Genomic DNA, 115,343 nt, shown 5'->3' with positions numbered 1-115,343 from the left:
CCGCACCACCTGCTGCAAACAGGTTGAACAGATTTGACCCCAAGACATTTCCCAACACGACATCAGTGTGCTTACGCATCGCAGCAGCGACACTTGCACCAATTTCAGGAAGGGATGTTCCTACAGCCAGCAAAGTTAGACCAATCAAGGCTTCAGATACATTCAACTCACGCGCAATGAATACACCTGAATTGATAGTCAAGCGCGCACCTAGAGCTAGCCCGAGCAATCCGATAAGCAGAAAAGTACAAACTTTCCAGACAGGCATGTCTTTATCTGCTTCATCAACCTCTTCAGGAATCTCATCATGATGAACACCTGATATACCAACTTGCTTGCGACTGGATTGGATTAAAAAGACGATATACACCATCAATAAAGTTAGGAAGATCGCCCCCCATATCGGACTGAGTCCAAAATAGTATGTGACGAAAATCCAGAGAAACGTTGCAGCCAGCGTCATAGCAGCAGAACGCCCCGTCCCAAGAGCATTTGTCGCAACAGGTGCAAAAATAGCCGTAAAACCCAACACCAGCATTATATTTGCTATGTTAGAACCTACGATATTCCCATGAGCGAGATCCTCAGCACCGCTAATCGCTGCATCAACAGATACAAGAACTTCAGGTAAAGAGGTTCCAAATCCGATCACCACAATACCAGCAACAAGTGGAGACAGCCCCACTTTCAATGCCGCTGCAACAGCGCCACGCACAAGTGCATCACCGGCGAACAAAAGTAAGCCTAAGCCGCATAACAGCCAGACGATTTGCATAATCATGTCAGTAGACAACGGTATTTCCTAACAGAAGGAGGAAGAGACTAGTCGAGCCGCTTGTATTCTAGGATGTTGAGAATAGCGAATACTAGGAAAGTACCGACGAGTGCGTAAACAGCTGTCATAAGAGTTTCTCCGAAGAAAACCAAAACATAAAAGCGCTGAGGCCAAAAGCGCAAAAATAAGCCTGTCTGTCCTCAGACATAGTGTGTTCCAAGCAATTGAGCAATCACCTCACACTAGTCTGATAGGATGTTTCAACACATACCGTACTGAAACACCCTATATGGATCAATATTGTGTCAGCTAAGACATTATGAAAGTGTCAATTGGCCGCGTACCAAAGCGTCATAATCAGAAACCAAGGCTTCTGTGATGGTACCCGGCTTGTACATATGACCCGCAAGCTCCGATACCGGCGTCACTTCAGCAGCTGTCCCAGTGATGAAACATTCAGAAAAATCAGATAATTCTTCTGGCTTGATATGACGCTCAACAAGCTCAAACCCACGCGCTTTAGCAAGATCAATTACTGTGCGGCGTGTAATCCCGTCAAGGAAGCAATCTGCAATGGGTGTATGGATAACATTGTCTTTGATCAGAAAAATGTTTGCACCGGTTAATTCAGACACATATCCGCGATAATCAAGCATCAAAGCATCGGCATAGCCTTCTTGCTCTGCTGCATGTTTTGACATTGTACAAATCATGTAAAGGCCAGCTGCTTTCGCAGCTGATGGAATTGTTTCAGGTGAAGGGCGTTTCCATTTTGACATAGTCACACGGATCCCCTTCATCTTATCAGCAAAATAATTGCCCCATTCCCACATAGCGATTGCAAGATGGATTGTATTTTGCTGCGCAGACACACCCATCATTTCAGAACCGCGCCATGCAAAAGCACGGATGTAACAGTCGGTGAAACCCATTTTTGCCATTAGGTCTTTTTTGGCAGAATTGATTTCGTCTTCAGAGTACGGGATTTTATAATCCAGCAACTCAGCAGATTTGTGGAGGCGTTTTGTGTGCTCTTCTGATTTGAAAATCTGACCTTCATATGCACGCTCTCCTTCAAATACTGTGGAGCCGTAATGCAAGGAGTGTGTTAGAACATGGACCTTCGCCTCACGCCACGGCACATAGACACCGTCCTGCCAGATCCAGCCATCGCGATCATCATAGGGCAGAATAGACATGAGAAATTCCTCGAAAAAATTGAAAAACTAACACCCAACGACTTGAGTTCCTTTGGATGTCAATCCATTCTCTTAGAGTGATTAGACCTGTCAATCAATCCATGAGTCGCCCAGTTTCTCGAGGCGCTAGCAATTCGGCTGAAGAGTCGCGTCTGTATTTGCGCGAGTCCGATCTGGATCAAGGTGCTTCATTGATCCGTCAATCAGCTCGAAAAATCCGGCACATGGTCGGAAGTGTCGCGCAAGAAGCGGGGCTATTAGAGGCTGAACTGGATACATTGATTGAATTGGTTGAAATGGAAGGCTGTGACATTTCCGAACTGCGGGCCCATTTATTTGCCCCAAAGCAATCGCTTGCCCGCAATCTAAATGCGTTGGAGAAATCTGGCTATATAGAACGCGTCCCTTGCCCCAAAGATGGTAGACGGCGCTTATTAAACCTGACAGAATCAGGAAAGGAAGTTATTTCCAAGGCTGCCAATGGTTGGCGAGATGTGCTACTTGAAGCCTATCGCGCTTCAGGACCGGAAGTCGTCGCAAATGCCAAAAAACTGCTTCAACACGTCGCGAAATCTTCGCCAGAGAAAGATGAAGACTCATGACCGAAACTGCTCACATCTTAGCCATTGATGATGATGATCGCATTCGCGATTTGCTAAAGCGCTTTCTTGTGTCTGAAGGGTATGGCGTCACTACAGCATCAGATGCAATTAATGCACGTAAAATTATGAAATCCATGGCATTTGATCTCATAATTCTAGACGTTATGATGCCCGGTGAAGATGGATTTAGTCTGTTAAGCTCAATTCGAGAAACAATTGACACGCCCGTCATATTGCTCACAGCAAAAGATGTTGCCATTGACCGTATAGAAGGCCTTCGCCGCGGTGCTGATGATTACGTCACCAAACCTTTTGAACCTGAAGAATTGCTTTTGCGCGTAGCGGCCATTTTGCGCCGCTCTGCTCCACCCGAACCAGTTGAAGAGGTCAATCTTTCCGGTCAAATTTTTCATGTAACAAAAGGTGAGTTACGCCGTGACGGACGTATTATGCGCCTGACAGAAAATGAAGTTCAACTTCTTCGAATCCTTGCTCAGCGTTACGGCGAACCAGTATCACGTCAAGAATTGGCAAACCTGACCTCAGCCGGTGTTGAACGCTCTGTCGATGTGCAGGTAACGAGATTACGCCGAAAAATAGAACAAGACCCTCGCGAACCCATTCATCTTCAAACAGTTCGTGGCATTGGCTATCGCCTGATTGGCGATTAGTATTTGCATTAGACGTCCGCAGAAATAATAAAATATGAGACTGTCCCGCTTTTTCCCTCGTGGCTATCTGGTTCGCTCCTACCTGATCGTAATTTTACCCATCGGTCTTTTAATAGCTGCAATGACGACCATGTTCTTTGCTTCGCACGTCAAAGAAGTTAACCGGCGTCTAGCACTCTCAATTAGTTCAGAAATCGACGTCCTCATTTCCGCTGCAAATTCTGACAGAGACTTATTCCAAAAAATAAGCACACAGTTTGACATTGCCGACCTCATGCAGACACGGATCACCTCAACTCCGCCGATTATGTCAGTAGATTCATCCTGCTGCGGCGTCCTTAAAGATACACTGGAAGACACACTCCCCAATAGATTCAATATCGAACGCCTTCCAGACAATGGTTTAATCCGCATTCAATACGCTCTCGATACGCCTGAAGATAATATTGGCGAAGTATTGGTCATCGAGTTCCCGCGTAAACGTGCTGTTATGATTACAGCGCATATTTTTATTTTCTGGACCTTTATTCTCTCTGGCGTTTTGCTGCTTATCGCACACGGATTTTTGAGAAACCATGTGCGATCTATCTTAAACCTTGCCGATGCCGCCGACGCCTTTGGTCGCGGAGAAGATGCGCCCCATTTCAAGCCATCTGGCGCAAGAGAAGTACGCAAAGCGGCTCGTTCGGTCATACGAATGCGCAACCGTATTCACAGATATGTTGATCAACGTACGCAAATGCTGGCCGCTGTATCACACGATATTCGTACACCGCTGACTCGCTTAAAGTTAGAACTCGCTTTGCTCAAAAACATTAAAGGCGTCGATCTAACTGCCGCAAAAGCAGACATTTTGGAAATGGAACAAATGCTGGATGGATATCTCGCATTTGCGCGCGGCGAAGCTGACGAACCCACGATAGAATTTGACGCTGTTGAATTGGTCAACCAAGCGTTTCATGCGGCCTCAAATCGCGCAAGAATTACTTTAAATGCTCCCGAACATTTGCTCATGCGCGGGCGCCCCCTAGCTCTAAAACGAGCTATTGCCAATCTCGCCAATAATGCCGCTGACCACGCAGATACGGTGTATATCCATATCACTCAGGCACCCGGCCTTGTGAAAATATGCGTAGAAGACAATGGTCCTGGCATAGATTCCGACAATTACAATGAAGCACTAAAACCATTTGGTCGGTTAGATGCGGCCCGTAACCAAAACAAATCCGGTGTCGGTTTAGGTCTCAGTATTGCCAATGATGTCGCACAAGCGCATGGCGGCTTTCTAAAACTAGAACGATCAGAGCTAGGTGGATTAAGCGCCGCGATGAATATGCCAACATCATCTCGCAGATTATAATGAATTACACATGCAGAACAAAACTGAACTAATCAGTTTGCAAGAGCGATCTTAAACTTCTTCATCCTTAGAATGACGCCCGCGTTTCCAAGCATTCTTCGTGAAGCTTGAAAAGCGATCGTGAAAGTTCTCGGAGAAACTAACAATATCCTGTTTCCAGCCCCGCACTTTGCTTAAGTCTTTTTCTATCGCTTCCGCTGTTTTATCGTGAGCATCTTCATCTGCTAACCAAACGCGCATGCCGCGTAGTAAAATAGCCGTTAGCCCCAATGCTTTGGTTCCAATTGCTTTCTCATCTACACCCGCCACAAACAAAGCCCATTTAGCTGTCTTCGTGCGCCGCATTCCCGCTTTTGCCAATTCGGTTGGTGTTTTGGCGTAAAAATCTTGAATATTTTCAATGGCAGATCTGTGATTTTCCATAGCATCGAAACGCTGCATAATCACATGCAATAAACGTTCTCGCCGATCATCCTCTGATGCGTCCGGCAGCAAGGGCGATAAACCCTCCCCCATGACACGATCGAACATGCTGTCTATTTCAGCCAGTAATACGGGTTTTCCACCCAAATCATATATATCAGCGAGCTTCAGGTCCGCCGTATTGGCGATATCCTGCACATTGATTTTTTCCCATGCAGTAGACCCAGCTAACAGCAATGCTGCTTTTGCAGCTGCTTGCAATGGTGGATTATCGGCTCGATTTTGATTAAAAAACATAAATCCCTTCCAATCTCCCACTATGTCCAGTCTAGCGCAAAAGCGATAACTGGAATAGGGTAGATATAGGGACTATGTTCCCTTAGACAAGGCGATGGAACGGTCTCTAGCGATTCTTAATGCCTCTTTCGTGACATCAGGAATGCCACCCTCAGCCATCATCACTTCAACTGCTGCTTGGGTTACACCATTGGGAGACATCACAGCCTTACGTAAATCTTCCGCCGAAGTTGGATCATTTTCCATGAGGACACTTGCACCAATAACCGTCTGACGGGCCAGACGCTGTGCCATCCCCTCTTCAAGTCCAAGCGCAACACCGCCTGCAGCCATAGCTTCGACCAACAAAAATGCGTAAGCAGGACCACATCCAGACACCACGGTCACGGCATCCATCAAGCTTTCTTCAAGCGGACCTTCAACAGTTCCCAATGATGCCAACAAAGCATTTACCTTAGAGCTATCAGCGTCATCACACGCATCAGAGACACAAAAAGCTGTCACACCAGCACCAACAGCACCGGGTGTGTTAGGCATAGCACGCACAACTTTGCGTGCGCCTGTTTCTTCTGCCAATCGCTCAATCGTGATGCCCGCCATGACGGAAATGACCAATGTATTTGACCCAACCCATTTGGCTGCATCGGCTGTCACTTTAGAAAACACCTGCGGTTTAATAGCAAGAATAAGCACATCAACCGGCCCAGGAGCTTCAGGATTTAATACAGCGCCAGTTTTACCGCTCAACTCACGCAACGCATCAGAAGGTGTCGGGTCCACAATGTTGACGCTTTGCAATCCAGCCGCATCCAAATTGTTCAACCAACCTTTCGCCATAGCGATACCCATCCGCCCCCCACCAATGAGTGTTGCAACAGATTTAGATTGTAATGCGGTAGACATAAAATTCACCCGATAAATTATAGTGGCAGGATAAAGCTAGAGTTTCTAAGCCTCACCCAAAGTGTCAAACAAGGCTGCCTCTAAAGCCTGTTTGGGGGATTTTCCAGCCCATATAACAAAGTTAAAGGCTGGCAGAAAACGCTCAATCGCTTCAGCAGATGCATGCATAACAGCTTCCACTTCGCCTTTTTCCGGCGCTTCACGGTATAATAAAGGCAAAGTGTGACGATACATGATAATGCCTTCGTCACTCCAATATTCAAAATGGCCTATCCACAAGCGTTCATTCACCATGGATAGCAATTCAAGAACAGCAAACCGGCGCGTATTTGGAGCACGCATATCTACTGACAAAGAAAAATGCACAGCACGTGGCTCATCTCTAAGAACAAACAATCCACCGCACTCGCCCCAGCGCGTCGGAGCGGCACAATTCACGCTCTTTTCATCAGAACGTTCGGCACCCCACTCGGCAGACGTCAAGCATTGTTCAATGATCTCCATTGTATCATCATTTGCTTCATGTTGGTGAGACGAAAGAGCCGTCATATAGGCACCCTTTTAAAAATAAGCGGACAAAACAGCAGATCGCTTTAAACGGCGTTAGCGCCATACACAACAGCGGTAAAGTTAACCTCTGTAAATATTTTTGGCTTCTAGCCTTCAATCTCAGTATTAAGGCGATTCTCTAATGTTTGAAGGCGCTCTTCCAATGTTTCGACTCGCTTCTGAGAAGCCAGAAACATCTCTTTCAAAACATCATATTCTTCACGACTAACTAAATCCATTTCCGAGATCACGCGGTCTGTCTGAGCACGCAACAATCCCTTAGCTTCATCGCCTGCTGCTTGTGCAGCGCCCATTGCACCTGTGACAAATTTCGCTGCTTCGTCAAAAATTGGGTTTTTTGTTTGCATTTCTTAATGTCTCGCCTCTGGACCCGGCGACCTCGCCGTGGCACTGCATGCACTACACATAGTGGACTATGAGCGCGCTTGCAAAGGCGTTTCTCAAAAGAGCTTGGTTTAAAAGGACGTGACAGCATGTTTGTGGCAATACCTTTTCCGGAAATAGATCCGGCAGTATTCACAATACCCGCATTATCGCTTGGTGATTTTACACTCGGTCCATTCCCATTGCGTTGGTACGCCCTATCCTACATTGTTGGATTGCTGCTCGCATGGAAATATGCAGGCTACCTCATATCCAAGAATAAACTCTGGTCAGCCGCCAATGGCAAAAGCCCGCTTTCCAAAGATGACCTAGATGATTTTGTGTTCTGGGCCATGATGGGTGTGCTTATTGGTGGTCGCCTTGGTTATATTCTATTCTATCAGCTTCCCTTTGAACCAGACCGCATATTCAACGATCCGCTCATGATCTTCAAAATGTGGGAAGGCGGCATGTCATTCCACGGCGGCTTAATTGGTGTTGCTTTTGCGATGGCCTACACGGCCCAACAACGCAGCCTTTCATTGCTAAACCTATCCGATATCGGTGCAGCGACAGCCCCTATCGCACTATTCCTTGGGCGCATTGCAAACTTCATCAATGGTGAATTGTATGGCCGCCCGACAGATGTTCCGTGGGCTATCCGTTTCCCAGCCTATGATTTTGGATCTCATCAATGGTATTATAATTCCCTTGGTGCACCAGTAGGATCAAAAGTGCCTGTTCACCCCAGCCAGATATATGAAGCTGCTTTGGAAGGACTTTTGCTCTTCTCAATCGTGTCTTTTGCTATCTGGAAATTCAAAATCTATCGCAAACCAGGCATGGCAACCGGTATTTTCCTCATTGGATATGCATCTGCACGAACAATCGTAGAGAATTTCAGAGAGCCTGATTCACATATCGGCTTCTTGCCGGGCGGCGTCACCATGGGCATGCTGCTGTCAGCACCAATGATAATTGGTGGTCTCTATCTTATCAATCGGGCTAATAAACCCAATGGCGGCAAGAAGAAGCCAAACAGAGACCCAGCCTCTCAATCGTGAATGCCGTGTCTAAGCAGCCAACATTAGAGGAACGCCTAAAGTCTCTCATTAAGACTGATGGACCGATCTCACTGTCAGTTTTCATGCAGCTTGCTTTGTTTGATAGAAAACAAGGCTATTACGCCACGCGTCCAGGCCTTGGAAAAGATTTCACGACAGCACCTGAAATCAGCCAGATATTTGGTGAAATGCTTGGTGTTTGGGCTGCTCATGAATGGCAACAAATGGGCTGCCCATCCCCCTTCTATCTTATCGAGATGGGCCCGGGACGCGGTATCATGATGAAAGACATCTGGCGTGCCACCGCAAAAATTGCAGGCTTCCACGACGCTGCCCACCCTTATCTTATAGAACCTTCGCCATCTCTACGAAAAATACAGGCAAAACGATTATCAGCTCTAAAAAACCCCCAATGGGTGAATGAGCTAACGGATATTCCAAATGGCCCATCCATCATCCTCGCCAATGAAGTGCTCGATTGCTTGCCCATTCGGCAATTTATTCGCCAAGACGGCGCATGGTGTGAACGTAAAATCGGCTTGGATAAAAACGGAAACTTTATGCTCGGCATATCTAGTCCGATAAGTACTGAGACCGAAAACACACCCGATAATCTGTCAGACATGGTGCAAGATGTCGTTGAGATATCTTCGGCTTTGGATGCATTTATTGAATTAATTTCAGACCGCCTCAAACATGACAATTCGCGTGCCCTTTTCATAGATTATGGACCAGCCAATTCAACACCCGGAGATACATTGCGCGCCTATTCAGATGGCAAACAAGTTGATCCCCTTTCCAATGTTGGAAATGTCGATTTAACAGCAGATGTTGATTTTGCTAAAGTCGTACAATCAGCAAAAACACACGGCTTAGAAATTGCTGGCCCAAGCCCTCAAGGATGGTTTTTAAATGCACTGGGCGGCGTCGAGCGCGTTAACGCACTCATCAACCAAAACCCTGATAAAATTGACGAAATTTCTGAAGGAGCCATGCGCATCATGGCACCGGATCAAATGGGAGAGCGCTTTCAAGCGCTATGTTTATCTACGAAAGACTTGCCGTCGCCAGCAGGATTTTAGAACACAAAAAAAACCGCCCTCTTCAGAGCGGTTTTCATTAAAATATCGATGAATAAAGCCGATTAGCGGCGCTTCATAACCATTTCAAAAATATCATCCATGGCGCTGCCATCTTTGTCGGCATCAAGTAGGTTGCCAATCATGCCCATTGCACCACTATTTGCAGAGGCTTGTTGTTGCTTACCGCCGCCCATTAGACCGCCAAGTAATCCACCAAGAAGGCCACCGCCAGATTGGCTTGATCCGCCACTCATAGCTGCCGCACCAAGTGCTGCTGACGCAATGCTACCAAAATTACCCATTAGGTTTACCGGTACATCTGGATCCTTTGATTGCTTCGCAAGTGAACCCATAGCCATCGTCGCAACCATTGGCAGCAATTGTTTCATAAGATCAGTTGATACACCTGCACGCTCACTGGCTTTAGCGGCGACTTCACGGCTCACTTCTTTTGAACCAAGGAGATGACCCAGAATAGCATTTCCATCATTGACGGATTCAGCTGTATTTAATGTTTCAGGCTGCTCAAGATATTTCGCGTGATCACCATTTTGCAGAGCACCCATAAGCGCTTCTAGGCCGCCAGGTTGAGCGACATTGCGCTTCAATCCACCGGAAATCGCTGGCAATAGCGCTTTTACCGCTGATTGTGTTGCGCTTTCATCTAGCCCAAATTGCTTGCCTAATTGATTAAGAGCACCTTGGCCTGCACCAGATGCAAGCATGTCCATTAAATTCAAACCAGCCATAACAGCCCCCTTGATAATTGAAATCGTTAGCCGATTATTAACACAGCTAACCTGAGTACACTATGAACAGATTAGAACGCAAAGAAAAACGAGCAAGACTTATCATCCTGCTCGTTTCTTATTTTTGAATTTGAACTGCAAGATAACAGCCAAATAATAATTTAAACGCGACGCTCGACCATCATTGTTTTGATGCTTGCGATTGCTTCGGCTGGGTTTAAGCCTTTCGGGCAAACCTGCGCACAATTCATAATCGTGTGACAACGGTAAAGCTTGAACGGGTCCTCAAGATCATCAAGACGTGAACCTGTTTCTTCATCACGGCTATCAATCAACCAACGGTAAGCTTGAAGCAAAGCCGCAGGCCCAAGATATTTGTCACCATTCCACCAATATGACGGACAAGACGTCGAACAGGATGCACACATGATACATTCATATAGACCATCAAGCTTTTCGCGCTCTTGTGGTGTTTGTTTCCACTCACGCTGAGGCTCTGGTGTTGTTGTTTGCAAATATGGCGCAACATATGCGTGCTGTGCGTAAAACTGAGAAAGATCTGGCACAAGGTCTTTAATAACTGGCTGGTGAGGCAAAGGCGAAATTGTGATTTTGCCTTTAAATTCATCATGGCCTTTCGTACAGGCAATCGTGTTGCGACCACCAATATTCATGGCACATGATCCACATACACCCTCACGACATGAGCGACGGAATGCCAAAGTCGGGTCAACTTCATTCTTGATATAGATCAATGCATCAAGAACCATTGGTCCAAATAATTTGGTGTCTACTTCATAAGTATCCCAACGCGGGTTCTCACCAGTGTCTGGATCGAAACGGTAAATCCGAAAGGTCTTAAGTGAGGAAGCACCTTCACTTTTAGGGCCAGACCAAGTCTTACCATTTTTAACTTTAGAGTTCTGCGGAAGCGTTAGCTGAACCATGATGTCCACAACCTTTTTTATTTATTTATCGGCAATCTAACGAGCTAATCGTAAATGCCTAGTGTGCTTCAGTCTTTGGTAGCGCTAAAAACAAGAAAAATTTTCGCACCTGAAAATCATTCTCAATATATTTCGGGTTTTTCAGGATATTTCTATGTTTAGAATAGTTTATTGGCTAATCTATACCAATCCAAGACAACATTTTATCCCATATCGTTTTCTTGGTTTCTCTCTTATTTGGGGTCAGAGAGACAGCGCTTGCAGGCGCAATATTTGTACGTTTTAAATCGATCATTTCAGTAATACCGGCTTGAACCAATTTTGCGCAAAGTACATCCGGCCCTTGCTCAGAAGAAATCTCCATTTCCTCTTTATACAAAGGGATAGGCGCAACAAAATGCACATAGCTGTTTTCATCGCCCTCTTCGGAATGCATGCATTCAAACCCCACGCCGGGTAAAAGCGGTTTAGCAAAACCAAAGCCACAAAAATCTGCACCCTCAAAAACAGGCTGCGGTTTTTCAGAAAACATGACTGTTTCCCCTTCCTCCACAGCAACCCCGTTTATATGCACGAGTTTCGCAAATTGGCGCACAGTGTTCGCAGCAAGATTTAAGGCCTTTAAGTCATCTTCGTCATTGCCATTTTGCTGGGCAGCCAACACGAATTCGACACGCTTCACAATTTTTTGTTCGCTATATTGTTTGGATGGAAGCGGCGCGAAAGAACACCCAAAACTCGTCACATAAGCAAATTTACGTTCACCGTCGGGCGGCACAACCAAAACATCAATAGGTGGTCCGTCCTCGGACGAATTTCCTGACCATCCATCTTCATCAGTAAAAACTGTCTGAAACTCACCAATATTACGCGCCAGATGGAGGTCCAGCGCGTCACGCATGTCTTCGCTCGACATGCCAAAATCAGTTTCCGGTCCCCATATATTCATCTCTCAGTTTTAACGCCCCAGACAGGATTGGGTCAATCAATACTCAGAAACTTACTGTATTTTTATTCAACTTGTTTTTTAGATTTTTGCCCAAAATCAACGCACACGCTAGTTTTGGAGCGCAAATAAAAAAGCCCACACCAAGCATTAAACTTGACGCGGGCTTTCTTTTTTATACTCAGAAAACGCTAGTAAACGCGCGCTTTTGGCACAATATATTCAATGTCATCAGACATTGTATATTCGTGCACCGGACGGTAATCGATTTTGACATTACCTTTGTCATCACACCAAGCCAATGTGTGCTTCATCCACTCTGGATCATTCCGGTCTGAGAAGTCCTCACGTGCGTGCGCACCACGACTTTCTTTACGGTTAGCAGCACCATTCACTGTCACAGCAGCCTGAGCGATCAGATTGTCCATCTCAAGTGTTTCCACAAGGTCTGTATTCCAGATCAAGCTTGTGTCAGTCACGGCTAGATCAGGCATGCTTTCATAACATTCAGCAATTTTCGTCACACCCTCTTCCAGTGTTTCACCCGTACGGTAAACCGCACAATTAGACTGCATGACTTTTTGCATTTGCAAGCGCAATTTAGCAGTTGGTGTACCGCCTTTAGCATTACGGTATTTATCCAAACGCTCAATTGCGTTGTTACCAGCATTCTTTGGAAGCTCTGGCTGACGGCCATTCACTTCAAGCTTCTCGCCACAGCGTAAACCAGCCGCACGGCCAAACACGACAAGATCGATCAATGAGTTAGACCCAAGACGGTTTGCACCATGAACAGACACACATGCCGCTTCACCCACAGCCATCAAACCAGGCACAACCGCATCAGGATCATCACCCTTCTTGGTCAGAACTTCACCGTGATAGTTTGTTGGAATTCCACCCATATTATAGTGAACTGTTGGGATCACTGGGATTGGCTCTTTGGTTACATCCACACCGGCAAACACGCGCGCGCTCTCAGAAATACCCGGCAAACGTGCTGCCAAAATATCTGGGTCGAGGTGATCAAGGTGCAAGAAGATGTGATCCTTCTCAGGACCAACACCGCGACCTTCACGAATTTCCATTGTCATTGAACGAGACACAACATCACGCGATGCAAGGTCTTTTGCAGATGGCGCATAACGCTCCATAAAGCGCTCACCTTGAGAGTTTGTGAGGTATCCACCTTCACCGCGTGCACCTTCAGTAATCAGACAACCTGATCCATAGATACCTGTTGGGTGGAATTGAACAAACTCCATGTCTTGCAGAGGGAGGCCAGCACGCAATACCATTGCGTTCCCATCACCCGTACATGTGTGCGCTGATGTACATGAGAAGAATGAACGCCCATATCCACCTGTCGCCAAAATCACGCGTTGCGCGCGGAAACGGTGCATTGTGCCGTCATCTAGCTGCCATGTTGTTACACCACGACAAGCACCCTCATCATCCATGATAAGGTCCATACCAAAGTGTTCGATGAAGAATTCAACATCATACTTTAGAGACTGACCATAAAGTGTGTGAAGCATGGCGTGGCCGGTACGGTCAGCCGCCGCACACGTACGTTGCGCAGGCCCATTCCCGTATTCACGCGTCATTCCACCAAAAGCACGTTGGTAGATTTCACCCTTATCAGTCCGAGAGAAAGGCATTCCCCAATGCTCAAGTTCATACACAGCATCTGGTGCGTGGCGTACAAGATATTCAATTGAATCTTGGTCACCCAGCCAGTCAGACCCTTTTACAGTGTCATACATGTGCCAGCGCCAGTCATCGCCGCCTTCCATGTTACCCAGAGAAGCAGCAATACCACCCTGAGCCGCAACTGTGTGAGAACGTGTTGGGAACACTTTAGAAATACACGCTGTTTTCAATCCAGCTTGAGCAGCACCAAGGGCAGCTCGCAAACCAGAACCACCAGCACCAACAACCACAACGTCAAATGTGTGATCTACCCATTCATATTCGCTCATTTCGTCTTGCCTTTCATGCGCCCGCGCCAAATATTATGGGGGCGATCAAAAATTATGCTACTGCAACTTTAAATACGGAGAACACAGTCGCAGCGATCAACGCGAAGCTGAGAAATGTGTTTAGCATCAACAAAACGATGCGGGGCATGTGACCTGAGATATAATCCTCAATCACAACCTGCAATCCAAGACGCATGTGATAAATTGTGCCGCAAACGGCTAGAAGCACCAAAATGGCATTCAACGGCTGAGAAAGCCAAGCTTCCGCGTTCGCAAAACGCTCGAGTGTATTATCACCGCGCGTTGCGCCCAAAAGAGAAATCAGGAACCAAGGTACTAAGAATACGAGAGCGACGGCTGAAACGCGTTGCCCAATAAAGTGACCTGCACCATCACGTGCAGACCCAAGACCGCGAACTTTACCAAGTGGTGTGCGCATAGAGTTAGACATAATAAAGCGCTCCCTTAAATCGCTATGCCGGGCACAAGCCCCGCAAAGATCCAGACAGCGACCGCGCCGAGTAGACCAAAAGCTATTGTGAAATATGACCAGAAGTTAGCTACGGCAGGTGTAAAACCTTTACCTGCATCCCAAAACAAGAAACGAATGCCTTGCCCTAGGTGGTACATGACTGAAACAGTAAAACCAAACAAGATGATCTTGCCGAAGATAGATGTGAAGAACACATCAAAGCATTTAAAAACATCGCTGCCCGATGCTATTGCGAACAACCAACCGACGATTAACACAACACCGATTGCATTTCCAACGCCAGTAATACGTTGTAGAATCGACGTTAACATTGTCGGGTGGAATTTCCAGACTTGAAGATGCGGCGACAATGGACGCTTGTCTGCCTCGACCTGATTGGCCATGAATGCCCCTTTTCCGCGTAAGAATTTGCGAATGCTGTTTCATCATTTTTGTCTACTGTAATTAGACGCTCTTAAAGAGGTGTCAACGTGTTCCAAAGTCACAGAACCAAATAGTCTTCACTATATTTCATGTTATAGCGCTAACATTTCTCTACTTGCGGATCATTCTTAAAAACTCCATCTTTTCAAAGGCTAGCCGCGCCCTTATCTACGAAATCTCTGATCGTAAATTATTATCTTGGGAATCGTCATGAAAATCGCAATTATTGAAACTGGACTACCTCCTGAAGATATTCGTGCGGATTTCATTTCCTATCCTGAAATGTTCAAACAGCTTATTGGTTTAGCTACTCAAGACGTAGAATTTGAAACATTCAGCTTTTGTCACCATGAATTTATGCCAAACGATATTCCAGACATAAAAGCATATAATGGCTTCCTGATTACAGGTTCTCCTGCTGGCGTATACGAAGACTGGCCTTGGATGCAGCCTCTATTCACATTCATTCAGGAAGCGGCAAAAGCAAACAAACCTCTTATTGGGGTCTGTTTTGGGCATCAGGCCATCGCGCAAGCACTTGGCGGAGAGGTTATCAAATCTCCCAAAGGCTGGGGAATTGGCCGCCACCACTATAATTTTGTACATAAGCCAGAATGGATGAATACGGATGCGGAAGGTTTTAGTTTATCTGTCAGCCATCAAGATCAAGTTGTCGCGCTTCCCGCAAACGCCCAGCTCATCGCTTTATCTGATTTTTGTGAATTAGCGGCCGTTTACTATCCAGATGCTCCCGCCCTCACATTTCAAGGTCATCCAGAATTTAGTGATGAGTATGCTGCCGCACTCTACAATATTCGGCGCGGAACTAAATTTGATTCAGATATGGTAGATGAAGCCCTCATCTCCCTGAAGGACACAAAAGAAGACAATGCGAATGTTGCGCAATGGATGTGGGCATTTTTACAAGCAAAAGCAAACTGAAAATCTTCAGCCGACTAAGTCTTATTCCAACTCAGTTAAATACGGGATATAAACTGCTCTACTTGCGAGGATAATTTGTGCAAGCCTTGCAACTCATCCTCCAGCTTGTCTCTGTTTAAATAGAGAAGCGTCGACACAAAACACAATCCAAAGACGACAAAGATAGTTTTAGACATGCTCCGCTTTTGTGCACCGAAACGCCCATAATCTTTTGGATTTGATTGGCTATAACCAGACGCATAAAATTGTCGATCGTGAAAATTCATTACCACACCCCCAGATTGCAACATAACAATCTGAAAAGCAGCAATTACCGTGCCACCTTCGCAATATTGAAGCGGCATTCATCGAATGTATAGAAAACCAGCACCGAGCTAACAAAAGATCTGCATTCAAGACACAAAAGAATGGCACCAGCTCGACACTAACTCGACAGCTTGATCACACGACATCAACACAGATTTGAGAATTTCGCTTGGTACCTCTGGCCCGAGTCGAACGGGCACTTCCGAAGAAACTGGATTTTGAATCCAGCGCGTCTACCAATTCCGCCACAGAGGCAACCTAAGCGAGGCGGGAAAATGGCAGAGACATGCTCAAAGGTCAAACTATTTTATAGACTTTTTTTTATTTATGCTTAGGGGTCATATTTTAACAGGTAATAAGACCTTTAACTTTCTCTTGTCACAATGATGTTTTAGTCCTGTCGACAAGGGGATTCTCGCAGTGAATCCTAACTTCCAGTATGAGTATCAGGCGATGACTAATTTAGCTTCAGACACGACATCAAATACCACAACTGAAGACACTCTTCACAAACCTAGTCTTATTGAAGCGATCGAAAAACTAGCCGAAGAAGCGCCCCAAGAAGGGATCTCCCTCAAAGAACTCACCCATGCTTTAGGTGATCAAGCATTTGGCGCGGCGCTTTTCATTCTGGCTCTACCTTGTTGTATTCCTTTTCTTTATGGTGTCCCTCAAATTGTATCATTGCCGATGGCAGCCATTGCTGCGCAAATGGTTATGGGACGCAAACAACCTTGGCTTCCTTCAAAATTTGCAGAACGCAAAATTTCAAAAGAAGGCTTAGAAAAAACAGCCAAAGGCGGACGCAAATATTTTGGTTGGGTTGAAAAACTCTCCCGCCCGCGCCTAACTTTCCTAACTAGCTCCAAACTCGAACGCGTTATTGGCCTTGTTTTGATGGTATTTTGTCTCTCTATCCTTACACCTTTACCAAGCACAAACACAGTTCCGGGTTTTGCTGTTGCGATGGTTTCTTTTGGTATGCTAGAGCGAGATGGCCTATTAACGACAGGCGGTCTGATTTTAGGTTCAGCCTGGATTGCCATATTACTGACTGTCGGAACCGCCGGAATTAAGCTCTTACTAGGTTTAGGCGGCTAAGCTTTTGCGATATTCATCACGTTAAATCACAATGCCAACATAATGCATTGCGTTGTTTGGCATTTGCAATAAAAACTATCTCATGATGAATTCTATTCTCTCACAGCGCACATGGATTTATGTATCCCTTTTGGCCAGCATATTCATGTTGGCTAGCGCTCATGTCTTTGAAACTTTTGGCAAAATGTATCCTTGTGATTTGTGCCTCAAGCAAAGAGAACCATACTGGGTTGCGATTTTTATTGCCTTATCTGGTATCATCCTCTCCCGCGCTAAACCCAGCTGGCCAATGTTTAAAACAACATGCATATTGCTTGGTTTCACCTTCCTTTATGGAACTGGTTACGCGCTCTATCATTCCGGGGTTGAATGGGGCATTTTCCATGCAGGATGCCAGAGCGTGGATTTTGATCCATCACAATCATTAGCGCTTGATAGCCCTATGGTTGTTGGCAAATGCGACGAGCCACCCCTTGTTATTATGGGCGTCACTATGGCCAATATGAATGCAATCGGATCAATGCTATTAATGCTCACCTCTTTTGTTTGCGCCTTTCGTAAGCAAAAAAATTGATCTAGCTTTCATATGCTAACGCAACACCACCAGCTGGGAGTGAACACAATGCCTCGCAATAGACCTCTTCCCAAACGCACAGAAGAAATGGTGCGTGTTGACCATGCTGGTGAATATGCCGCCGTCGCTATTTATCAGGGCCAACGTGCTGTTTTTGAAAAGCTTCACGGTAAATCCCGTATCGTTGAACAACTCACCGAGATGGAAGCTGAAGAACAACACCACCTCGCAGCCTTTGATGATCTCATCCAAACCAAAGGCGTGCGCCCAACAGCGATGACGCCCATCTGGGGCGTTGCAGCATACGGGCTAGGCGTTGCAACCGCATTGCTCGGTGAAAAGGCCGCTCACGCCTGCACTGAAGCGGTCGAAACAGTCATCGAAAAGCATTATGATGATCAGGTCAAAGAATTAGAGGCTGAAGGAGAAACAGAGCTTTCTCCCATGTTTGCACAATTTCGAGATGAAGAAGCCGCCCATAAAGACTTGGCCGTTGAAGAAGGTGCCCACGAAGCTCCAGCCTACCCACTTCTCTCAGCCTTCATAAAAGCAGGTTGCCGCGCAGCGATCAAAATCTCCGAAAAGGTTTAACCCCTCAACAAGGATTTTCGTGGGGTTTTGAAACCTTTTAAACGACACTGCTGATCAGCAATGCCGCCCCATATATACCTAATCCGAACACAAAATGAGAAGTAACACTTTTTACTCTCACAAAAAGTGGATTTGGTGTTTTGCTGCCTGCTATTCCCATTCCAAAACAAGGCTGCATCACGAAAAATGGGACAGTAACTGTCGCCACGCCTACGATAATTCCGGGCATCGCTCTTGGGGTATCTATCCACGCTTCTCCCCATATAAGCACAACAATTGCAGCATATATAATCCCGATCACATAATGCGCCGTCCAGCCGATTACGGCTTCTCCTGATATTTTAGGACTATTGCCAATACTTTGATGCATAAATTTTCCGCTCGGCATACGCGCCAACCAGCGTCCCACCAATGCAAAATCCAACCCTCTGATATTAAATGCGCACCTTAAAAAAAACGTCCACAAATCCATAATAGCAGTCGCACCAATACCTATGAAAATGACGCACCCCATCAACTTTATAAATAAAGAAAAAATCTCAAAACTATCCAACACCCTCAATCTCCTAACTTTAATAATAACCATTTATTTCAATAGGTTATAGCAAATTTAGCGCCCAAGAAAATTGTCTTTATTTTCTCAAACTCATTGCGTAGGATGCACTCTACAAACTCAACCACACTTGAGGTCAAATGATTTAGGAGCTGTAAATGTTAGATACTTCAAAAGTAGCAAAATTATCAGGCTTGCCGGCCTCAACGCTGCGCTATTATGAAGAAAAAGGCCTTATCCAATCCGTTGGCCGCAAAGGCATTACGCGTCTGTTTGAACCCAATATTATTGAGCAATTGGAATTTATCGCACTGGCCAGAATCGCAAGATTTTCCCTTGAAGATATTGCCGCTATGTTTTCAAAAAATGGATCTTACCAGATCGACCGCTCATTATTGAAAGAAAAGGCCCAAACACTAACTGATGAAATCAAACGAATGACAGCTGTCCGCGATAGCTTGATCCATGTCTCAGAATGCCAAGCACCAAGCCACATTGAATGCCCTAAATTCCAAAAGCTCCTGCGCCTCGCAGGCAAAGCACAGTCCAAAGCCAAACAAAAAGGCAAAACAAAGCCATAGCTTTATCCACCCTTATTGAACAAAAACTGAGCTTACCATCATACAAAAAGAGCCTCATTTCACAAAGGAAACGAAGCTCAGCTTTTTACTTGTTCATTGGCCATATTATTGGGGTCATTTTGAAGCTCAATATCCCAATAAAGGTAATCCAACCAAGTTGAATGCAGATGGTTTGGCGGGAATTTCCGGCCCATTTGCTGAAGATGATATGTATCTGGGCAAGACGGCGGAGGACTGATAACCATGCCCGCTTCAGAAGGCATACGCCCGCCTTTTCGTAGATTGCAAGGACTGCACGCCGTTGCAATATTTTCCCAAGTTGTCCGCCCACCTTTATGGCGAGGAATAACATGATCAAATGTCAAATCATCTGGTGAACCGCAATAAACACACTTAAACCCATCCCGCAGGAACAAATTAAATCGTGTGAATGCCGGTGATCTGTCTTGTTTCACAAAATCACGAAGTGCAATCACTGAAGGCAACCGCATTTCAAAAGAGGGTGAATGTACGACGAAATCATATTCGGCCACAACATCCACCTTTTCCAGAAACACAGCTTTCACTGCTTCCTGCCAAGGCCAAAGCGATAAGGGAAAATAAGATAACGGCCTAAAATCAGCATTCAAGACCAGCGCAGGTGACGACGCAATTTGTTTAGTTAGAAACTCAGCCACGACGATCCTCCTTTACTAGAGGCCGCTTCGCCGCGTTTGCGGCTAGCAGCCGAAAACCATGCAGAAAACAGATAATTGCTCTCTGTCTCCTTAGATGTAAACGATTCTTCACGACACTCTGGTGACAATCAAGAGAAAATATTAATTTTTATAAGAATAACCCAAATATGCGGACTTCATTAGGCGGCATAAAATCACTTCGCAAAAATATTAACTACCACTCATTACTTGAGTCTATAAATCTTATACATTGCTGAAAAGCGAAATACATGAATTAGCTCTCAACAGTCTTTTCCATTTTTCGTGTTTGAAAATAATACCCTATGCAACTCACAAACAATAAAACTGGCGCAGTTGCGCAATCACTTAAAATTCAAGACAATGTCAGAGGCCCGCTCGTCCTTATATTGGCCGCCATGTGTATTGGTCTTGCTCCTATCGGGCTACGTTTTTCCCAAATGGAGCCAAGCGTTACAGGCATGTGGCGCTTCACATTTGCGCTACCAATATTATTTGCTTTTGGAATCATATTCAAACAAACCATAGGCCGCCCTTCTCCTGCAATCATTGCATCAGGTGCTTTTTTTGGATTGGATATCTGCCTTTGGCATACAGCCCTCACACACACATCTGTGGCAAATGCGACATTTTTCGTCAATTTAGGTTCGGTAGGGGTTGGTCTACTTGCGTGGGTCTTTTTACAGCAAAAGCCGAGTAAAATATGGCCAATAGCCGCCATTTTGGCCTTATCGGGCGCTGCTGCAATGGCAATAGGTGCGCCTACAGATCAACAAAGTGGCCTACTTGGTGATGGGCTTGCATTATTGGCGTCATTCTGTGTTGCCGGATATCTATTATGTGCCACGATTGCCCGTAATAAAGCCTCAGGCTTCCAGGCTGCATTCTGGCTAACCGCAAGCGCAATCCCCGTGACATTTATTTTTGCACTCTTTACAGGAGAGCAATTAATTCCATCAGATATCAGCTATTTTGGCGCTCCACTATTTCTCGCCGTTATGGCACAATGCATAGGACAAGGGCTACTCATCTACGGCGTAGGCCTTACCAAGCCAGCCATAAGCGGCGTTATTTTGCTTATTCAGCCCGTTGTCGCTGGTGTCTTAGCTTGGCCTTTATTTGATGAAGCTTTAGCACCCATTCAAATTGCTGGTGCTGGAATAATCTTATGCGGCGTCTGGCTAGCAGGCCGCAGCCGCTAGCCAAACACAATTATGCTAAGTGGGCTTTTTCAACCAACTCCACAATATCTCCCATTAGGTCTGTTATCTGAAAATCTTTCGGTGTGTAGACACGCTTAATGCCCATTTGTTTAAGCGCTAAAGCATCTTCATTTGGGATAATACCGCCCACAACCAATGGGATATTCTCTAACCCGCGTTCACGCATCAAGCGCGCTGTTTCTCGGGCGAGATCCAGATGAGAACCTGATAGAATAGACAGACCCACAACATGCGCATCATTATCTATGGCCTGCTGCACGATTTCTTCCGGTGTGAAACGAATGCCTTCATAAATCACTTTCATCCCGCATGCGCGCCCACGCGTCGCTATCTGTTCAGCACCATTTGAATGCCCATCAAGGCCCGGTTTACCCAATACATATGTCAATGTGCGACCAAGAAGATCAGACACGCGTTCCACATTAGCTTTTACCGCCTCAATATCTTCATCACCTTCAGTCGAAATGACAATCGAAACGCCTGTTGGTCCGCGATATTCCCCAAATACACCCCGTAGAGTTTCTCCCCACTCACCAATTGTAACGCCCGCTTTGACTGCTTCAATAGTGGACGGCATAAGGTTTCGTCCTTCAGAAGCCGCCGCGCGCAAATGCTCTACAGCCCTCTCACACTCAGCAGTATCGCGATCTTTGCGCCACTGCTTTAAACGTTCAATCTGGGCGTATTCTTCGGCTGGGTCGACTGTCATTATCGCATCATCACCTGTCGCCAACGGGCTAGGTTCAGTTGATGTAAATGCATTCACACCGATGACTTTCTGATCCCCGCCTTCAATTCCCATAACGCGATTTTTCTGAGACGCAACAAGCTCACCCTTCATAAACTCAACCGCATTGACCGCCCCGCCCATCGCATCAATCTCAGCAAGTTGTTTGCGAGCACCGCCTTTAAGTTCATCAGTTTTGCCTTCAACAACATGGGAGCCATCAAAGAGATCTTCATATTCTAAAAGGTCTGTTTCAAACGCCATTATCTGCTGCATACGCAATGACCATTGCTGATCCCAAGGTCTAGGCAAGCCCAGTGCTTCATTCCAAGCTGGTAATTGCAAAGCACGGCACCGCGCACGTTTTGAAAGCGTCACAGCCATCGCTTCTAACAAAATACGATAAACATTATTTTCAGGCTGCTGCTCAGTTAAACCCAACGAATTAACCTGCACCCCATAACGAAAACGCAGCGCTTTTTCAGATTTGACACCATAGCGTTCTCTGCCAATCTCTTCCCATAAATCAACAAACGCCCGCATTTTACAAAGCTCAGTCACAAAGCGCACACCCGCATTCACAAAGAAGGATATCCGAGAGAAGACAGTTTCAAAATCTTCATCAGGCACCTGACCGCCAGCTTTGACTGCATCAAGCACAGCACAAGCAGTCGCCAAGGCATAAGCAAGCTCTTGCTGAGGCGTCGCACCTGCTTCTTGTAAATGGTAAGAACACACATTCAGCGGGTTCCACTTGGGTGTTTCTGTATAACACCAAGACACCATGTCAGAAATCAAACGCATGGAAGGCTCTGGCGGGAAGACATAAGTGCCGCGTGAAAGATATTCTTTGATAATATCGTTTTGCGTTGTCCCCATCAGAACGGAGCGATCAGCCCCCTGCTCATCAGCAAGCGCAACGTAAAGCGCCAACATGTAACTTGCCGGCGCATTAATCGTCATGGAGGTATTCATCTGAGCAACAGAAATACCATCAAACAATGTTCGCATATCACCAAGATGACCGACCGGAACACCAACTTTACCGACTTCGCCTTTCGCCAGAATATGATCAGAATCATAAGCAGTCTGAGTTGGTAGATCAAAAGCAATAGAAAGACCTGTCTGGCCCTTTTCTAAATTGCTGCGATATAAAGCATTCGACTTAGCTGCCGTTGAGTGTCCCGAATAAGTGCGGAAGATCCACGGTCTATCTGCGGCATGTTGATAGGTTTTATTACCCATTCTCATTTCCTCCATGTTGCATTGCAGCATGACAGAATTTATAAAAACAACAAGCCCTTATGCCTAAAAGTAGAGACATGCATTTTTAGCGGGTATATATGCACAATTATTCACTTTCGCATATCTTACGCTTATGGTATGATTGCGCTATCATCTCGGATGCAAATTGAGCATCCGTCACAAAAATGAGAAGAGAAAAGTATGCCAATTTCAGAAATCATTGGTCTAATCGCCGCCAGCTTAACAACAGGGTCCTTCCTACCGCAAGCCATATTGGCGCTAAAGACAAGAAACACTGACGGTATTTCATTAGCGATGTATGCTCTGTTTACTCTTGGTGTCGCTCTATGGTTTGTTTATGGCCTAATGGTGATAAGCTTACCAGTGATCATTGCAAACCTGATTACATTCCTTCTGGCCGCAAGCATTCTCACCATGAAAGTTTTGAACACTAAATCAGGCAAAAAGAATGAAAGTCATACAATTGATTTTGACGTTCAATCTGTCCTTCCCTCGGCGCATTAAAAGCACATAAAACCAACAGCCAAACATCATTTTATTAGGATGTTTGGCACAGAAACTGACTATTTAATGCGCTCTACATCGATATTGAAATTGTCTTGGATGCGCATAGAATAATTTCCCAAACGTTTTTTCGTCACCACGGCCTCAGCACCTTCATATTTTTTTGCACTGATCCGTCGGCTGGTCGCTTTCGTCTGAAGCCATACTTGTCCATTGTCCAACGTGACAATAACACGATCACGCGTTGTTTCTTTGATTTTTGAAATCTTGGAACCAAGCTGTTTCAACTCGTCTGGCACAACCACAGCAGGCCGATTTGAAACAACAGTTTCTTCTACCTCTTTAGGCGGTTCGACATCTTTTAAAGTTTGACCAAATGCTGCTTCTGCCGCAGCTTTCTGTTGTTCTTCTCTTCGAATTTTAGCTTCAGCGATTTCCTCAAGTGACATTGCAGCTTCAGGAAAAGCACTGGCCAAAGCCGGCAACGCCGCATCCAGACAACTTAGGCGCTCCACACCACTCTGCAATGCCTGACATGCCAAAACATCTTGAATTACAATATCTTTTTTAGGATTCACTTGCGCATTTGCTACACCCAGTGAGGTAGCTATCGCCATAATGCAACAAATCGAATTCGATTTTTTTATATCCAATTTCATACGCAAGTTTCCTTATATTCAGTGTTGAAACCAACGGGCAATTGTCAGCCAACACCCCCTTTTACACGATAAGATTATTTTATGCACGTCGCTCATTTTGCTGCATCACAACAATCACCCTTGATATTTTTGCTGCATCGCAATATAGTGTTGGAAACGAGGAAACAAATTCGGCTCTGACCGCATAAAAACAAACAAAATCAGTGCGGCCAAATCTTAGGACACAATTTCATGCTAGATACACCAAAGAAAGATCTGTACGATTTAGGTGAGCTTCCGCCGCCTTATCATGTGCCAAAACAAATGCACGCTTGGGCAATCCGTCGCGAACGACACGGCCGCCCTAACCAATCCATGCAGCTGGAAGTCGTTGATACACCAGAATTGGGTGAACATGATGTCCTCGTTTATGTTATGGCGGCAGGTGTAAATTATAATGGTGTTTGGGCAGGCCTTGGTGAACCTATCTCCCCTTTTGATGTACACAATCAAGACTACCACATTGCCGGTTCTGATGCTTCAGGCATCGTTTGGGCTGTTGGTAAAAGCGTAAAACGCTGGAAGCCCGGCGATGAAGTTGTCATCCACTGTAATCAGGATGATGGCGATGATGAAGAATGCAATGGCGGCGACCCAATGTACTCCGATTCCCAACGTATCTGGGGATATGAAACACCAGATGGCTCGTTTGCACAGTTTTGCCGCGTACAAGACAGACAACTAATGAAGCGCCCAACCCATCTTTCTTGGGAAGAGGCCGCCTGTTATACGCTTACCTTAGCAACAGCTTACCGCATGCTATTTGGACATGCACCACATGAAATCAAACCAGGCCAACACGTACTTGTATGGGGAGCTTCAGGTGGTCTTGGGTCATTTGCTGTTCAGCTTGCTACAATTGCTGGAGCCAAAGCAATCGGTGTTGTTTCATCAGAAGATAAGAAACAATTCGTGCTCGATCAGGGGGCTGTGGCCGTTCTCAACCGCAAAGACTTTAATTGTTGGGGCCAATTGCCAACAGTGAACGGTCCTGAATTTGGGGATTATATGAAGGAATGCCGCAAATTCGGCAAAGCCATTCGTGAAATCACAGGCGGCAAAGACCTAGACATGGTGTTTGAACACCCAGGCGAATCAACAATGCCGGTTTCAGTTTTCCTTGTAAAACGCGGCGGCATGGTTGTCATATGTGCAGGAACAACAGGCTTTAACCTAACAATGGATGCTCGCTTCCTGTGGATGCGCCAAAAACGCGTTCAGGGTTCTCACTTCGCCAATCTAAAACAGGCAGCCGCAGCAAACGAACTTGTGTGTCAGGAACGCATTGACCCATGTATGTCAGAAGTCTTCCCTTGGGCAGAAATTCCAGCAGCACATGAAAAAATGCTCGATAACAAACACCTTCCAGGAAATATGGCTGTTCTGGTGAACGCACCCAAAGCTGGCATGAAAACCCTAGAAGGCATGAAATAACTTAAGAAACGACTTGCTCGCGCTTTTAGCCATTGTGCATCTTGCCTTGATGAATACAAAAGCGCATGGAAGACTACGCACACCCAAACTTACCCATTAGCGTAGTTTAAAGAGCGCGAGCATGCCAGCAGACACAACAGATATTTCATCCACACCTTCGCCTGCCAAAAAGAAAGTTGGTATTACCGAAGAGGGCTGGCTGACCGATTGTTGGTATTTTGCCGCCACATCCAAAGAACTACTCGCAGGAAAGCACATAAACCGTGAAATTCTCGGCCAACCCGTCCTGCTAGGGCGATCTGGCGATGGCAGGGCATTTGCACTGCGAGATATCTGCCCACACCGTCTTGTGCCACTGTCTTCCGGCAAACAGATAGATACTGACGGATCGGCTACAATCGAATGCCCCTATCATGGTTGGCGATTTGGCACATCTGACGGCGAATGCAAGCATATGCCATCTCTTACGCCAGATGACACCATGGAGCCGACAAGGGTCAAAGTGCGCAAATATCCGCTGCATGAAGCCAATGGCGTTGTGTATATCTATGTGTCGCATAATCCGCGTTTTGATGGCGAACCTGTTATTGCTCCACCCGAATTTGGCAAACTTCCATATGCGCCCAGTTTCATAATTGAAGAGGACTTTAACGCACATATGGATGACGCCGTCGTTGGATTGATGGACCCAGCACACGTGCCGTTTGTGCATAATCAATGGTGGTGGCGTCCGCCGTCTTCCGGTTTCAAAATCAAACAAAAGCCCTTTGAACCCCGCACACGTGGCTGGGCCATTGCACGCCACAAACCATCAGGCAACTCCAAACTATACTCCATGGTTTTTGGTAACGAAGTAACAACAGAAATCGTTTTTCAATTGCCGGGCATGCGTTGGGAAGTTGTTGAAAATGAAACAGCCCGTTTTTTCACACTTACCTGCCTAACGCCGCAACAGGAAAAGCTAACCAAAGTGACGCAAATCACATGGATAGAAAATGCACCTTTGTTGAAATTAGCCTCACCAATTGTGAAACGCATGGGTCGCACTTTCTTGCTGCAAGATAAGGAAATGGTGAATCTTCAAAACAGAGGCATGAAATATCAAAAAGCCATGCTGTGGATTGACGACATAGACATTCAGGCCAAATGGTATCAACAGCTTAAACGCGAATGGGCCACTGCACGCACAGAAAGCCGTGAGTTCAGCAACCCTATCGAACCAAAAACCCTAAGCTGGCGCAGCTAAACCAAAGCCGCGGGCCAGCTATTTATTTAAAATATCAATTTCCGAAACTTTATTTCAATAACTCGGCCCAACGGGTCGAGAATATCAGGTTGATAGCTGATAGGTACACTTCCATCAGCACTTGTGACATTACGCTTTTCATTGAAAATGTTATCAACGCTCAATGAAATACTCGTCGCACTCAGCAATGGATATTTCGCAATCAACTTAGGTTTATTGTCAAAATCATAGCGTATCCGCGCATCTATTGTCAGTAATGGATCAAAATCTAGCGTCCCTAACTGACTTCCATTTACCTGCGTGCCACTTTCCCAATTCATGCGCGTATTCAAACCAATTGCACCTTTGGAATACCCGCCTCGCGCTGAAAATGTGTGCTCGGATGTACCACCAGCAGAACTAATCGTATCTCCATTTAACAAGTCTAGTTTTGTGCCACCTTCAGAGATTAACAGCGTGTCCTCTAAGGCAAGATCATAAGATGCTGAGAAATAAATACGTCCTTGACCGCGTCCTCCTGGGCCGGGGCCACGACCTCCACCAGGAGGGCCGCCTCGTCCTGCCCCACCGCGCGCCGAAGCAGCCTGTTTAGGAGGAGCCGCACCCGCGTCTGGACTACCCTCCTCTGGCGGCCCCTCGCTTGGTGGTGCCTCATCTTTACTGCGGCGCTTACTCATTACCGCACGTAATTTCTGGCGCTCTTCAGTTGATAATTCAGGACGCTCATTTGCCTTTAATGATTTGGACCAATTTAAACTAAGGCTCAGCTTCTTCTCAATTTTTTCGGCAAAATTCAAAGCACGTGTATCGATAGATACAAGCTGCCCATCATCATCGCGCACGACACGGTCAGCATATGCCTCCTCGATAATGGGGGTTAAATCAGGAAACGAAGAGATAACATTCTCAATACGCTCATCGGTATAAGTCGCGACAATGTTCACGCGCCGCTCAGAAAATGGCTCCCATGACGCATTCAAACGTAGAAGCTGGCTTTCTTCATTTTGCAAATCAGCATTTCCACCAGTTATTTTCTCTACATTTTCAATAGTCTGCCCGGTTGAGAAATCAAATACACGCGAATTGGGTGTCACCTGATAGGCAGCTCCCAATTGTGAAACAGTCGGTGCATTCTCTGAATATGTCGACGAAGCCATAAGCTGCAACTGGCTCAAGGGTTGCCATGTCAGCCCATAACCATACGACAGCAATTCACCGGCATCAGAGACGTCACTCAATTGACCATTAAAGTTTGTTGAAATGGCTCCCAAAACAAACTCTTCAGTTAGAACCGGCACATCGAGACTAATCTGAGCATTTAAATTGTCTCTCGATAATTCCGTTTGCTCCTCTTCCCCACCAGACATGGATGAACTTGAAAGCTCAGTTTTGCTATACCCACTTTGGATCGTCGTGCCGACAAATCCTGCTGGCAATGAAAACAAATTGCGGAAATATACAGCGTCAACCGACAAGCCATCCGTCGTCGTCTGGGATGTAGAATCATCTTCTGGAGAAGTGGCTATTCCTGTGACCCGATCTACATTTTCATAGGAATACGCGCCATTCACCGTCCAGTTTCCGGTATCAAGCATTTTGTTCAGAACGAAGCTGGCCTCACCAGTTAAAGTGTCTTGTTCCCGAACATTTAGATTACCGTCATTATCCGCACCCAACACACTATTGGCATTTTCATTCACAATAGAGCCAAGATATGTTGCGCTTATTTCACCGGGAAGCATGTGTGAGAAGCTGCCAACCAGATCAAGCGTATCTTGTTCTGGTTCCAATGTACGCATTGTTCCATCTTCACCATCAGCATATACAATATCGCGATCACTTTCAAAAAGTGCATCCTGAGTATTGTATTCAAAATCAGTATTCCATCGCCGGTTTTCACCTGAAAGCTGAAGATTATTTAGCTCAATTTCTGTTATAAACTGCCCACCATCAGAGGGAGCTTCAACACCTGCTTCTGCTGTTAAAGAATGAAAATTTTCTTTTAAAATGAAATTGATAACTTTTTTATCTGGACGAAACCCATAGCGAAGAGCAGCATCTTCTGAAAGAACTTCAACGCGCTCCAAAGCTTCAGGCGGATATTTACGGATCTCTCTAAATCCTGAAATACGTTTGCCGTTCAGCAACATTTCTGGGCGCCCGCTGCCTCCACCTGTCACTGTCGAGATTTCAGTAAGAAGGTCCTCTAAACTAGTTACCCCATACGCACTGATATCCGAAGAATCCAAAGTGAGTTCAGGTTTGATAATACCCAATTCAGGATTTAATATTCTTGAGCTTTCAATTACAATCGTATCTAAATTTAATTCATCCTGCGCCGCTGCTATGCCAGTCAAACCAACTGAACCAGCACACAAACTCACAACAACAAGTGATTTCTTCATAAACGCAATTCTCTACATCAAACGGACTAAACAAACGGGCTTTAAAACTTAAACGTCTGTATTAGCCTGCATCCGTCGCTCAATGTAAAAAATAGTCATGTGAAATTTGTGTCTAACTCATTTTTTTCAGGCTTTTAAATCCAAAAACAGCAATTAATAATTCCTAAGTTTCAGAAACGTTATCTGCAGGCGCATCAACAATGCCAGCAGCCATTAATTGTGCCGGTAATTTACCAGTCAACCAACTAAAAAACATCTTGTAATCCCCCATCAAGGACCATACCGGATATGTAAATGTCGCTGGCCTGTTTTTCTCGACTTTAAAATGAGCAAACCAAGCAAAGCCATATCCGGCTAGCGGGGCTGCAATCAACCAAAAGGGATTTATAAAAATTGCCGCTATTACAGCAAGGATAGAGAAAAACGTACCGACATAATGCAGTTTACGGCAATCAGGATCTGAATGCTCAGTGAGGTAATATGGATAGAAGTCTGCAAAGCTAGAAATACGCACATCTGGTTTTGGCATATCAAACCCTCCCTTATTTTTTCATTCTAACCTGTCTCAATTACATAGGATGTCAACTTTGGGATAATCTGGAAGCTCCAACCACCGACCGTATACAAGGATGATGGAGCAAAAAATCCGTTATTCATCACAATTTTACCAGTTGGTTCTCGAACTTTCCGCGCTCACCACGACAGTAAATTTCCAGCATAAATAAATTACCCACCAGATGAGAATGAGAATGCTTTACAAGTTCAGTGAGCACGTGTACGAACTCCTCAAAATTAAGAATGCTTATCATTGTCAAGGTTACATTATGCTCAAATACGGACTTTTAATCACTTCAGCACTTGTCGCTATCAGCCCAGTGTGTGCGCAAACGACAAAAGCAGATGAAACGTCTGTGCAAGAAACAGTTGTTGTTACCGGTACGCCTTCAATTTTTGGTGCGACTAAATCTGAAATACCCCTTCTAGAAACACCTCGCTCACTATCCATTATTACGGCAGAGGAATTTCTTGATCGCGGTGCTTTGTCTTTAAGCAATACGCTAAACTACACAGCCGGTGTGACTGGGAATGCATTTGGATATGCAACACGCGGCGATTTTACCAGTATTCGCGGCCTCGACGCACCAGAATACCAAGACAACCTTCAAGTTCTATTTGGTAACTATAACAATGCACGCGCAGACATATACACATTAGATCAGGTCGAAGTTCTTAAAGGACCAGCATCTGTTCTTTATGGTCAAGCGGCTCCCGGTGGTATTGTGAGTACTATATCTAAGGTTGCCGGTGCCGATAAACTCGGTAAAGAGGTCGTGCTGACTGCTGGAACAGATAATCGTCTACAAGCATCAACTGATCTTGGCTTCGATCTATCTGGTGATGGCAAATGGACTGCGCGCTTTGTAGGTCTTGTGCGTGATAGCGAAACACCAATTGATTTTGTCGAAGATAATGCAATCGTGCTCGCGCCATCTCTAACTTACACAAATGATAAAACCACGCTTACGGCACTGATCAACTACACTGACCGTGAAAGTGATACATCTTCACAATTCCTACCTTTGGCCGCGACAGCGTGCGGAAGTAGTGACGTGACAATTTCACTGGCGGATGTGTGTGCGGGATCAACGGGCCAGGAGGTTGACCCATCTGTGTATGTAGGCGACCCCAACTTCAACAAATACAACACTGAAGCGACAACGATTAGTCTAATCGGAACACACCAGATCAACGATATTTTCACGTTTGAAGGCACAGCGCGCTACCGTGACAATGAAGCAGATTATGATCAAACTTGGATTTCTTTCCTAGGTGCCGGCACGCCAAGGGTTTCCCCTGATGGAGTTGCATTCGGACGCACTTGGTCAAGTTCTGACGCTGGTTCAACACAATATGCGTTCGACGCGCGTTTGCGGGCTAAATTCCGAACCGGTGCAATTGCGCACGAAATTCTTACAGGTGTGAACTATCAAGATGTTGAATCATTCAACAACTCAGCCTCTTTCTACGCTCGTCCAACAACATTCAACATATTTGATCCAGTATATGATGGTTCTGAAGTACCAACAATGGCCGAGTTTAATGCCGCAAGAACGCTGGCAGAAGATGCAACAAAGGCAACAGATGTTTATCTGACAGACTATATGTCTGTTGGTAATCTTATTGTGAATGCTGGTGTGCGTTTCTCCGCAGTTGAATCCAATGACGCAGCGAGCACCCAAGATGACAATGAAACACCGCTTACATTAGGTGCACTATACAAAACGAACATTGGGCTAAACCCATATATTAGTTATGCAGAATCATTTCGTGCGACAATCGGAACTGATATCGTAACAGGTACATCCTTGAAGCCAAGAAAAGGAAAGCAATCTGAAATTGGTTTAAAATACCAACCAATTGGCAGCGCAAGCTATGTGACAATTGCTTATTTTGATCTTGAAGAAGACAATTTGGTGGAGTACGTCGCGGGTGGTCGCACACAACCAGGACTAAGCATTGAAACAACAGGTTTCGAATTAGAAGCCCTGCTAAAAGTGAATGCATTCGCTTTCGACTTAGATCTACAAAAACTTGATTCGGAAAATGTGGATGCAAATGGCGTCGGCACAACACGTCCAAGTTTGCCGGACACAACTGGATCAATCTGGGCAAGTTGGGAACCTGAAGATGGTGCCCTTGAAGGGCTCCGCATTGGTTTAGGTGCGCGATATGCTAACGAAAATGAAAGCAATGGAATTGCTTATCCAGCGTCTGCTGGATTTGCGCCAACACCAATTCGCGTCGAAACCGATGGATATACAGTGTTTGATGCCCTTATCGGGTATGAATACAATGATCTGGACTTTACCCTCAATGTTCGTAACCTGACAGACGAAGAGTATTATGCAACATGTCTGGCGCGTGGTGATTGCTTCGTCGGTGAAACTCGTTCTGTTGTGGCAAGTGTAAAAAAACGGTTCTAATTTATGATCCAAGGTTTGGCATTGAGCGGATTTGCGCTCATTTCTCTGGCCTGCGGCATTTTCATGCTGCAGGCCGCTTGGCGTTCAAAAGAAAGCCGAGCAAAAGAAATTCTCGTCGGATGGGGGCTTGTTTTAGCAGGACTTGTCTTCTTTTCATTTAAGAATGGACCAGAAAAAGGCATAGCGCTGGGCTTGGTCGGAATGGCGATATTCGCGCTAGCTTTCTTAGCGTGGCAATACATTCAGGCAACACCCAAAGCAGCCAAAAGTACATCTGAGCGAATAGCCGAAGTAGATAGGGTCAATTGGACAGTCATTTTGCGACGCTCGCTTGTGTTTGTGATGATCGCATTTGTGGCAGGTCTTGCAGCATTGTCTTTATCAACTGGCATATTTTCATTGTTGAATTCTGTTGGTGCAGAGCACACTACCAACCTCGTAACGGTAATGATTTTATTCCCCCTGCTATGGGCTGGATTGGCCGTTATTATTGGTGCGGACAAGCTGTTATGGCGGAAGAGTCTGATCACATTGGGAACAGGTCTAATCCCCTTGGCATATATGATGGTGGGAATGTAATTCATGTCTAAAAGTATTTGGCCCAAGGCTTCCAGTGGACGCGTCGCAAGTTCATTGCAAGCCCATATGGTACTCGCATTGGCCGCAGGTGGATTAATTTACATCCTTGCAATAACAGGCACCCTTTCAGTTCTAAACCGCGAGTTTCAGCGCTGGGAGCAACCTTCTGCGCCAGAAATGACACAAATCTCACCAGAAGCAGCAGCAAAAGCTGCAAAAGCAGTTTTCGAAAGTGAGACTCCTTCCACAACGCATCTTTATATCAATTTCCCGCGACCAGATTTACCTCGCACTGTGATCTCCACTGATACACAAGCTTTTTTTGCGACAGAAACTGGAGAAGTTGGCGAAGCTGAAAATTTCCCGTGGACGCAATTTTTACTGGACCTGCACTATTATCTACACTTGCCACATATCTTGGGGCTAACAGTTGTTGGTGCGCTCGGAGCAATCCTTTTAGGTCTGTCTTTATCTGGTTTCTTGGCGCATCCGCGTATATTTCGTGATGCATTTACTTTCAGGCGCGGTGAAAGCCGAATAGCAAAAGCAGATCTACACAATCGCTTAAGCGTATGGACAGCACCATTCCATATTTCCAACGCTTTAACAGGGGCAATATTGGGCTTGGCAAGCGTGCTTGCTTTTGCAATTGCTGCAGTCGACTTTGAAGGCGATACTACAAAAGTATTCTCACCTATTTTTGGCGAAGAAGCGCCCATGGATGAAACATCCAGCAATATTAGCGATATCGCTAAGCCTATCGCTTATGTGCAAGAAAATTATCCAGACTTAACGCCAACTTACTATATCCATCATGATCCCGGCACAGCCGGACAGCATATCTCTGTGATTGGCTGGCATTCAAATCGTCTGATTTTCGGAGAATATTACAATTTCAATTCCAACGGCGAATTTGAAGGCGTAACCGGCATGTCCAATGGAACACTTGGTCAGCAAATAGCAGGCTCCATTTACAATGTACACTTCGGCAATTGGGGCGGTACATGGGTCAAGATTGCATATGTTATATTTGGGGCAGCGCTTAGCATTATCACGGCGACAGGCTTGAGGATTTATTTCGCTCGTCGACGCGACCAAGGCCGCCCAGCACCTATATTAGAAAGTATGTGGTCTGGCTTGGTTTGGGGGACACCATCAATCCTAGCCGTGTGTTTAGTGTTTAGCCTGGCACTTGGTTGGGAAGGTTCATCTTTGGTTTCAACATTCTGGCTTGGACTTTGCGCAATTATATCTGTAGCAGGCTTTCGTCCATCTATTGATTGGTCTCGCTTATTGCAAATGAGCCTTACATTCTCATTGGTTTTAATCGTGGTTATTCATGCACTGACCAATAGTGCGCATATAATGAGTGCTGCATCATGGCCAATTTCAGGTGCAATAATTGCAATTGCAATTCTGGTCGGGTTAAAAAGTTTTTCCAAACCTAAACATTCCGTACCTGTTTAGATTTTTAAGGGGACATCGGCCTAATTATTTGGCCATTGTCCCCTTTTGCAAATTTTGCGTTTCTTGCTCAACAATACCAAGAAGTTGACGCAAAGCATTTATAAATCAAACGGTTATTAAATTTATCAGCAGAAGGAAAGATCCGCACATATATACAGCGCTTGCGTCTTTCGACCTTCATCTGATACCAACAATGACTTGGCCCTGTAGCTCAGCTGTATAGAGCAGCCGCCTCCTAAGCGGCAGGTCGCAGGTTAGAGTCCTGCCAGGGTCGCCATTTTGAACAATTAGGGTATGAGACGCCCCTAACCACGCCTCGTTTCTAATTTGACCATAGAAAAAAGATTATCAGACGGTCCCGCAGCACTTTTTACTGAATGCGTATCTGCAAAATCAAGATTGTGCTCAAACGGAACTTCACGGCTAGGTTTGTGCAACAAGAACCCCTGAATTGCATCACAACCTTCTTCTTGCAGTATTCTCAACTGGTTCTCAGTCTCCACACCTTCAGCAAGAACCGGAATGGACAAGTTTCTGCCAAGTGCCAGCACTGACCGAAGAAATGCTTTAGCAACACTACTTGTTTCAATTTCATCCATGAAAAAACGGTCTAATTTAATCTTATCAAATGGGAATGAACGCAAAACTTCCAAGGAGGAATAACCCGTTCCAAAATCATCAAGTGCTACATTAACACCTAACGCTTTGATCTGACGCAGAACATGAACCGACCGCTCACGATCTTCAAAAATGGCCGTTTCGGTCAGTTCAATCTCTAGTCTATTTGCAGACAGACCCGTGTCTAAAAGTATCTCATGGATACGTTTTGGCAAATTCGGCTGCATTAATTGCATTGGCGATAGATTAACTGCGACTTTATATGGCTTTTCCCAGAGAGCAGCTTCTTTACATGCTTGCTTCAAAACCCAATCACCCAATTGAATAATTAACCCATTCTCTTCTGCAATAGGAATAAAAAGAGCTGGCGATATTGGCCCTTTTTCTGGGTGGGTCCACCGCAATAAAGCTTCAAAGCCTTTCAATTCGCCCGTTTGGACATTTGCCTGCATTTGGTAATATAGCTGCAATTCATTTTTCAAAATTGCCTGTCTAAGGTTTCTTACCATTTCGCGGTGATGACGAACCACGTCATCCATGTTGGCGTCATAATAACAAATAGAGTCAGATGCGTTAGACTTCGCACGACGCAGCGCTAATTCAGCATTGCTTGTCAATTCGTCGGCGTAATGTCCATCTGTTGGGCAACAGGCTATGCCTATAGCAAGATCCAATTCAATGGACTCTTCTTCCACTTCAATAGGGATTTCTATTGAATCCTCTACTTTTTGAACGAAAGCTTCCAGTTCATTTGCACTGTTATACACTTTAACCGCAGCAAACTCATCTTTACCTAAACGCGCTATATACTCTCCAGAACTCAATGTCTCTGACATCCTGTCAGCAAACGTTTTGAGCACAACATCTCCAACCGAATAACCCAAAGTGTCATTGACCACTTTAAATCCATTGATGTCGATATATAAAACCGCAAAATTTGATAGCGGATTTGTTTCAAATCCAGCCAGCGTGTTTTCTATGTGCTCACGAAAACTTCTGCGGTTAGGTAGACCTGTTAATGCATCTGTAGCCACCAAACGTTCAATTTCTTGGCTATTTGCTTCACGTGTGCTGCTATCAATAACAAAACTCACCAACCCAGTTACTAGGACAAGGAATCCGCCCGCCGCTGTGGCCATCGCCATACCGTAAAACGCATCCGTCGACATAGGCATGTCACTCAGGTTAAATGGAATGATGTTGATGGCAGTCATAGCAGTGAAATGCAGACCAACAACAGCAACTGTAAAAGCCCCTATCGAGATAAGTCGCTTGCTCATGAATTTATATTTGGGGAAATGACCAAAAGTGGCTGTACAAAATACCACAGGGATAATTATCGATGCGATCACATAAGTCGTATTCCATTCTACGACACCATCAACGCGATATGCCGCCATTCCAAGATAGTGAATACTAGAAACGACCAGTCCAATTGCTCCACCTATGACAATAGAAACATTCTGCTTTCTCATTTTCGTCGCTAAATATATCAGCGGGCTCATCAATGTCATAGGAATAAGCAGCGAAACCATTGTCAGTATAACGTCGAATCTTACTGGTATCTCGGCCTGGTATGCCAACATTGAGATAAAATGCGTACTCCAAATAGAAGCACCAGTCGCTATTGAGGTCAGAATACTCCACGCTATGCGCGCGTGCGCAACAGAAGCACAGCTTCTTCTGAACAAATTAACAACGGTAATAGCGCCGACCACACACATAATTGCAGCCATTAAAACCAGACGCAAATCATGCTCAAAAATAATACAAGAAACAACACTTATCATGTGAACAACGAAGCCTGAAAATAAAATTACTTTACTTCCCGTAATACATTAATATTAAAGCCTCATTTAATAACGTATTGAATTTAATGGGTTTCGTTAAGGATTGTATACCATTTTGCTTATATTTGGCAGGAATCAGAGCCTACATTGACTACCTAAAAATCCTCACCTCAAAAAATAAATTATCTGATCTAGACTGTTATTGACCCAATATCTGATCACACACCCAAGCAGTGCGGCACCCACTTTGAGCTAATGACGGATGCGTAGCTTGGCCCTTCATGTGTAAAACCATCTGCTCTACATAGTGTTTCTGAATGTGATCGGGATGAGGAATATCATATGTTTTGACGCCTTCACGCGTGACGATCCGTACAGGTTTATCTTCAAAAACAGACACGCAAATCTTTCCGTCAACACAAATGATTTCGATATCATCATCTTGCTCAAACCCAGCAAAATTCCAGTACCCACTGCCTGTTACTCCACTTTCGTGGATCCAGCTCGCTGCCACTGAATCTGTAATCGTGCTATTTAACTGCTGACTGGCTATGACACCGCTGGCGATGTTAATTTTCCCAAGATAATGATCGAGCAAATCTAAGCCATGACACGCCAAATCATCAAACAAGCCACCTGGAGCTTGGCTTGGTTCAATTCTCCACCCCGCATCCAGCCCAAACCCTTCAGGCCGCGTTAGTGACCAGTGAACATGGCGAACTTCACCCAATTCTTGGCGCTCTAAAAGCTCTTTTACCAGATCAAATCGAGGCAAAGTTCGGCGATAATACGCCACGAATAAAGGTTGATTTACAGCTTCAAACGCTTTTGCCATTTCTAAGGATTGAGAATAATTTAAAGCCAACGGCTTTTCTACAGAACACGGCTTGCCACTTTCCGCAATTTTCATCGCAAGTTCAAAGTGCGTTGCAGGTGGAGTCGCAATGTATACCGCATCAATGTCTGGAGAATTTATCAATTCTTCAGCTGAGTTGAACACAGTTTCAATGCCGTGTCGCTTGGCATAATCTTCAGCCCGAGACAATGTGCGCGACGTCACCCCGTGGATAACAGATTCATTCTCTATACGATAAGCAGGACCACTTTTCTTTTCGGTAACATCCCCGCACCCAATCATACCCCATCTGATCATCTTCCAGTCCTCCATCTATGCTTATGGATGGAACTAGCTGATGACACCGCTAGACACAATGACGAATACCCACTTAGTTTGAAGCTTGGAACTTACACTTCCCGAAATTTTCTGAAGAATAATCGTCACGCACATAACATTGCAGGCCTGTACGCATTCTCTCAACATGAGCATCTACACGCTTCAAGATTGTCGGCCCTGTTTCTCCAAGCAACCAGCCAAGAGGCAAACGCACACCTACATCTTCAACATCAGCTGCGAATTGTAAAGGCGAGCGCACCCATAGCAAACGCGGCGTGTTTGTTTGCTCGTCAATATCAATCCAGTTTTCAAATTCAACGTCTTCATCATAAATAAGTTTTTCGCCATATTCAGCTTCTGTCACGTCCAAACCAACATCTGCCAGCCAACCATTTAAATATCGACACCCCATTGGTGCCGTGACGCGCCCTGCACCGCTTTCACATAAACGTTGAATAGGTACGTCTCCATGCACGCCGCGTGCAGCCAAGAAAGCTTCAGCGGGTGTTGCAACTTCATAGAATGGACTTAGACGTGTATCTCGAGCCTTACCTGCATGACCTCTGTGTACAACATGCAAGACGATAACCGGGCGCGAACAATTACGAAACGCACTGACACCGCCATTTCGAGCAGCCTGTACGTCACTTTGACATTGCGCTTGATCTTGCTCTCTCAATAGCTTCAAAGCAGCCTGAGAAGATGCAGCACCCGAATTGTCAAAATATCCCCCATCAACATAAAGTCCAATTCCAGCCTCTTTAGGATTGTCTGCGCTGCCTTGCTCCGCCCTGTCCCCACAGGCATCTAGCTCCAAACGACCGGGCGGGCTGACCAATGGAAAACGCGCTGAGAGGTGCGCTGCACTTGCCAAAGAAAGGCTTTCACCGCCGCACATTTTTTCAAGCAAATTCGTCATACCATAGATAGTTTCACTGGCTGCCGCTTCACCCTCAAGAGCTTTTAATTTGAGCGACACGTTAGAAACAACAGCAGGACGACCTGACTTTGCATCGAATGTATTGAGAAACACAATCGGCCCAGCTTCAGCAACATTGGCTTGTTGATTAGCTGCTTCAACAACATTTAAAAACGGTGCCGCAAACCAGTCTCCATCATATCCTGGAGCGAGTGCTTTTTGTGTTTTTTCGTGGCTGCGCCGATCTCCCATCATTCTATAAGTCGATATAAATGCATCCTCAAACAATTTTGCGCGGTCAGCTATTCCGCAATCAAACACGACACAGATAATTGAAATATCTTGCGGTAAATCTCTAAAGACAAGTCCCGCCAATGCTGGAGAGAAAAAGTCTGCTTGTAAAAACTCGGAGAGATTACGAGCTGTCATATTCTCACTTGCTTTAAATTCTCCCTGTCGTTTAGAAAATTCAAAACCACATCGCTTATCTAACCATTCGTCTTGTGAAATGAATTCAGAATTTCTGGCCATTCCATCTGCACGAGCTGCAAGATAACTACCAACACCGACAGCTCCGCCTGACACACCAGACATCGAAAATACATTGTCGTATAATTCACCGCCCAGTGTTTCATCCAAACAGGATAAAAGACTTGCTGTATGTAATGCCGCGCGTATTCCGCCCCCTTCAGCTAAAACAACAATAGCGGGTGCATCACTTGGTCGACTTTCTCGCCACAACCTTACAGCATCTGCCATGCTTGGCAGGTCAGCATGCGTTGGAAATTGCATGTCGACTTTGCTCGCCAACAAAGCTTCAGGCTCTGTCACAGCTACGTTATGAAATTTCACTGGCCCAAGAACGGGTCCCAAGCCCATCAAAAACACCACAGCAACAATCGTTGGAAACCCATGATAGTGAGATGCCAATATGGCGAGAAAAGTGAAAATGCCCGCGAGTAGACCAACGCTTGCTAAAAGCGTAAACACTGGCCCAAACATTGATGCCATCGTGCCGGGAATAATTAGAAAAAGTGCTGCCATTCCCAAAGACACCAGCAGCAGCACCGCCATCACCCAATTATGCCACCGCCGAAAGACAATGAATTGATGGAAATTCGCATAATGTCGACGCACGCTCACACGATGCACAAATTTGATCACACAAACCGCAGACCCTAGAGAAAGTGCTGTTAATATTGTACCCGTTCGTGCTGCCTGACGTCCCGCTGCTTCTTCAATCATGCCACCAGATTGTATGATGGCAATGATCAACCAAACTATTGGGGCCAATACATAATTCCACAACAGCATGATCAAAAATAGAGATAACAAAACTGGGAAAAGATTGAGAGCAAACCTCTCAATAGGTCTGGAAAAATTTATAATTCGATGACGAAAAAAATACCCAAACCCATCATATGTCGCTGAAATCACAATCGCAATTACGAGCGTGACAAGCGCCATATCCAAGTATTTTCCAGCAATGAGGAATCCATCAAACGGCATGCTATACATAATTGACGGATCACGACCTGCGACATCAACAAGCGTATTCACATAGAAAATAAAGAAAACAAAAGGCGTAAGTAACGCGACAATAAAAGCTATAATAAACCGAAGCTTAAGCAGAGGGTTAGCGCGCGTCGAAAAAGGGTAATCACGCGTGATCGCTCTTAAACACACTTCATGCAGCGATATGGCAAACCAAGTAAGGGCCAAAGCTGTAGCCATAGGCCGTAAAAAAGAAATTTGCCCAGAATAGGTCATAGCAAACTTCGCCGCTTCACGTCCTTGGTCGGTGCCAAATGCGATAGCACACACAAAAAGGTTGGCGACAAAAAGCGGCCAGATCGGTCGAATAATATTCCAGACTGTTAGCCAACGGCTCCAATATGTAGAACGCTCTTGATCAAACCCCAAATCTCGTGATGCTTTTAGCTTTGCACGTAATTTCAATGCCAGCCTACGCCTTTGGCGCACATCGACCGACGAAATTTGGTCGGTCTTCCCGGAACTTAATGTCTTTTCAAACTCAACGGCCATCAAATACCACCCGAAGAGTAATCATCCGCTTCATGTGTGTGAGTATCGACACCGGAAACCGCGACATTGTTTAATTGTGGTATCCTTTTCAGCGCCTTTTTGATCAAACGCCGATCTTCAACTGAGTATGCCAGCAGTACAAAGCGATCGATAAGGCAATCAGGGTTTGAGTCAAAAAACTGCACAGCATGCAATAATAATGAATACACATTTTTTTGCGCGACTTCTGGATTAGACCCCACACCGAGAAGAGGTGTAATAACACTAGCAAGACGGTTGTGACCCCGTCCCATCCAACTCAGATTATAGTCTTGTATTTTATAAAGCGCTTGCGTCAGGCACACACCAACATCATTAACTGGAACATAGCCACACCCGGGGTCATCTCCATTGACCTTAACTGCCGCCACGTGAACAACCTTTTTGACGAAATGCTCACTGCGCAATTGCCCCTTGCATGATGTCATCAAGGCAGCACCGGGTGGCACATCCTCACCTGTCATCGCCTCGGCGAGTTTACGTCGAATATAATCATCAGACCGCTTGCCGCCATGAGACCATTGTGAAGACATATGACGGATCGTACCTGATATTGATGTATCAAAAACACGCGCCATTTCCATATGGGTGTTTTCTGGATTGATCCACACATCGATATTCTTGACGAGTCTTAAATCTCCGACTGCCACGTTAAACCTTGGTGGACGAACATCAGGCCGGTTATGCAATGGCTTATAGCTAATTTCTTCATATACAGGCTCTTTCCCTGCACTATTGGGAGAGCCTCGCAGGTCAGTGCGCAATGCACTCAAACTAGCATAGACATCGCTGACATATTTTCGGCTAGGATTACCTTCAACTGCGGCCAAAACCTCTGCATACAAAATAGCCTGAGCATTCACGCGCCCATGGTCTGATCCTGCATTTATCACCATAGATCCGATATTAAAGGGATAGTCTACCGACTTCTCATCAAGTGTAACAGCAATGGCTGGGTTTGGTGTCAGTGACTGACGAATAGAAAAAGCTGATACAACTTTAGCATCCAAAACGCCTTCCAATGTGCTCACATCAGCAATGACAATATCAGCAAGGTGCAACATACGGTAAATCGCTTCATGCTCTACCAATTCATCTTCAAGAAGATCATTGAGAAGAACAACTTCCACATGTCTTTGGGTGCGCTCTTCAACACGCAGGATCGCTGGCCCAACGGTATCAACGAGAAATTCGTCAAAGCGCGCGCGACCTTCTGGTGAAAAAGGAGCAATCAGAACAACATCGATATTATCGGTATCAAGGTTCAACAACCCAGATTTCGCCTGCTTGTCGTCGGCCATGCGTCCCACCAGCCTTACTAGTTTACACGATACTGAGTACCATATTAACCATCAAAGCGTGTCACACAAGAATTTAAATTGCTTGCAATCAGGTGAAACACCGGCGCACTCAAATTATTCTGCCGCAAACGCCTCATTTTTGGAGTGTTTTTGGCGATAGCGACCATATGCACGCCGTGAATAAAGCACTAGCAATCCTGCTAGACCTGCCCCTAACGAACTCGCTATAAAATCAAACAACGACGCTTGGCGCCCTACTCCGCTGGCATGCTGTGCAAATTCCATCCCGGCAGCCAAAGCAATCAAACTCATGCATATAAAGCCAAGATACCGCCGTGGTAAAACAATGCCTGCAGGCAGCGCCATTATCGCAAATGCAACAAAATGAAGGAATTTATCTTGATATGGTATTTCAAATGGCATGAATGCCGAACTTGGATCACCGGGAGATAGCATCCCCCATGTAAAAAATGCCACAAGGCCACCGAAAACTGTTCCGGCGGCAAATAAGATGAACTGAGGAAGTGTGCGTGAAGAAATCATGCCATCTTATGCCACACCAAATTTGATTATTTTGTGAAGATCACTGTGAAAAATAAAACCAATTAAGCTTTAAGAACACATTTTTGCCAGCATAAGCAGACATACGCATATATCTCACCTGAATCAGCAAAATCAGGTGCTACTAAGATGGTTCAACGCCGTCAAAACGGGAGGCCGCTAATGGTTGACACAATACGAACAGCAATGATTGCCCTCAGCATCTCCGCGATGTTGACTGGCTCGACAATAGCGCAAAACGTTACGTCCGTTCCAACAGAAACTGATTCCGACATACCTGAATCTTGCATTCTGGCATTTGATGAACCACTAAAATGGGTAGATTGTGCTTCCGAAGCAAATCCCGGCAGCGAAGCTTCAATGCTTGCCTATTCCAATCTAGGTGGACAAGCATATTTCAACGAAGATTATCAGTCCGCCGCACGTTTCTTTGATCTAAGTACGCCTGCCGATGGCGGCAAAGAACAGCTTGACGCTTATGCCCATGCCCTGCGTGCCAGCACTTATTGGCGAACGGGACAAGATTCCAAAGCGCGCAATCATGCTGAATTTGCTTATTATTGGATAAAGTCTGGAATTTTAGGTAGCGCAAGCCAGATCAAACTGGATGACGAATTGCTGGAACCTGTGCTGGAAATTCTGGTCCCCGTCACGTCACACCTAAACACACCAAACGCCAATGAGATACTAAAAAAATATCAGTCCTTACCTATTAGTTCCCTGATGGATGCAGCGCGTCGCGCAGGCGTTTTATCTAATATCGAAGAATTTGACGCTGCTTTGATATATTCTGCCAAAGTGGTGACCGGACAACCAGACAACCCGCTATTTCTCAGCAGCCATTGCCTTTTGCTGACCCGCATGGGGCTTGCTGATAAAGGTTTGCCATTTTGCGATGCCGCCTTGGAAATAGAACCTAAAAATCCAAACACGCATTTCAACAAAGCAATAGCGTTTGCGACACTTGGAAAATGTGACGAAGCATGGGATGCACAAACCAAAGCGCAGAACCTTGCACCACGCCACCCATTATACGACAATATTTTGGAATGCGACCCAGCGCCAAACGAATAATATGATCTAGGATTCAATGTCAGTATTTAGAGTCATAGGGATTGCCGCAGCCGCCCTGTCGGGTGGGGCAGCCCTAGCGCGCAACCAGCTAGATAAGACCATCGAGAAAAAAATCGATGCCAAGATTGAAGAAGCACAACAAATTGCCCTCGGGGATTTGGAAGCGCAGATCAAAACAATTGTCGGCGAGCAATTATTAGGTTTTGTTCAAAACCTAGCTTTTAAAGCCTGTTTTATTGCCATTCTTGTCGCCCTGTATTTTTTAGGAATTTTCGACCGTACCGCACTAGGCTATGTCATCACTGCCGCGCTTGGTTTATTTCTAATCCGAGATATTTGGGCCCTTTATCCCACTGCTGCACAATTATGGAATTTAAGCCGCCGCCATAAATGGAATTTATTTCAAGCTTTACGCGAAATGGTCGCCGCTAATGTATTCGACCAAGCCTATGAACAAGTAATGGATCAAACCAAAGACGCAAAAGTAAAATATTGGATTGCACTTTCACGCTATTCCCAAGAAGACATTTCACAACACATTGCCGATGCCATATCTAAAATAGCAGCAACGGCCAGCGTTCCAATTGTACGCACGCATGCTGGCCTCGCATTGGGAAAAGCTGCAACGATGCTTGCAGTTTATTCACTCACGCTAACATGGGTCATCATATATCTATAAAACTATTGAGCAGCCCGCTGCATTTCATCATCCCAATGCTTTCGGCATAGTGAAACATAATGAGATTTCTCAATATCAACTTGCTCACCACTATGAAACACCCCGCCCTCTGCATTTTTGCGAACAACCATGGTCGCCTTTGAACCGCAAAAACAAATCGTTCTAATTTCTCTTAAGTGATCTGCAATAGCGAGGAGCTGTGCGGCACCTTCAAACAGCTCACCCTTAAAATCTGTCCTTAACCCATAACACATCACTGGAATATTCAATCGATCTGCAATTCGCGCCAATTGCCAAACCTGCGCAGATGTTAAAAACTGCACTTCATCGACAAACACACAATCGAGTTTTCCTTTTGCATGCTCGATTTTCGTTATCTCAAAAACATCCGAGTCCGCCTCAATAAGTGTGGCATCAGCACTTAGCCCAAGTCGGGATGAAATAGCGCTATCGCCAGCATAAAGCGAAGAAGTAAGAAGCAATGTCCGCATTCCGCGTTCGACATAATTGTGGGATGCTTGCAAAAGCAAGGTGGATTTTCCCGCATTCATTGCGGCGTAGTGAAAATAGAGTTTAGACATTATTTTTTCGCGTAATTTCAGAATCAAACAAGCTTAACCACCTTATGGATTTGATGCTATTGCAATCTTTATTGTCTAACCCTCAAACACGACGTAAGCTTTCTTCTAAGGCTCAAAAAAAGTCCTAAATGCATGATGGTGAGGGGAATTAGCATGACTAAAATCTCATTGGACCTAGACCGCCTCCTAAAAGAAGACAAAATCTCGCAACAAGAGGCAGACCATCTTTTGTCTCTTAGTGATGGCAAGAAAAGAGCTGGCCTTTTTGCCAATTTGTTCATGATTTTAGGCGCGATTGCCGTCTCAACAGGCGTTTTAGCCCTGCAACCCTCCGCTATTGTTGGACTCATACTCGCAACAGCCTCATTAGGGCTGGGCTATTATCTATTCCAGATTAAATCTGAAGAATGGCGCATATTATCCCACGGCCTTATCGTCATTGGCTGTCTAGGTTTAGCGGGGTGGACGGCATGGCAAAGTCAAGAAGTCTGGCCAGACAAAATGAACTGGCTCCCTCAAATTGTTGCACTTGTGCTTTTCACTGGTGGAGCCGCTTTCTTTAAACAACCATTTTTAGCAGCCCTTGTCCCTCTCGCCTTTGGTTCACTTATAGGCTCAGGTACAATGTATTGGCATGCGAGCTACGCCATTTTTGTCCGCGAATGCCTTGTCACAATCATCGTGTTTTCAGCGATTGCAGGTGGATTATATTACTGCCGGGAAAAACTGCATAAAAAATGGCACAGCGTCACAACTATGGCTGCGCGAGTTTCATTTTTCATGATCAATTTTGCTTTCTGGGTCGGCTCGCTTTGGGGAGATTATGTCTTCGAACTATGGTCTAGTGATGATGGATGGCGCGCCGCGCAAGCTTGGCGAGAACAAGCGTTACATGTCCCTGAATCTGTCTTTTCTTTTGCTTGGGCAATCTTTCTGGGTGTTTGTATCTGGCTCGGCACAAAAGATTATAGGCGCTTCCTCGCCAACACAGCCGTCACCTTTTTAGCAATACATTTTTACACGCAGCTTTTTGAAACCTTCGGTGCAAATCCGATCGTGTTAGTTACATCAGGACTGACAATGCTTGGAGCCGCTTTTGGCGTGACGCGTTTTGATCGGTGGCAAAAAGAACGGATAGCAAAAACAAACTAGCTTTTGTCTTTCATTAACATCGTCGTCGCGCCCCACCCCGCCAACTGATACAAAAGCGCAAAAAATAGGAACATATTCAACACATCTCCCACAGAACCGTAGGGCCGCCACACCAGAGATACCACAGAAACTGCTAAGGAAAGTGCATCTAGCCGCACATTTCCCATCAAATGACCCGTGAAACGACGCGCCCGAACCACCTCCATACGTGTTACATGGAAGATCCCATCCAAAGTTGGTGGTCCGAATATATCCTGAAGCCCAGCACGTTTGATAATACCTGTTAAATCTCGAAGATGATCTGCGCCTGCGTAATTTTCATCGACCGCTTTCCACGCCGCATCGGTTCGTATGATACGGACAATGGCCGATAGGAAGATAGCAATCGCTATCGCGGCAACGGAAAAAGAGTCCATAAAACAACCTTGTAGATAAAATGCAAAAAGCGATTGATCACACTAACCTTGGGATTAATCGCTTTGCAATCAAGAGGTTTAATTTATCGATTGATTATCCGCGTTTTGGAATTGCCGTCCAATAATCAAAATCTAAAATGACATTTTCCAGATATTTCCCGTCTTCATCCTTATACGGAAAATCAGTACACGGCAGATTTTTTGTCGCCACCAAACGCAATCTCAACGCGCCAAAACCTTGAGAAATATCAGCTTTATCAATAACTTCTGACCAAGCATAAACCGTATCACCGGCAAATAGCGGATTAGCATGCGCACCCGCGTTTATAGCTAATATCTGCGCTGCATTCGCCAATCCATTAAACGCAATAGACCGCGCCATAGAAATTGCCACCCCCCCATAAACAAGGCGCTTTCCAAAACGTCCCTGTGCTTGTTCATGCTGGTTAAAGTGCACTTTAGCGGTGTTTTGATACAAACGAGTCGCGATCTGGTGTTCAGCTTCTTCTACGGTAAAAGCGTCATAGTGGTCAATTTTTTCGCCAATAGTGTAGTCTTCATAAGCATGCGGGCTGCCAGCTAATTCATAGTCCCAATCTTCTGCATCCATCATTGGAGCCACAAGATTTTCCGCATCCACATTAGCTGGTAACTCTGGAATAACTGCTTCAGGAGCGGGTGCATCAAGATCACGTTTCTTGACCATCACCCAGCGCACATATGTCAGCACCAATTCATCATTCTGGTTCACACCAGATGTGCGCACATACACAACACCGGTTTTACCATTGGAATTTTCTTTAATACCGATGACTTCAGATACGGAACGTAGTGTATCACCTGGATAAACAGGCGCGACAAACATTCCGTCCGCATATCCAAGATTTGCAACTGCATTTAATGAAATATCAGTGACAGTTTTCCCAAAGATGACATGGAAGGCTAAGAGCGGATCTATCGGTGCAGACTCGAGCCCGCAATCCTGCGCAAACCTATCGGCTGAAAAAAGCGCATAACGACTACCTGTTAGCCCTGTGTAGAGTGCGACATCGCCTTCCGTGACCGTTTTTGGTGTGGCGTGCACGATCTGCATACCAACGAAAAAATCCTCAAAGAAATTACCTGCATTCGCTTTCACTTTGGATTTAGCTTCAACCTTATCAGCGACTTCTTTTCCAAAAGCACCTGCCATGGCATCTTTGAGTGATTGGTTCATATCTCTTCTCCTGACGCATTACCCGCTTTATAGCGAACAGCGTTTTTAATATTTTAGATCAATTCCAGCATTTTTTCGATCGGACGCCCTAGGCGAGCTTCGTCACCTTTGATCAAAATTGGACGCTGAATAAATTTTGGGTTTTCAGCCATAGCCGCAAACATAGCATCATCATCCATGTCTGGATCGAGGCCCTCTGCCTGAATATTTTTGGGACGTGCAAATGCCTTGGGGGAAACATTGCCAAGCTTTTTGGCAATATCTCGTAATTCTTCCACTGATAATTGCTCGGAAACATTCATATATTTCCGCAATGTTGGCTCGATTCCGTTTTCCTGCAGAAGCGCGAGACCATTGCGACACGTTGAACAAGCTGGATTGGTCAGAAGAATATAGGTCATTTCATTCGTCTTTCTTATACACGGCGTAATGCCAACCAAAGATTTGGCTGCAAACTAACGCCGCTTTCATAACTTGCTAGTCCTGCGCAAGCAATTGTATTGCTTTATCAACTTCTATGAGGCGCTCAGCTTCGACCAAATGAAGAATTTCTGTCATTTTTCCATTTACCTTAAGCACACCCTTGCCCGCATTTTCTGGATCAGCAAAAGCAGCGATAACATCTTTGGCCTGAGCTATATCTGCTTGGGAAGGCGAAAACACGCTATTACAAGCCTCAACTTGAGCTGGATGGATCAACGTCTTTCCATCAAATCCCATAACGCGGCCCTGCTGACATTCAGCCTCAAAACCCTCAGCATTTTTGATGTCATTATAAACACCATCGATCGCAGTGACGCCATATGCTTTGGCAGCGGTAACAGCTAAAGTCAGATGTGTTTGAAAAGCCAAGCGATCAGGCGTCATTAGTGCGCGCATATCCTTGGCAAGATCATTGGTTCCCATGACAAATGTTGTAAGACGCGTTGTTTCAGCGCAAGCAGCGATTTCCTTTAGATTGAGAATAGATAGCGGCGTCTCAATCATAATCCAAAGCGCGAAATCATCACTTGCCCCGGCTTCCGTCAAATCATCATTCAACGCATGGACTTCGGCAGCAGATGAAACTTTAGGTGCTAAAATACCATTGGGACCAGCAGCCACACCCGCAACCAAATCATCACCGCCCCATGTCGTATCAAGGCCGTTCATACGGATGATAATTTCGCGCTTGCCATATCCGCCAGATTTCACGGCTGCGCATACACGATCGCGTGCTTCAACTTTAGCATCTGGCGCAACGGCATCTTCAAGATCAAGCAGCAATGTATCGGCAGCAATGGTTTTAGCTTTTTCTAAAGCGCGCTCATTCGCACCCGGCATATAAAGGCAAGACCGGCGCGGTCGTGATGTCGTGAATGGTGCTGGCATTTTTTTATCCCTTTAGAGGGTCCCGTATATTTTTTCTACAAACTAGCAGAAAATTGTGCGGTGCAGCAAGAGGTGATTTTCAGCTTATCTTATTCACCCTATCAAGATGCCATTTTTTTCAATATTATCACCCATCAAAATTCAACCAAGAGATAATAAATGGCATACACAATAGAAATTTTGCCAGACTCAAAAGCAGACCTCGATGCTGTGGGTCAACTAATCTATGACAGCATCCATGCACTAGCCGGCACCCATTATTCTCCAGAACAGCTAAACGCATGGGCACCCAATCCATATGCAGGAGAGCGTGCACGCAAACGATTTGGTGATCAGCTTTTCTTTATTGCGTCTGATGATGACGGCATAGCAGCTTTAATGACACTCACGCCCGAGCACCATTTAGATTTTGCATACGCACACCCGCGCAGCGCTGGAAAAGGTGCTGCCGCACAAGCCTATTCATCGTTAGAAACATATGCACGCGGGCAGAATATCAATGCCATCACATCTGATGTAAGTCTGGTTGCTCGTCCATTTTTTGAAAAGCGAGGTTATAAGACGCTTGCCAAGCAACACCCGATCGCAAATGGTGTAGCATTAATCAATTTCAAAATGCGCAAGGAATTTTCATGACACAAATTCTGGTCATCTCGTCATTTGTTGCGGCTTCTAGTGTTGGTGGCTCTATTGCACCAGCAACTTTGGCGCATTTGGGAATTGATTGCGCCCTTGCGCCAACAACACTCCTTGGTCGTCACCCTGGATTAGGTTCGCCCGGCGGTAGCGCAGTTCCAGCCGATAGGCTCGCCTCTATGCTGGAAGGCGTGGAAGCACATGGCGAATTTGCACGCTGCCGAGGCGTCATCACTGGCTATTTTGCTTCTCCAGATCAAGTGCATGTGGCTGCGGCAACAATTGATAAAGTACGCGCGACGACTCGCCCCGAATCAAAAGCGTGGCTTCCCCCTACCGATGCGAGGATTGTTGTGGACCCTATTATGGGAGATTCGCATAAAGGGCTGTATATTCGCGAAGACACAGCCAACGCGATTAAATCTGAGCTAATACAACGCGCGGATTTGATTACACCCAATCTATGGGAGTTTGCTTATCTTACACGCACCGACATTAATGTCTTACGTACACCTGAAGATGTCTGGAAAGCCTGCCAAGGCCTGCCATGTGATGTCATGGTAACATCTATTCCAACTGAAATCGGTCTTGGTAATCTACTGATAGAGCGAAAGCACAATTCAGCTTGGCTTTGTGAAACTCCCAGACAAACTGGCTATATTCCTAGCGGAACGGGTGATTTAGCAACTTTGCTTTTATCTGCCTATCTATGTGAAAACCATGAACCTAAAGAATCCCTCGCACGCGCAATCGGCGGCACGGCTGCAATAATTGAATCCGCTGTCACGCAACAACTAAAAGACCTGCCAATCGCGGCATCTGGCGATGTTGTTCGAATGCCGCCCAAAGTTCAAATCAAGCGCCTACACTAGTTACTCAAACATCACATCAACGCTTGTTGTTTGATACTTGATGAAAAATACTTGACGCAGCCTGCAATGCATTGAACGAAGCAGATATGACAGATAACATCACTGGATATGTCGCGCCCGGCTTTGAAGCCGTTCAGGACGCGTTTGAGCTGAACTTTGCGGATGCGAGAGAAAGATCTCCATCAGATCTGCAAGATTTAGGTGCTGGGTTCGCCGCTTATATCGGTAATGAATTGGTTGTAAATTTAACGGGCGGATGGAAAGATCGTCGCAAGAGCATTGCTTGGACACAGGACACACTTGTTCCCGTATATTCAACAACAAAACCTATTTCCGCGCTGACAGCTTGTATGGAATTATTCGACAAGCTGGAAAACCCCTATGAAATTCCAGTTGCTCAAGTCTGGCCAGAATTTGCTGCCCAAGGAAAAGAAGACGTCACGATTGGCCAGATGCTGTCTCACCAAGCGGGCCTTCCCGGGTTCGTCAATGAGATAAATCCCGATCTATGGTTTGATAGCCATGCACTTGCAAATGAACTTGCCAATACAGCACCGATGTGGACACCTGGAGATGGGTCTGGATATCACCCATTGACGTGGGGGTATCTGATTGCAGAACTCGTCTGGCGCGTATCAGGTAAAACGCTAGGCACGCAATTAAAGAACAAGATCACAAACGCTGATGGTGCTGATCCAAATAAAGAAATCATTGATTTTTGGATTGGAACACCTGTCAGCGAGCATGAACGCGTTTCCGAGATTGTGCGCCCGACCAAAGCACCCGAATTGGGCGAGCTAAATGAATTTCGCAAAACGGCCTTTTTGACCAAATGGGCCTCGCCTAATCGCGGCGGATCTGAATGGCGTACAATGGAAATTCCATCAGCCAATGGTCACGGAACTGCCCAAGCAGTAGCACGGCTTTATTCTGCATTCGCGAATGAAGGCAATATTGGCGATAATCATATCATTAGTTCTGAGGGGCAGTTTGAAGCTTTCAAACAACGTCGTTCATTCGGTCAAGACCGCATTCTTCCCTACACTATGGAATTTGCAGCTGGTGTGATGCGCAATAATAATCGCATTTATGGACCAAACATTGATACACTCGGCCATGCTGGATGGGGTGGATCTATGGGCTTTGGTGATCCAGACCGCAATTTGTCAGCGGCTTATGTGATGAACCGACAATCCAACCAATTGCAAACGGATGAACGTTCACAACGCTTGATCAGCGCACTGTATGGGTGCCTATAAAACACTTTTGTTGAACTTCCCAATTAGAACCAGACTTTGAAGTCTGCCATTGGAGCGCAAGTGAATTAGAGGAAACGCTAAATCTGTACCGATTAGAGACACCTCTTTTCAAATTGGTATGGAAATTTCGATTTACACGTTTATTTCGCTCAAAAACACGCAATTTCCAACTCCCCAACAGCGCGAAAACTGGCACGGGACTTGAAATCTATAAAGGGAATTCGCTCCGCAGCGAACTTCATGGTAACTCTTTGTCCCCCGTCCCTCCTTGCATAGCGAGGCACGGGGGATTTTTTTTGTTTTTAATGCGGATTTTTTTTCACCTGTCGATTTTGCCTCAATGCTGCGCCAGCATACAATGCAACACCTATCCAAATAAAAATAAAAGTGGCCGCATAGGATATTGAGAAATGCTCTCCCAATAACAATCCGACCAAAAATTGAATCGAAGGTGCAATATATTGCATGACTGCCAAACTCGATAATCGTAACCGCGTGGCTGCCATTGTGAAGAGTATTAATGGCCCTGCTGTCACTACTCCTGACAGCGAAATAAGAGCGGAATCGCGAACCGTATCTGCGATTAATGGCGCTCCGTGTATCCAAGAATAAATCAGAAATGCCATCGCAAACGGAAAAAGCACCAATACCTCAAGCAAAAATCCGACTCGGCCATCCACAACAAGTTTCTTGCGAATGGCCCCATAGGAGCCAAACAACAAACAAAGAGAAAGCGCGATCCACGGAAGTTTCCCGACAAATATCGCCTGATTCAGCACACCAAGTGTTGTGAAAAAGATAGCTATAAATTGCAAAAACGAAAAGCGTTCTTTAAAAAACACTGCCGCCAAGGAAAAGCTAAAAAGCGGTGTTATAAAAGCTCCAAGACTCGCTTCTAGCACATGGCCATTTTGCGCTGCCCAAATAAAAATCAACCAGTTTAATCCCATTAACCCAGCAGAAAGACACAACCATGCCAACTGCTTGGGCGCACGAAACACAGCGCGAAATTCTGAGCTTCTGTGTCCAAACCACACGAGTGCTATACCCGCAGGTAGAGACCAGACAATGCGCTCCGCCAGAACGTGCAAGGCAGGAAGGTTTTCAAGGATTTTAAAATATAGAGGCAAAAACCCCCATAATAAAAATGCGCCCAACGCACATATTAGACCAGCCTGAACAGGGGTATTTCCATCTTGAAATTTTCGCATCAAACCCTCTATTCGAAAAAAACATTAAGTCTATGTCGGTTTGGTGGCCAATAATTTTTTAGCACGACGTTCATTTTGTAAGGCACCAAAAGAAAACAAAATCACGCCTAACCATATGAAACCAAAAGTAATTGCATGTTCAGGTGTAAAGGCCTCACCAAGATAGATACCCACACAAAACTGAATTGTCGGACCGATATATTGCATCATGGCCAGTGAAGATAAACGAAGCCGTTTTGCTGCTAAACCAAACATTATTAAAGGAGCTGCAGTGACCACACCAGCAAGCGTTATCAATATGCTGTCGGTGGGATCAGTCGCAAGAAAAGGCCGACCGTTTAACCACCCGTAAGTTAAAAAAGCTAAAGCTATCGGAAGTAAGATAATGACTTCGAACAAAAAACCAGCCCGACTATCAACTTGAACTTTTTTTCGGATGGCACCATACACCCCAAAAGTCACACACAGAGAAATCGCAACCCATGGAAATTGCCCAACGACAAGTGCTTGGTTCAATACACCCGCCGCTGCCAACAAAATCGCGATGATCTGAAATTTAGTGAAACGTTCTCCAAAAAAGATGGCGGCCAAACCAAAGCTAAAAAGCGGGTTGATAAAATATCCCAAACTTCCCTCAAGTACACGTCCGTTTTGAACAGCCCAGATATAGATCAGCCAATTTGCTCCCATAAGAATCCCAGAAAGCGTGAGCCAGAACAAATTTTTCTTATTCTTGAAAGCTGCATAAATGACATCAAATTTACCCGCAAAAAACACGAGTAAAATGCCGGTAGGGACTGACCATAAAATCCGATGGCTCAACATTTCCAGAGCAGGAACTTTTTCCAGAATTTTAAAATAAAGCGGCAGCCCTCCCCAAAGAAAATAACAGCCGAGGGCATATAAAAATCCATTGTCAGATAATTGTGCGGGTTTCGTGTTCATCTTCTTTCCCCATATCCATAGAGGAGCACATATGCCCCTAGCCACAATTCGACCAGTTGCGTACTGGTAATGTTGATTATTCATCCGGGTGATTAAATACAAAAAGGCCGGACATTTCTGCCCGGCCTCTCAAACCATTCTGCAATGATTAAATCGGTTTAAGCAGTTATCTCGTCATTGAGAGCGCCAGGCTTCAAGCTGTCTGGTTTCAATGCGCCGCGCTCAACCAGCAATTCCGCGATCTGAACAGCATTCAGTGCAGCACCTTTGCGTAAATTGTCAGAAACACACCAAAAAGCCAGTCCATTTTCAACAGTCACATCTTCACGGATACGAGAAATGAATGTTGCCCATTCACCCACACATTCTACAGGTGTGATGTAACCATCATCTTCTGGGCTATCTACAACAACGATACCGTCAGCTTCTTTCAAAATAGCACGTGCTTTTTTTGCAGATAATGGCTTGGATGTCTCAATGTTCACAGCTTCAGCGTGACCGACAAACGTTGGCACACGTACACAAGTTGCTGTGAGTTTGATTTTTGGATCAAGAATTTTCTTAGTTTCAGAAGACATTTTCCACTCTTCTTTAGTGAAACCATCTTCCATAAACACATCAATATGCGGAATCACGTTAAACGCGATTTGCTTCGTGTATTGGTCAGGTGTCGGCGCATCATTGACATATATGCCTTTGGTTTGGTTCCAAAGTTCATCCATACCAGCTTTACCAGAACCAGAAACTGATTGGTAAGTTGATACCACAACACGCTCAATACCAGCAGCATCGTGCAATGGCTTTAAAGCCACAACCAGTTGCGCTGTTGAACAGTTCGGGTTCGCGATAATATTTCTTTTTGTATAACCCTCAATTGCATCAGCATTCACTTCAGGAACGATCAAAGGCACATCTGGGTCCATGCGGAAATGCGATGAATTATCCACCACAATACAGCCAGCCTTAGCAATCTTAGGTGCCCATTCTTTGGCGACAGATCCACCAGCGGACATCAAACACAAATCAAACTGAGACCAGTCAACTTGTTCAATATCCACACATTTGAGAATCTTATCGCCATAGCTTACTTCAGAACCTTTAGAACGACGCGATGCAACAGCAGTAACGCTGTCCGCAGGAAATTTGCGTTCATCAAGGATATTCATCATTTCGCGACCGACATTGCCGGTTGCGCCTAAAACGGCGACACGAAGAGCCATGGGGGTCTCCAATAGACTACTATAATTGTAACAGAGGAGGCGATCTAGCGCACTTTTAGCATATATGCAAAGGTTGATGTATTATATATGAAGAAGATATACGCTGTGATATAAAATGAACACAGTTTTTTCAGGAGTTAAGATGACTAACATAGCAGACCTAGTTGAACGTTACGTCACATTAAGCAACCAAGACGACATTGACGGCGTACTAGCCTGCTGCTCAGACAATGTTTTGTTTGAAACGGTTATGAACCCTCGTGGCTCTATGAGATTACAAGGAAAAACTCAACTACGCGAAGTGCTCTCTGGCACAATGGCAGCCTTTAAAGATCGTTCCCATCGTTTAGCTTCTATAATTGTGCAAGGTGACCGCGTTGCGGCCGAAACAGTCTTTACCGGCACCGCACTTGCCGAACTTGGCGACGGCGTCAAACCCGGCGATCAAGTTGCAATTCGTGGTGCTACGATTTTTGAAATCGAAAACAATCTAATCGCGCGCATTTGCGACTACTCTTAAATAACTGAATTTAGACAGTATATGACAAACAACACTTCCACACTATCCGGCGTTTATGGAACACCGGACAAAGAACTTGTTTTAATTCCTGATGATGCGAAACAATGCTCACCGCTCATTCCAGAAAGCGCTGATATAGCGGAAAGCCCGGACGCTGCACTTGATTATTTCGCCATAGCTGCGCCGGCAGGCACACAGGAAAGACGTTTCGTCCTTGCTCACGCCCTACGTGCTCTAAAACCAAGCGGTGAAATTTCCGTCATTGCGGGCAAGAAAAAAGGCGGGCAGCGTCTCAAAGCCGATCTGGAATTGCTTGGGTGCACACATATTCGTATAGATTCTAAAAAACACCAGAAAATCGCTTCATGCGCGCCGCCTGCTGATCTCTCACAGGTTCACAAAGCAATTGAAGAAAATGGCCCCCAACTTGACGAAGAACTCGGCCTATGGAGCCAACCAGGCATTTTTTCATGGAATCGCCCTGACCCCGGCTCGCTGTTATTGATGGAACATTTGCCTGAATTGTCCGGTCGCGGTGCTGACCTTGGATGCGGTCTTGGCCTGCTTTCTCACCATGTCCTGCAATCCGAGGCAGTTAAATCACTTCTCCTGATAGACATTGATCGCCGCGCCATTGAAATGGCACACCGTAATGTGTCTGATGAACGTATCTCATTCCTATGGCAAGATGCGCGCAAAGGCCCCAAAGACATTACCGACCTCGATTTCATTGTTATGAACCCACCATTCCACGATGCTGGTGAGGAAGATCATGGCTTGGGAAAAGCTTTTATGGCACGCGCCAGCTCAATGCTTCGCAAGGGCGGCATTTGCTGGCTCGTGGCGAACCGCCATTTGCCCTATGAACGCGCCATCAATGAACACTTCAAATCCTTCACTCCCAAAGCAGACTCACATGGCTTTAAGGTAATCGAGGCCATTAAATGAGCGGAAATGCCAAGCCGGTAAGGCTCGACAAGCTTCTCTCAAATATGGGCTATGGCACGCGCAAAGAAATAGATGCTTTAGCGCGATATCAACGCATTTTATTGGGGGATAAAGGTTTTAAAAGCGGTAGTGATAAAGTCACACCAAACGAAGATCTGCAAAACAGACTAACGATTGACGACAAACCTGTTGACCCGCTTCCCGGATTTGCCGTGATGCTCAACAAACCTGCTGGTGTCACATGCAGTCGCAAAGATAGCGGCACATTAATAACTGAACTTTTTCCATCAAGATGGGATAAACGCGACCCGCTACTTTCACCAATTGGCAGATTAGATAAGGAAACGTCCGGTCTTTTATTGCTAACAGATGACGGACAACTCAATCACCGCGTCTCATCCCCCAAAACTCAAACCCCAAAACGCTATCACGTCATTCTTGATCGAGATTTAAATGGCGATGAAGATTCTATTTTTGCTGCCGGCGAATTAATGTTGGAAAGTGAAACCAAGCCGCTTTTGCCTGCAGAACTAAGTGCGCTTGGTAAACGCGAAGCCATATTGACGCTACATGAGGGCAGATATCACCAAGTACGCCGCATGTTTGCTGCGGTTGGAAACCACGTAAATGCCCTCCACCGCGAGAGCATTGGCGGACTAACACTTCCAGAAGATTTACAACAGGGCCAATGGCGCATCATGTCTGAAACAGACATTAGCGCCATTTTCAATACCGACTAACTTTTAAGAAACGCGCGGACTGCATCAACAGCATCATTTGCTTTTGAACCATCAGGGCCACCTGCTTGCGCCATGTCAGGGCGACCACCACCGCCTTTACCGCCAACAGCTGCCGCAGCAACTTTCACAAGATCAACAGCACTGATCTTGTCTTTCAAATCATCTGTTACACCTGTTGCAACAGCAGCTTTGCCGTCATTAACTGCCACAAAGACAGTTACACCTGATCCAAGCTGTTTCTTGGCATCATCAATCAAACCACGCAAATCTTTGGCCGGCACACCATCAGCCACACGCGTCAAAAGTTTGATACCATTGATCTCTTCTGGACCAGCAGCCGCTCCGCCAGCACTCGCTCCCATGGCAAGCTTCTTTTTCGCGTCAGAAAGCTCATTTTCTAGGGCTCGCTTTTGATCTTGCAAAGCCGCGACCCGCTCAGGCGCTTTTTCAATTGTTGACTTCAATTGATCCGCAATCGACCGCGCAATTGCAACCTTACCTTTTAGATACTCAAGCGCAGCAGCACCAGTCACCGCTTCAATACGGCGCACACCCGCAGAAACACCCGACTCACTCGTAATTGCGAACACAGCAATATCACCCGTACGTCTTACGTGAATTCCGCCGCAAAGCTCGACAGAATAGGCTTTATCGCCACCTTCAAGCGCCTCACCCATAGCCAACACACGGACGCTATCTCCATATTTTTCACCAAAAAGCGCCATTGCACCCGCTTCAATCGCAGCATCTGGAGCCATTTCTTTTGTGGACACTTCGCTATTTTGACGAATGACAGCGTTCACTTCTGCTTCAATTTTATCTAGCTCAACTTGGGAGAGCGTCCCTGAATGAGCAAAGTCAAAACGCAATTTATCTTCTTCAACAAGCGACCCTTTTTGGGTTACATGATCACCAAGATTATTACGCAATGCCGCATGTAAAATGTGCGTGGCTGAGTGATTTGAACGTATATTTGAACGCCGCACGCTATCAACCTCTAACAAGGCTTTCACACCTGCTTTGATATCGCCCGTTACCATCTCACCAATGTGAGAAAATACATCGCCTGCGCGCTTTTGTGTATCAAGCACACGGAAAACAGCTCCACCAGCAAAACGCACTTCACCACGGTCGCCAGCCTGACCACCAGATTCGCCATAAAATGGTGTTTTATCAAAAACAAGCTCTGCTTTCTGGCCTTCATTCGCTGTTGTCGCCAATTCACCATCAATGATGATTGTTTTTAATTCAGCTTCAGAGGCTTCTTCACTATACCCTATAAATTCGGTTGCTCCGTGTGCATCCCGCGTCTGGAACCAGACTTTAACAGCATCACCTTCAGCAGCGCCCTGCCAGCTGGCTTGTGAACTTTCTCGTTGAACTTTCATTGCTTTTTCAAAGCCAACTTCATCAACTTCGATGCCTTTAGCCCGCAAAACATCTTGCGTCAGATCAACTGGAAAACCAAAAGTATCATAAAGTTTAAATGCTGTTTCTCCGGGAAGTACATCTCCCTTCCCCATAGAAGAGGTTGCATCTTCAAGGAGAGCAAGTCCACGCCCTAAAGTGCGTTGGAAGCGTCCCTCTTCCTGTTCAAGCGTACTCACGATAGAGGCTTGTGCACGACCAAGTTCAGGAAAGGCCACTCCCATTTCCGCAACAAGCGCCGGCACAAGTTTGTGCATTTGCGGTTCTTTAGATCCAAGCAAATGACCATGACGCATGGCACGGCGCATAATACGGCGCAATACATATCCACGCCCTTCATTTGAAGGCGTCACACCGTCTGCAATCAAAAATGCTGAAGAACGCAAATGATCGGAAATAACACGTAGCGAACCCAAAGTTTTTTCAGACTGCTTGAGACCGTAAACATCTTCTTCAGCTGCAATCAAATTTTGAAATAAATCAATTTCATAATTATTGTGCACACCTTGCAACACGGCAGCTATCCGCTCTAACCCCATCCCAGTATCAATAGATGGCTTTGGCAAACTTACGCGTGATCCATCTTTAGATTGATCAAATTGCATAAACACGAGATTCCAAATCTCAATGAAACGGTCGCCATCTTCTTCGGGTGATCCAGGAGGGCCACCCCAAACATCTGGGCCATGATCGTAAAAAATCTCAGAACAAGGTCCGCAAGGGCCAGTATCACCCATGGACCAGAAGTTATCTGAGGTAGAGATCCGAATTATCTTATCATCAGAAAGGCCAGCAATTTTTTTCCAAAGCATTGCCGCTTCATCATCTTCAGAGAAAACTGTGACCACGAGCTTGTCGACGGGAAGGCCGAATACTTTCGTAACAACATTCCAAGCATGAACAATCGCTTGCTCTTTAAAATAATCTCCAAAAGAGAAATTTCCAAGCATCTCAAAGAAAGTATGGTGACGCGCTGTATATCCGACATTGTCAAGATCATTATGCTTACCACCTGCACGCACACATTTTTGCGATGACGTCGCCTTCAAGAATGCCGGTGTTTCAGCACCCGTAAACAAGTTTTTAAACGGAACCATGCCGGCATTGACGAACAAGAGGGTTGAATCACCACCTTGAGGCACCAAAGGCGCAGACTGAACGACTTCATGGCCATTGGAATTAAAATACTCTAAAAACTGAGACCGCACACCGTTTACGCTATTGGACGGATTGGCTTTAAAGCTTGCGGTAGTATCAGACATATAGAGCATTCCTATTTCGTGCGTGGGCACTCCGCTATCAATGTTCAGAAATGACTAGAGTCAGTCATGAGCTTTCAAAGAGCGGAGCAAATCAATTCCATACCGCGATATATAGTGCTGATATCATTTGGCCAAGTGATTTGGCCAAATGACGCTTAATCTAATTGATAAAACCACGTATTTCGACGCGGTTTTACCAATTCAGCTTGCTCTATTCGTTTACTGCTACGTCAGGATCTTCTTCATCTGTAATATTTGCTTGGCCTGCTGCTAACATTTCTTCAGAAATCAAACCTGCATCAGCTCTGATTTTTTCTTCAATTTCAGCAGCAATTGATGGGTTTGCTTTCAAGAAAGTACGTGCGTTTTCACGCCCCTGACCAATGCGTTCTGATCCGTATGAATACCAAGACCCTGCTTTATCAACAACGCCGGCCTTCACGCCAAGATCAATCAACTCACCTGTTTTAGATATACCCTCACCATAGATGATATCAAACTCAACCTGACGGAATGGAGGTGCGACTTTATTCTTAACGACTTTGACACGCGTCTGGTTACCAATAACTTCATCGCGATCCTTCAAGGCACCAATACGGCGAATATCCAGACGCACTGAAGAATAAAATTTCAGCGCATTTCCGCCTGTTGTTGTTTCAGGAGACCCAAACATCACACCAATCTTCATACGGATTTGGTTGATAAAAATGACCATACATTTAGATTTGGAAATAGATCCAGTCAGTTTACGCAAAGCTTGGCTCATCAAACGTGCCTGAAGCCCTGGAAGACTATCCCCCATTTCGCCTTCTAGCTCTGCGCGTGGTGTCAAAGCCGCCACGGAGTCAATAACCAGCACATCCACAGCACCAGAGCGCACGAGTGTGTCAGCAATTTCTAAAGATTGCTCACCCGTATCTGGCTGAGACACAAGAAGATCTCCAAGATCTACACCCAACTTACCTGCATAAATAGGGTCAAGCGCATGCTCTGCATCAACAAATGCAGCTACGCCACCATTTTTCTGAGCTTCCGCGATACAATGTAGCGCCAATGTTGTTTTACCGGAACTTTCAGGTCCGTAAATTTCAATAATGCGCCCTTTAGGCAGACCACCTATGCCTAGTGCAATATCCAAGCTGAGAGAACCAGTTGATACCGCCTCAACATCCATTGATGCGTTATCGCCCAACCGCATGATGGAGCCTTTACCGAAATTACGTTCGATCTGACCAAGAGCCGTTTCGAGGGCTTTTTGCTTATCCATTCCGTTATTTTCCACAACTTGCAAAGACGCACGCGCCATATTTGATTCTCCATCATATGTTGCACACTGCCAGTGACTATTCAACGGCTTTGCACAACGGTTTCCATCGCCTGTTGGATAAGTTTGTACCACAAATGTTCCAAAAGAACAAATAGAGAATATAATTTTGTTCTCGTTTTATTTTCACACACAAAATATGGGCTAAAAAGAAAATCCACCACCTAGATATAGGTGATGGATTGGGTTTTTCTTATAATATCGAGCAGGGCTTATGCAGCCTCAACGATATTAAGTTCGTCTTTCACGCGTTCCGCTAGCTGACGCAATGTGAACGGTTTAGGTAAGAATGATATCTCTCGCTCCTCATCTAGCGTTTTGGCCAAATCACGTTCTGCATATCCAGATATGAACATCACACGAGCACCTGTAAGATATTGCTTGGCCTCTTTAAGCAATGCCGGCCCATCCATTCCGGGAAGCACCACATCAGAAATCAATAGATCGATCTGACCCGCATTTTCCTTAATGAGTTCAAGCGCCTCTTCTCCATCTGCCGCCTCGATGACCTGATAGCCGAATGTTGAAAGCAAGTGAGATGCAAGTCCGCGAACAGAATCCTCATCTTCAACCAGCATGATACGACCGCGCCCCGCTAAATCTTTCGGACGGTTTTTCTCGGCAATCTCATTCACCTGTGCCGCTGTTTCAGCTTCACTCGCTGCACGTTCAGCTGCTTTATCAGCTGCTGCTTTTTCTTCAGGACGCGCCACATAGGCTGGCATAAAGATTTTAAACGTTGTTCCGCGTCCAACTTTTGAAACAGGGTAAACATATCCACCAGACTGTTTTACAATCCCGTAAACAGAGGCAAGACCAAGACCTGTTCCCTCACCTTGTTTTTTTGTTGTAAAGAAAGGTTGGAAGATTTCTTCGACAAGTTCAGGAGGAATACCAGTCCCATTATCAATGACTTCTATAAGAAGATAATCACCTTCTTGAACATGATTGAACCCATCTTTACGGGCCATGGCAGCATCTGCGCGTGATGTTTTGACGATCAGTTCGCCGCTACCATTTTTCTCCAGCATTGCATCACGGGCATTTGTACAAAGATTTGTCAGCGCTGTTTCAAGCTGTCCACGATCCGCGCGGATTTGCGGAAGGTCACGCCCATGCACAATGTCAAGTTTAATCCGCTCGTCGATAATCTGACGTAGCAATACATAATAGCTGGATAGCATTTCTGATGGATCAAGCACTTCCTGACGGAATGTCTGTTTGCGTGACCACGCCAGCAACATGGAGATCATCTCCGCACCACGCGCCGCAAGTTCATACATTTGCTTCAAGTCAAAGAAGGATGGATCGCCCGGCGGGTGACGAATAAGAAGTTTATCTGTGTTAAGCATAATACCTTGAAGAAGGTTATTAAAGTCGTGTGCGATACCACCAGCCAATTGGCCAATCGCCTGCATCTTCTCACCTTGCGCAAGACGCAGCTCAAGCGTCTTCTTCTCAGTGGTATCAATAACATATGCCGCTGCCGGGCGTCCGCGCCGATCAAGCGCAATAAAGACATCCACAGTCTTGGCATCTTTTGGGTCTTTAACAGTATCTGATGCAAGCTTAAGCTCAACAGCACCGTCGAGCGCCTTGGCTAGCATTGAAGCTAAACCTTCTTCTCCATCTTCTGCGATGAACAGATCGGCAAATCTCGCTCCCGGTTGCGCCCGCGCCTCTGTCATGTCGCGCAACGCGCGGTTAAGGTCCATCATGACAGCAGTTTCGACACCGTCACCCTCAAGCCGCACAACACCAAATGGTGCGTCAGTAAACATTGTGTCGTCACTAACTTGACCGGGGGACACTAACCCATGTGCTTTATCTTCTTTTTCCTGTTGGGGTGGATTTTCAGCACGATATCCCAAATGCACAACAGAACGAGAAAGCGCATCTGGCCCTTTGCCAGTCCATGATGTCGTCAACAACGCAGGAAGCTCGACACCATTTCGCGAACGAAGCACAACATCCGCACGTTGACTCGCGCCGCCGCGTGTTTCTTTACGCATCAATTTCAACCCTTCAGGACGCATCAAATCATCCATACGAAGGCCGCCGAGTTCATCAGGCAAGCTCAACATTTTACGCAAACTTGCATTCACATAAACCACTCGCCCATCCCTACGCGCCGAGAAGAACCCAACAGGCGCATCTTCAACATACAAAGCGCGCGGATCAACAGCAGAATTATCAACCCCTCCACCATCGGTTTTACGCAAACGCCAAAGTGCGCGTGTTGCTCCAACCGGAGATACATTCGCTGTAAACTGGACAGGTGAATCACTATCACCAAACATCAAAGCCGGAAGTGTTTCTTCGCGTGCACCACCTGCTTTAATTGCCTTTGCCAAACGGAAAATCGGGGCCGCCAAACCCGGATTTGCTCCAAACAAACGATCAACAGTTGGAATCGGGCCGCTTTCGCCCATTTCGTGAGCTTCTTCCGCCAATTTACGATAAGCGCTATTGGCAGTTACAACAGCACCGCCGCGCTCGGTTACCAATGCCGGCTCGCTCAAACTTTCAAGCCAAGCAAAACCTTTAACGGCTTTTTGCGCCGCCTCTTCCGCAGCGCCGCGTTCAGGAAATACACCTAGCTTTCGTCCCGCACCGCGCGTCACCCACAGAAGCAGCACCATCGCCAAACTACCGAGCGCGATCAGAAGCACTATCGATGCAAAGCCAATTTCTTCACCCCACATAAGCGCAACACCCGCCGCCGCCCCTGCAACAGCAACACTCAGCCAGAAAAAAGTCTGAAGAAAATCAATCTTCTTTTTTTCTGTGTACGGTTCATTGGTCATTTGAGTATCGTTAAAATCTGACATGGCGGCTCGATTCATTGTTCAACGTGACATTACGGTCATGCATTAAGCGTGTACTTAGGTAGTATATAAGGCATTTCTGCGTGCGGTTAACCATAATTATTTCTTTTTACCAGTTCTCATAACGAAACTGATCACTTTTGCCACCGCTTCGAAGTGTTCTCTGGGGACAACTTGTTCTAATTCAGCTGTTGCAAAGAGCGCTCTCGCTAAAGGCGGGCTTTCCACAAGTGGCACATCTGATTCTTTTGCAATTTCGCGAATACGTAAAGCAACTTCATCAACACCTTTAGCCACACATATAGGTGCAGCATCGACTTCTGGATCAAATTTCAATGCAATCGAATAATGGGTTGGGTTTGTAACCACAACAGTCGCTTCGGGAACCGCCGCCATCATTCGTCCTTGTGAGCGTTGACGACGCAAAGCAGCCAATTTTGCTTTGACCATCGGGTCACCATCGCTTTGTTTGTTTTCCTGCTTGATATCTTCGCGCGACATCCGCATTTTTTTTGCGTGGCTTTGTTTTTGAAAAACGTAATCTATGGCGGCAATAAAACCAACCACAATAAGTGCAGCTAAAAACAAACGACTAGCTTTATCTTGAATCATCAGAGGCAATGCCGAGATATCCATCTCACCAACTTTGATCAACTCATGGCGACTTGGCCATACCGCAAAAGCAACTGCCACAGTTGCCGCGATCAGTTTCAAAATAGCCTTAAAAAGGTTCATCCACCCCTGAGGCCCAAACATCCGCTTCAGACCACCTATTGGAGACAATTTACTTAGCTTCGGCTTCATTTTTTCTGCGGTCCATAAAGGCATATGTTGAACCACATGCCCTGATATCGCGAAAACAATGATAATGGAAAAAACGATTGCCATCGGGCCCAATAATTCACCCAATATAGCGGTCATCAACCGCTGAGCACCGCCGCCCGAAAGCTGAAAATCATGCGGATGGTCAAGCAACATTGTGAGCGGACCACCTATGCTACTCGCTAAAGGCTGAGCACCCGCTATTAGAGCTGCACCTGCTAGAAGTATAAACCAGACGGGTACGTCCTGACTTTTAGCGATATCACCTTTTTTACGTGCATCATCGAGGCGTTTCTGGGTTGGTTCTTCGGTTTTCTGCGAATCATCTTGGTCTTCAGCCATTCATCCCTCCCTAAAATGGCCCTTCCAGACGCGCATAGCGGCCCAAGGCATCTAACCAAACAAGTAACCCACCTCCCAAAATAAAAGTCATAATACTCAAACCAAGCATGACCTGAATTGGCATAGCTATAAAGAACACTTGCACTTGAGGGATAAGCCGCGCGACCAAACCAATTGAAAGATTAAAAACCAAAGCTACAACGAGGATGGGGGCAGCAATCTGCAACCCCAGTTTAAATGCTGACGACATTGCTCCTAATTCCCATTGAGCAGCATCTCCAATTGGTAAAGGCTCTCCGGGTTTGAATAATTGATAACTATCAACAGCAGCTTGAAGCATATCTCTGTGAATGCCTGCGATCATAATGAGCACAATCGCTGTCATGGACATGAACACCCCAATAATTGCGCTCGAGGACCCAATTGTCGGATCAAATTGGGTTGCCATCGCTAAACCAGACGAGATACCGATAATTTGTCCACCAACTTGCAAAGCGCTCATCAAAATTCGTGCGCCTGCCCCCATCATGATCCCGATAAGAATCTCACTGATAATTAACAAAGCACTTTGACTAACCAATTCAGGAACAGGCGGCATCTGATCTATTAAATTGGGTACAAGGGCCATTGTTGCCAGCAATGCGGCAGACAAACGGAACTGCGCTGGGACAGAACTTTCACCCCAACCAGGAGCCAGCATCAAAACACTTCCAATCCGACAGAAAAGAAGAGAACCAGCCCATGCATATGGCATCAGCGCTTCCATTCAATTCAATACCCCGCAATTCTAGCAAATATTGAATCGGAAAAACCGGCCAAAGTTGCACCCATCATAGGCAAAAAAAGCAATAAAGTCAGAAATATAGCTAAAATTTTAGGAACAAAAACAAGTGTCATTTCTTGAACTTGTGTCAACGCTTGCATAAGCGCAATGACAACACCAACGACCAAACCAGCCACCATGACAGGAGTCGCCATCGCCACGGTCGCCCATAGCGCATCTCTCCCCAAATCAAGTACCTCAGCGCCCGTCATTTTTATGCCCTAGCTTACCAATCCAATCGCCCCACGGTCACAAAGCATTACAAATCAAGAAACCTTGAACTCTTGGGAAAAATTAAACACGTTTTGTTAACTCTTGGTTCAAAAAGGTTAATAAATTCCTGCGATTGACGAATACGTTACAGTAGGCATTGTATGTCTGCACAAATATTCTGGAGTCCTAATCAATATGCGCAATACCATTTCCATTTTTGCACTTTTATTTGCCGCAGCCTGCGTGAGTAATACCGAAACAGCAGAAACTCCCCCAAGCACAATATCTCCAGCCGGCGTTAAAAAATCCGCAGCTTCTGCGCATGTGAAAGAAGAGGCTCTAACTTCAACCGAAGAAATCATGGACTTTGCCTCCGAAGCCGAAAAGCTAAATGCATTTTTTCAAGAACAATTTGATGCTCGGGTTTCCAGATCCCCAATGTTTCAAACCAGCTTGGGAATGAAAACCAACTATGACAAATGGGACGACACATCTGACGCAGCCCAAATTGCTGAATATAAATTAGAGCAAGCAGCTGTTGGTCTCATGGAAAATCTCGTTGATTACGACAAACTTCCGTCCAACGCTCAACTATCATACCGTTTGTTCAAATTGCGTGCAAAACAACAAGCCGATATGTTCCCCTATCGCAATCATGGATATGTTTTTGATCAAATGTACGGCCAACAAAGCCGCACCCCTGCTTTCCTCATAAACCAGCACCGTGTGACCTCAGTTGAAGATGCCAAAGCGTATATTGGACGTCTAAACGGAATAAAAAATTATCTCAATGGCCATCTTTCAAATGCGCAAAGCCGCGCGAAAGATGGAATCCGCCCTCCCAAATTTGTCTATGAATATGTACTTTCAGATATCAAAAATGTCTTGACTGGCGCTCCATTTACTCAAGGAGAGGACAGTCCTCTATTTGAAGATTTCAAAACAAAAATAAATGCACTTGATATTTCCGGTGACGAAAAGCTAACGCTCATCATGGAGGCAAATGCCGCATTATTAACAAATGTGCAGCCAGCCTATGAGGAAGTGGAGGCATGGGTAAAGGAAGACATAAATAACGCAGACACTGATGATGGTGCTTGGAAACTTCCTGACGGAGCCGATTATTACAAAAAACGCCTCGCATTAATGACCACAACAGACATGGATGCCAATGAAATCCATGAGTTGGGGCTGTCTGAAGTCGATCGTATTCATAATGAAATGAAAACGATCATGGCGAAGGTCGGGTTTGAAGGCGACCTTTCTGAGTTCTTCGAATTTATGCGCTTTGACCCACAATTTTACTACAGTGAAGACGAAGCTGGACGTAGCCGCTATCTGGCAGAAGCCACCGAACTCATTGACGTGATGAAAAAAGCACTCCCCTCTGCTTTCAATACATTTCCTAAGGCTGATTTGATCGTAAAACGCGTTGAACCATTCCGCGAAAAAAGCGCCGGAAAAGCTTTCTACCAACGTCCTGCTCCAGACGGTTCACGTCCGGGGACATATTATGCCAATTTGTACAAAATGAGCAGCATGCCAACCTACCAAATGGAAGCTCTTGCTTATCATGAAGGCATTCCGGGGCATCACATGCAATTGGCGATTGCTCAAGAGCTTAAAGACGTACCAAAATTTCGAAAATATGGGCGCTATACTGCTTATACTGAAGGATGGGGGCTCTATACAGAATACCTGCCTAAGGAAATGGGTTTCTACCAAGATCCATATTCAGATTTTGGGCGCTTGGCCATGGAATTATGGCGTGCAGCACGGCTGGTTGTGGACACAGGGTTACATGAGAAAAAATGGACTCGTGAGCAAGCGACACAATATCTGATGACCAATACACCCAACCCTGAAGGTGATTGTATCAAAGCAATCGACCGGTATATCGTCATGCCAGGGCAAGCGACCGCTTACAAAATTGGTATGCTCAAAATACTGGAGTTACGCGAGAAAGCAAAATCTGAACTTGGTGAACAATTCAGCCTAGCAGATTTCCATGATATCCTTCTGGCAAGCGGTCCAATCCCTCTTAGCGAATTGGAAATCGCAATTAACCAGTGGATAAAGATGGACGCAAGCTAGGAATTTTGTGTACGCAATAGTTCAAAAGCAACCCAATCGCAGGCTTCACTGTCAAATTATGTGAAAGAAAGCTGGGCTTTCTAGTGAAAGACTGTGTTTAAATGCTGCTTTGCCTTTGAACTATTGCAAGAATTAGGTATTGAATTAACCAACCGTTTATCTTTCTAGGTGTGAGCAGTATAATAGCCGGAAGGCGAGATATCGGGTGTGAAGTAGTGTAAATGATTACAAGGACGCAGATTCAAAATGATTAGAGCGCTGCAACTGCTATCGGGCCTTCTTTTGGCAATTGGTGGAGGCTGGTTCATTTGGTTACGAAAGGATTCGCCGGGCGGCGTCTTCAATGTCACCGACACTGAAACGCTATGGTTAGTTGCTGTCGGCCTTGTCCTTACATTGCTAGGGCTTGTTCTCTTCCTAATGGGGTTATCCCCTCGCGCCAAAATTGAGCAAATTAACTGGCGTTATCCTGAACCTGCTCCTGAAATTGATTTATCCGGTCCTGCTTTTGCGGATCAAGACACTCAAAATGAACCACATCCACATGAACGCCCAAGCTGGTTACAAGAAGCCGCCGAGGACCTCGACAGACCTCGCGCAACTGAACAAGACAATGCAAACTCAACCGATAGCATAATTGGGGCCACAGCGCTTGGTGTCGCCGGAGGAGTTGCGGCCAATACTCTACGTTCCAAGGAAGATGAACAAGAAGATTATTCCGAAGGCCCAGCCTACCCAAGAGATGAATTACCTTTTGAACGCCCTAGATTTGGCGCGAGCGACCTTGAAGACACGTCTGATATAAAGCTTGTCGAAGAACCTATGGATTTTCACAATACATCAGGACAAAGTCCTGATTCAGAAGATACATCTTCGAGCACAACATTCGATACGCCCAGCAATGTCTCGCAAGAGGAACAGGTCATTGAAGAGTTTGCCTCGGAAATGGACACCGAATTCAACGATGACGATATCGAAACGCTTGCACTAGAAGCTGCAAATGCTGCGATGGACGAAGCCGATACCGATGCAGACACCATCATCGAAGAAAATGAAAATCACTCTTCCGATGAAGACGAAGCAGAAGTTATCGACGAAGATGATGCTTTTGAAAAGCAACTCGGCGCGTTAACAGCAAAAGCAGTCGCATCAACTGGCGGAAGCGCAGCTATATTCGCGTTAAACGAAAAACCTGAACATGAGACTGAGCCAGTCGAAATAGAGGGATTCGAGACTGATTTTGATCTAGATGTAGATGAAAAAGAACCAGACGTAGAACACGAAAACCTTGATATCGAAACTCTAGAAACAAGAACAGACGAATTAGGATCAAACTCACCTATTTCCAACCTTGAACCGATTGAACATCTAGATCTGGAATCAATTAAAGAACTTGAACCAGTCACTATCACTGATAACGCAGAGATTAGCGAAGAACCGCTAGATATTGTTGAAGAATCAGCCCTAGAATCAGATGTGATTGAAGAATTAGAACCAGTTGAAACATTGGATGAAGTTGAATTAGATAATGAGGATCAATCTACTGAAACGACGACATCAGAAGACCTCTCCGAGAAAGACGAAATAAGTGCAACCATTGAAGAGTTTAACTCAGAAATAGAAGCACTTAGCCCAACTCAAGATTTAGCGTCATTTACAGCGGATGATTTGCCCGAACTTGATACGACTGAAATAGATGCATTTGAACTTGAATCTGAACTTCCCGACATAGAGGTAAGTGAAGTTGAGCCATTGTCCATAACGGAGGCTCAAGCGAACGAAGAGGGCATCAATTCAGAAGAAGAGACAATATCTGAAGTTTCTTTGGAAGAAGCAGATGAGACACCTCTGGAAGCTAGCTTCGAAGATGAAGAAGCACTAGAAACTGAAACACTTGAAGAGCCTTTGGAAATAGCTGACGTTGAGCTACCAGAACTCGAAGAGGAAGCTGAACTCGACGTTTCCGGCCTAAATGAGGATGAACCTCTATTAGAGAATTCAACCCCGGAAAACTCAGACGAAGATCTAGATACTTTAAATCTGTCCGAAACCTCTTTGGAGGGGGAAACAGATGCGTCACCATTGGAAAATGTGGAACTAGAAGAGTTATCAGATATTGAAGAACTCGATGCCAGTATTGATGAACAGACGGAACTAGAAACTGACGAAGTATCGGACATTTCTGATGTATCAGATCTAAATGTTTTAGAAGAAATTGAGCTAGAAGAACTGCCAGAAGAAGCATCAGAAGACGAAGCGACAATTCAAAACATAGATATAAAAGACGTTGATATTGAAGAGCCTGATGACTTACCTGAAGACGACTTACCAGAAATAGAAGACGTTGAAGCACTTGACGAATTGGAAACCATAGATTCTCTGGCGGAGCTAGAAATCATAGAAGACAGTGAAACAGCCCCTGAGCTTGCCGCATCTTCCAGCAAACCCATGGACATTCAAACTCTCGCTGAAACAACTATGTCTGGCCCCCATCACGAAATGAGTGACGAAGACCATACATCGTCAGAATTACCACCCCCTGCCCCTATTTCAGATTCTAGCGTTGATTTTGAATCCGGCACCTACCCAAGACTTCAACCAATTAGAGATGCATTAGATTCTGGACAACTCGAAAATGCTGACACTCTACTTGCCGATATCCGTAGAAGCTTGGTGCAAGAGGGAGACGAAAACACACCTGAACTCGCCGAGCTGACTGCCCTCGCTGGCGATCACGCCGCAGCATCTGGTCGCCCAGGTGGGGCAAAATGGTTATGGCGACTTGCTTTGCAACGTTTTGGTGAAGCAGATGCAATTGAATCGGCCGCTGCCAAGGCAGTTTCAGAAAGACTACGCCAATTTGAACATTAAACTATGGTTTCCAGCCTTAAATCATCACCCATAAAATTCAGCGAACACGCTGATCACCTTCACAAATCAGTATTGGTGCGTTTAAGCTCCGATAACATCGATTTATGCGACATTAACTAAATACTCCTGCGGAGATGACACCAGAATGGCCGAATTATTATCAGTCTCAGGCTTTTTCACCCTATTAATGCTATTGGCCTTACAAGTCGTACTCGGGTTTGATAACTTGTTATACATCTCCATTGAATCCAAACGTGTGGGCGAAGAAAAAGCCTCGATGGTTCGAAAATGGGGAATAGGTTTGGCAATGCTGTTTCGTATTGTTCTTCTTATTGTGATCGTTTCACTATTTAGTGCTCTTGAAGCACCTTTGTTTCACATTCCCTTTGAAGGCATCATAGAAGGCCATTTCAACCTACAAGCACTCGTCACACTCGCAGGGGGCGGCTTCATCATCTACACAGCCATCAAAGAAATTTCTCACCTTATGGTCGTTGATCATATTGAGAGTTCCGAAGGCGAAAAGAAAAAATCAGTCACTCAGGCGATCTCAATGATCGTTGCCATGAATCTTGTTTTTTCTTTTGATTCTATTCTTTCCGCTATGGCAATCGCCAATACAAAGACAGCCGATGGAACAACAGAATACCAAGTTGTCATCATGGCGATCGCGATTATCGCTTCTGGTATTTTGATGATAGTCATGGCTGATTATGTAGCCGATTTCTTGAAGAAAAATAGAATGTATGAGGTGTTAGGTCTGTTCATCCTATTCCTCGTAGGTGTACTTCTTGTGTCAGAAGGGGGGCATCTCGCACACTTATCTTTCTTCGGATACGAAATTGAAGCCCTTTCAAAATCAACTTTCTACCTAGTAATTGGTGTACTTGTTATCACCGATATTATTCAAACAAGTTATCAAAAACGTCTCTGGGCAATGCGAGAAAAAGAATTGTTAGGTGAAAACCCTGCTGATATTGTAGATGCTCCTCATCATGAAGTGTAGAAGCCACCTCCCCTCTCTTTTTAAAAGATAAAAAGGCTTAGTTTCCTACTTTTGTCTTTCCCAATATTATGAAACGCTCAGTTAACTTAGTCGTGTTATTGAATTAACTGAGTAATTTTGGGAAATGAACATCCAAGACCGAGGGGCGCAATCTGTAATTGCAAACTACCGATCGTTTTTGAGGGGAATCATCGTGAAGAAATATCTATTGGGGGCAGTTATCTGCATAGCTACAGCTTTGACTAGCGCATGCAATAGTGGGTATGAATCTCCTACTAATTCAAAAGTAAAAGCAGCTATATCTGAATGGTCGGACGGCGCACCACTTGAATCTATAAATGATTTGAGTTGCCAAGATCTTGGACGCGGAAAATTCTACTGCTCATTTGAGGTAACTTACATCGGTGCCAAACCTGAACAGATGGAGAAATGCTTTTTCTCATCAGCTTCGGAACTTACGATCCGCCCAAATTCAAGCTGCTACTAACACTAAAAGCAGGCGTTTAGTTCGCCGAAACAGCGCCTAAGCTTATTTTGTAATCCTCCTCTCCTAAAGGTAGGGGCGACAAATCATTTATTTCTGCTATATTGCACCGCAGCATAATAGGGAAATGAGTGATGACAGCGAATACAACATCTTCACAGAACACAGAAAATACAGATAAAACAGCACTTAGCCGAGACAAACTTCCTAAGTTGTTTGCTGACGCAGCAAAAGCTGCCAACATTTTTTACACCTGTGCTCTTAATTCTGTTGTGCCAAAGATAGCACCTGACGGAAAAATCAACCGCTCACTCATGGATGCAGAACAGCGCTCTACACACGGCCTAGGGTGGATGTGTGCTTATGCTGAAACATTGACCCAAACATCAAATTGGGCAAACCGCTTATCTGAAGCAGGAGAATTTGGTGAGGCTGACGCCCTGCTAAGCCAGATATTATTTTCAGAATATCTAAAACAATTATCCAGCGGTATTCCAATGACGCAGTGCGAAATGGCGCGCCCGTCTGATCTGGGTATTTCTCAAAACACTATCGCAGATTTCGTGACAACCCCGGCAGTTGAGACATTGATACAACTTGGCGACACGCCAACAATAAGACTGCGCGCTGCCGAATGTATTAAAAATGCTAAGGGCCAAGCTACAGTTGAAAATTCCGGTCTTGATGAAACCATGTCTATGGTGCGTGATCAATTTCGAAAATTTGCAGACGAAAAAGTCGTCCCCTATGCTCATGAATGGCATTTGAAAGACGAACTCATTCCCATGAGTGTTGTCAATGAAATGTCAGAATTGGGTGTTTTTGGACTAACCATTCCTGAAGAATTTGGCGGTTTTGGCATGGGCAAACTCGCCATGTGTGTCGTGTCTGAAGAATTATCACGCGGTTATATTGGCGTAGGCTCCCTTGGAACTCGCTCCGAAATTGCAGCCGAACTCATTCTCAATGGCGGCACCCAAGCTCAAAAAGAAGCATTTCTGCCTAAAATAGCATCCGGTGAAATACTGCCAACGGCAGTGTTCACAGAACCAAATACAGGCTCTGATTTAGGTGCCCTTCGGACTCGAGCCACGCTTAATGGTGAATATTGGAATATCACTGGCAATAAAACTTGGATAACCCACGCCTCAAGATCAGACTTGATGACCGTCATGGCACGTACAAAACCAGACACGACCGACTTTAGAGGTCTATCCATGTTCCTCGCCGAAAAACCTCGCGGCTCAGAAGACACCCCCTTTCCTGCAGATGGTATGACAGGTGGTGAAATCGAAGTTCTCGGATATCGCGGGATGAAAGAATACGAATTAGGTTTTGATGGATTTGAGGTCCCTAAAGAAAACCTTCTTGGCGGTGAAGCAGGCGATGGCATGGGATTTAAATACCTGATGGCCACGTTTGAAGGTGCTCGCATTCAAACCGCAGCTCGTGCCATCGGTACTGCTCAAGCTGCTTTAGAACTTGGCTTGCAATACGCGCTAGATCGACAACAATTTGGCGGCCCAATATTTAATTTTCCTCGCGTTCAAGACAAGCTTGTCATGATGGCAGCAGAACTCGTAGGTGTACGCCAGCTCACCTATTACTCTGCGAAACAAAAAGACAGTGGCAAGCGCTGTGACCTAGAAGCAGGCATGGCCAAACTCATTGGTGCCCGCGTCGCATGGGCAGCAGCTGACAATGCTCTTCAAATTCATGGCGGCAACGGATTTGCCTTGGAATATGCCATTAGCCGAGTCTTATGCGATGCACGTATTCTCAACATTTTCGAAGGTGCCGGCGAAGTCCAAGCAATGGTGATTGCCCGACGTTCGATAGAAGAATACCTCAAAGCCAAGACATAAAGCCCTGACTTTGAGATCATCGCTAGTTATTCTAATTCAGCAAGATATTCGACCAGCGCTTTGCGTTCGTACTTATCCATTCCAACTCCCGGCATGGATGTACCTTCGGCGAAAGCATTTGGATCAGCTAGGAATGCATTCAATTTGGAGGCATTCCATTTTCCAGATGCATTTGCCAACGCATCTGTATAGGGAAAGCCTTCTTGGCCTCCAATTTTACGGCCAACAATACCTTTTAACCCTGGTCCGACTTTGCTTGATTCATCGACTTCATGACAACTCGCACATTTCCCAGTGAAAAGCATTTGTCCCCAACTGAACTCTCGTTCAAAATCAGCAGCCTTTTGTTCAAGGGGCAAAATTGAGTCATAGCCTGAAATTGAAAGGGCTTTTGTAGAGTTTTCATTGCCCTTAACAGTCCGAATAAAAATCACTGAATTTCGGCCAGTCAATAAAGCTAACCATCCATTCTCCAGTATAAAGCCATCCCTCATACGTCGATCCGTTGCGATAGGCTCGGCATAAACGATACGCCCATCATCTGGTCGCAAGCGGAAAATTGTCTTTTCCTTCAAAGATAGGACTAGAATATCACCATCCCAAAGTTTAAAACCTTTTGCATTCTCAACTGGAATTATATTCGAAACAGCAACTGAAGGCACAAAAGAAAATGCGGGTTTGGTATAGCCCTCATGACGTCCTTGCTCAGGATTAAGTTCAAAGGGCTTGCGCGGTCCGCCATAGTCAAATCCGTACGATACATTCGGCCAACCGTAATTAGCATCTTGCGTTACTAAATTAACTTCGTCGCCGCCTTGCGCGCCATGTTCAGCCTCCCACAAACGTCCAGATGCATCAAAGACAAGTCCTTGGGGATTTCTAAATCCAGTGGCGTAAATACTTGTTTCTTTCGTTGTGAGATTGATATTGATAATTTTCCCTAGGTCATTTCCAGAATCTGCTTGAACAGCATCCCATTCGCCTTCAAAATTACCTAAAGCATAAGTCCCAACAGAGACGAGCATCTGATCATCACCCAAAAGCGTCATTCGACCGCCGGACATATGACCCGAAAATTTCCACTCTCGCTCTTCCATGTTCAAGCAAGCATTGAGCTTGGAAACTTCGTCCCACTCTCCAGATACAAACTCGACTCCATTCGACGTGTTTTCAATTTCTATGCGACTGACATAGAGACATATATTCATGTCATCTGGAGTAAAGCGGTGATGCGAGGCATATAAATAGGCGCGCTGTGTGTTAGGAATTGGCGCAATTAGAATATCCGCGACACGATACCAATTTTGATTAAATTCAGACTGTTCTGAAAAATAGTCTCGGCGCACTTCATCATAGTCCATAGGCACTCGAATATCTGAATATTCTATCGAGCTCTCCGCCATATCCAGAAAGCCAATCAAGCCATTTGCAGCCGCATAAACGAGCGAATTTCCAAAATAATCTATACCTCCACCAGTCGCGCTTCCGTCAACTTCTCCCAAGCTAACTTCTGTTTTCTCTAAGGTCAGGTAAGCTGTTTCAAATTGCGTCCACTCAGACACAACATTATTTCCGCGCACAACTGGCTTGGCGCGAACTTCACTGATTTTATTTTGAATTTTTTGTGAAATACCCACAGGAACAAATGCCGCAGTAAAAAGCGCACCTACCAACACAGCCCCCACTAAGACAATAACAGCGATCACCGACCATTTCAGTTTTGAAATTTTGTTTCGTGATAAAGGTTGGTTTTGGGACAAATTCAAATCCTCACACATTAAATAATATCAAATAGGCGAATGCTCAGTACATTAAATTGTCTAAAAAAAGCGACATCAAAGCTCACAAAAGCCTGCATTCATTTTTCATACCACTTCTACCATACCGGATTGGGATTGCTCCATTCTCATCATCAGAGTATTTTCTCTACACTAGCGAAAATACTCTGGAAGAAAACGTACATTTCCTTCATGTGTGAATATTGATATGATTTATTATTCTTACTACGCTCAAAATGCGGGTCGCCAGCGCGAAATAAGTGAGTTAGACTGGCACACATGAATACTCCACTCAGCATTTTGCTTTATGTCGCAATGGCGGCAGTGTTTATTATCCTTGTTTTGGGGCTAATAAACCTATTTTCAAAATCAGACAAACAACCTTCGCGTTCTAATAAATTGATGCGGCTACGCGTTCTTGCTCAGTTTATCGCTATTCTTATATTGATCGCGATAGGCTTTTCTTCCGGTGCAATTGGATGAACCCAAGTCCAGAGAATACGCATTCTCAAAGCAGGAATTGAAACTTAAAGGCGCTTAATATGGTCAAACTCAACAAGATATATACGCGTACCGGTGATGACGGCACCACAGGTTTAGCAACAGGGCAACGCGTTCGCAAATATGACATAAGGGTGCAAGCCTATGGTGCGACGGATGAAGCCAATAGTGCAATTGGTATTGCTAGATTGCACATTGGTCAGCACTCAAAGCTAGCGACTGCCCTTGAGCGTATTCAAAATGATATGTTTGATTTAGGTGCAGATCTCGCAACACCTGAACCTGATCCACAACAAGACAAACCTTTAGAATGGGAACCGTTGCGTATAGTGGAATCTCAAGTAAAATGGCTGGAAGCTGAAATCGACAGAATGAACACGGATATCCCGCCATTGGATAGTTTTGTCTTGCCTGCAGGTACGCCTTTGGCGACCTATCTACATATGGCACGAACAATTACCCGACGTGCAGAAACACTCATCGCCAAGTTAAATGATACCGAAGGTGAAATTGTTTCCCCTCCAGCCCTTGCCTACATAAATAGATTATCGGATTTTTTATTCGTTGCAGCTCGGTACGCAAATGGAAACGGAAAACAAGATGTAAAATGGATTCCCGGTGCAAATCGATAGTCTCTAAACTGCCCTTAAGTGATCTTGACGCATTGCAGCATGAACCTTACGGATGGTAGCCGAATTTTGTATCGGGATGATACTTTGAATTTTAAACAATGTGGCATGTCCACGCTAACCAATAAACTTCCGGAGACGCCTAGATGAAGGTTCTCGTACCTGTTAAGCGGGTTATTGATTACAATGTTAAGCCTCGCGTTAAGCCTGATCAATCAGGTGTAGATCTCGCGAACGTTAAAATGTCCATGAATCCATTCTGTGAGATTGCTGTTGAAGAAGCAGTTCGTCTTAAAGAAAAGGGCATTGTCACTGAAATCGTCGTTGTTTCTATCGGTGTTGTACAGGCACAAGAGACATTGCGTACAGCTTTGGCGATGGGCGCAGATCGCGGTATCCTCGTCACAGCTGAAGGTGATGTAGAGCCTTTGGCTGTTGCCAAAATCCTTAAAGCCATCGCCGATGAAGAACAACCAGGCATGGTGCTTCTTGGTAAGCAGGCGATTGATAATGACAACAACCAGACAGGGCAAATGCTTGCAGCCTTGCTTGACTGGCCGCAAGGTACATTTGCATCTGAAGTTGTTGTTGAAGATGGTAAAGTGAATGTCACGCGTGAGATTGACGGCGGATTGCAAACACTCGCGCTTGATGGTCCTGCTGTGATCACCACAGATCTTCGTTTGAACGAGCCACGTTATGCGTCTTTGCCAAACATTATGAAAGCGAAGAAAAAGCCGATCGACACAAAAGAAGCTGCTTCTTTCGGCGTTGATATCGCACCTCGCCTGACTGTTGTGAAAGTAACTGAACCTGCTGGACGTGAAGCGGGTGAAAAAGTTGAAGACGTCGCAACACTTGTATCCAAACTTAAAGCTGCAGGAGCAATCTAATGGCTGTTCTCATCATTGCAGACCACAATAACACCTCTTTAAACGATGCCACACACAAAACAGTCACTGCCGCCAAAACATTTGGTGATATTGATATTTTAGTGGCAGGTGAAGGTGCTGGCGCAGTTGCTGAAGCAGCTGCAAAAATCGATGGTGTGCGTAAAGTTCTCCACGCTGATGGTGCACCTTACAAAACACAACTTGCTGAAGCTATGGATGCTCTTATCACACCGATGATGGCAAACTATGACGCCTTGTTTGCACCCGCGACAACGATGGGTAAAAACGTTACTCCACGTATCGCGGCCAAACTCGATGTGATGCAGCTTTCAGACATCACAGCTGTGGTGGATGCTGACACGTTTGAGCGCCCAATCTATGCAGGTAACGCGATCCAAACTGTTAAATCATCTGATGCCAAGAAAGTTGTTACCGTTCGTACAACTGCTTTTGAAGCTGCGGGCGAAACAGGGTCAGCTTCTGTTGAAACAATCGAAGCAGCTGCTGGTCCGTTCAAATCAAGCTTTGTGTCAGAAGACTTGTCAGTATCTGACCGCCCAGAGCTAACATCTGCCAAACGTATTGTATCTGGTGGACGTGCGCTTGGATCTGAAGAAGACTTTGAAAAATTCATCTTCCCATTGGCCGATAAACTTGGCGCTGCTGTTGGAGCGTCTCGTGCGGCAGTGGATGCTGGTTATGCACCAAACGACTATCAAGTGGGGCAAACTGGTAAAGTGGTTGCGCCTGAACTTTATGTCGCTGTGGGTATTTCTGGGGCCATCCAACACCTGGCTGGTATGAAGGACTCAAAAATCATCGTCGCCATCAACAAAGATGAGGAAGCACCTATCTTCCAAATCGCTGATTATGGCCTCGTAGCTGACCTATTCAACGTTCTTCCAGAACTGACTGACGCTCTATAAACGTCTGTAAAGAAACGACAAAAGGCCCGCAACATGTTTTGTTGTGGGCCTTTTTTATTGAGTAATTTCCAAAATTATTCTTCGAGCTTTTCTTCAGTCTTTTGTTCAACAAGATCGTGTTCTTTACACTTTCTCTCTTTAAATTTTGCTGCCAATTCACGCGCAGTTTGCGTAGATAGTTCTTGTTTGCCGACAGGAAAAATATCTTCTTCTTCCTCGTCAATGTGATGCTCATAATCATGGCGCATTGAATTGAATCGATTCAACCAACCACTGGAAGACATATCCATTTCATTCAACTCATCCAGCACATCATCTACTTCTTTATGCTCAGACACCGAATGACGCGCCTTAGACTGACCATCCTCAGTCTTCATTAAATTCGCGTAGAAAGTTTCTTCTTCGGCGGCGGCATGGGATTTGACATCATAATAAAATTCTTCCCATAATTTTTTACGTTCAGAAGAATTTCCTGAAGTCTCAGATAAGCGCTCCAGTAATTTTCTGTGAACCTCGTGGTCGGTTTTGAGTACTTCAAAAATATCTGTCATGAGATTTGTCTCCCTTCCACCAACCAACGCTATTTGCAGCTATAAAGTTCCCTAAACACATACGTGAATCTAGAAGTGTCGAACCACAGGAGCTTGATATCGGATTTTCAGCGCCGTAAACGAAGATGAAGTACGTCATCGCTGATTTAGTTCACAGTCTTCAACGGGCTAGCTGAAACCTTATAATAGACACCACAAAGAACTATTTATACGCCACCCTTCATGGGTGGCATTTTTCATTCTATTTAGACATAATAGCTCGAAACAATTTTCAATAATGTTTTAGGGATTATGTCATCTAAAACATTATGATACGGGTATAAATTCTGAATACGTAGCACGAACGCATGCATTTTCAGATACAATGTAGAGGTTTAGGGCATGGGCAACATCGAAACTGTCGGCGTAATTGGCGCAGGGCAAATGGGCAATGGTATCGCACATGTTTGTGCCTTGGCTGGTTTCAACGTTTTGCTAAATGACGTAACGCAAGACCGTATTGAAGCTGCATTGAATGTCATCAAAAAAAATATGGTGCGTCAGGTCAGCAAAGACACCATTACCCAACAAGAAATGGACGATGCCCTAGCGCGGATAAAGTCCGGGCTACCTTTAGAACGGCTCTCTTCTGCTGATATGGTCATTGAAGCAGCAACAGAGAAAGAAGAAATCAAAGCGCAAATCTTTAAAGATATTACACCCTATCTAAAAGATGACGCGATGCTCGCCACCAACACGTCATCTATTTCCATTACACGCCTAGCTGCAGCGACTGACAGACCTGAACGCTTTATCGGTGTCCACTTTATGAACCCTGTGCCCGTCATGAACCTTGTTGAGGTTATTCGTGGTTTGGCGACCAATCAGGAAACATACGACGCAGCTGCTTTCATTGTCGAGAAATTGGGAAAAACACTCACAAACTCTGAAGATTTTCCAGGTTTTATAGTAAACCGAATTCTAATGCCGATGATCAACGAAGCTGTTTATACGCTTTATGAAGGCGTTGGATCAGTAGATTCGATTGATACAAGCATGAAGCTTGGAGCTAATCATCCAATGGGCCCACTCATGCTAGCAGACTTCATTGGTCTCGATACATGTTTGTCCATAATGCAGGTTTTACATGATGGCCTTGCAGATACGAAATATCGTCCTTGCCCACTCTTGGTGAAATATGTTGAAGCGGGTTGGCTGGGCCGCAAAACAAATCGTGGTTTCTACGATTACCGCGGCGAAACTCCTATTCCAACTCGCTAATTCTGTCCCGATATACAGAACATTTCTACTTTTGATATATTCCAAATCTTGCTTATAAAAATTGAATGACATCAATACAAACGGCGATTTCTGAACAGTATAGTTAAGCCCACGCTAACAATATGTACGAAGTTGAATACGCAAAAAGCAAAGAAATAGAAATGTTTATACAGTATCACTACCAGTCAGTGGGTGACTGTATAAAGGTGATATTTAAGTGCGTTCAATTCAAAAAACGTTGAAGCAGTTTCTAAACGCGACCAATGCGGGTGTCGCGCCTATGTTTGCGCTTTTTCTCACAGTCATACTTTTCATTATCGGCTTCACCATAGATTTTCGGCGTATGGATAGTGCAAAAATGCACCTTCAAGCAGCCACAGATTCCGCCGTTCTTGCAGCTGCCCGCGCATATTTAACAAGCTCAGTTCAAGTCAAAGAAACCAAGAGACAGGAAGATTCTCAGAAAATCGCTTCTGATTATCTCACCGCAAATCTTCTATCTTCTTCAAACAATTTCGAAAACAACCAAATTCAATTAGTCTTCAAGGAAGACGGAGAAATTGTCGGAAATGCTTCAACCAAAATAAAACTCATCTTTGGTGGATTATTTGGCAAAAGCGATGTTGTACTACCAGCACTTGCCGCAGCGACAGTTGGAGATTCCAGAAAATTAGAAATCGTGTTGGTGCTCGATACTTCAGGATCAATGAGTTCTCAAAACCGCATGAAGCAGCTTCGCACAGCCTCAATTAACTTTGTAAACAGTGTATTCGACAATGCCGTCTACGAACGCACAGTACAGGTTGGTGTTGTACCTTGGAACGCAACAGTAAATATCAATATGGATAGACCGGGCACATGGGATGCCTCTCCTGGCCCCGCAATCCACAATTCCAATTATGGAAATGGAACCAACCAAGTTACGTCTTTTCAGGATTTTACGGAGAACTTATATCCACCCGGTTTTTCTGACTTTGGAAGCTATAGTGATTCCGACATTGACGATGATTTTGGCTCATCAGGCTGGCTTGGATGCATCACTGCGACAAAAGACGAGCGCAAAATAAGCAGTTCAGGTAATGTAACGCCTCTCACAGACGTTCCGCCATCCAAAATGAAATGGCCTGCCCGAAAAGTCGCTGGCTGGGACCCAAACTCAGACTGCCCAAGCCCTATGCTAGCTATGTCTCAGAGCCGCCCACAGATTATTAAAAAGCTCAACCAGCTTAACCCAAGCGGAAACACACATGCCGATATCGGCCTCATGTGGGGGTATCGCATGTTCTCACAACAGGCAAACTGGAACAATTTTTTTGGTTATAATTCAGATACTAAGCCAGACAGCTTCCATTCAACAAAGTCACGTAAAATCATGATTATGTTGACTGATGGTGAAAACACAGCAACCAACTCAGAAGGTTACAGCTATTATGGATGGTGCACCTATACTAATCATTACAATAAATGGGGACGGTACACCGGCAGTACCAAAGATTGTGAAGTCCCTAAAGGCATAAACAAAGATGAAATTAGCAATAACGATCTCAACAGTTTAATGCTGGATGCATGTGAAGTTATCCGCAGCAAAGACGTTGAGCTTTTTACCATCGCGCTCGACCTGCATTCATATTATGACAGTACAGCGATTGCTTTACTTAGAGAATGTGCCGGAAGCGACAGTCACGCCTATAATATTAAAGGTAACGAGCTGGATGAGACGTTTCAGGAGCTTGCTTCAAAAGCACTCAGACTTTCTAAATAAACTAGCCGTGACGATGTTTATTTAGATTTCCAATTTCACTGACTTTTTTTGTCGGCCTATTTTGTAGATGCGATTTCTTTTATCAAGGCAATCGCATTTTCACTCGACCAGTCAGCACCACCCGAAAAGCGGGCGACTTCCTCACCGTTTCTATTGTAAATAATTGTTGTCGGCATACCCTTTGCGCCCGTATCATAGGCAATGCCGTAGGTCGTGTCGAAATAAAAATCCAACACACCATTTGTCCATTGCTCTAATGATTTGCGTGTATTTTCCCGATTGTATTCACGATCAACCGCAACAGCGACAACACGTACACCATCATCTTGAACGGCCTCTTGCAGGCGGCCCAGAGACGGCATCTCTTCTTCACAAGGTGGACAAGCCTCAAACCAGATATTTAGAACAACAACTTCCCCGTTGAAATCCTGTAAACTTACGGCTTTACCCTCTGCATTATCAAATTCACCACTTGGTGCAGCTTTACCAGCAGACAATTCTAGACTTGCCAAATCCCCTTTTGCATAACGTTTTAGTCCTGAACTACCTGTCTTTGGCTGGTTACTCGCTGAAAACAATGCGACAACGACAAATAATCCACCCACTATCAACATTGCGGGTATGCCAAATCGAGTAATAGCTTTAGGCATGAACGCAAACTCCTACACGTTACGACGAGACTTGATCAGATATGACTAGTAAACAAGACAAGAACAGTTCAGATACGCCCTCCGACACCAAAGGACAAGAGATGTGGGGTGGACGATTCAGCGCAAAGCCTGATTCAATCATGACGTCTATAAATGCATCGATCAACGTGGATAAACGTCTGGCCGAGGAAGATGTAGCTGGTTCTATCGCCCATGCCAAAATGTTATGTGAACAAGGCATTATCAACGAAGTCGATTGCGACGATATCGTCGAAGGGCTCGACAAAATCATAAATGAAATTCGTCACGATAAATTTCATTTTTCGGTTGAACTCGAAGATATTCACATGAATATCGAAGCACGTTTAAAAAAACTAATCGGTGGCGCAGCGGGGCGTTTGCATACTGCCCGTTCTAGAAACGATCAGGTTGCAACCGATTTTCGGCTATGGGTGAAAGCCTCTTGTACAGCGCGGCTAGACCAGATCGAAACCCTGATGAAAGCTTTATTAAGCCAAGCTGAAACCCATGTGGATTGGGTTATGCCGGGTTTCACACATTTACAAACTGCTCAACCTGTCACAGTTGGCCATCATTTAATGGCCTATGTTGAAATGTTCTCGCGTGATTTTTCTCGTTTTGCGGATGCGATCCACCGCATGGATGAATGTCCGCTCGGTGCTGCTGCATTGGCAGGTACAGGATTTAACATCGACCGAGAAATGACAGCAGAAGCCCTTGGATTTGATCACCCAATGGCAAATTCACTCGATGCCGTATCAGCGCGTGATTATGCGATTGAGAGCTTATCCAGCATTGCAATCTGTGCCCAACATCTCTCACGCCTCGCCGAAGAATTGGTCATCTGGTCATCCTCCCCTTTCTCCTTCGTGCGTATGTCTGATGCTTGGTCAACTGGATCATCCATCATGCCTCAAAAACGCAATCCTGATGCAGCAGAACTCGTGCGCGCCAAAACAGGCCGTGCAAATGGCTCATTAATTGCGATGCTCACCCTGATGAAAGGACTGCCGCTTGCCTATTCCAAGGATATGCAAGACGACAAGCAGATCACATTTGAAGCCTTTGATAGCCTAGACCTATCTCTACAAGCTATGACAGGCATGATCGAAACCATGACCTTCAATAAAGAGAATCTAGCAAAGGCAGCTTCAGGCGGTTTCTCAACTGCCACTGATCTTGCTGACTGGCTGGTGCGCGATTTGAATATCCCATTCCGTGAAGCCCACCACATTACGGGTGCCAGCGTGAAAGCAGCTGAAGAAAAAGGCGTGCAATTGTGGGATCTGTCACTTGAAGAGCTTCAAGCTATTGAACCACGCATCACAAATGATGTATTTGATATATTGAGTGTGGACGCCTCTGTCGCCAGCCGTCAAAGTTATGGTGGTACAGCCCCGGTGCGTGTACGCGAGCAAATTGCTTCATGGAAGGAACGCCTATTATGAGACCAATGAAAATCATTCTGGGCCTGACAGCCCTTGCATCTTTATCAGCGTGTGGCCTACCCGGAGATTTGGAACGTCCTGAACCAATCTTCCGCAATGATCCAGAACCCGTTGCAGCGCCACCTCAGCCTCCTGTCGTTGAAGATGAAATCATCGAAGAAGAAATTCCAGATGATGAACTTCTTGGCGGCCCTGAAGGCTAACCACAACACAATTATCTTCAATCCATGTGAATAAAAACAGCCCATCTATTCACATGGATTTTCAAAATGAAACCGAATTAAATGCACCATTTCAACTATGTGAATGGCCGTCTTCAATGTGAAGGCGTTCCATTGGATGACATCGCCAACCAAGTTGGGACCCCGACTTACGTTTATTCAACGGCAACATTAGAGCGACACTACAATGTGCTTGCAGAGGCTTTTGAAGGGTCAAAATACCTTATCGCCTATTCTGTGAAAGCTTGTGGAAATATTGGTGTCATCGCCACATTGGCCAAGCTTGGCGCTGGGGCGGATGTCGTCTCTGGTGGAGAGTTGGCCAAAGCGCTACACGCAGGCATTCCAGCAGAAAAAATCGTTTTCTCAGGTGTCGGAAAAACACACGCAGAGCTAACAGCTGCGTTAAATGCAGGCATTCACCAATTCAATGTTGAAAGCTTCCCTGAAATGGAGCGCCTCAATGAAATTGCGATCGGACTGGGCAAAGTCGCGCCGATCGCTTTTCGCGTAAACCCACACGTAGACGCTGGCGGCCATGCCAACATCTCCACGGGCGGTGCAGAACACAAATTTGGTATTGCTTGGCACGAAGCCGCAGATATGTACGCTAAAGCTGCAGCTATGGAAGGCATTAACCCAATCGGTGTGGATGTTCATATTGGTAGCCAAATTATGGACATTGAACCCATGCGTATTGCTTTTGAAAAAGTGGTCGCATTAGTGCGCGAATTGCGTGCCCAAGGTATAGAAATTAAACGTATGGATCTGGGTGGCGGATTAGGCATACCCTACGCCCCTGAAGATAACCCAGACTCACCAGCCAAATACGCACAAATGATTCGTGAAGTAAAACAAGGCGTTGATGTCGAACTCATCCTTGAACCCGGCCGCATGATTGCCGGAAATGCAGGCGTTATGCTGGCGAATGTTGAGTATGTAAAAGAACGCGATGGTCGCACTTTTGTAATCCTCGATGCAGGCATGAACGACCTTGCCCGCCCCGCACTTTATGATTCAATCCACGAGGTGCAGCCCCTTATCGAACCGGCAAGCGATGCGCCTATTGCTCCCGTAGATTTGGTTGGACCAGTGTGCGAAACAACCGATCGTTTCCAAAAAGCACGCCCAATGCATCCGTTAAAGCAAGATGATAAAATCGCCTTTATGTCAGCTGGGGCTTATGGTGCCGTTCTTTCATCACAATATAATGCCAGACCTCTCGCAGCAGAAGTATTGGTCAATGGCGATTCATTTAGCGTAATCCGCCCAAGGCCAAGTTATGATGACATCATCGCTTTGGAAAAACAGCCTGACTGGTTAGAGTAATTCCAACGCGACACAAACTAAGGCCTGATCAATAATAATGAATGGCGCAGAACGTATAAGCCAAATGATAAAATCCACACATAAGCGGCTAAACTGGCTTGCTTATGTGTCGGCATTTGGTGGTTTGGCATTCATTCTTGGCCTTTGGTTGATATTGTCATTCACGGGCGCGCTAGAAGCTGTTAGCCCCAAACTCCGCGCTGCAGCGACACTAACCACTATTCTAATCTGCATTGGTCTTGCCATTCGCGGGATCAAAAACTTTTCCAAACCAACACAGCAAGATGCTTTTGCTGAAGTTGATGCCTTATCTGAGACCCGCCCCGCATCAACTTTGATTGATAATCCCGTACGCCCTCATGCTCAAGCTGCAGCTATGTGGGCAGAACATAGAGAAAAAGTTCTAGCGGAAGCGAGAAACCTTCCTCAGCCATCTCTATGGAAAAAGGCGCAAGCCATTGATCCACTTTTCCTTCGTTTCATCACGCCGATTGCCCTCATTGCATCCATCGTCTTCGCTGGGAATTTAACTATTCCTCGCCTACAAAATACATTCAAGGCAGATTTTGGAACATTGGTTGGCGCTGATAACCTGATCGCGCAAGCTTGGGTCACGCCCCCTGCTTATACGGGCCACGCCCCTTTTGATGTATCGGCAAACCAAACTTTTAGTGCACCGGCAGGCTCAGAATTTACGATACGCGTTGAAACGCATGGTAAGCCAAAACTCAAACTGCATTATGGCAAAAAAACCAAATCTCTCCCGCTAAAACGCGGCGCAGATGGCACATATGAAACCAAACTCAAACTAGACCTTCAAAAAGAAGTCACCGCTGAAATACACTGGTGGGGAAAACGCGCAGCCTACGATATCAGTACAAATGCAGATCAATTCCCAACAATTACATTTGATGGCTACCCGAAAATTGATGACAATGACCGCACTGCCTTTGGTTGGAGCGCCCAAGATGATTATGGGATAACGGATGTGTCTCTTATCATTCGTCCAGCTAAGCCCAAAGCCGGCGAGGAAAACTTCACCGATACGATAAAACTGGATCTTCCGGGCATCGAGCCTCAAAAAGCCAAGAATAAAGCTGCCCTCAATCTGACGCGCCATAAATGGGCCGGCATACCTATCATTGCTTTTCTAAGAGTGAGTGATGCGGCGGGACAAAAAAGCGATTCACGCGAAGTTGCATTCACCCTCCCTCAAAAATTATTCCTGCAACCGATGGCAAGGGCAGCTATGGAAGTGCGGTCTGTCGTTTTGCGGGAATGGCAAGATTATGATGTAGCACCCACAGCCAACGCTGAAATCATGGACAATGGGCAAATATCGCCAATACCACCATCAAAATTAGAAAAAGCGCCCAAAGAGATTAAACGCGCCGCTATCATGCTGGATTCGCTAACCTATAAACCAGACACATATTTCAATGATCGTGTCATTTATCTTGGATTGCGTCAGGCCAAACACATCATCGCATCCGCAGAATCCAAACCGGAAGCTGATACTTCCGAAGGCATTTTATGGTCTGTCGCCATGCGTGCAGAATATGGCACCCTTGCTGATGCCGCCCGCGCACTGGAAGCTGCCAGAAAAGCCCTCGAAACGGCTTTGCGGGACGGTGCCTCTGAAGAAGACATCAAACGCCTAATGAAAGCGTATAAGCAAGCCGTCCAGAATTATGTCGATATGCGTCTTGCTGAAGCTTTAAGGCGCGGCATTGATCCAGCAGACCTTGATGGTGAAGCTCCCAACTCAATGAAACTTGGCGGCTCAGACTTAGAAAAAATGCTGAAAACACTAGAAGAGCTCACAGAAACAGGCGCGACCGAGCAAGCAAGACAATTATTGTCTGATATGAGCGATCTTCTGGAGGCAATGAAAAATCTACAACTCTCCAATTCCATGTCTGGTGACCCTTTGGGCAGTCAACAAAACCCAACATCCAAAGAATTAGAAAAACTCGCAGAAGAATTACGTGATCAGCGTGATTTAAATGATGACACATTGCAAAAACAACGCGAACAACAAAACGCCACACCCGGTGAATCAGGGCAACCTTCAGCGCCCAATGGCAGTGGACCATCCCTTGAACAGCGCCAAAAAGAATTAGCAGAGAGACATCTCAACAGCCCCTCACCTTCAAATGAAAACGGTACGGGTTCAGAAAATGGCTCTCAATCATTTGGCTCAAATGGTGAAATCGAAGGTATGACAGGTGACTATCCTATGGATGAGGACGGCTACCGCCTTACACCTAAAGGAGATGCTGTAACCGCAGCTAAAGAAGCGCAACGCAAAGCGGCACAAGCTTTATCTGAAGGCGATTTAGAAACAGCAATGCGTCACCAAAAGGATGCAGAAAAAGCACTCACTCGCGCAGCCACTGAGATGGCTGCTGAAGCGGATAAGGCACGCGGCGAACAAGGCAATGGCACAGATTTAAATGAGGCACAGGATGCTTCTGACCCTCTAGGTCGACCAACAGGTAACGGCCTTATCGGCGATGGCGACGAAATCAAAGTGCCAGAAACAATGGACAGGCAACGCGCCTACGAAATCCTCGAAGAGCTACGCGAACGCTCATCAAAACAAGGTCTTAGTGATGATGAAATGGATTATCTGCTAAGATTGCTAAAACGCTTTTAATATGGAACCCACCGTTCTATAATAATTTCACTCTGGCACCGCGCCTAGATATGACAATCCACGCCAATGTCCAGCATCATCCATACCATAACCGACAAGATAACGTGGCGGCGCATCATATGCCCAAGCATCCAACCCCGTTGGCGCAGCTTCGGGTTTTCTTGCAAATACACATGTGCGCACTTCTCTTGCGCCTTTAGCCATTAGGTGTGTACGTGCAAATTCGAGCGTACGTCCTGAATCAAACACATCATCGAGTATAAGTGCGCCGCGACCGGCAATGGACCTTTGAATATCAGCCCGCACAACCACACGCCCAGAACTTTCCCGCGCATCACGGTAGCTTTCTAACCAAAGCGCATCAAACCCAACATCAATACCGCGATCTGCTAGCGCTCTTAATAGATCAGATGCAAAAGGTGCAGCGCCTAAAAGAATAACAATCGCTGTCCAGGATTTACCTTCAAGCATAGGCACAAGCGTTTCTGCTGTTTGCTTTATGCGAGCGTCGATTTCTTCTTTTGTCAAAAGGACATCAAAATTAGGTATCTCAGTGGTGCTCATCAGTGGTTCCATGGTCAGCTGAGTTGCTGGCAGGCGTATCATGACTATCACCGTCATGGCTAGTTGCCTCATGGTCATTTACATCGTGCTCACCAGCAGCATCACCATGCTCTTCATTCGTCGAGTGCGGCTCGCTATCTACAGGCGCTGAATAATGATCTTCAAACCCGTCAACGGCCTTTTGCGGACTTTCAAAATTTGCCTGAAGATCAAAACTATCCATGGGCGGAGATACGATATGCGCCATAAAGCTTGATGTTTGTCCGGGCGCAACAACATTATCGAGCAAATTCACGCGCTCAACTTGCACAATTTCACCATGCTCATTGCGCAAGCTAATTCTTACAATCGGTGATGCCCGATGCCGATCAGAAATGTTGGAGGCAGACCCTGTAATCGTCAGAATCGGTGTTGTACCATCAAATGAGCGGTGCGCCGATAATTCACCAAACTCCAAACCAAAACGATTCACTTCCATGCCCATCATGGCATAGACAGATGCTGACTTGGGCCAGAACTCGACAACTTCCTGACGGTAATTCACTGCACCACTTGCCACACCAACAAATGTTATCCCAGAAACAACCCATGCTGCACTCGCTGCAAGAACACGATTGCGGCTACGACGCTTTGCTTGCTTTTCCCTAAGCTCGGCGTGCGGTCCAGACCGATTAGTGGCATTCTCAACTGCTTTTTGGCGTAGCCTCTCCACCTGAGAACGGGTTAAACCAGTATCTTCCTCTGATTGTGAAGCCGCTTCTAGAGTTTCTGGAGGTTTCGCATACCATGAATGATCACAAGCTGCGCAGCGCACATTGCGTCCAGAAGAGCCTAAAGCTGCCTCGGAAGTAAAATATCGTGTCTGACAAGACGGACAAATCAAAATCATAATGCTATCGAAAACACACTTTCAGTTAACAATGTCCAACCAATACCTGATATAGTCACATAAAATTGGAAACTTTTGGTAACCATGAAAAATATGTCTTTGGAAGAGCCTGCAGTGCAATTTGATCAAGTCAGCCTATCATATGGGCTAGATCAGGACGTTTTGACTCAGGTATCGATGGAATTACACGCAAGATCCTTCACCCTATTAACGGGACCATCTGGTGCAGGAAAAACAACGCTTTTGAAGTTGGCCTATCTTGCCCTGCTGCCGACGTCGGGAAACATTTCCCTGTTTGGGGTAAATACCGGACGACTAAACCGCACAGGATTAGCCAAACTGCGCAGACGTGTCGGCGTTGTATTTCAGGAGTTTCGCCTCCTCGATCATCTCACCGCCTATGAAAATGCAGCCTTGCCGCTTCGTGTCGTCGGCGAACCTGAAAAACACTATAGAGATGATGTCATCGAATTACTGCGTTGGGTCGGACTGGGTGACAGGCTAGATGCCCGCCCCGAAACATTATCTGGCGGCGAAAAACAACGTGTCGCTATCGCGCGTGCAATCGTTGGCAAGCCAGACCTCTTAATTGCGGACGAGCCAACAGGGAATGTCGACCCAGAAATGGGTGATCGTCTGCTGCGATTGTTTCAGGAATTAAATAAGCGTTTGGGAACAACTGTTTTGATTGCCACACATGATCAGGATATGGTTAAAAATGCAGGCGCAGAAGTTTTGCGCCTCGCCGATGGAAGTGTCATGCATCAAGTAAGCAATAGGCCGAGTTTTACAATTTCATGAGTACATCCTCCCTCCTGCCTAAAGAAGATGCCCGCGACGCAGCTTTGTTTTTTGTTGTCTGCGCTTTGTGTTTTCTAGGAGCCTTAGCGGCCCTTTCAGCACGCGCGGCCTATTCTGCTGCAAATGACTGGACAAATGATGTCACCGGTCAAATCACGATCCGCGTCGAAGGCACACCGCTTCATTTGAAAAAAGCACTGGAAATCACTCGCCGTCAGAAAGGGATATCATCCGCTCGTGCTCTGAATAAAAGCGATGCTGAAGAATTGCTCAGCCCATGGCTGGGTAAAAACGGTGTCCCTGATGGATTGCCTCTGCCCAAACTCATCGCTGCCGAAGCATTTGCAGGCGTCTCTGGTCTTGGTCCCAAACTAGAAGCCAGCTTTGCAGCCGAAAAAATCACGGCCACTGTAGATGATCATGTTGTCTGGTCTGAAGATGTACGCAAAGCAACAGATTCAGCGCGATTGGTTGCCCTTATCGCCGTGGCGCTTTTGGCGGCCACAGCAATCGCCGTGATTGCATTCGCAACGCATTCAGCCCTGCTAGCGCGCAAGGAAATCGTCAATGTCCTGCATTTATGCGGTGCAAAAGATAGCTATATTGCCGGCATGTTTGAACGACGATTTTTGGGACTTGGATTACAAGCGGGCACTGTCGGCGCTGTTTTAGCACTTTGTTCCGCTGCTATACTTTTATATATGGCCAAACAATCGGACGGTCAGGTCTGGCTTCTGCCACAATTATCCTTATCGATGGTAGATGGGCTGATTCTTGGGCTAACACCTATCATTGCGGGACTATCCGCCATGATGGCTGCGCGAATCACTGTTATTCGCTCGCTCGCAGAATTAGTGTAATATAGGAACCCGACGAGACGCATGAAAAGTCTGACAAAGAAAATCAGGAATGCCTTTTTGGTATTTTGCCTATTTTTGATAGGTTATGACTTTGTGAGTTTTTCATACCGGGCCGCGCAATTGGCGACACCCCAATTTGACACGTCAAACCCACATGCGGTCATCGCTTTAACAGGCGGTAGCAATCGCATCGCTTTTGCTGCGGAAATTGCCAAAGACCAAAACCTTCCCCTTTTTATTTCTGGCGTTAATCGAGAAGCCAAGCCAGATGAAGTTGCCATTGCAGCCGGCGTTGATACAGCTTTCTTTGAATGCTGCACCACACTCGGATATAAGGCCCGCACAACCTATGAAAACGGTTTGGAAGTCGCCCAATGGTCCACGAAATCTGGATACACCAGACTCATAATCGTCACCTCAAATTACCATATGGAACGTGCGCTTCTAGAATTGGAACGTGCAATGCCAAACGTCACACTGACTGGATTGGCAGTTGCTTCCCCTGCGATTAAGGCGGATGCTTGGTGGACTGATATGCGTTCAGCAAAACGCATGGGTATTGAGTGGGTTAAATGGCGTATAATCAAAACACGCCGTCTTTTCCAATCCGGCTAACGCTTGCCAAGCCTGTAAAGCGTGAATAAGTGAAATACGAGACTAATAATCCAAAGAAAGACTTTCCACCATAATGTTCATCTGGTTGCGTTCATTTGCCTTCTATATCTGGCACTATCTTTCTATGGGTGTTCTGGGCGTCGTTTTCATTCCTGCTTTATTTTTACCGCAAAAAGCATCCATCGCTGCTGCACGTTCTTGGGCTAAGGCGACACGCTTTGGTTTACGTTTCTTTTGCGGCGTTCAAACAGAAATACGTGGCATTGAAAACATGCCCGATGGGGCCTGCCTCATCGCGTCTAAACATCAAAGCACTTATGATATATTGATGCCGTTTATTTATGCCAAAAATCCGGCATTTGTATTGAAGCGAGAGCTGTTCTTCTACCCAATTTTGGGCTGGTATGGTTGGCGCGCCGATATGATCCCAATCGACCGGGGTGGCTATGTAAAAACCCTCAAAAAAATGTTGGGGCGTGCCAAAGAAGAATCGCAACGCGGCAGACAAATTCTGATTTTCCCTGAAGGCACACGTCAAATTCCCGGTGCCACACCCGATTACAAATCAGGTGTGTACGCAATGTACAAAGAATTAAACGAGCCCTGCATTCCGGTTGCTTTGAACACAGGCACAATATGGCCACGCGGCAGCTTCATGCGCCGTCCCGGAAAGCTTGTTTTTGATATCCTCCCCGCCATAGAAGCAGGTCTTCCACGCAAGGAATTCATGCAAAGATTGCAAGACAATATAGAACCAGCATCCAATGCTTTACTTCAAGAACAACACTCCATACCCTCTAAATTAGATGAGGCTAAAAAAGAGGCGCAAGCATAATGGAAGAGACAAAAACAAAAGGAAAATCAAAGTCCTTCATCATTTTGTTTTCCGCGATTGCTTTGGTCCTAATCGCTTATACAATCTATTGGTTTGTTGCTTCCAACGCTATTCACAAAGGTGTGCTCAACTGGATGCAAGAGCAACGCGCTGCCGGATACAGCATTGAGCATAGCGGCACCAAAGTGACTGGTTTTCCATATCGGTTCACACTTGAGATTGACAGTCCCATCCTATCAACACCCGACAAAGACTGGACATGGCAAGGCGAAAAACTTCTCATTGTCATGCAAACCTATAACTACAATCATTTCATAGGGTTTGCACCTGGACGCCACATTCTGACCGATGCAGAAAACGTAATCTACACCACTGACAGTTCTGGGTTTCAGGCATCTTTTAGCCGAAAGGGCGAAAAGTTAAATCAAATATCTATCATCGCAAATTCATTGGTAACCAACACGTCTGCCAACGATAAATACACAATTACCGGTCCCAATTTGCATATTTCTCCCATGCCAGAAAGTCCCGACGATTTACGCATCTATGCAGGCTTTGACACGCTCACACTGTCAGACCCAGTCTCGGATGCAGAATATCTGGGCACTGAAATTGGCCCATTGAAAGCACGCATAGCAATAACTCAAGGTGTTAAAGCTTTAAAGCAAGGCGGCGATATTGTTCAGCTCGTAGATGAACTAGATCCAAGCCTTATGTCTCCACTGACAGAATTTAAATGGGGTGCTTTAGAGCTCAAAGCAAAAACAGACAGCATCAAAATCGACAATGCCCATAGACCAACAGGATTGGTCAATTTGCGCGTTGAGAATATCGCCGACTTAAAAGCTGCAATGCAAGCAGAAAACGCGTTAGATAAAAATCAAATACAAGCTCTAACGATCGCAGAAAACATGATGAAAAAAGAAGACGCATTCCTTCCTATTTCACTTCACCAAGGCAAGGTAAAAATCATGTTTCAGGATATCGCCGAAATAGACCCGCTTTATTAGACAGAAGTATAAAACTCATCCGTCTATTCTGCTGGCGTATCATCTTCATCGCTACGGCGACCAAAATTGGGAGCAGCTGTATCTTGTCCAGCATCAATCACGGATTTTCGAATAGACCGCGCCCGCGTAAACAGATCAAATAATTGATCACCATCTGACCAACGAATGGCCCGCTGCAATGCTGCGAGGTCTTCAGTAAATCGCCCCAGTGTCTCTAAAACAGCTTCTTTATTATTCAAAAACACATCACGCCACATTGTCGGATCAGAGGCTGCAATACGGGTAAAGTCTCGAAAACCACCCGCAGAGAATTTCACAACTTCGCCCTCAGTGACCTGTTCCATGTCTTCAGCTGTTGCACAAATATTATATGCAATTAGGTGAGGAAGGTGACTTGTGATAGCCAGCACCAAATCGTGACGCTTTGCACTCATAATCTCGACTGTGGACCCAAAAGCTTCCCAGAAACGCGACAGTTTTTGCACAGAAACTTGGTAGGAATCGCTCTGATCCTCCAAAGGTGTGAGGATACACCAACGCCCTGAAAACAATTTTGCAAACCCAGCATCGGGCCCTGAATGCTCCGTTCCAGCAATCGGATGCCCCGCAATCACATGCACATGCGCCGGACTCACAGCGACCATGTCATTGAGTGCACTTTCCTTCACAGAGCCTACATCTGTTAAAATAGCCCCTTCTTTCAAGAAAGGCGCAGCTGCTTGCGCGGCGGCTCCCAAAACACCAACCGGCGTACACAGAACAACAAGATCAGCTCCCGTACAAGCTGCTTCAATTGTATCAGACACGTCGCCCAACCCAATTTGCGCAGCACAGGCGCGAACAGCTTCATTCGTATCATAAATGCGGATAGTTTTAGCCACGCCGCTTGCTTCACTCGCGCGGGCTATAGACGAGCCTATAAGGCCAGCCCCAATTATTGTGATGGTGTCAAATATTGGATTTGATATTTTTGTAATCATGATGCCGCCAGAAATTCTTCTAGGCCCGAAAGCACAGCATCCACACTGTCGGCGCTGCCAACAGAAATACGCAAGCAATGGGGAAGTTTATAGCTTACCATCGCACGCACAGACACGCCTTTAGTATCCAAGAATTTCGCAGCTTCAACGGCGGACTGCCCTAATTTTTCAGGGAATTTTGCTAGAATAAAATTAGCAACACTAGGCACTGGATCAAGCCCAAGTTTCTCAAGCCCCGCAAATAAACGTTCACGTTGTTCATTATTGTGAGCCAAAGATGTCTCTAAAAATGCTTGATCCTGAATCGCCGCAATTCCAGCTAGCTGCGCCGTCTCTGAAACATTAAAAGGCCCGCGCACACGGTGCAGCGCATCGATAATGTGCGCTGGTGCATACGCCCAACCAAGCCGCAGCGCAGCCAAGCCATATATCTTTGAAAATGTACGAGTCATCACAACATTTTCAAACTCTGAGACAAGTTCTATCCCAGCCGCATAATCATTCGCCCGCACATATTCTGCATACGCACCATCAAGCACTAAAATGACATGGCTAGGTAGCCCCGCATGTAATCTGCGCACTTCTTCAAAGGAGATATATGTCCCTGTTGGATTATTCGGGTTTGCGATAAAAACGATTTTTGTTTTCTCAGTGACGCAATCCAAAATCGCATCAACATCCGTGTGTAATTGTTTTTCTGGTGCACTTTTCGTAATCGCCCCAGCTTGTTGAGCCACAAGTTCATACACAAGAAAGCCGTGCGTTGACTGTATAATCTCATCACCTTTTTCCAGATAAGCTTTACCCAGCATCTGAAAAATTTCATCTGATCCTGCACCGCAAATAATTCTATTTGCATCAAGCCCATAGCGCTCCGCTATCGCTTCGCGAAGCCGTGTCGCATTACCATCAGGGTAAACTTCAAGATGCGATGTCGCTTCTTCCACCGCACGTCTAGCAGCAGGCGACGCACCTAATGGGTTTTCATTAGAAGCAAGCTTAAATACACGTCCAGTGCTTGGAGAAGGCGCATGACCCGGCACATATGGCGATATGTCCAAGATTTGCGGCAATGGCTCTGGGCGCTGCTTCTTCGTCATCATTCTTGCTTTCACAATTGGGATTTTCACATCTTGTGAATTGAAAATCTCATCGGACTTCATCAGGGTTTAAGGCTTTAAGCCTCAAGGACGTGGTAACACGCCTATTATCTGTAGTCCGTCTAACCCAGCTTGGCGTGCTTCAGCAAGTCGAGAATCGTCCTCTGTGATATATCCGGATAATTTAATAAGCGCCAAAGACCGCACGCGGGCAACAACTTCTCCCGGCATATCGAGATTTCTCAAGATACGATGCGCATCATGAATATCATCATGTGCAATTGCATACATATCGTCAGCACCAGAGGGTGACAATTCTTTGCGCGCCACAATTGCGGTTTCTAAAGGTTGTGCATTTTCACCTGGCAGGTTTGGCCAACCTGATAATATCTTTAACCCTGAGAAGCGGCTTTCATTCATCATGGGCCACCATTGACCGCCGCCAGCAAGCTCAGGCCACGGTAGACACGCGACCACACCTGTTTCTTCAGCAACAGCTTCTAGAGCTTCTCTGGGATCAACAGCGCTAGTCAGGTTTGCGGCATATCCAAAGAAACCACGTGCAGCTGCAACAAGCCGTGTTGCGTCCCCTCCCGCATACCGCACGGCTTTCACACCCTGATACACCACACATTCACCGATAAAGGCACGACAGAACCGCGCAACAGCATCAATGGACACGTCATCAGGAGCTTCTTCAATGAGGCGGCGCACGAGCGCAGCATCAGCCGCCAGATCAGCCGATATTTCAGTATCATCGACCCTTTTAGCCTCTTTCAGCGCGCTAATGGCCCGCAAGCGACGAATAAACGCTTCATTTAGCGCTTTATCTGCAGACTCAATTTCCGCTCGAATAAATTCTTCATTCATCAGCCTGCTCCCACGGGTCGATTGCCGAGATCTATATAAACTAGAACACGCTCGTAAGTTTTACCAATACCCAATACACTATACCAACAGTATGAAGGCGATATTTCGGATTATTGCTAAATTCCCCGCGCAAGGGAAACTAAGCAACTGGAATTTCAGATTTGGAAGAGGTCGTAAACACAGCCAACACAGCATCCACGGAAAGGGCTTTACGAAGACCTTCTCGCAGTTTTTCCTGACGCATAATACGCGATACTTTAGCCAATGCCCTTAAGTGTTCAACACCAGCTTCTTTGGGGGCAAGCAATAAGAATACAAGATCACAATCTCGTTCATCAATCGCTTCAAAATCGACTCCCTCTACAAGCCGCGCAAAAGCACCAATTGGCTTTTTCAAACCGGCAATGCGGGCGTGAGGGATAGCCACCCCCTCGCCCACACCAGTAGACCCAAGACGTTCTCTTTCCATCACAGCGGAAAAGATCTCATTTCCATCGAGACCTGTTTCTTTTGCAATGATTTCTGCCAATTCAGAAATAACGAGTTTTCGACTTCCCCATTTTGCACGTGGTGCAATAGTTTCGGGATGAAGCAAATCCAGAACGTCAGTCATTCAATAATATTCTCGTCCATTACTTTCGGAAATACTTAGCCGATCGGATAGCAGATATCGCTAAGCGACACCCGGATCAACCCACCCCACATTCCCATCAGTCCGGCGGAACACCATATTCAATGCGCCATGAGACGCATTTCTGAACATAATCGCTGGAGAATCAGTCAATTCCAGCTGCATCACTGCCATAGAAACAGTCATTGTTTTTAATTTTGTATCAGTCTCAGCAATGATTGCTGGTGCTGTTCCAAGCGACGCCATGTCGTCTTCTTCATCATCACTGGACGCAATAACGCGCTCCATCACGGCCTCAACAGGCAGTGTATCCTTGTTATTTTTGTGATGATCTTTGAGACGCCTATGATATCGGCGTACGCGTTTTTCAATTTTTTCTAGAGCGGCTTCAAAGGCAATATGCGCATCTGCACCTTCGCCATGTGCCTGCAATGTAACACCGGAGGGTAAGTGCACCGAGCAATCGACTTCAAACGGACGTCCAGGCTTTGAAACAAAAACAGATGCTTCTCCTGCACGGTCGAAATACTTTGATACGCTTCCTTCAAGACCTGCAGTGATGTGCTCTTTAAGTGCATCACCAAGTTTGATTTGTTTTCCAGCGATTTCAATTTGCATGTGGGGTCTCCAATTATACGAAAAACAAGTCTGACGAGATACGTCAGACGCCCCTGAGGCTGAAAGCCATCATGCACCGCGACAAATCTACGGTGAAGACGGCCAGACCCGTCTCAGTTCGTATAGTGAAGCACATTATGCCGAGCGGGCCAAGATCCTTCTGCGCTCAACTGATGAGGGAATTCGCAAAGATTCCCGATATTTAGCAACTGTTCGTCTTGCAATGTCGATTCCGTGGGCACGAAGACGTTCCACAATCTGATCATCTGACAATACAGCGTCTGAAGCTTCATCATCAATCATCGCTTTAATCCGATATCGGACAGCTTCTGCTGAATGCGCTTCACCGCCGCGGATCGCTGGAATTGAGGCTGAGAAGAAATATTTCAACTCAAAAACACCGCGCGGCGTCGACATGAATTTATTAGAAGTCACACGCGAAATCGTTGATTCATGCATATCAACAGCATCTGCAACTGCTTTAAGGTTTAAAGGTCTCAACGCCTGAACACCGCGAACAAAAAATCCGTCTTGCTGACGAATAATTTCCTGAGACACTTTCAAAATAGTGCGAGCACGTTGATCCAAACTTTTAATCAACCAGTTTGCATTTGCATGACATTCAGACACGAATTCTTTTTCATCTTCAGTTCGCGTGACATTATTCACTTCAGCATAATAAGTGCGATCCAGAAGCACTTTCGGCAAAGTGTCAGAGTTTAATTCAACGGCAAACATTCCATTGCTCATCTCACGCACAAACACATCTGGCACCACTGTTGGCGCTGCATCTCCCGCATAACCAGCCGCCGGACGCGGCGATAAATCCCGCAATTCAGTTAGCATATCCGAAAGGTCTTCACGATCTACGCCGCAAATTTCAGCCAAACCTTTGAGGTTTCCCTTGGCAATCATTTGCAAATTATCCAGCATAGCCGCCATGGCCGGATCAAATCGGTTTTTCTCTTTAAGCTGAATAGCCAAACAATCTTCTAAGCTTTTCGCAAAAACACCTGTTGGCTCAAACCCCTGACAAACACCAAGAACCCGCTCAATATGCGCTATGTCTGTTCCAAGCGTTTCCGCAATTTCTGCAGGCTCTGTCCGCATATACCCAACTTCATCGAGTTCATCGATTAATCGTTGTGCAACGAATTGATCTACGCCTTGAAGACCAGACATTTTCAATTGATCTTCTAAATGCGAACGCAGTGTGACTTCTTCACAAAGATTGCTCTCAAAATCATAATCATCACCGCCGCCAGAACTGCTTCCACCTTTACCAGTACCGGACCAGTCGACAGATGCAGATGGACCACTCGCGCCGTCAGGTTGAACTTGTTCAGACGGGGAATCTGCTTCAAACGCGTCTTCGCGGGGTGCATCAAGATTATTTTGTGCTTCACCTGCACCAAGATCTAGCTCAGTTGCAGAATTGCTCTCAACAGCTTCTGTTTTAGGAGAATTATCTTCAGATCCATCCCCTTTTTGAATCAGAGGATTTTTTTCGATCTCGGCTTCGACATATTCGGCGAGTTCGATATTGGATAATTGCAGCAATTTAATAGCTTGCTGCAATTGTGGTGTCATGACCAGTGATTGGCCCTGACGCATTTGTAAACGTTGAGAAATAGCCATACGCGCCCCCCTAGGCCGCGAACCGGTCCCCAAGATAGACCCGACGCACATCTTTGTTCGCCAGAATTTCTTCTGGTTGACCTTCAAAGAGCACTTCACCTTCATAAATAATGGAGGCGCGATCAACAATATCCAGCATTTCACGAACTTGGTGATCCGTAATCAGCACGCCTAAACCGCGTTGCTTCAAATATCGAACCAAATCCGAAATATCAGATACTGCTAATGGGTCGATCCCGGCGAAGGGTTCGTCCAGCAAAATAAAACTTGGCCGGGAAGCAAGTGCACGCGCAATCTCAACACGGCGGCGTTCACCACCGGAAAGAGAATTCGCACTTTGGTCTCTAAGATGAGCCACATTCAATTCATCCATCAAAGACGCCACTAATTCATGGCGTTTCTCTTTGGATTTTTCTGTGAGTTCAGCAACACTCATGATGTTTTGTTCAACAGTCATGCCTCGGAAAATCGAATTTTCCTGAGGAAGGTAACCGACGCCAAGGCGTGCACGTTGGTACATCGGCAACGCTGTCACATCCTCTCCATCAATTTCCACACGTCCGTTATCCACAGCGATGAGTCCCATTATCATATAGAAACAGGTGGTTTTACCCGCCCCGTTCGGCCCTAACAGACCAACTATTTCACCGCGCTGAAGAGAAAGAGAAACATCTTTAACCACGCTCCGCCCTTTAAAGGACTTCGCGATGTTTAATGCTTGAAGGCCACCCTTGCCTTCTTCCCCTTCAGTACTCGATTGAATAATCGTCTGTTCGGTCATTAGAACTCAACACCATTAAAATCAGGTTAGAACTTGTCTACAAATCTTCGTAGACATGATTAATTTATTGAATCGGTGGTTCACCGACACTCTCAAACACAGATGTCACACGACCACCAAGGCCGCCTCCATCCATATTGTAACGTCCTTTAGGAATATCAATCACGAGATGTGCCCCCGCAATGACACCTTCAGCATTGGTCACAAGTACGTTGCCAGACAGCGTAATACGCTCTTTTTCCGCATTATATACGCCGCGTTCAGCTTTTACTTTTTCAACAGGCGTAATGTAGTATACTTCACCTGTTGCAATTATTTCCTTCAAGGCACCAATAGATCCGGTTGCCGCAGCAGCACGCTCTTTCTGGCTTTCTTTGCTCCAATAGCTCACAACAACTTTGTTTGCACGAATACGCGATTGCCCCTGAATAACATCAACATTACCTTGGTAAATCGCTTCATGTTTTACATCATCAAGCTCAAATCTATCGGCAGTTATTTCAATTGGTCCACGTGAATTACCCAATTGAGCATGCGCAGCCGGCACGAGCATAGTTATGATCGCAACAAATACAGGCGCTACCTGTTTGAATTTAAACATGTTCAACTTCCTCATGACTGCACAACTTTACTATATCGTCTAACATCTCAATTGTCGCCCTCTTCATCAGGGTCAACACTTACAATTTGAGTCCACACATTCCCAATCAAGATAGTGCGTTTCCCGCCATCCACAACTTCATAGCTGTCAGCTCGGAATTCCCCCAAGGGACCTTCACCCCGCAATGGAGTAGACCCCACCACTCGGTTTTCACTTATAAACACAACAGCGCTGTCTGTTGTTAACTCATAGTCAGAGGCGTCTACAAAATGCACGTTATCCGTCAGGGTCAGCATTTCCTTACCCTTGTCATAGACACCTGTTCGTGCCCGAACGACGCCGCCAAGTCCGTCTTCAAGAACTGGCTGCTGCAAATCCACAACATCCAATTCATCAATACGTCTCTGGGCTGTTCCGGCTGTCAAGGTGAATGCATTCCCGTTTTCATCTCGCCCGGAAAAGCGAGGGTTTAGCATCGTCACACCATTTACAGAGTTTTCTTGAATGGATGCTCCGGACGTAAACGCATGCACAACCACAGGGCCAATCAACCACCCCGCCGAAATTGCGATACCAGCCATGAACAACATACGCAAAAGCCCGACAAGACTAGAACGAAAGCGCGCTTGAGTCAGAGTCGTGACCCGCCTTGGCTCCCATAATTGCATCTTGTTTTGAGTAATTGCGTTCAAAGTCTGCCTCAAGTGTCACAGTATTGTTGAGATTGTGCACATAGCTTATGGACAAAACAGTGTCTGTACTATGGCTTTGCTGCTCTAATTTTTAACTATGCGCAAAAATGTCAGTCTCTGGCCATCCAGCCAAATCCAAATCTGCTCGCTTAGGAAGGAAATCAAAACACGCCTGCGCCAATTCCATCCGTCCTTCACGTTCAAGCATAAGGATGAGTTTCTCGCGAATTTCATGAAGATAAAGCACATCAGAAGCCGCATAGGCGAGCTGCGCCTCACTAAGTGAATCTGCTCCCCAATCTGAAGATTGTTGCGCTTTGGACATATCAGCCCCAACCAATTCGCGGCTCACATCTTTTAGACCATGACGATCCGTGTAAGTGCGCGCCAATTTGGAAGCGATTTTAGTACAGAATATTGGGGCACATTCTATACCCAGCCATTTTTTCATCATCGCCACATCAAAGCGTGCAAAGTGGAAAATCTTCAACACTTTAGTATCTGACATAAGTGCTTTTAAATTTGGGCAATCAAAGGTTTTACGGTCCAACCGAACAACATGCTCATCACCTGTGCCGTCAGATAGTTGCACGACACACAATTGATCTCGGTGAAATTCCAACCCCATGGCTTCTGTATCAACAGCAAGAATGGCACCTAGCTTTAAACCATTGGGCAGATCACCTTCATGATATTTAATCGCCATCTTCATTCCTTCACTATATATTACACCATGCGACAAGCATTTAACGTAGATATGAAGGGTTTGCCCATAGGTGCAACCCTATTTACCTCTATTGCGTGCATATGATTTGGAAACGGGGCAAAAAACCCACACTTGGGACCAGACTTGAAACGCAGAAATCAACTGAACCGGCTGGGCGGTGCTGTGGAAGCGCGTTCTATCAATGTATATTCCAGCCACTCATACTGCTTTTTCGTAACAACCGATTCGTCGTCTTTTGGAAAAATAATCTGATCCAGACATTCCACGGCATACGCACCAATCTCAGACACGGGTTGGTGGATAGTTGTCAGATGTGGCCAGATACTTGTAGCGATAGGAGAATCATCAAATCCGGCAACTGACAAATCACCCGGCAACATTAAACCTTGTCGCGACCCCGCCCCAATAACGCCAGCTGCCATATCATCATTTGCTGCAAACACAGCCGTTGGACGTGGATCAAAAGTCAACATACGTTCGGCTGCTTCCATACCGGACAGATAGGTAAAATCACCCTGCTCGACCATTAAAGGATTAACTTCCAGATTGGCCGCCTCCATCGCATCACAAAAGCCTTTATATCTAAGCAAACTGCCAGCCTGATCCTGACGCCCCTTAATAAAGCCAATCCGCGTGTGGCCCAGATCAATTAGTTTTTGCGTGATCGCACGTGCAGCCGCCCGGTTATCTATCCCTAGCTCAAAAGAGTGAGGCAGTTTTTTTCTACGGCCTCCAACGCCACCTGTTGTAAAGACTGCTGGAATTTTTTCTTTTGCGATAATGTCACGCGTTGCTTTTTCATCTCCCATTGGAGACGGCAGAATAATCCCATCCCATTGAGTGCGGTATTGTTGCGCCAGCATTTCCGCCGTCAAATCTTCACTCGCACGAATAACAACCAATTGATGGCCCAAGCGCCCTGCCTTTTCGACAGCGCCTAGCAAAAGTTCACCAAGATACGAACTGGATGGATTTCCGTATAGCAGACAAATGCGGGCAACTTTCGCGCCTGCCAACCGTCTCGCACCGATATTGGGACGGTATTTTAATTTTCGAATAGATTCTTGCACAGATATGCGAGTGGACTCACGTACACTAATCTCACCATTGATCACGCGAGACACCGTCATCGGTGATACACCAGCGTCTTTTGCAACATCAGACAATGTTATTGATTTTGAGCGTGTCCGATCAGATGCCAAAAAGATTTCCCCAACTATCCCTGCATTTAAAAAGCGTAGGGTTGAAATTCATATATATTGTCCACTTATGCGAAATCACGTGCAAATCACAAGAAGATATCTATTTAAACGCGCGAACCACACTCTGTGAAGCCAATGAGTGTGTGTTCTATGCCACTAACACCTTCTTTACATGATAAAAAACGCAGCAATTCGCCTAACAAATACGTTTTGCGCAATTTTTAGTCCTTCTACAGGCTTAAAATTCAATGCTTACAAAATGTTCACGAGCGCCAGATTCTTCAGCAAATAGCGGGGTTTATCGTGTTTAGATTAGGTTTCAGCCTTAGCTTACTGATTTTTCACATGAAACTTCTTCGAAAATGCGGCAATAAGCACTTACCGTTAACGGGAGGACATTTTAGGACAGCAAATCTATTCGTTAGATACGGGAACCAAAACAACGACTCAATCGTTTCATTCAACAACTAAACACACACTATCAACCGGTCCTCACCTCCTCAAACGGCTCAAAAATATTTCGAACTGCTAACTTCACCAAATGATCAAATCCAATCATTTGAACGCCCGCAACACGATCTAAAGGTTAACAAAAGCTTAATGTCGCGCCCATCCGTCACTTTACTTCTATCTTGGATGATTATTTCCATCGCGTCCTGTCTACCTGCGAGTTCCGCTCCCGCGAACACGCCGGACGTGGTTGCGCCGGCAAATACGCCATTTTCGTTTGATCTTTTATCTCAAGTCATGGAATCGCGTTCGAAAGCGCCATATCAAGCGCCGTCTCGGGATGAACTACCCGAATTATTGAGCAGCATGACATATGACGAGCACCGCGCTATCCGTCACAATCCTGAAAAAGCTTACTGGAAAGACCAGTCTACATTTGAAATGCAAGCTTTTCATCTTGGTGGTATTTTCTGGGAAACAGTGCGCGTTTATGAAATCAAAGATGACAAAGTTGCACCAGTTGGGTTCAGCTCGAGCGACTTTATTTACAGACCGCCTCTAGACCCTGCAAATTTTGAAAATTTCGTCATGCCAGGTGTTGCTGGATTTAGGTTGGCCTATCCCCTCAACAATCCAGATTATAAAGACGAACTGGTTTCTTTTATCGGTGCAAGTTATTTTCGTGCTCTGGGTGAAGGCAGTCTATATGGGCTTTCAGCACGTGGACTTTCCGTAAACACAGCAACTGCTGCTGGTGAAGAATTTCCCCGTTTTTCAGATTTTTACATCGAAACACCTGAAGAAGATGCAACAAGCATCACTGTTTACGCAGCCCTCGACAGTAAATCAGTCACGGGTGCCTATAAATTTGTGATCACACCCGGACCAGATACAATTATGGATGTCACAGCGCGGCTTTACTTCCGTGATGATGTCGCCCGCCTTGGTGTGGCTCCATTGACCAGCATGTATTTATATTCAGACTCAAATCACCGGTTTGATGATTATCGCGGTCGTGTACATGACAGTGATGGCCTAAAGATCATTCGTGAGAATGGCGACGAATTATGGCGCAATCTAAATAACCCGCAAAAACTGGCTAATTCCTATTTCACGGAAACAAACCCAAAAGCTTTTGGTTTGATGCAGCGAAACCGCGACTTTGATATGTATCAGGACGCTGAGGCCCATTATGAACGTCGCCCATCTTTATTGGTGGAGCCCAAAGGCGAATGGGGAAAAGGACAAATTTCACTTGTTGAAATCCCAACGGATCTTGAAATCAACGACAATATCGTTGCCTTCTGGACACCAGCGGATGCCCCTAAAGCAGGCGACTTTAGAGAATATGAATACCGCCTAAGCTGGGGGGATGTTGAACGCCCCAATCATGAACAAGATGTAACCCAATTGGGCAATTCTGACACAATTTCGCCTGACAATTCAGATACTAAAGAGTTCGCTCGAGTTATCGGTCTTAGAGGTGGAATGGGTGGAGTATCCGGCACAGTTGGTAAAAACACACTACGTAAATTCGTCGTTGATTTTGAAGGGGGAGCTTTAGAAAACCTTCCTGAAGGCAGCGATGTAAAATCAGTAATTAATATCAGTCGAGGTCAGCTCGTACACTCATCATTGTCTCGTATAGGCGATAGCAATGTATGGCGCTTGGTACTCGATGCACGAACAGATTCAGATGCACCTATGGAGCTCAATGCTTTCCTCGAAAATGGAAATGAGCGCCTTTCTGAAATTTGGCTTTATCAATGGAGATCAGGCGATGAAAAACCATACTAACAAAATGAACTCAGTTTCTAAAAACACAATGCGCGGCCTTCCAAACGCACCTATGGCTATGCCAGCTCAATCACTAGAACGTCGTCGTGAGCGTCGTACATCATCTGTACTTCCTTTTGCTGCCCGTTTAGCAACTAAATAAAGACAAACGAGATGCAATTTCGTATGTATCAGCTTCTATTAGAGCCTTAGACCTGTTCACTAAGGCATGAAGCTGTAAGGTTGCTTTATGTTATTTATCAGCCGTTTCATATCAATTGCATATGCATTGCTTATTGCCATCAGCGCGACGCAGCTTTCTGCGCAAGTGTTTTTTGCTGATGGTAAGGACATATTAGATTATGTTCGTATCGCGCTTCTTGCAATTTCGTCAGCGTGGATAGCATGGGGCGGTTCAATGGCATTGGGCGGCCTATTGTTCCAAAATAATGGCTCCAAAAACGCCCCGCAAACATTATTATTAAAACCCGAAAACCGTACGGCCATTCTAGTACCTGTCTACAATGAAGATCCGTCCAAAACATTCTCCCATATCGCCGCTATGGTCCAATCTTTGGAAATTGCGGAAGCTGGACGCTTTTTTGATTTCGCAATTTTGTCAGATACCAATCAGCCGGACGTGATCGCAACAGAAGAACAATGGTTCGACAGACTTTCCACAGAATGTCAAAACAAGAGCAACATTTTCTATAGACGACGTGACAACAATGTTGGCAAAAAAGCAGGAAATATTGAAGATTTCATCCGCACTTCTGGTGCAGCATATGAATACCTAATCATTCTAGACGCGGACAGCCTCATGGAAGGTGACACGCTGATTGAGATGGTCAATCGCATGGAATCCGACCCCGAAATCGGACTATTCCAGACACTCCCCAAAGTCATTCGCGCGCGTACTTGGTTTGGTCGCTCTATTCAATTTGCCGCCAATTATTTCTCCCCCTCATTTGCACGTGGACTTGCCAGCACGCAGGGGACTGAAGGTCCATTCTGGGGACATAACGCGATTGTACGCACACACGCCTTTGCGACAAGTTGCGGCCTGCCAGCTTTGAAAGGAAAACCTCCTTTTGGCGGCCATATTCTCAGCCATGATTATGTCGAAGCAGCACTATTATCTCGCGCAGGTTGGAAAGTCATCGTAGATCCCGAATTGCAAGGATCTTATGAAGAAGGCCCTGAAAACATAATAGATTTTGCCAAGCGCGACCGTCGCTGGTGCCAAGGAAACCTTCAACATACACGCCTTGTCGGTGCACCGGGCCTGACGACTTGGTGTCGTTTTACTTTCACTCAAGGCATTATGGCTTATCTTGCCTCTCCGCTTTGGGCCTTATTTATAATCGCCTCTATTATTGCGCCTACTTTGGTAGAGACAACGACAAATTATTTCCCCAATCCCGGCCAGCATCCTGTCTTTCCGGTCTCAGCTCAAACGCAGGCTTTTACCCTCATTATAGGTGTATTGGTATTGCTAATCGGGCCTAAATTCCTAATCGTTTTGCGTGGTTTACTTACCGGTGAAAACAGAAATTTTGGCGGCAGCCTCATCGCGCTTTGGAGCACATTTGTCGAGATTATATGGTCTTCAATATTTGCGCCGATTATGCTGATGTTCCAAACCCGCGCCTTCCTAGAAATCGTTCTAGGAAAAGATGGCGGATGGCCAGCTTCTAACAGAGAAGCCGACACTGTAGGTCTGAAGGAAAGCTTTCAAGCTTCATGGTGGATAACACTATCTGGTCTCGCCATTATGACATCTTGCTGGTTTCTAGCACCGCAACTGATTTACTGGTTTATGCCTATCGCTGTGCCGCAAATATTTTCTTCGATACTCATCACACTGTCATCGTCTCAAATGAGTGGTAAAATCAGTGCCTTAATGGGCATATTCTGGACGCCAATGGAATATGCACCTTCTGATGTGATGCAGATTCAAACATCTATTTTGACTCGATGGCTGGAAGAAACTGACAGCAATTCACCTGATGAAACTCAAACGTCTGATCAAAATTCGCTAAATATAGATAAGCCATCTCATGCATAACTCAGCATCAGCGAATGCTGCACCACTGCCTCCTCCAGCTTCAAAACCTATGCGGGACAGACGTCTGGATGTGTTTCGTGGATTTGCAGTCCTCACGATTTTCATCAACCACGTACCTGGCAACGCCTTTGAAGCTTTCACCTCCAGAAACTGGGGATTTTCTGACGCCGCAGAAGCTTTTGTCCTCATGTCCGGCATTGCAGTTGGACTAGCCTATACGGGCACATTCCAGCGCGGCGAATTCAAAAGCGGACTGGAAAAAATGTGGGCGCGCGCCTTCAAACTCTATTGGGTTCATTTACTTGTTTTTGCAGCTTGCCTTGCCATACTTGCTGTTACAATCAGCGTTTTCGGCGCTGAAAAAATGATCCGCGCAGTCTCCCTACAACCACTTATAGATCACCCCATACTCGCATCTATAGGCGTTCCTCTACTGACCTATCAAATAGGCTATGTGAACATCTTACCTCTGTATATGATGCTGCTGTTAATGGCTCCGGCATTCTTGTGGTTAGGCGTAAGAAACCGTTGGTTGCTTTTGCTTATTTCAGGCTTGATCTGGTTTGCTCTGCATATCCTGTTTTATGAGCGTATTTACATAAACATGCCCAACTGGCCTCATAATGGCAGATGGTTTCTAAACCCGTTTGCGTGGCAATTTATATTTGTCATTGGAATTCTAGGCGGCATGAGCGCAAAAACAGGCAAACGCATAGCACCATTCCATCCTGTTTTATATGTTCTAGCCCTTACCTATGCTTTGTTTTCTTTCTACTGGATTCAGCAAAGAATGGGTGCATTACCCTTCAATGATGACCTTCCCAGAATTATGAGGGACTTCAACAAAGCCTATCTATCTCTGCCGCGCCTATTGCATGTATTATCGCTGACATACCTTGTCATAAACACGAAATGGCCAAGCTGGATTTCTACATCCAATTTGTGGAACGCCGTCGAGCTAATGGGAAAACACGGCTTACCTGTGTTTGCTGTTGGAACTGTATTATCCATTTTTCTTCAATGCTTTAGAGCCGTTATCCCTCCAACTCTCTGGATGGACATTATTCTGTTTGGGGCTGGCATCTACATTCAATATCGCGTTGCTGTGTTTGCTAGCAACAATAAGAAACGCGAAATTCAGCGGACGAAAAATCTAGAAATAAAACCTGTTACTAAGATAGACAATGCAAATGGCTTAGTTGGATAGAGCCGCTTCTCGATTTAACGCGATGGCTCTGTGTTCAGCGAGACTTTCTTCCATCGCATCAATCGTTGCTTTGCTGGAGATAAGCATATCTTTGATGATACTGACTAATTCTTCCTTTTGTCCTGAGCCTGCTGTCTTTTCTAAAACCAATGCATGATCAGCCGCGCGTTTTGCACCTGCACTTAGACACATGGATTTATAAGCATGCGCCGTGCTCGCAATCATTTTCACATCCAACTCAGGTTCAAGGCTTAGCTTTTCAAGCTCTTCCAGTGAGGCAGGCGCTGTAGATACAAACATACCCCATACTTTTTCTTGCAAATTTCCACCCGAAGAAGACGATAATTGCTCAAACATATCGAGCGTTGATTGCTCAAATAAAGGAGCCGCGCCTCCACTTGTTAGTTCAACAACATCAGGTTCTACATTCACCCTACTGCCACCTTCTTTTGATGCAGCGACAAAAGCTGAAAGCGTGGAAACCAGACGTTCAATTGTGAAAGGTTTATACAAACACTCATCCATACCGACATCTTTCCAATGATCGGCACCTAAACCTTGCACTTGAGCTGTCAGCCCAACAATTGGCAAACGTTTCTCTTTGCCACGCGCGTCTTCACCAGCACGAATACGACGCGTTGCTTCAAAACCATCCATGACTGGCATAGACCCGTCCATAAACACAATGTCGTACTTGGTGCTTTTGTCGTTCACCATCTCAAGCGCTTCTTGTCCATTTTCAGCAAAATCGACAGTCACGCTCAATGTCGAGAGCGCCTCTCGCAAGACTTCTCGGTTTACGGCATTATCGTCAGCAGCAAGAACATGCACACCTTCAAACTGGGCATGACTTTGTTCAGCAGTATTATCACTCAATGCAGCAGCGCCACGGAAATTTGAGGAAACGGCACGCGACACCAAATCCGCAATAGCGCGTCGCCCAGTTGGTTGAGGTAAAATATCCACCACATACCCATCGCTTACCAAAGTATCAGCTTGCATATCCCCAACATCAGACAGACAGACAAAATTCAAACGATTGAAAATACGCCCTTCTGGGTCAGCGATTTTTTTGATCAAGTTCGAAGGTGCAATCACCGTCGTTTTATCTTCTAAGTCATTCCATTCTATGAGATTTATATCTTTTATCGAAACTGCCGCACCAGCGTCATACAAGCTTTTGGCTAAACCGCGAGATGCTATACGCGTCGACACTTTAGAAGATTTTTGGGAATCATAGCCAATCACGAATACTGGCTTGTCCTCTGTTAGGCTTTTCGCCATGGCGAATGTTTCAACAATAGGAAAGTCAGCAATAGCGGTGAAACAACTTCCCTTACCTTCAGCAGATGCAACTTTCACATCCCCGCCCATAGCGTGCATTAATCGTTTACATACCGCCAAGCCAAGGCCCGTTCCGCCAAATTTACGCGTTGTGCTTTGATCTGCCTGAGAAAAAGCTTCAAATATCTGATCCAGACGGTCCGCCGGAATACCTATCCCAGTGTCGATCACATCAATGCGCAATCTAACACGCTGACCATTTTTATTGAGCCGCCCATCCACCCGAATTTCCACACCACCTTTTTCAGTGAATTTCAGAGCGTTATTCACCAAATTCGTTACAACCTGATTCAGGCGCGTAACATCTCCCAGAATGCTCTGAGGCGTGTTGGGCGATATATATGTAGCTATTTCTACATTATTGGATCGAGCTTTTTCCCAAAAAAGACACGCAATATCTTCAACCATTGCGTCCGGTTCAAATGGAGCTGTCTCCAGATCCAATTTACCGCTCTCAATTTTGGAAAGGTCCAGAATGTCATTTATAATCGTCAGCAGGCTTTTACCCGAACGCGATATAATCTCAGCATAACGCCTATGCCGCATAGATAGATTCGCCGCTGACAACATCTCCGCCATAACAAGCAGGCCATTCATGGGCGTTCTAATCTCGTGGCTCATCGTCGCTAGAAAGTCAGACTTTGCCGCATTTGCAGCTTCAGCGTCTTCTTTCGCCATACGATAATCATGCGTACGTTCTTCAACCGTGCGTTCCAGAGATGCTCTGTGGTCGGCTAATTTATCGTCGCGCTCTTTGATTTTATCCATCATGTCAGTGAAGGCGCGAGCGAGTTGAGCAGTCTCATCTTCTCGTTTCACAAACGCTGCGGCATTCGTTTCACGCGTATCAAACTGATTGCTCTCCCCAATTTGTTCCATCAGTTTGGCAAGATGTGCGATAGGCGCAATCAATTTTCCAATCGCAAACTGCGCCACACACACTCCGATACACGTGATACATAGCATTACTTTTGCAATGAATGACAAATCATTGATCAGCGTTTTGCGGAAACTTGTAATATTGGTCAGCAAATGCAGACTACCAATCGTAGCCCCGTCATCCAATAAGGGTGTTTCTACCCTCAAGAAGTCAGCTTTCAGCAATTGCAATGTCGACATCGTTTTAGGGTCACCATCGCGTCCACGTAAACTCGCGCCAGCACCCAAAGAAAAATAATCGCGCCCATTGGCATCCTTGACCTGTGCAAACTCAATGCCTGATAAACTGCGTACGCCCCGCAAAGCATTGACCACACCTGCTCTATCATTTTGCGAGAATGGGTCGGAAATTGCTGCTGCAAACCCTTGTGCAGAGCCTTCAACATATTGTCGTTTGGTTTCAATCTGACGTTCAAATTCACGCCAACTGGAAAAACCAGAAACCATCAACACACTCATAAAAATAATCGCACCTATCATGAAAGAAAGGCGGAACCTTATAGATTTGAAATAGGAAAAGGCGCTGTGTGTTTTCATGATCAGTTCAGATTAAATAAGTTACCAGCCAGTCTTGGCAACTTATGGTTTCCAAAACTTAAACGCTCATTCATCAAGTTTGGTGGCTTAGTTTGTTAATTATTGAAATAACCATGTTAATATTTAAAACAATATCAGTTTTGCCCGAGGACAGATCTACGATTTGACCAAGAAAAATCATCACAAAACAGCCAATTTTTTGAGCCTGTATAAGTTCTGCAAATCAACGCAAGGCAATGTCTCCGTCATGGCTGCGCTATTCATTGGTTTGTTGATAGCTGTGATAGCCGGCACAATAGATATCTCTCAAAAATCGTCTTTAAACCGCGAACTGCAATCCGTTGTTGATGCGGCCGCACTCGCAGCAGCGCGCGAGATGGCGGTATCTTCAGCCGATCAAACCCGCGTGCAATCTGTGGCAAGTAGTTATGTTGACGCGAACTGGACGGGCGAACAAGCAACAACGCATGCTGTACTTGATGTGAGCAAAGGAATTATTACTGTTTCCTCCACGGCTCCTAAAACCATCGCCTCGATTTTGAAAAAAGATCAAAAAGAAACAAATTTTTATGCCGAAGCTGTCGCTGAAGTTTCAGGTGGAGGAAATGTCTGTCTGATCGGATTATCAGATCACGAGCAAGGCACGATTAATCTTCAACAAAGAGCACGTATCACAGCAGAGAACTGTCAGGTCTATTCCAATTCAGACGATAGATATTCCATGATCGTTAGAGATATGGCGCAAGTTAATATGGATTTTGTCTGTATTGCTGGTGGCTTAAGAGGAGACCCACACACTATTGGCGGAGATGTCATCACAAGCTGCCCCCCAATTACTGACCCTCTTAGAGACCGCCCTCACCCTCCTTTTGATGCTTTGGATTGTGTTGATGGGCTGTTACATGGCGTGCACATAAACCCTGGAGAGAACGTTACTCTCGAACCCGGTGTTTATTGTGGCGGGTTATATGTAAACGGTGCTGATGTAAAATTTAAACCCGGCGAATACATTATTCTCAATGGTCCTTTAAATGTGCAGAGCTCAGGCAATATCGAAGGTGATGGCGTAGGCTTTTTCTTGTCCGGGCCATTGGCAACAATCAATTTTGGTAAACATTCTTCAATCTCCTTACGTGCACCACGCTCAGGTCCAATGGCTGGCCTCCTCATTTATGATGCAGGGTTTGGTGGTCTCACCGATACCCTTGGCGGCAAAGTTGCGGGAAAATTAGGTAACAAGCTTGGCGGCGTTCTAGGTAAAGTTCAAAACAACACACTTGGTGAAGTCGTCAGGAAAAACCACCGTATTACAAGCGACAATGCGGGCACGCTCGTCGGCACAATTTACATCCCATTTAGCGACCTCACCATTGATGGTGACAAACCCGTTGCTGATGAATCAGAATATACAGTTATTGTCGCCAATTCATTTAAGCTCAAAAACGGACCCAACCTTGTGATTAAAACCGACTACCACTTATCAGATATCCCCGTTCCACAAGGTGTGGGTTCACAGGAAGTGACTATTCGCCTTAAACGATGAAATTTCTCCGTCACCTGTTAAGCTTTATTATTGGGTTTCGGATATAGTACACGACTAAGAGT

Annotated in this window: 106 protein-coding genes, 2 tRNA genes and 1 pseudogene (1 of these 109 cut by a window edge); 52 read left to right on the top strand and 57 right to left on the bottom strand. The window is 45.6% G+C overall.

All coding sequences use genetic code 11. The features are described from left to right. Positions 1 to 793: the 5' portion of a calcium/sodium antiporter gene (locus HBAL_RS01585; protein ID WP_012778177.1), read on the bottom strand. The gene continues 245 nt to the left of window position 1, outside the view; 793 of the gene's 1,038 nt are visible here — the first part of the coding sequence; it begins with the start codon at positions 791 to 793; its stop codon lies beyond the left edge, outside the window. A gap of 299 nt (positions 794 to 1,092) precedes the next feature. Then, the gene (locus HBAL_RS01580; RefSeq protein ID WP_012778176.1) at positions 1,093 to 1,974 is read right to left on the bottom strand and encodes a branched-chain amino acid aminotransferase; all 882 of its coding nucleotides are present in this window, start codon (positions 1,972 to 1,974) and stop codon (positions 1,093 to 1,095) included. Between the two features lie 101 nt (positions 1,975 to 2,075). On the opposite strand from HBAL_RS01580, the gene HBAL_RS01575 reads away from it, so the two are divergent. From HBAL_RS01575 to HBAL_RS01565, 3 genes are read left to right on the top strand one after another with little or no spacing between them, the layout of a single operon-like run. Then, positions 2,076 to 2,576 (top strand): MarR family winged helix-turn-helix transcriptional regulator, encoded by a 501-nt coding sequence (locus HBAL_RS01575; protein WP_233356720.1) that lies wholly within the window; start codon positions 2,076 to 2,078, stop codon positions 2,574 to 2,576. Then, a complete protein-coding gene (locus HBAL_RS01570) occupies positions 2,573 to 3,247 on the top strand; it encodes a response regulator (protein ID WP_012778174.1) in 675 nt (224 codons plus the stop codon). The genes HBAL_RS01575 and HBAL_RS01570 overlap by 4 nt, the downstream gene beginning before the upstream one ends. Positions 3,248 to 3,281: 34 nt before the next feature. Continuing rightward, positions 3,282 to 4,607 carry an ATP-binding protein gene (locus HBAL_RS01565; protein ID WP_012778173.1) on the top strand — a complete coding sequence of 442 codons (1,326 nt, stop codon included), beginning with the start codon at positions 3,282 to 3,284 and terminating at the stop codon, positions 4,605 to 4,607. Positions 4,608 to 4,658: 51 nt separating this feature from the next. On the opposite strand, the gene HBAL_RS01560 is transcribed toward HBAL_RS01565, so the two are convergent. From HBAL_RS01560 to HBAL_RS01545, 4 genes are all read right to left on the bottom strand, one after another. Beyond that, the gene (locus HBAL_RS01560) at positions 4,659 to 5,327 is read right to left on the bottom strand and encodes a hypothetical protein (RefSeq protein ID WP_012778172.1); all 669 of its coding nucleotides are present in this window, start codon (positions 5,325 to 5,327) and stop codon (positions 4,659 to 4,661) included. Between the two features lie 72 nt (positions 5,328 to 5,399). Next, positions 5,400 to 6,230: a pyrroline-5-carboxylate reductase gene (gene proC / locus HBAL_RS01555; RefSeq protein ID WP_012778171.1), complete on the bottom strand. Its 831-nt coding sequence runs from the start codon at positions 6,228 to 6,230 to the stop codon at positions 5,400 to 5,402. Between the two features lie 45 nt (positions 6,231 to 6,275). After that, entirely contained in the window at positions 6,276 to 6,779 is a 504-nt protein-coding gene (locus HBAL_RS01550) for a type III secretion system chaperone family protein (RefSeq protein WP_012778170.1), read from the bottom strand. A 107-nt stretch (positions 6,780 to 6,886) separates the two neighbouring features. Further along, positions 6,887 to 7,147: an accessory factor UbiK family protein gene (locus HBAL_RS01545; protein WP_012778169.1), complete on the bottom strand. Its 261-nt coding sequence runs from the start codon at positions 7,145 to 7,147 to the stop codon at positions 6,887 to 6,889. A gap of 126 nt (positions 7,148 to 7,273) precedes the next feature. On the opposite strand from HBAL_RS01545, the gene lgt reads away from it, so the two are divergent. Beyond that, entirely contained in the window at positions 7,274 to 8,227 is a 954-nt protein-coding gene (gene lgt, locus HBAL_RS01540; protein WP_012778168.1) for a prolipoprotein diacylglyceryl transferase, read from the top strand. 5 nt (positions 8,228 to 8,232) lie between these two features. After that, on the top strand, positions 8,233 to 9,309 hold the full coding sequence (locus HBAL_RS01535; RefSeq protein WP_041301800.1) for a class I SAM-dependent methyltransferase: 1,077 nt from the start codon (positions 8,233 to 8,235) through the stop codon (positions 9,307 to 9,309). Positions 9,310 to 9,371: 62 nt separating this feature from the next. Here HBAL_RS01535 and HBAL_RS01530 read toward each other — a convergent pair whose 3' ends face one another. The 6 genes from HBAL_RS01530 to sdhC all read right to left on the bottom strand — a co-directional run bounded on the left by HBAL_RS01530 (position 9,372) and on the right by sdhC (position 14,809). Then, a complete protein-coding gene (locus tag HBAL_RS01530) occupies positions 9,372 to 10,058 on the bottom strand; it encodes a DUF937 domain-containing protein (protein WP_012778166.1) in 687 nt (228 codons plus the stop codon). A 161-nt stretch (positions 10,059 to 10,219) separates the two neighbouring features. Further along, positions 10,220 to 11,005: a succinate dehydrogenase iron-sulfur subunit gene (locus HBAL_RS01525; protein ID WP_012778165.1), complete on the bottom strand. Its 786-nt coding sequence runs from the start codon at positions 11,003 to 11,005 to the stop codon at positions 10,220 to 10,222. Between the two features lie 175 nt (positions 11,006 to 11,180). After that, positions 11,181 to 11,954, bottom strand: a complete 774-nt coding sequence (locus HBAL_RS01520; protein WP_012778164.1) for a suppressor of fused domain protein — start codon at positions 11,952 to 11,954, stop codon at positions 11,181 to 11,183. A 188-nt stretch (positions 11,955 to 12,142) separates the two neighbouring features. Continuing rightward, complete coding sequence (sdhA, locus tag HBAL_RS01515; RefSeq protein WP_012778163.1) at positions 12,143 to 13,933, bottom strand: succinate dehydrogenase flavoprotein subunit; 1,791 nt, start codon at positions 13,931 to 13,933, stop codon at positions 12,143 to 12,145. A 52-nt stretch (positions 13,934 to 13,985) separates the two neighbouring features. After that, a complete protein-coding gene (sdhD, locus tag HBAL_RS01510) occupies positions 13,986 to 14,384 on the bottom strand; it encodes a succinate dehydrogenase, hydrophobic membrane anchor protein (protein WP_012778162.1) in 399 nt (132 codons plus the stop codon). A 14-nt stretch (positions 14,385 to 14,398) separates the two neighbouring features. Beyond that, on the bottom strand, positions 14,399 to 14,809 hold the full coding sequence (gene sdhC / locus HBAL_RS01505) for a succinate dehydrogenase, cytochrome b556 subunit (protein WP_012778161.1): 411 nt from the start codon (positions 14,807 to 14,809) through the stop codon (positions 14,399 to 14,401). Positions 14,810 to 15,059: 250 nt separating this feature from the next. Here sdhC and HBAL_RS01500 point away from each other — a divergent pair, with 250 nt between their 5' ends. Then, entirely contained in the window at positions 15,060 to 15,791 is a 732-nt protein-coding gene (locus HBAL_RS01500; protein ID WP_012778160.1) for a glutamine amidotransferase-related protein, read from the top strand. Positions 15,792 to 15,826: 35 nt separating this feature from the next. Here HBAL_RS01500 and HBAL_RS01495 read toward each other — a convergent pair whose 3' ends face one another. Continuing rightward, entirely contained in the window at positions 15,827 to 16,057 is a 231-nt protein-coding gene (locus HBAL_RS01495) for a hypothetical protein (protein WP_149037347.1), read from the bottom strand. Between the two features lie 210 nt (positions 16,058 to 16,267). Further along, positions 16,268 to 16,352 (bottom strand) — tRNA-Leu (locus HBAL_RS01490). A 198-nt stretch (positions 16,353 to 16,550) separates the two neighbouring features. On the opposite strand from HBAL_RS01490, the gene HBAL_RS01485 reads away from it, so the two are divergent. The 3 genes from HBAL_RS01485 to HBAL_RS01475 all read left to right on the top strand — a co-directional run bounded on the left by HBAL_RS01485 (position 16,551) and on the right by HBAL_RS01475 (position 18,363). Further along, complete coding sequence (locus HBAL_RS01485) at positions 16,551 to 17,198, top strand: exopolysaccharide biosynthesis protein (protein ID WP_012778158.1); 648 nt, start codon at positions 16,551 to 16,553, stop codon at positions 17,196 to 17,198. Positions 17,199 to 17,280: 82 nt separating this feature from the next. Next, a complete protein-coding gene (locus tag HBAL_RS01480; RefSeq protein WP_012778157.1) occupies positions 17,281 to 17,772 on the top strand; it encodes a disulfide bond formation protein B in 492 nt (163 codons plus the stop codon). Positions 17,773 to 17,820: 48 nt separating this feature from the next. Continuing rightward, positions 17,821 to 18,363: a demethoxyubiquinone hydroxylase family protein gene (locus tag HBAL_RS01475; RefSeq protein WP_012778156.1), complete on the top strand. Its 543-nt coding sequence runs from the start codon at positions 17,821 to 17,823 to the stop codon at positions 18,361 to 18,363. A 37-nt stretch (positions 18,364 to 18,400) separates the two neighbouring features. On the opposite strand, the gene HBAL_RS01470 is transcribed toward HBAL_RS01475, so the two are convergent. Next, the gene (locus HBAL_RS01470) at positions 18,401 to 18,919 is read right to left on the bottom strand and encodes a DUF2938 domain-containing protein (protein WP_012778155.1); all 519 of its coding nucleotides are present in this window, start codon (positions 18,917 to 18,919) and stop codon (positions 18,401 to 18,403) included. A gap of 155 nt (positions 18,920 to 19,074) precedes the next feature. Between HBAL_RS01470 and HBAL_RS01465 the strand changes: the two genes are divergently transcribed. Next, positions 19,075 to 19,497 carry a helix-turn-helix domain-containing protein gene (locus HBAL_RS01465; protein ID WP_012778154.1) on the top strand — a complete coding sequence of 141 codons (423 nt, stop codon included), beginning with the start codon at positions 19,075 to 19,077 and terminating at the stop codon, positions 19,495 to 19,497. Between the two features lie 77 nt (positions 19,498 to 19,574). Here HBAL_RS01465 and HBAL_RS01460 read toward each other — a convergent pair whose 3' ends face one another. Then, positions 19,575 to 20,174: an HNH endonuclease gene (locus HBAL_RS01460; RefSeq protein ID WP_012778153.1), complete on the bottom strand. Its 600-nt coding sequence runs from the start codon at positions 20,172 to 20,174 to the stop codon at positions 19,575 to 19,577. 323 nt (positions 20,175 to 20,497) lie between these two features. Between HBAL_RS01460 and HBAL_RS01455 the strand changes: the two genes are divergently transcribed. Beyond that, positions 20,498 to 21,394, top strand: coding sequence for a DMT family transporter (locus tag HBAL_RS01455; protein WP_012778152.1), 897 nt, complete (start codon positions 20,498 to 20,500; stop codon positions 21,392 to 21,394). Between the two features lie 10 nt (positions 21,395 to 21,404). Here the strand turns inward: HBAL_RS01455 and HBAL_RS01450 are convergent, their stop codons facing one another. Then, on the bottom strand, positions 21,405 to 23,387 hold the full coding sequence (locus tag HBAL_RS01450; RefSeq protein WP_012778151.1) for a protein meaA: 1,983 nt from the start codon (positions 23,385 to 23,387) through the stop codon (positions 21,405 to 21,407). A gap of 201 nt (positions 23,388 to 23,588) precedes the next feature. Here HBAL_RS01450 and HBAL_RS01445 point away from each other — a divergent pair, with 201 nt between their 5' ends. Then, the gene (locus tag HBAL_RS01445; RefSeq protein WP_012778150.1) at positions 23,589 to 23,912 is read left to right on the top strand and encodes a SemiSWEET transporter; all 324 of its coding nucleotides are present in this window, start codon (positions 23,589 to 23,591) and stop codon (positions 23,910 to 23,912) included. A 59-nt stretch (positions 23,913 to 23,971) separates the two neighbouring features. On the opposite strand, the gene HBAL_RS01440 is transcribed toward HBAL_RS01445, so the two are convergent. Next, entirely contained in the window at positions 23,972 to 24,571 is a 600-nt protein-coding gene (locus HBAL_RS01440; protein WP_012778149.1) for a hypothetical protein, read from the bottom strand. 231 nt (positions 24,572 to 24,802) lie between these two features. Between HBAL_RS01440 and ccrA the strand changes: the two genes are divergently transcribed. Both ccrA and HBAL_RS01430 read left to right on the top strand, forming a co-directional pair. After that, entirely contained in the window at positions 24,803 to 26,044 is a 1,242-nt protein-coding gene (gene ccrA / locus HBAL_RS01435; RefSeq protein WP_012778148.1) for a crotonyl-CoA carboxylase/reductase, read from the top strand. 121 nt (positions 26,045 to 26,165) lie between these two features. Next, positions 26,166 to 27,290 (top strand): aromatic ring-hydroxylating oxygenase subunit alpha, encoded by a 1,125-nt coding sequence (locus tag HBAL_RS01430; protein ID WP_012778147.1) that lies wholly within the window; start codon positions 26,166 to 26,168, stop codon positions 27,288 to 27,290. A gap of 26 nt (positions 27,291 to 27,316) precedes the next feature. Here the strand turns inward: HBAL_RS01430 and HBAL_RS01425 are convergent, their stop codons facing one another. Both HBAL_RS01425 and HBAL_RS01420 read right to left on the bottom strand, forming a co-directional pair. Continuing rightward, entirely contained in the window at positions 27,317 to 29,695 is a 2,379-nt protein-coding gene (locus HBAL_RS01425) for a TonB-dependent receptor domain-containing protein (protein ID WP_012778146.1), read from the bottom strand. 163 nt (positions 29,696 to 29,858) lie between these two features. After that, positions 29,859 to 30,224, bottom strand: a complete 366-nt coding sequence (locus HBAL_RS01420) for a DUF962 domain-containing protein (RefSeq protein WP_012778145.1) — start codon at positions 30,222 to 30,224, stop codon at positions 29,859 to 29,861. A gap of 295 nt (positions 30,225 to 30,519) precedes the next feature. On the opposite strand from HBAL_RS01420, the gene HBAL_RS01415 reads away from it, so the two are divergent. From HBAL_RS01415 to HBAL_RS01400, 4 genes are all read left to right on the top strand, one after another. Further along, a complete protein-coding gene (locus HBAL_RS01415) occupies positions 30,520 to 32,679 on the top strand; it encodes a TonB-dependent siderophore receptor (protein WP_149037346.1) in 2,160 nt (719 codons plus the stop codon). Positions 32,680 to 32,682: 3 nt separating this feature from the next. Continuing rightward, positions 32,683 to 33,258, top strand: coding sequence for a hypothetical protein (locus HBAL_RS01410; RefSeq protein WP_012778143.1), 576 nt, complete (start codon positions 32,683 to 32,685; stop codon positions 33,256 to 33,258). A 3-nt stretch (positions 33,259 to 33,261) separates the two neighbouring features. Then, positions 33,262 to 34,725, top strand: coding sequence for a PepSY-associated TM helix domain-containing protein (locus HBAL_RS01405; protein WP_012778142.1), 1,464 nt, complete (start codon positions 33,262 to 33,264; stop codon positions 34,723 to 34,725). A 200-nt stretch (positions 34,726 to 34,925) separates the two neighbouring features. Next, positions 34,926 to 35,002, top strand: a tRNA-Arg gene (locus HBAL_RS01400). A gap of 28 nt (positions 35,003 to 35,030) precedes the next feature. Here HBAL_RS01400 and HBAL_RS01395 read toward each other — a convergent pair. From HBAL_RS01395 to HBAL_RS01375, 6 genes and pseudogenes are all read right to left on the bottom strand, one after another. Then, positions 35,031 to 36,818, bottom strand: a complete 1,788-nt coding sequence (locus HBAL_RS01395; RefSeq protein ID WP_233356719.1) for a bifunctional diguanylate cyclase/phosphodiesterase — start codon at positions 36,816 to 36,818, stop codon at positions 35,031 to 35,033. Next, positions 36,819 to 37,067: pseudogene (locus HBAL_RS17005) on the bottom strand (MHYT domain-containing protein); the annotation flags it as partial. 265 nt (positions 37,068 to 37,332) lie between these two features. After that, positions 37,333 to 38,286, bottom strand: a complete 954-nt coding sequence (locus tag HBAL_RS01390) for a Gfo/Idh/MocA family protein (protein WP_012778140.1) — start codon at positions 38,284 to 38,286, stop codon at positions 37,333 to 37,335. Positions 38,287 to 38,359: 73 nt separating this feature from the next. Next, positions 38,360 to 41,272, bottom strand: a complete 2,913-nt coding sequence (locus HBAL_RS01385) for a patatin-like phospholipase family protein (protein ID WP_012778139.1) — start codon at positions 41,270 to 41,272, stop codon at positions 38,360 to 38,362. After that, entirely contained in the window at positions 41,272 to 42,612 is a 1,341-nt protein-coding gene (locus HBAL_RS01380; protein WP_012778138.1) for a hypothetical protein, read from the bottom strand. Before HBAL_RS01380 ends, HBAL_RS01385 begins: the two co-directional genes overlap by 1 nt. Positions 42,613 to 42,726: 114 nt before the next feature. Further along, the gene (locus HBAL_RS01375; RefSeq protein ID WP_012778137.1) at positions 42,727 to 43,155 is read right to left on the bottom strand and encodes a VanZ family protein; all 429 of its coding nucleotides are present in this window, start codon (positions 43,153 to 43,155) and stop codon (positions 42,727 to 42,729) included. A gap of 180 nt (positions 43,156 to 43,335) precedes the next feature. Here HBAL_RS01375 and HBAL_RS01370 point away from each other — a divergent pair, with 180 nt between their 5' ends. Together HBAL_RS01370 and HBAL_RS01365 are read left to right on the top strand one after the other, a co-directional pair. Further along, positions 43,336 to 44,247: a tetratricopeptide repeat protein gene (locus HBAL_RS01370; protein ID WP_012778136.1), complete on the top strand. Its 912-nt coding sequence runs from the start codon at positions 43,336 to 43,338 to the stop codon at positions 44,245 to 44,247. A gap of 16 nt (positions 44,248 to 44,263) precedes the next feature. Beyond that, the gene (locus HBAL_RS01365; protein WP_012778135.1) at positions 44,264 to 44,926 is read left to right on the top strand and encodes a hypothetical protein; all 663 of its coding nucleotides are present in this window, start codon (positions 44,264 to 44,266) and stop codon (positions 44,924 to 44,926) included. Between the two features lie 2 nt (positions 44,927 to 44,928). On the opposite strand, the gene HBAL_RS01360 is transcribed toward HBAL_RS01365, so the two are convergent. Further along, positions 44,929 to 45,507: a thymidine kinase gene (locus tag HBAL_RS01360; RefSeq protein ID WP_012778134.1), complete on the bottom strand. Its 579-nt coding sequence runs from the start codon at positions 45,505 to 45,507 to the stop codon at positions 44,929 to 44,931. Positions 45,508 to 45,660: 153 nt separating this feature from the next. Between HBAL_RS01360 and HBAL_RS01355 the strand changes: the two genes are divergently transcribed. Further along, on the top strand, positions 45,661 to 46,659 hold the full coding sequence (locus HBAL_RS01355; protein ID WP_012778133.1) for a hypothetical protein: 999 nt from the start codon (positions 45,661 to 45,663) through the stop codon (positions 46,657 to 46,659). Here the strand turns inward: HBAL_RS01355 and HBAL_RS01350 are convergent. The 4 genes from HBAL_RS01350 to HBAL_RS01335 form a co-directional block, all read right to left on the bottom strand. Then, the gene (locus HBAL_RS01350) at positions 46,656 to 47,075 is read right to left on the bottom strand and encodes a hypothetical protein (RefSeq protein WP_012778132.1); all 420 of its coding nucleotides are present in this window, start codon (positions 47,073 to 47,075) and stop codon (positions 46,656 to 46,658) included. The genes HBAL_RS01355 and HBAL_RS01350 overlap by 4 nt on opposite strands. Positions 47,076 to 47,169: 94 nt before the next feature. Beyond that, a complete protein-coding gene (locus HBAL_RS01345) occupies positions 47,170 to 48,267 on the bottom strand; it encodes a MaoC family dehydratase (RefSeq protein WP_049763177.1) in 1,098 nt (365 codons plus the stop codon). A gap of 77 nt (positions 48,268 to 48,344) precedes the next feature. Continuing rightward, the gene (locus HBAL_RS01340; protein WP_012778130.1) at positions 48,345 to 48,692 is read right to left on the bottom strand and encodes an ArsC/Spx/MgsR family protein; all 348 of its coding nucleotides are present in this window, start codon (positions 48,690 to 48,692) and stop codon (positions 48,345 to 48,347) included. A 76-nt stretch (positions 48,693 to 48,768) separates the two neighbouring features. After that, on the bottom strand, positions 48,769 to 49,662 hold the full coding sequence (locus tag HBAL_RS01335) for an HpcH/HpaI aldolase/citrate lyase family protein (protein WP_012778129.1): 894 nt from the start codon (positions 49,660 to 49,662) through the stop codon (positions 48,769 to 48,771). Positions 49,663 to 49,821: 159 nt separating this feature from the next. On the opposite strand from HBAL_RS01335, the gene HBAL_RS01330 reads away from it, so the two are divergent. From HBAL_RS01330 to HBAL_RS01320, 3 genes are all read left to right on the top strand, one after another. Further along, positions 49,822 to 50,298 carry a GNAT family N-acetyltransferase gene (locus tag HBAL_RS01330; RefSeq protein ID WP_012778128.1) on the top strand — a complete coding sequence of 159 codons (477 nt, stop codon included), beginning with the start codon at positions 49,822 to 49,824 and terminating at the stop codon, positions 50,296 to 50,298. Then, complete coding sequence (locus HBAL_RS01325; RefSeq protein WP_012778127.1) at positions 50,295 to 51,170, top strand: bifunctional hydroxymethylpyrimidine kinase/phosphomethylpyrimidine kinase; 876 nt, start codon at positions 50,295 to 50,297, stop codon at positions 51,168 to 51,170. The genes HBAL_RS01330 and HBAL_RS01325 overlap by 4 nt, the downstream gene beginning before the upstream one ends. Before the next feature lie 86 nt (positions 51,171 to 51,256). After that, on the top strand, positions 51,257 to 52,429 hold the full coding sequence (locus tag HBAL_RS01320; protein WP_012778126.1) for a serine hydrolase domain-containing protein: 1,173 nt from the start codon (positions 51,257 to 51,259) through the stop codon (positions 52,427 to 52,429). Between the two features lie 302 nt (positions 52,430 to 52,731). On the opposite strand, the gene rarD (HBAL_RS01315) is transcribed toward HBAL_RS01320, so the two are convergent. The 3 genes from rarD (HBAL_RS01315) to HBAL_RS01305 form a co-directional block, all read right to left on the bottom strand. Continuing rightward, positions 52,732 to 53,640: an EamA family transporter RarD gene (rarD, locus tag HBAL_RS01315; protein WP_012778125.1), complete on the bottom strand. Its 909-nt coding sequence runs from the start codon at positions 53,638 to 53,640 to the stop codon at positions 52,732 to 52,734. Between the two features lie 30 nt (positions 53,641 to 53,670). Beyond that, on the bottom strand, positions 53,671 to 54,585 hold the full coding sequence (gene rarD, locus HBAL_RS01310) for an EamA family transporter RarD (protein ID WP_012778124.1): 915 nt from the start codon (positions 54,583 to 54,585) through the stop codon (positions 53,671 to 53,673). Positions 54,586 to 54,743: 158 nt separating this feature from the next. Next, positions 54,744 to 55,805 carry an aspartate-semialdehyde dehydrogenase gene (locus tag HBAL_RS01305; RefSeq protein ID WP_012778123.1) on the bottom strand — a complete coding sequence of 354 codons (1,062 nt, stop codon included), beginning with the start codon at positions 55,803 to 55,805 and terminating at the stop codon, positions 54,744 to 54,746. Between the two features lie 142 nt (positions 55,806 to 55,947). Here HBAL_RS01305 and HBAL_RS01300 point away from each other — a divergent pair, with 142 nt between their 5' ends. From HBAL_RS01300 to HBAL_RS01290, 3 genes are read left to right on the top strand one after another with little or no spacing between them, the layout of a single operon-like run. Beyond that, entirely contained in the window at positions 55,948 to 56,325 is a 378-nt protein-coding gene (locus HBAL_RS01300) for a nuclear transport factor 2 family protein (RefSeq protein WP_012778122.1), read from the top strand. Positions 56,326 to 56,346: 21 nt separating this feature from the next. Then, the gene (locus tag HBAL_RS01295; protein ID WP_012778121.1) at positions 56,347 to 57,273 is read left to right on the top strand and encodes a class I SAM-dependent methyltransferase; all 927 of its coding nucleotides are present in this window, start codon (positions 56,347 to 56,349) and stop codon (positions 57,271 to 57,273) included. After that, entirely contained in the window at positions 57,270 to 58,013 is a 744-nt protein-coding gene (locus tag HBAL_RS01290) for a pseudouridine synthase (RefSeq protein ID WP_012778120.1), read from the top strand. The genes HBAL_RS01295 and HBAL_RS01290 overlap by 4 nt, the downstream gene beginning before the upstream one ends. Here the strand turns inward: HBAL_RS01290 and alaS are convergent. From alaS to fliQ, 6 genes are all read right to left on the bottom strand, one after another. Further along, on the bottom strand, positions 58,010 to 60,703 hold the full coding sequence (alaS, locus tag HBAL_RS01285; RefSeq protein WP_012778119.1) for an alanine--tRNA ligase: 2,694 nt from the start codon (positions 60,701 to 60,703) through the stop codon (positions 58,010 to 58,012). The genes HBAL_RS01290 and alaS overlap by 4 nt on opposite strands. 211 nt (positions 60,704 to 60,914) lie before the next feature. Further along, a complete protein-coding gene (gene recA, locus HBAL_RS01280) occupies positions 60,915 to 62,009 on the bottom strand; it encodes a recombinase RecA (protein ID WP_012778118.1) in 1,095 nt (364 codons plus the stop codon). Positions 62,010 to 62,239: 230 nt separating this feature from the next. Further along, positions 62,240 to 64,858, bottom strand: coding sequence for a PAS domain-containing hybrid sensor histidine kinase/response regulator (locus HBAL_RS01275; RefSeq protein ID WP_012778117.1), 2,619 nt, complete (start codon positions 64,856 to 64,858; stop codon positions 62,240 to 62,242). Positions 64,859 to 64,954: 96 nt separating this feature from the next. Further along, complete coding sequence (gene flhB, locus HBAL_RS01270) at positions 64,955 to 66,019, bottom strand: flagellar biosynthesis protein FlhB (protein WP_012778116.1); 1,065 nt, start codon at positions 66,017 to 66,019, stop codon at positions 64,955 to 64,957. A 10-nt stretch (positions 66,020 to 66,029) separates the two neighbouring features. Continuing rightward, a complete protein-coding gene (gene fliR, locus HBAL_RS01265; RefSeq protein WP_012778115.1) occupies positions 66,030 to 66,773 on the bottom strand; it encodes a flagellar biosynthetic protein FliR in 744 nt (247 codons plus the stop codon). A gap of 17 nt (positions 66,774 to 66,790) precedes the next feature. Further along, positions 66,791 to 67,054, bottom strand: coding sequence for a flagellar biosynthesis protein FliQ (fliQ, locus tag HBAL_RS01260; RefSeq protein ID WP_012778114.1), 264 nt, complete (start codon positions 67,052 to 67,054; stop codon positions 66,791 to 66,793). 196 nt (positions 67,055 to 67,250) lie between these two features. Between fliQ and HBAL_RS01255 the strand changes: the two genes are divergently transcribed. From HBAL_RS01255 to HBAL_RS01240, 5 genes are all read left to right on the top strand, one after another. Next, positions 67,251 to 69,149 carry a DUF885 domain-containing protein gene (locus tag HBAL_RS01255; protein ID WP_012778113.1) on the top strand — a complete coding sequence of 633 codons (1,899 nt, stop codon included), beginning with the start codon at positions 67,251 to 67,253 and terminating at the stop codon, positions 69,147 to 69,149. Positions 69,150 to 69,395: 246 nt separating this feature from the next. After that, positions 69,396 to 72,020 carry a midas domain-containing protein gene (locus HBAL_RS01250; protein WP_012778112.1) on the top strand — a complete coding sequence of 875 codons (2,625 nt, stop codon included), beginning with the start codon at positions 69,396 to 69,398 and terminating at the stop codon, positions 72,018 to 72,020. Between the two features lie 145 nt (positions 72,021 to 72,165). Continuing rightward, positions 72,166 to 73,026 carry a TerC family protein gene (locus tag HBAL_RS01245; RefSeq protein ID WP_012778111.1) on the top strand — a complete coding sequence of 287 codons (861 nt, stop codon included), beginning with the start codon at positions 72,166 to 72,168 and terminating at the stop codon, positions 73,024 to 73,026. 193 nt (positions 73,027 to 73,219) lie between these two features. Beyond that, positions 73,220 to 73,513 carry a hypothetical protein gene (locus HBAL_RS16550; protein ID WP_149037344.1) on the top strand — a complete coding sequence of 98 codons (294 nt, stop codon included), beginning with the start codon at positions 73,220 to 73,222 and terminating at the stop codon, positions 73,511 to 73,513. 131 nt (positions 73,514 to 73,644) lie between these two features. After that, entirely contained in the window at positions 73,645 to 75,375 is a 1,731-nt protein-coding gene (locus tag HBAL_RS01240) for an acyl-CoA dehydrogenase family protein (protein WP_012778109.1), read from the top strand. Between the two features lie 26 nt (positions 75,376 to 75,401). On the opposite strand, the gene HBAL_RS16230 is transcribed toward HBAL_RS01240, so the two are convergent. Then, entirely contained in the window at positions 75,402 to 77,135 is a 1,734-nt protein-coding gene (locus tag HBAL_RS16230) for a PQQ-dependent sugar dehydrogenase (protein WP_012778108.1), read from the bottom strand. A gap of 297 nt (positions 77,136 to 77,432) precedes the next feature. Between HBAL_RS16230 and HBAL_RS01230 the strand changes: the two genes are divergently transcribed. The 4 genes from HBAL_RS01230 (at position 77,433) to HBAL_RS01215 (ending at position 80,102) form a co-directional block, all read left to right on the top strand. Continuing rightward, on the top strand, positions 77,433 to 77,636 hold the full coding sequence (locus HBAL_RS01230; RefSeq protein WP_012778107.1) for a twin transmembrane helix small protein: 204 nt from the start codon (positions 77,433 to 77,435) through the stop codon (positions 77,634 to 77,636). A gap of 59 nt (positions 77,637 to 77,695) precedes the next feature. Beyond that, the gene (locus HBAL_RS01225; protein WP_012778106.1) at positions 77,696 to 78,286 is read left to right on the top strand and encodes a cob(I)yrinic acid a,c-diamide adenosyltransferase; all 591 of its coding nucleotides are present in this window, start codon (positions 77,696 to 77,698) and stop codon (positions 78,284 to 78,286) included. Between the two features lie 143 nt (positions 78,287 to 78,429). Beyond that, positions 78,430 to 79,176 carry an electron transfer flavoprotein subunit beta/FixA family protein gene (locus HBAL_RS01220; protein WP_012778105.1) on the top strand — a complete coding sequence of 249 codons (747 nt, stop codon included), beginning with the start codon at positions 78,430 to 78,432 and terminating at the stop codon, positions 79,174 to 79,176. Then, complete coding sequence (locus HBAL_RS01215) at positions 79,176 to 80,102, top strand: electron transfer flavoprotein subunit alpha/FixB family protein (protein WP_012778104.1); 927 nt, start codon at positions 79,176 to 79,178, stop codon at positions 80,100 to 80,102. The genes HBAL_RS01220 and HBAL_RS01215 overlap by 1 nt, the downstream gene beginning before the upstream one ends. Before the next feature lie 74 nt (positions 80,103 to 80,176). Here HBAL_RS01215 and HBAL_RS01210 read toward each other — a convergent pair whose 3' ends face one another. After that, on the bottom strand, positions 80,177 to 80,653 hold the full coding sequence (locus HBAL_RS01210) for a hemerythrin domain-containing protein (RefSeq protein WP_012778103.1): 477 nt from the start codon (positions 80,651 to 80,653) through the stop codon (positions 80,177 to 80,179). Between the two features lie 381 nt (positions 80,654 to 81,034). On the opposite strand from HBAL_RS01210, the gene HBAL_RS01205 reads away from it, so the two are divergent. Beyond that, positions 81,035 to 81,913 carry a 3-hydroxybutyryl-CoA dehydrogenase gene (locus HBAL_RS01205; protein WP_012778102.1) on the top strand — a complete coding sequence of 293 codons (879 nt, stop codon included), beginning with the start codon at positions 81,035 to 81,037 and terminating at the stop codon, positions 81,911 to 81,913. Between the two features lie 217 nt (positions 81,914 to 82,130). Beyond that, the gene (locus HBAL_RS01200) at positions 82,131 to 83,675 is read left to right on the top strand and encodes a TadE/TadG family type IV pilus assembly protein (protein WP_012778101.1); all 1,545 of its coding nucleotides are present in this window, start codon (positions 82,131 to 82,133) and stop codon (positions 83,673 to 83,675) included. Between the two features lie 56 nt (positions 83,676 to 83,731). Here HBAL_RS01200 and HBAL_RS01195 read toward each other — a convergent pair whose 3' ends face one another. Further along, positions 83,732 to 84,325: a TlpA family protein disulfide reductase gene (locus tag HBAL_RS01195; RefSeq protein WP_012778100.1), complete on the bottom strand. Its 594-nt coding sequence runs from the start codon at positions 84,323 to 84,325 to the stop codon at positions 83,732 to 83,734. Positions 84,326 to 84,366: 41 nt separating this feature from the next. Between HBAL_RS01195 and argH the strand changes: the two genes are divergently transcribed. The 4 genes from argH (at position 84,367) to HBAL_RS01175 (ending at position 90,003) form a co-directional block, all read left to right on the top strand. After that, positions 84,367 to 85,794, top strand: a complete 1,428-nt coding sequence (gene argH, locus HBAL_RS01190) for an argininosuccinate lyase (protein WP_149037343.1) — start codon at positions 84,367 to 84,369, stop codon at positions 85,792 to 85,794. Continuing rightward, positions 85,791 to 85,997: an LPS translocon maturation chaperone LptM gene (gene lptM, locus HBAL_RS01185; RefSeq protein WP_012778098.1), complete on the top strand. Its 207-nt coding sequence runs from the start codon at positions 85,791 to 85,793 to the stop codon at positions 85,995 to 85,997. The genes argH and lptM overlap by 4 nt, the downstream gene beginning before the upstream one ends. Before the next feature lie 81 nt (positions 85,998 to 86,078). Next, positions 86,079 to 87,344, top strand: a complete 1,266-nt coding sequence (gene lysA, locus HBAL_RS01180; protein ID WP_012778097.1) for a diaminopimelate decarboxylase — start codon at positions 86,079 to 86,081, stop codon at positions 87,342 to 87,344. Positions 87,345 to 87,408: 64 nt separating this feature from the next. Next, complete coding sequence (locus tag HBAL_RS01175) at positions 87,409 to 90,003, top strand: DUF4175 family protein (protein ID WP_233356718.1); 2,595 nt, start codon at positions 87,409 to 87,411, stop codon at positions 90,001 to 90,003. A gap of 27 nt (positions 90,004 to 90,030) precedes the next feature. Here HBAL_RS01175 and HBAL_RS01170 read toward each other — a convergent pair whose 3' ends face one another. Then, complete coding sequence (locus HBAL_RS01170; RefSeq protein ID WP_012778095.1) at positions 90,031 to 90,567, bottom strand: phosphoribosyltransferase; 537 nt, start codon at positions 90,565 to 90,567, stop codon at positions 90,031 to 90,033. Continuing rightward, positions 90,554 to 91,456, bottom strand: coding sequence for an MJ0042-type zinc finger domain-containing protein (locus tag HBAL_RS01165; protein ID WP_012778094.1), 903 nt, complete (start codon positions 91,454 to 91,456; stop codon positions 90,554 to 90,556). The genes HBAL_RS01170 and HBAL_RS01165 overlap by 14 nt, the downstream gene beginning before the upstream one ends. An 84-nt stretch (positions 91,457 to 91,540) precedes the next feature. Here HBAL_RS01165 and HBAL_RS01160 point away from each other — a divergent pair, with 84 nt between their 5' ends. The 5 genes from HBAL_RS01160 to HBAL_RS01140 all read left to right on the top strand — a co-directional run bounded on the left by HBAL_RS01160 (position 91,541) and on the right by HBAL_RS01140 (position 95,577). Next, on the top strand, positions 91,541 to 92,257 hold the full coding sequence (locus HBAL_RS01160) for a cell division ATP-binding protein FtsE (protein WP_012778093.1): 717 nt from the start codon (positions 91,541 to 91,543) through the stop codon (positions 92,255 to 92,257). Further along, on the top strand, positions 92,254 to 93,117 hold the full coding sequence (locus tag HBAL_RS01155; protein WP_012778092.1) for a cell division protein FtsX: 864 nt from the start codon (positions 92,254 to 92,256) through the stop codon (positions 93,115 to 93,117). Before HBAL_RS01160 ends, HBAL_RS01155 begins: the two co-directional genes overlap by 4 nt. A 93-nt stretch (positions 93,118 to 93,210) precedes the next feature. After that, a complete protein-coding gene (locus tag HBAL_RS01150) occupies positions 93,211 to 93,732 on the top strand; it encodes a YdcF family protein (RefSeq protein WP_233356717.1) in 522 nt (173 codons plus the stop codon). Positions 93,733 to 93,805: 73 nt separating this feature from the next. Continuing rightward, positions 93,806 to 94,567 (top strand): lysophospholipid acyltransferase family protein, encoded by a 762-nt coding sequence (locus HBAL_RS01145; RefSeq protein WP_012778090.1) that lies wholly within the window; start codon positions 93,806 to 93,808, stop codon positions 94,565 to 94,567. Continuing rightward, positions 94,567 to 95,577, top strand: coding sequence for a DUF2125 domain-containing protein (locus HBAL_RS01140; protein WP_012778089.1), 1,011 nt, complete (start codon positions 94,567 to 94,569; stop codon positions 95,575 to 95,577). Before HBAL_RS01145 ends, HBAL_RS01140 begins: the two co-directional genes overlap by 1 nt. 23 nt (positions 95,578 to 95,600) lie before the next feature. On the opposite strand, the gene HBAL_RS01135 is transcribed toward HBAL_RS01140, so the two are convergent. The 11 genes from HBAL_RS01135 to HBAL_RS01085 all read right to left on the bottom strand — a co-directional run bounded on the left by HBAL_RS01135 (position 95,601) and on the right by HBAL_RS01085 (position 105,417). After that, positions 95,601 to 96,557: a prephenate/arogenate dehydrogenase family protein gene (locus HBAL_RS01135; protein WP_012778088.1), complete on the bottom strand. Its 957-nt coding sequence runs from the start codon at positions 96,555 to 96,557 to the stop codon at positions 95,601 to 95,603. After that, positions 96,554 to 97,720: a histidinol-phosphate transaminase gene (gene hisC / locus HBAL_RS01130; protein ID WP_012778087.1), complete on the bottom strand. Its 1,167-nt coding sequence runs from the start codon at positions 97,718 to 97,720 to the stop codon at positions 96,554 to 96,556. Before hisC ends, HBAL_RS01135 begins: the two co-directional genes overlap by 4 nt. A gap of 21 nt (positions 97,721 to 97,741) precedes the next feature. Then, a complete protein-coding gene (locus tag HBAL_RS01125) occupies positions 97,742 to 98,527 on the bottom strand; it encodes a hypothetical protein (protein ID WP_012778086.1) in 786 nt (261 codons plus the stop codon). 139 nt (positions 98,528 to 98,666) lie between these two features. Continuing rightward, the gene (locus HBAL_RS01120; protein ID WP_012778085.1) at positions 98,667 to 99,140 is read right to left on the bottom strand and encodes a PTS sugar transporter subunit IIA; all 474 of its coding nucleotides are present in this window, start codon (positions 99,138 to 99,140) and stop codon (positions 98,667 to 98,669) included. Positions 99,141 to 99,200: 60 nt separating this feature from the next. Then, entirely contained in the window at positions 99,201 to 99,776 is a 576-nt protein-coding gene (gene hpf / locus HBAL_RS01115) for a ribosome hibernation-promoting factor, HPF/YfiA family (RefSeq protein ID WP_012778084.1), read from the bottom strand. Between the two features lie 135 nt (positions 99,777 to 99,911). Continuing rightward, on the bottom strand, positions 99,912 to 101,414 hold the full coding sequence (rpoN, locus tag HBAL_RS01110; protein WP_012778083.1) for an RNA polymerase factor sigma-54: 1,503 nt from the start codon (positions 101,412 to 101,414) through the stop codon (positions 99,912 to 99,914). Between the two features lie 10 nt (positions 101,415 to 101,424). Beyond that, positions 101,425 to 102,195, bottom strand: coding sequence for an LPS export ABC transporter ATP-binding protein (gene lptB / locus HBAL_RS01105; protein ID WP_012778082.1), 771 nt, complete (start codon positions 102,193 to 102,195; stop codon positions 101,425 to 101,427). A gap of 64 nt (positions 102,196 to 102,259) precedes the next feature. After that, complete coding sequence (lptA, locus tag HBAL_RS01100) at positions 102,260 to 102,796, bottom strand: lipopolysaccharide transport periplasmic protein LptA (protein WP_012778081.1); 537 nt, start codon at positions 102,794 to 102,796, stop codon at positions 102,260 to 102,262. 47 nt (positions 102,797 to 102,843) lie between these two features. Further along, the gene (gene lptC, locus HBAL_RS01095; protein WP_012778080.1) at positions 102,844 to 103,488 is read right to left on the bottom strand and encodes an LPS export ABC transporter periplasmic protein LptC; all 645 of its coding nucleotides are present in this window, start codon (positions 103,486 to 103,488) and stop codon (positions 102,844 to 102,846) included. A 91-nt stretch (positions 103,489 to 103,579) separates the two neighbouring features. Then, entirely contained in the window at positions 103,580 to 104,194 is a 615-nt protein-coding gene (locus tag HBAL_RS01090; RefSeq protein ID WP_012778079.1) for a ribonuclease D, read from the bottom strand. Positions 104,195 to 104,352: 158 nt separating this feature from the next. Then, positions 104,353 to 105,417 (bottom strand): LacI family DNA-binding transcriptional regulator, encoded by a 1,065-nt coding sequence (locus HBAL_RS01085; protein WP_012778078.1) that lies wholly within the window; start codon positions 105,415 to 105,417, stop codon positions 104,353 to 104,355. A gap of 600 nt (positions 105,418 to 106,017) precedes the next feature. Here HBAL_RS01085 and HBAL_RS01080 point away from each other — a divergent pair. From HBAL_RS01080 to HBAL_RS01070, 4 genes are all read left to right on the top strand, one after another. Then, complete coding sequence (locus tag HBAL_RS01080; RefSeq protein WP_012778077.1) at positions 106,018 to 107,664, top strand: glucan biosynthesis protein; 1,647 nt, start codon at positions 106,018 to 106,020, stop codon at positions 107,662 to 107,664. Then, entirely contained in the window at positions 107,648 to 107,806 is a 159-nt protein-coding gene (locus HBAL_RS16805; protein ID WP_012778076.1) for a hypothetical protein, read from the top strand. Before HBAL_RS01080 ends, HBAL_RS16805 begins: the two co-directional genes overlap by 17 nt. Positions 107,807 to 107,893: 87 nt before the next feature. Further along, complete coding sequence (gene mdoH, locus HBAL_RS01075) at positions 107,894 to 109,711, top strand: glucans biosynthesis glucosyltransferase MdoH (protein ID WP_012778075.1); 1,818 nt, start codon at positions 107,894 to 107,896, stop codon at positions 109,709 to 109,711. Next, the gene (locus tag HBAL_RS01070) at positions 109,704 to 110,918 is read left to right on the top strand and encodes an OpgC family protein (protein ID WP_012778074.1); all 1,215 of its coding nucleotides are present in this window, start codon (positions 109,704 to 109,706) and stop codon (positions 110,916 to 110,918) included. Before mdoH ends, HBAL_RS01070 begins: the two co-directional genes overlap by 8 nt. On the opposite strand, the gene HBAL_RS01065 is transcribed toward HBAL_RS01070, so the two are convergent. Beyond that, positions 110,907 to 113,660, bottom strand: coding sequence for a hybrid sensor histidine kinase/response regulator (locus HBAL_RS01065; RefSeq protein ID WP_159098022.1), 2,754 nt, complete (start codon positions 113,658 to 113,660; stop codon positions 110,907 to 110,909). The two genes, HBAL_RS01070 and HBAL_RS01065, sit on opposite strands and share 12 nt — an antisense overlap. Before the next feature lie 241 nt (positions 113,661 to 113,901). On the opposite strand from HBAL_RS01065, the gene HBAL_RS01060 reads away from it, so the two are divergent. Next, positions 113,902 to 115,281, top strand: coding sequence for a TadE/TadG family type IV pilus assembly protein (locus HBAL_RS01060; protein ID WP_324603386.1), 1,380 nt, complete (start codon positions 113,902 to 113,904; stop codon positions 115,279 to 115,281). The last annotated feature ends 62 nt before the right edge of the window (positions 115,282 to 115,343 follow it).

Source organism: Hirschia baltica ATCC 49814 (genome assembly GCF_000023785.1).
Classification (GTDB): Bacteria; Pseudomonadota; Alphaproteobacteria; order Caulobacterales; family Hyphomonadaceae; genus Hirschia; species Hirschia baltica.
This window is presented reverse-complemented; position numbering and strand designations above follow the sequence as displayed.

Excerpts from the sequence above, each read along its gene's own strand:
- HBAL_RS01580 (WP_012778176.1), bottom strand. The coding sequence starts at position 1,974 with ATGTCTATTCTGCCCTATGATGATCGCGATGGCTGGATCTGGCAGGAC.
- HBAL_RS01575 (WP_233356720.1), top strand. The coding sequence starts at position 2,076 with ATGAGTCGCCCAGTTTCTCGAGGCGCTAGCAATTCGGCTGAAGAGTCG.
- HBAL_RS01570 (WP_012778174.1), top strand. The coding sequence starts at position 2,573 with ATGACCGAAACTGCTCACATCTTAGCCATTGATGATGATGATCGCATT.
- HBAL_RS01565 (WP_012778173.1), top strand. The coding sequence starts at position 3,282 with ATGAGACTGTCCCGCTTTTTCCCTCGTGGCTATCTGGTTCGCTCCTAC.
- HBAL_RS01560 (WP_012778172.1), bottom strand. The coding sequence starts at position 5,327 with ATGTTTTTTAATCAAAATCGAGCCGATAATCCACCATTGCAAGCAGCT.
- proC (WP_012778171.1), bottom strand. The coding sequence starts at position 6,230 with ATGTCTACCGCATTACAATCTAAATCTGTTGCAACACTCATTGGTGGG.
- HBAL_RS01550 (WP_012778170.1), bottom strand. The coding sequence starts at position 6,779 with ATGACGGCTCTTTCGTCTCACCAACATGAAGCAAATGATGATACAATG.
- HBAL_RS01545 (WP_012778169.1), bottom strand. The coding sequence starts at position 7,147 with ATGCAAACAAAAAACCCAATTTTTGACGAAGCAGCGAAATTTGTCACA.
- lgt (WP_012778168.1), top strand. The coding sequence starts at position 7,274 with ATGTTTGTGGCAATACCTTTTCCGGAAATAGATCCGGCAGTATTCACA.
- HBAL_RS01530 (WP_012778166.1), bottom strand. The coding sequence starts at position 10,058 with ATGGCTGGTTTGAATTTAATGGACATGCTTGCATCTGGTGCAGGCCAA.
- HBAL_RS01525 (WP_012778165.1), bottom strand. The coding sequence starts at position 11,005 with ATGGTTCAGCTAACGCTTCCGCAGAACTCTAAAGTTAAAAATGGTAAG.
- HBAL_RS01520 (WP_012778164.1), bottom strand. The coding sequence starts at position 11,954 with ATGAATATATGGGGACCGGAAACTGATTTTGGCATGTCGAGCGAAGAC.
- sdhA (WP_012778163.1), bottom strand. The coding sequence starts at position 13,933 with ATGAGCGAATATGAATGGGTAGATCACACATTTGACGTTGTGGTTGTT.
- sdhD (WP_012778162.1), bottom strand. The coding sequence starts at position 14,384 with ATGTCTAACTCTATGCGCACACCACTTGGTAAAGTTCGCGGTCTTGGG.
- sdhC (WP_012778161.1), bottom strand. The coding sequence starts at position 14,809 with ATGGCCAATCAGGTCGAGGCAGACAAGCGTCCATTGTCGCCGCATCTT.
- HBAL_RS01500 (WP_012778160.1), top strand. The coding sequence starts at position 15,060 with ATGAAAATCGCAATTATTGAAACTGGACTACCTCCTGAAGATATTCGT.
- HBAL_RS01495 (WP_149037347.1), bottom strand. The coding sequence starts at position 16,057 with ATGAATTTTCACGATCGACAATTTTATGCGTCTGGTTATAGCCAATCA.
- HBAL_RS01485 (WP_012778158.1), top strand. The coding sequence starts at position 16,551 with ATGACTAATTTAGCTTCAGACACGACATCAAATACCACAACTGAAGAC.
- HBAL_RS01480 (WP_012778157.1), top strand. The coding sequence starts at position 17,281 with ATGATGAATTCTATTCTCTCACAGCGCACATGGATTTATGTATCCCTT.
- HBAL_RS01475 (WP_012778156.1), top strand. The coding sequence starts at position 17,821 with ATGCCTCGCAATAGACCTCTTCCCAAACGCACAGAAGAAATGGTGCGT.
- HBAL_RS01465 (WP_012778154.1), top strand. The coding sequence starts at position 19,075 with ATGTTAGATACTTCAAAAGTAGCAAAATTATCAGGCTTGCCGGCCTCA.
- HBAL_RS01455 (WP_012778152.1), top strand. The coding sequence starts at position 20,498 with ATGCAACTCACAAACAATAAAACTGGCGCAGTTGCGCAATCACTTAAA.
- HBAL_RS01450 (WP_012778151.1), bottom strand. The coding sequence starts at position 23,387 with ATGGGTAATAAAACCTATCAACATGCCGCAGATAGACCGTGGATCTTC.
- HBAL_RS01445 (WP_012778150.1), top strand. The coding sequence starts at position 23,589 with ATGCCAATTTCAGAAATCATTGGTCTAATCGCCGCCAGCTTAACAACA.
- HBAL_RS01440 (WP_012778149.1), bottom strand. The coding sequence starts at position 24,571 with ATGAAATTGGATATAAAAAAATCGAATTCGATTTGTTGCATTATGGCG.
- ccrA (WP_012778148.1), top strand. The coding sequence starts at position 24,803 with ATGCTAGATACACCAAAGAAAGATCTGTACGATTTAGGTGAGCTTCCG.
- HBAL_RS01430 (WP_012778147.1), top strand. The coding sequence starts at position 26,166 with ATGCCAGCAGACACAACAGATATTTCATCCACACCTTCGCCTGCCAAA.
- HBAL_RS01425 (WP_012778146.1), bottom strand. The coding sequence starts at position 29,695 with ATGAAGAAATCACTTGTTGTTGTGAGTTTGTGTGCTGGTTCAGTTGGT.
- HBAL_RS01420 (WP_012778145.1), bottom strand. The coding sequence starts at position 30,224 with ATGCCAAAACCAGATGTGCGTATTTCTAGCTTTGCAGACTTCTATCCA.
- HBAL_RS01415 (WP_149037346.1), top strand. The coding sequence starts at position 30,520 with ATGCTCAAATACGGACTTTTAATCACTTCAGCACTTGTCGCTATCAGC.
- HBAL_RS01410 (WP_012778143.1), top strand. The coding sequence starts at position 32,683 with ATGATCCAAGGTTTGGCATTGAGCGGATTTGCGCTCATTTCTCTGGCC.
- HBAL_RS01405 (WP_012778142.1), top strand. The coding sequence starts at position 33,262 with ATGTCTAAAAGTATTTGGCCCAAGGCTTCCAGTGGACGCGTCGCAAGT.
- HBAL_RS01395 (WP_233356719.1), bottom strand. The coding sequence starts at position 36,818 with ATGAGAAAGCAGAATGTTTCTATTGTCATAGGTGGAGCAATTGGACTG.
- HBAL_RS01390 (WP_012778140.1), bottom strand. The coding sequence starts at position 38,286 with ATGATCAGATGGGGTATGATTGGGTGCGGGGATGTTACCGAAAAGAAA.
- HBAL_RS01385 (WP_012778139.1), bottom strand. The coding sequence starts at position 41,272 with ATGGCCGTTGAGTTTGAAAAGACATTAAGTTCCGGGAAGACCGACCAA.
- HBAL_RS01380 (WP_012778138.1), bottom strand. The coding sequence starts at position 42,612 with ATGGCCGACGACAAGCAGGCGAAATCTGGGTTGTTGAACCTTGATACC.
- HBAL_RS01375 (WP_012778137.1), bottom strand. The coding sequence starts at position 43,155 with ATGATTTCTTCACGCACACTTCCTCAGTTCATCTTATTTGCCGCCGGA.
- HBAL_RS01370 (WP_012778136.1), top strand. The coding sequence starts at position 43,336 with ATGGTTGACACAATACGAACAGCAATGATTGCCCTCAGCATCTCCGCG.
- HBAL_RS01365 (WP_012778135.1), top strand. The coding sequence starts at position 44,264 with ATGTCAGTATTTAGAGTCATAGGGATTGCCGCAGCCGCCCTGTCGGGT.
- HBAL_RS01360 (WP_012778134.1), bottom strand. The coding sequence starts at position 45,507 with ATGTCTAAACTCTATTTTCACTACGCCGCAATGAATGCGGGAAAATCC.
- HBAL_RS01355 (WP_012778133.1), top strand. The coding sequence starts at position 45,661 with ATGACTAAAATCTCATTGGACCTAGACCGCCTCCTAAAAGAAGACAAA.
- HBAL_RS01350 (WP_012778132.1), bottom strand. The coding sequence starts at position 47,075 with ATGGACTCTTTTTCCGTTGCCGCGATAGCGATTGCTATCTTCCTATCG.
- HBAL_RS01345 (WP_049763177.1), bottom strand. The coding sequence starts at position 48,267 with ATGGCAGGTGCTTTTGGAAAAGAAGTCGCTGATAAGGTTGAAGCTAAA.
- HBAL_RS01340 (WP_012778130.1), bottom strand. The coding sequence starts at position 48,692 with ATGACCTATATTCTTCTGACCAATCCAGCTTGTTCAACGTGTCGCAAT.
- HBAL_RS01335 (WP_012778129.1), bottom strand. The coding sequence starts at position 49,662 with ATGCCAGCACCATTCACGACATCACGACCGCGCCGGTCTTGCCTTTAT.
- HBAL_RS01330 (WP_012778128.1), top strand. The coding sequence starts at position 49,822 with ATGGCATACACAATAGAAATTTTGCCAGACTCAAAAGCAGACCTCGAT.
- HBAL_RS01325 (WP_012778127.1), top strand. The coding sequence starts at position 50,295 with ATGACACAAATTCTGGTCATCTCGTCATTTGTTGCGGCTTCTAGTGTT.
- HBAL_RS01320 (WP_012778126.1), top strand. The coding sequence starts at position 51,257 with ATGACAGATAACATCACTGGATATGTCGCGCCCGGCTTTGAAGCCGTT.
- rarD (WP_012778125.1), bottom strand. The coding sequence starts at position 53,640 with ATGCGAAAATTTCAAGATGGAAATACCCCTGTTCAGGCTGGTCTAATA.
- rarD (WP_012778124.1), bottom strand. The coding sequence starts at position 54,585 with ATGAACACGAAACCCGCACAATTATCTGACAATGGATTTTTATATGCC.
- HBAL_RS01305 (WP_012778123.1), bottom strand. The coding sequence starts at position 55,805 with ATGGCTCTTCGTGTCGCCGTTTTAGGCGCAACCGGCAATGTCGGTCGC.
- HBAL_RS01300 (WP_012778122.1), top strand. The coding sequence starts at position 55,948 with ATGACTAACATAGCAGACCTAGTTGAACGTTACGTCACATTAAGCAAC.
- HBAL_RS01295 (WP_012778121.1), top strand. The coding sequence starts at position 56,347 with ATGACAAACAACACTTCCACACTATCCGGCGTTTATGGAACACCGGAC.
- HBAL_RS01290 (WP_012778120.1), top strand. The coding sequence starts at position 57,270 with ATGAGCGGAAATGCCAAGCCGGTAAGGCTCGACAAGCTTCTCTCAAAT.
- alaS (WP_012778119.1), bottom strand. The coding sequence starts at position 60,703 with ATGTCTGATACTACCGCAAGCTTTAAAGCCAATCCGTCCAATAGCGTA.
- recA (WP_012778118.1), bottom strand. The coding sequence starts at position 62,009 with ATGGCGCGTGCGTCTTTGCAAGTTGTGGAAAATAACGGAATGGATAAG.
- HBAL_RS01275 (WP_012778117.1), bottom strand. The coding sequence starts at position 64,858 with ATGTCAGATTTTAACGATACTCAAATGACCAATGAACCGTACACAGAA.
- flhB (WP_012778116.1), bottom strand. The coding sequence starts at position 66,019 with ATGGCTGAAGACCAAGATGATTCGCAGAAAACCGAAGAACCAACCCAG.
- fliR (WP_012778115.1), bottom strand. The coding sequence starts at position 66,773 with ATGCCATATGCATGGGCTGGTTCTCTTCTTTTCTGTCGGATTGGAAGT.
- fliQ (WP_012778114.1), bottom strand. The coding sequence starts at position 67,054 with ATGACGGGCGCTGAGGTACTTGATTTGGGGAGAGATGCGCTATGGGCG.
- HBAL_RS01255 (WP_012778113.1), top strand. The coding sequence starts at position 67,251 with ATGCGCAATACCATTTCCATTTTTGCACTTTTATTTGCCGCAGCCTGC.
- HBAL_RS01250 (WP_012778112.1), top strand. The coding sequence starts at position 69,396 with ATGATTAGAGCGCTGCAACTGCTATCGGGCCTTCTTTTGGCAATTGGT.
- HBAL_RS01245 (WP_012778111.1), top strand. The coding sequence starts at position 72,166 with ATGGCCGAATTATTATCAGTCTCAGGCTTTTTCACCCTATTAATGCTA.
- HBAL_RS01240 (WP_012778109.1), top strand. The coding sequence starts at position 73,645 with ATGACAGCGAATACAACATCTTCACAGAACACAGAAAATACAGATAAA.
- HBAL_RS01230 (WP_012778107.1), top strand. The coding sequence starts at position 77,433 with ATGAATACTCCACTCAGCATTTTGCTTTATGTCGCAATGGCGGCAGTG.
- HBAL_RS01225 (WP_012778106.1), top strand. The coding sequence starts at position 77,696 with ATGGTCAAACTCAACAAGATATATACGCGTACCGGTGATGACGGCACC.
- HBAL_RS01220 (WP_012778105.1), top strand. The coding sequence starts at position 78,430 with ATGAAGGTTCTCGTACCTGTTAAGCGGGTTATTGATTACAATGTTAAG.
- HBAL_RS01215 (WP_012778104.1), top strand. The coding sequence starts at position 79,176 with ATGGCTGTTCTCATCATTGCAGACCACAATAACACCTCTTTAAACGAT.
- HBAL_RS01210 (WP_012778103.1), bottom strand. The coding sequence starts at position 80,653 with ATGACAGATATTTTTGAAGTACTCAAAACCGACCACGAGGTTCACAGA.
- HBAL_RS01205 (WP_012778102.1), top strand. The coding sequence starts at position 81,035 with ATGGGCAACATCGAAACTGTCGGCGTAATTGGCGCAGGGCAAATGGGC.
- HBAL_RS01195 (WP_012778100.1), bottom strand. The coding sequence starts at position 84,325 with ATGCCTAAAGCTATTACTCGATTTGGCATACCCGCAATGTTGATAGTG.
- argH (WP_149037343.1), top strand. The coding sequence starts at position 84,367 with ATGACTAGTAAACAAGACAAGAACAGTTCAGATACGCCCTCCGACACC.
- lptM (WP_012778098.1), top strand. The coding sequence starts at position 85,791 with ATGAGACCAATGAAAATCATTCTGGGCCTGACAGCCCTTGCATCTTTA.
- lysA (WP_012778097.1), top strand. The coding sequence starts at position 86,079 with ATGCACCATTTCAACTATGTGAATGGCCGTCTTCAATGTGAAGGCGTT.
- HBAL_RS01175 (WP_233356718.1), top strand. The coding sequence starts at position 87,409 with ATGATAAAATCCACACATAAGCGGCTAAACTGGCTTGCTTATGTGTCG.
- HBAL_RS01170 (WP_012778095.1), bottom strand. The coding sequence starts at position 90,567 with ATGAGCACCACTGAGATACCTAATTTTGATGTCCTTTTGACAAAAGAA.
- HBAL_RS01165 (WP_012778094.1), bottom strand. The coding sequence starts at position 91,456 with ATGATTTTGATTTGTCCGTCTTGTCAGACACGATATTTTACTTCCGAG.
- HBAL_RS01160 (WP_012778093.1), top strand. The coding sequence starts at position 91,541 with ATGAAAAATATGTCTTTGGAAGAGCCTGCAGTGCAATTTGATCAAGTC.
- HBAL_RS01155 (WP_012778092.1), top strand. The coding sequence starts at position 92,254 with ATGAGTACATCCTCCCTCCTGCCTAAAGAAGATGCCCGCGACGCAGCT.
- HBAL_RS01145 (WP_012778090.1), top strand. The coding sequence starts at position 93,806 with ATGTTCATCTGGTTGCGTTCATTTGCCTTCTATATCTGGCACTATCTT.
- HBAL_RS01140 (WP_012778089.1), top strand. The coding sequence starts at position 94,567 with ATGGAAGAGACAAAAACAAAAGGAAAATCAAAGTCCTTCATCATTTTG.
- HBAL_RS01135 (WP_012778088.1), bottom strand. The coding sequence starts at position 96,557 with ATGATTACAAAAATATCAAATCCAATATTTGACACCATCACAATAATT.
- hisC (WP_012778087.1), bottom strand. The coding sequence starts at position 97,720 with ATGAAGTCCGATGAGATTTTCAATTCACAAGATGTGAAAATCCCAATT.
- HBAL_RS01125 (WP_012778086.1), bottom strand. The coding sequence starts at position 98,527 with ATGAATGAAGAATTTATTCGAGCGGAAATTGAGTCTGCAGATAAAGCG.
- HBAL_RS01120 (WP_012778085.1), bottom strand. The coding sequence starts at position 99,140 with ATGACTGACGTTCTGGATTTGCTTCATCCCGAAACTATTGCACCACGT.
- hpf (WP_012778084.1), bottom strand. The coding sequence starts at position 99,776 with ATGCAAATTGAAATCGCTGGAAAACAAATCAAACTTGGTGATGCACTT.
- rpoN (WP_012778083.1), bottom strand. The coding sequence starts at position 101,414 with ATGGCTATTTCTCAACGTTTACAAATGCGTCAGGGCCAATCACTGGTC.
- lptB (WP_012778082.1), bottom strand. The coding sequence starts at position 102,195 with ATGACCGAACAGACGATTATTCAATCGAGTACTGAAGGGGAAGAAGGC.
- lptA (WP_012778081.1), bottom strand. The coding sequence starts at position 102,796 with ATGTTTAAATTCAAACAGGTAGCGCCTGTATTTGTTGCGATCATAACT.
- HBAL_RS01090 (WP_012778079.1), bottom strand. The coding sequence starts at position 104,194 with ATGGCGATTAAATATCATGAAGGTGATCTGCCCAATGGTTTAAAGCTA.
- HBAL_RS01080 (WP_012778077.1), top strand. The coding sequence starts at position 106,018 with ATGTCGCGCCCATCCGTCACTTTACTTCTATCTTGGATGATTATTTCC.
- HBAL_RS16805 (WP_012778076.1), top strand. The coding sequence starts at position 107,648 with ATGAAAAACCATACTAACAAAATGAACTCAGTTTCTAAAAACACAATG.
- mdoH (WP_012778075.1), top strand. The coding sequence starts at position 107,894 with ATGTTATTTATCAGCCGTTTCATATCAATTGCATATGCATTGCTTATT.
- HBAL_RS01070 (WP_012778074.1), top strand. The coding sequence starts at position 109,704 with ATGCATAACTCAGCATCAGCGAATGCTGCACCACTGCCTCCTCCAGCT.
- HBAL_RS01065 (WP_159098022.1), bottom strand. The coding sequence starts at position 113,660 with ATGAGTGTGTTGATGGTTTCTGGTTTTTCCAGTTGGCGTGAATTTGAA.